Source organism: Magnetospira thiophila (assembly GCF_054657015.1).
The window spans coordinates 790856-900824 of sequence record NZ_BAAHXF010000002.1 but is presented as its reverse complement, the minus strand read 5'-3'; the positions used below and the strand labels follow the sequence as shown (position 1 = coordinate 900824).

General features: G+C 60.8%; 113 protein-coding genes, 1 tRNA gene and 1 riboswitch (2 of these 115 cut by a window edge). Of the genes, 74 read left to right on the top strand and 40 right to left on the bottom strand.

Going from position 1 to position 109969, the window contains the following annotated elements; all coding sequences use genetic code 11:
- Positions 1 to 89: 89 nt before the first annotated feature.
- From ACYQ1P_RS14020 to ACYQ1P_RS13950, 15 genes are all read left to right on the top strand, one after another.
- Positions 90 to 602: a Na+/H+ antiporter subunit E gene (locus tag ACYQ1P_RS14020; protein WP_460020959.1), complete on the top strand. Its 513-nt coding sequence runs from the start codon at positions 90 to 92 to the stop codon at positions 600 to 602.
- The gene (locus ACYQ1P_RS14015; protein WP_460020958.1) at positions 595 to 855 is read left to right on the top strand and encodes an MrpF/PhaF family protein; all 261 of its coding nucleotides are present in this window, start codon (positions 595 to 597) and stop codon (positions 853 to 855) included. Before ACYQ1P_RS14020 ends, ACYQ1P_RS14015 begins: the two co-directional genes overlap by 8 nt.
- Positions 855 to 1193 carry a monovalent cation/H(+) antiporter subunit G gene (gene mnhG / locus ACYQ1P_RS14010; RefSeq protein WP_460020957.1) on the top strand — a complete coding sequence of 113 codons (339 nt, stop codon included), beginning with the start codon at positions 855 to 857 and terminating at the stop codon, positions 1191 to 1193. Before ACYQ1P_RS14015 ends, mnhG begins: the two co-directional genes overlap by 1 nt.
- Positions 1190 to 1447, top strand: a complete 258-nt coding sequence (locus tag ACYQ1P_RS14005; protein ID WP_460020956.1) for a hydrogenase subunit MbhD domain-containing protein — start codon at positions 1190 to 1192, stop codon at positions 1445 to 1447. Before mnhG ends, ACYQ1P_RS14005 begins: the two co-directional genes overlap by 4 nt.
- A complete protein-coding gene (locus tag ACYQ1P_RS14000) occupies positions 1440 to 2153 on the top strand; it encodes a Na(+)/H(+) antiporter subunit B (protein WP_460020955.1) in 714 nt (237 codons plus the stop codon). The genes ACYQ1P_RS14005 and ACYQ1P_RS14000 overlap by 8 nt, the downstream gene beginning before the upstream one ends.
- The gene (locus ACYQ1P_RS13995; RefSeq protein WP_460020954.1) at positions 2150 to 2518 is read left to right on the top strand and encodes a sodium:proton antiporter; all 369 of its coding nucleotides are present in this window, start codon (positions 2150 to 2152) and stop codon (positions 2516 to 2518) included. Before ACYQ1P_RS14000 ends, ACYQ1P_RS13995 begins: the two co-directional genes overlap by 4 nt.
- Entirely contained in the window at positions 2512 to 5643 is a 3132-nt protein-coding gene (locus ACYQ1P_RS13990) for a proton-conducting transporter transmembrane domain-containing protein (RefSeq protein ID WP_460020953.1), read from the top strand. Before ACYQ1P_RS13995 ends, ACYQ1P_RS13990 begins: the two co-directional genes overlap by 7 nt.
- Positions 5640 to 6545 carry a respiratory chain complex I subunit 1 family protein gene (locus ACYQ1P_RS13985; RefSeq protein WP_460020952.1) on the top strand — a complete coding sequence of 302 codons (906 nt, stop codon included), beginning with the start codon at positions 5640 to 5642 and terminating at the stop codon, positions 6543 to 6545. The genes ACYQ1P_RS13990 and ACYQ1P_RS13985 overlap by 4 nt, the downstream gene beginning before the upstream one ends.
- 6 nt (positions 6546 to 6551) lie before the next feature.
- The gene (locus ACYQ1P_RS13980) at positions 6552 to 7193 is read left to right on the top strand and encodes an NADH-quinone oxidoreductase subunit B (RefSeq protein ID WP_460020951.1); all 642 of its coding nucleotides are present in this window, start codon (positions 6552 to 6554) and stop codon (positions 7191 to 7193) included.
- A 6-nt stretch (positions 7194 to 7199) separates the two neighbouring features.
- Positions 7200 to 7736, top strand: coding sequence for an NADH-quinone oxidoreductase subunit C (locus tag ACYQ1P_RS13975; RefSeq protein WP_460020950.1), 537 nt, complete (start codon positions 7200 to 7202; stop codon positions 7734 to 7736).
- Position 7737: 1 nt separating this feature from the next.
- Positions 7738 to 8916: an NADH-quinone oxidoreductase subunit D gene (locus tag ACYQ1P_RS13970; protein ID WP_460020949.1), complete on the top strand. Its 1179-nt coding sequence runs from the start codon at positions 7738 to 7740 to the stop codon at positions 8914 to 8916.
- A gap of 2 nt (positions 8917 to 8918) precedes the next feature.
- Positions 8919 to 10721, top strand: coding sequence for an FAD-dependent oxidoreductase (locus ACYQ1P_RS13965; protein ID WP_460020948.1), 1803 nt, complete (start codon positions 8919 to 8921; stop codon positions 10719 to 10721).
- Complete coding sequence (locus tag ACYQ1P_RS13960; protein ID WP_460020947.1) at positions 10718 to 11215, top strand: ferritin family protein; 498 nt, start codon at positions 10718 to 10720, stop codon at positions 11213 to 11215. The genes ACYQ1P_RS13965 and ACYQ1P_RS13960 overlap by 4 nt, the downstream gene beginning before the upstream one ends.
- A gap of 112 nt (positions 11216 to 11327) precedes the next feature.
- Positions 11328 to 11801, top strand: coding sequence for a LexA family protein (locus tag ACYQ1P_RS13955; RefSeq protein WP_460020946.1), 474 nt, complete (start codon positions 11328 to 11330; stop codon positions 11799 to 11801).
- Positions 11798 to 13066 carry a Y-family DNA polymerase gene (locus ACYQ1P_RS13950; protein ID WP_460020945.1) on the top strand — a complete coding sequence of 423 codons (1269 nt, stop codon included), beginning with the start codon at positions 11798 to 11800 and terminating at the stop codon, positions 13064 to 13066. The genes ACYQ1P_RS13955 and ACYQ1P_RS13950 overlap by 4 nt, the downstream gene beginning before the upstream one ends.
- A 55-nt stretch (positions 13067 to 13121) precedes the next feature.
- On the opposite strand, the gene ACYQ1P_RS13945 is transcribed toward ACYQ1P_RS13950, so the two are convergent.
- The 4 genes from ACYQ1P_RS13945 to ACYQ1P_RS13930 form a co-directional block, all read right to left on the bottom strand.
- Positions 13122 to 13814 (bottom strand): PEP-CTERM sorting domain-containing protein, encoded by a 693-nt coding sequence (locus tag ACYQ1P_RS13945; protein ID WP_460020944.1) that lies wholly within the window; start codon positions 13812 to 13814, stop codon positions 13122 to 13124.
- A gap of 181 nt (positions 13815 to 13995) precedes the next feature.
- Positions 13996 to 14610, bottom strand: a complete 615-nt coding sequence (locus ACYQ1P_RS13940; RefSeq protein ID WP_460020943.1) for a hypothetical protein — start codon at positions 14608 to 14610, stop codon at positions 13996 to 13998.
- 456 nt (positions 14611 to 15066) lie between these two features.
- A protein-coding gene (locus ACYQ1P_RS13935) for an IS3 family transposase (RefSeq protein ID WP_460018929.1) occupies positions 15067 to 16196 on the bottom strand; the annotation gives its coding sequence in 2 pieces (ribosomal slippage) (positions 15067 to 15935 and positions 15935 to 16196; 1131 coding nt in all).
- An 82-nt stretch (positions 16197 to 16278) separates the two neighbouring features.
- Positions 16279 to 16857 (bottom strand): hypothetical protein, encoded by a 579-nt coding sequence (locus tag ACYQ1P_RS13930; protein ID WP_460020942.1) that lies wholly within the window; start codon positions 16855 to 16857, stop codon positions 16279 to 16281.
- A gap of 20 nt (positions 16858 to 16877) precedes the next feature.
- On the opposite strand from ACYQ1P_RS13930, the gene ACYQ1P_RS13925 reads away from it, so the two are divergent.
- The gene (locus ACYQ1P_RS13925) at positions 16878 to 17639 is read left to right on the top strand and encodes a tetratricopeptide repeat protein (RefSeq protein ID WP_460020941.1); all 762 of its coding nucleotides are present in this window, start codon (positions 16878 to 16880) and stop codon (positions 17637 to 17639) included.
- On the opposite strand, the gene ACYQ1P_RS13920 is transcribed toward ACYQ1P_RS13925, so the two are convergent.
- The 3 genes from ACYQ1P_RS13920 to bluB form a co-directional block, all read right to left on the bottom strand.
- Positions 17636 to 18595, bottom strand: a complete 960-nt coding sequence (locus ACYQ1P_RS13920; RefSeq protein WP_460020940.1) for a hypothetical protein — start codon at positions 18593 to 18595, stop codon at positions 17636 to 17638. The genes ACYQ1P_RS13925 and ACYQ1P_RS13920 overlap by 4 nt on opposite strands.
- A gap of 76 nt (positions 18596 to 18671) precedes the next feature.
- Positions 18672 to 19781, bottom strand: coding sequence for a hypothetical protein (locus ACYQ1P_RS13915; RefSeq protein ID WP_460020939.1), 1110 nt, complete (start codon positions 19779 to 19781; stop codon positions 18672 to 18674).
- A 268-nt stretch (positions 19782 to 20049) separates the two neighbouring features.
- On the bottom strand, positions 20050 to 20694 hold the full coding sequence (gene bluB, locus ACYQ1P_RS13910; RefSeq protein WP_460020938.1) for a 5,6-dimethylbenzimidazole synthase: 645 nt from the start codon (positions 20692 to 20694) through the stop codon (positions 20050 to 20052).
- A gap of 46 nt (positions 20695 to 20740) precedes the next feature.
- Positions 20741 to 20920, bottom strand: a riboswitch (cobalamin riboswitch).
- A 110-nt stretch (positions 20921 to 21030) separates the two neighbouring features.
- On the opposite strand from bluB, the gene eno reads away from it, so the two are divergent.
- Together eno and ACYQ1P_RS13900 are read left to right on the top strand one after the other, a co-directional pair.
- Complete coding sequence (gene eno / locus ACYQ1P_RS13905; protein WP_460020937.1) at positions 21031 to 22308, top strand: phosphopyruvate hydratase; 1278 nt, start codon at positions 21031 to 21033, stop codon at positions 22306 to 22308.
- Positions 22309 to 22458: 150 nt separating this feature from the next.
- Entirely contained in the window at positions 22459 to 22773 is a 315-nt protein-coding gene (locus ACYQ1P_RS13900; RefSeq protein WP_460020936.1) for an FtsB family cell division protein, read from the top strand.
- Here ACYQ1P_RS13900 and ACYQ1P_RS13895 read toward each other — a convergent pair whose 3' ends face one another.
- Positions 22774 to 24090: a phenylacetate--CoA ligase family protein gene (locus tag ACYQ1P_RS13895; RefSeq protein ID WP_460020935.1), complete on the bottom strand. Its 1317-nt coding sequence runs from the start codon at positions 24088 to 24090 to the stop codon at positions 22774 to 22776. It lies immediately after the preceding gene.
- A gap of 159 nt (positions 24091 to 24249) precedes the next feature.
- On the opposite strand from ACYQ1P_RS13895, the gene ACYQ1P_RS13890 reads away from it, so the two are divergent.
- A complete protein-coding gene (locus ACYQ1P_RS13890; protein WP_460020934.1) occupies positions 24250 to 26514 on the top strand; it encodes a putative bifunctional diguanylate cyclase/phosphodiesterase in 2265 nt (754 codons plus the stop codon).
- A gap of 27 nt (positions 26515 to 26541) precedes the next feature.
- Complete coding sequence (locus ACYQ1P_RS13885) at positions 26542 to 27741, top strand: GGDEF domain-containing protein (protein ID WP_460020933.1); 1200 nt, start codon at positions 26542 to 26544, stop codon at positions 27739 to 27741.
- On the opposite strand, the gene ACYQ1P_RS13880 is transcribed toward ACYQ1P_RS13885, so the two are convergent.
- The 3 genes from ACYQ1P_RS13880 to ACYQ1P_RS13870 are packed head-to-tail and all read right to left on the bottom strand — an operon-like array spanning position 27742 to position 29459.
- Positions 27742 to 28164, bottom strand: coding sequence for a CoA-binding protein (locus tag ACYQ1P_RS13880; RefSeq protein WP_460020932.1), 423 nt, complete (start codon positions 28162 to 28164; stop codon positions 27742 to 27744).
- Positions 28165 to 28167: 3 nt separating this feature from the next.
- Positions 28168 to 28950: an enoyl-CoA hydratase gene (locus tag ACYQ1P_RS13875; RefSeq protein WP_460020931.1), complete on the bottom strand. Its 783-nt coding sequence runs from the start codon at positions 28948 to 28950 to the stop codon at positions 28168 to 28170.
- A 26-nt stretch (positions 28951 to 28976) separates the two neighbouring features.
- Positions 28977 to 29459 (bottom strand): bacteriohemerythrin, encoded by a 483-nt coding sequence (locus ACYQ1P_RS13870; protein ID WP_460020930.1) that lies wholly within the window; start codon positions 29457 to 29459, stop codon positions 28977 to 28979.
- A gap of 366 nt (positions 29460 to 29825) precedes the next feature.
- Here ACYQ1P_RS13870 and rplM point away from each other — a divergent pair, with 366 nt between their 5' ends.
- The 4 genes from rplM (at position 29826) to ACYQ1P_RS13850 (ending at position 32371) form a co-directional block, all read left to right on the top strand.
- Complete coding sequence (gene rplM, locus ACYQ1P_RS13865) at positions 29826 to 30290, top strand: 50S ribosomal protein L13 (RefSeq protein WP_460020929.1); 465 nt, start codon at positions 29826 to 29828, stop codon at positions 30288 to 30290.
- Between the two features lie 3 nt (positions 30291 to 30293).
- Positions 30294 to 30782 (top strand): 30S ribosomal protein S9, encoded by a 489-nt coding sequence (rpsI, locus tag ACYQ1P_RS13860; protein ID WP_460020928.1) that lies wholly within the window; start codon positions 30294 to 30296, stop codon positions 30780 to 30782.
- 206 nt (positions 30783 to 30988) lie between these two features.
- Complete coding sequence (argC, locus tag ACYQ1P_RS13855) at positions 30989 to 32041, top strand: N-acetyl-gamma-glutamyl-phosphate reductase (RefSeq protein WP_460020927.1); 1053 nt, start codon at positions 30989 to 30991, stop codon at positions 32039 to 32041.
- Between the two features lie 45 nt (positions 32042 to 32086).
- On the top strand, positions 32087 to 32371 hold the full coding sequence (locus ACYQ1P_RS13850) for a DUF3253 domain-containing protein (protein ID WP_460020926.1): 285 nt from the start codon (positions 32087 to 32089) through the stop codon (positions 32369 to 32371).
- Here ACYQ1P_RS13850 and ACYQ1P_RS13845 read toward each other — a convergent pair whose 3' ends face one another.
- On the bottom strand, positions 32372 to 32617 hold the full coding sequence (locus tag ACYQ1P_RS13845; RefSeq protein WP_460020925.1) for a hypothetical protein: 246 nt from the start codon (positions 32615 to 32617) through the stop codon (positions 32372 to 32374).
- A gap of 499 nt (positions 32618 to 33116) precedes the next feature.
- On the bottom strand, positions 33117 to 33974 hold the full coding sequence (locus tag ACYQ1P_RS13840) for an ATP-binding protein (RefSeq protein ID WP_460020924.1): 858 nt from the start codon (positions 33972 to 33974) through the stop codon (positions 33117 to 33119).
- 155 nt (positions 33975 to 34129) lie between these two features.
- On the opposite strand from ACYQ1P_RS13840, the gene yajC reads away from it, so the two are divergent.
- From yajC to ACYQ1P_RS13815, 5 genes are read left to right on the top strand one after another with little or no spacing between them, the layout of a single operon-like run.
- A complete protein-coding gene (gene yajC / locus ACYQ1P_RS13835; protein ID WP_460020923.1) occupies positions 34130 to 34528 on the top strand; it encodes a preprotein translocase subunit YajC in 399 nt (132 codons plus the stop codon).
- A gap of 49 nt (positions 34529 to 34577) precedes the next feature.
- Entirely contained in the window at positions 34578 to 36161 is a 1584-nt protein-coding gene (gene secD / locus ACYQ1P_RS13830) for a protein translocase subunit SecD (RefSeq protein ID WP_460020922.1), read from the top strand.
- A gap of 10 nt (positions 36162 to 36171) precedes the next feature.
- Positions 36172 to 37119: a protein translocase subunit SecF gene (gene secF / locus ACYQ1P_RS13825; RefSeq protein WP_460020921.1), complete on the top strand. Its 948-nt coding sequence runs from the start codon at positions 36172 to 36174 to the stop codon at positions 37117 to 37119.
- Positions 37070 to 37504 carry an Mth938-like domain-containing protein gene (locus tag ACYQ1P_RS13820; RefSeq protein WP_460020920.1) on the top strand — a complete coding sequence of 145 codons (435 nt, stop codon included), beginning with the start codon at positions 37070 to 37072 and terminating at the stop codon, positions 37502 to 37504. Before secF ends, ACYQ1P_RS13820 begins: the two co-directional genes overlap by 50 nt.
- 53 nt (positions 37505 to 37557) lie before the next feature.
- Positions 37558 to 38682, top strand: a complete 1125-nt coding sequence (locus ACYQ1P_RS13815; RefSeq protein WP_460020919.1) for an alpha/beta hydrolase family protein — start codon at positions 37558 to 37560, stop codon at positions 38680 to 38682.
- Here ACYQ1P_RS13815 and metC read toward each other — a convergent pair.
- The 7 genes from metC to ACYQ1P_RS13780 form a co-directional block, all read right to left on the bottom strand.
- Positions 38658 to 39842: a cystathionine beta-lyase gene (metC, locus tag ACYQ1P_RS13810; RefSeq protein WP_460020918.1), complete on the bottom strand. Its 1185-nt coding sequence runs from the start codon at positions 39840 to 39842 to the stop codon at positions 38658 to 38660. The two genes, ACYQ1P_RS13815 and metC, sit on opposite strands and share 25 nt — an antisense overlap.
- Positions 39843 to 39872: 30 nt before the next feature.
- Positions 39873 to 40136 (bottom strand): hypothetical protein, encoded by a 264-nt coding sequence (locus ACYQ1P_RS13805; RefSeq protein WP_460020917.1) that lies wholly within the window; start codon positions 40134 to 40136, stop codon positions 39873 to 39875.
- Between the two features lie 32 nt (positions 40137 to 40168).
- A complete protein-coding gene (sseA, locus tag ACYQ1P_RS13800) occupies positions 40169 to 41032 on the bottom strand; it encodes a 3-mercaptopyruvate sulfurtransferase (RefSeq protein WP_460020916.1) in 864 nt (287 codons plus the stop codon).
- Between the two features lie 38 nt (positions 41033 to 41070).
- The gene (locus tag ACYQ1P_RS13795; RefSeq protein ID WP_460020915.1) at positions 41071 to 42054 is read right to left on the bottom strand and encodes a cysteine synthase A; all 984 of its coding nucleotides are present in this window, start codon (positions 42052 to 42054) and stop codon (positions 41071 to 41073) included.
- Positions 42055 to 42158: 104 nt separating this feature from the next.
- Positions 42159 to 42803 (bottom strand): NUDIX domain-containing protein, encoded by a 645-nt coding sequence (locus ACYQ1P_RS13790; RefSeq protein WP_460020914.1) that lies wholly within the window; start codon positions 42801 to 42803, stop codon positions 42159 to 42161.
- Positions 42800 to 42997: a hypothetical protein gene (locus ACYQ1P_RS13785; RefSeq protein WP_460020913.1), complete on the bottom strand. Its 198-nt coding sequence runs from the start codon at positions 42995 to 42997 to the stop codon at positions 42800 to 42802. The genes ACYQ1P_RS13790 and ACYQ1P_RS13785 overlap by 4 nt, the downstream gene beginning before the upstream one ends.
- Before the next feature lie 123 nt (positions 42998 to 43120).
- Entirely contained in the window at positions 43121 to 44989 is a 1869-nt protein-coding gene (locus ACYQ1P_RS13780; RefSeq protein ID WP_460020912.1) for a tetratricopeptide repeat protein, read from the bottom strand.
- Positions 44990 to 45287: 298 nt separating this feature from the next.
- Here ACYQ1P_RS13780 and ACYQ1P_RS13775 point away from each other — a divergent pair, with 298 nt between their 5' ends.
- From ACYQ1P_RS13775 to paaI, 9 genes are all read left to right on the top strand, one after another.
- Entirely contained in the window at positions 45288 to 46535 is a 1248-nt protein-coding gene (locus tag ACYQ1P_RS13775; RefSeq protein ID WP_460020911.1) for a bifunctional alpha/beta hydrolase/OsmC family protein, read from the top strand.
- 270 nt (positions 46536 to 46805) lie between these two features.
- On the top strand, positions 46806 to 47555 hold the full coding sequence (locus tag ACYQ1P_RS13770) for a sulfite exporter TauE/SafE family protein (RefSeq protein WP_460020910.1): 750 nt from the start codon (positions 46806 to 46808) through the stop codon (positions 47553 to 47555).
- Positions 47556 to 47603: 48 nt separating this feature from the next.
- Positions 47604 to 48401, top strand: coding sequence for a trehalose-phosphatase (gene otsB / locus ACYQ1P_RS13765; protein WP_460020909.1), 798 nt, complete (start codon positions 47604 to 47606; stop codon positions 48399 to 48401).
- Positions 48398 to 49777 (top strand): alpha,alpha-trehalose-phosphate synthase (UDP-forming), encoded by a 1380-nt coding sequence (otsA, locus tag ACYQ1P_RS13760; protein WP_460020908.1) that lies wholly within the window; start codon positions 48398 to 48400, stop codon positions 49775 to 49777. Before otsB ends, otsA begins: the two co-directional genes overlap by 4 nt.
- Positions 49778 to 49847: 70 nt before the next feature.
- Positions 49848 to 51125, top strand: a complete 1278-nt coding sequence (gene serS / locus ACYQ1P_RS13755; RefSeq protein ID WP_460020907.1) for a serine--tRNA ligase — start codon at positions 49848 to 49850, stop codon at positions 51123 to 51125.
- Positions 51118 to 51900 carry a 5'/3'-nucleotidase SurE gene (surE, locus tag ACYQ1P_RS13750; RefSeq protein ID WP_460020906.1) on the top strand — a complete coding sequence of 261 codons (783 nt, stop codon included), beginning with the start codon at positions 51118 to 51120 and terminating at the stop codon, positions 51898 to 51900. The genes serS and surE overlap by 8 nt, the downstream gene beginning before the upstream one ends.
- Positions 51901 to 52283: 383 nt before the next feature.
- Complete coding sequence (locus tag ACYQ1P_RS13745; protein ID WP_460020905.1) at positions 52284 to 53171, top strand: phosphoribulokinase; 888 nt, start codon at positions 52284 to 52286, stop codon at positions 53169 to 53171.
- A 145-nt stretch (positions 53172 to 53316) separates the two neighbouring features.
- Complete coding sequence (locus ACYQ1P_RS13740) at positions 53317 to 53952, top strand: ParA family protein (RefSeq protein ID WP_460020904.1); 636 nt, start codon at positions 53317 to 53319, stop codon at positions 53950 to 53952.
- Positions 53949 to 54389 (top strand): hydroxyphenylacetyl-CoA thioesterase PaaI, encoded by a 441-nt coding sequence (paaI, locus tag ACYQ1P_RS13735; RefSeq protein WP_460020903.1) that lies wholly within the window; start codon positions 53949 to 53951, stop codon positions 54387 to 54389. The genes ACYQ1P_RS13740 and paaI overlap by 4 nt, the downstream gene beginning before the upstream one ends.
- A gap of 279 nt (positions 54390 to 54668) precedes the next feature.
- Here paaI and ACYQ1P_RS13730 read toward each other — a convergent pair whose 3' ends face one another.
- The gene (locus tag ACYQ1P_RS13730; protein WP_460020902.1) at positions 54669 to 55157 is read right to left on the bottom strand and encodes a hypothetical protein; all 489 of its coding nucleotides are present in this window, start codon (positions 55155 to 55157) and stop codon (positions 54669 to 54671) included.
- Positions 55158 to 55245: 88 nt separating this feature from the next.
- On the opposite strand from ACYQ1P_RS13730, the gene ACYQ1P_RS13725 reads away from it, so the two are divergent.
- Positions 55246 to 57081, top strand: a complete 1836-nt coding sequence (locus ACYQ1P_RS13725; protein WP_460020901.1) for an ABCB family ABC transporter ATP-binding protein/permease — start codon at positions 55246 to 55248, stop codon at positions 57079 to 57081.
- Here the strand turns inward: ACYQ1P_RS13725 and ACYQ1P_RS13720 are convergent, their stop codons facing one another.
- Positions 57082 to 57849 carry an FKBP-type peptidyl-prolyl cis-trans isomerase gene (locus ACYQ1P_RS13720; RefSeq protein WP_460020900.1) on the bottom strand — a complete coding sequence of 256 codons (768 nt, stop codon included), beginning with the start codon at positions 57847 to 57849 and terminating at the stop codon, positions 57082 to 57084. It abuts the gene before it with no gap.
- A 194-nt stretch (positions 57850 to 58043) separates the two neighbouring features.
- Between ACYQ1P_RS13720 and ACYQ1P_RS13715 the strand changes: the two genes are divergently transcribed.
- A complete protein-coding gene (locus ACYQ1P_RS13715) occupies positions 58044 to 59747 on the top strand; it encodes a sensor histidine kinase (RefSeq protein ID WP_460020899.1) in 1704 nt (567 codons plus the stop codon).
- Between the two features lie 50 nt (positions 59748 to 59797).
- On the top strand, positions 59798 to 60046 hold the full coding sequence (locus tag ACYQ1P_RS13710) for a hypothetical protein (RefSeq protein ID WP_460020898.1): 249 nt from the start codon (positions 59798 to 59800) through the stop codon (positions 60044 to 60046).
- Positions 60047 to 60066: 20 nt separating this feature from the next.
- Here ACYQ1P_RS13710 and ACYQ1P_RS13705 read toward each other — a convergent pair whose 3' ends face one another.
- Together ACYQ1P_RS13705 and ACYQ1P_RS13700 are read right to left on the bottom strand one after the other, a co-directional pair.
- On the bottom strand, positions 60067 to 60582 hold the full coding sequence (locus ACYQ1P_RS13705) for an adenine phosphoribosyltransferase (RefSeq protein ID WP_460020897.1): 516 nt from the start codon (positions 60580 to 60582) through the stop codon (positions 60067 to 60069).
- 92 nt (positions 60583 to 60674) lie between these two features.
- A complete protein-coding gene (locus tag ACYQ1P_RS13700) occupies positions 60675 to 64082 on the bottom strand; it encodes a FecR domain-containing protein (protein WP_460020896.1) in 3408 nt (1135 codons plus the stop codon).
- Positions 64083 to 64375: 293 nt separating this feature from the next.
- Here ACYQ1P_RS13700 and ACYQ1P_RS13695 point away from each other — a divergent pair, with 293 nt between their 5' ends.
- Entirely contained in the window at positions 64376 to 65542 is a 1167-nt protein-coding gene (locus ACYQ1P_RS13695) for a M20 aminoacylase family protein (RefSeq protein ID WP_460020895.1), read from the top strand.
- Here ACYQ1P_RS13695 and ACYQ1P_RS13690 read toward each other — a convergent pair.
- The gene (locus tag ACYQ1P_RS13690) at positions 65535 to 65900 is read right to left on the bottom strand and encodes a hypothetical protein (protein WP_460020894.1); all 366 of its coding nucleotides are present in this window, start codon (positions 65898 to 65900) and stop codon (positions 65535 to 65537) included. The genes ACYQ1P_RS13695 and ACYQ1P_RS13690 overlap by 8 nt on opposite strands.
- Positions 65901 to 66163: 263 nt before the next feature.
- Between ACYQ1P_RS13690 and ACYQ1P_RS13685 the strand changes: the two genes are divergently transcribed.
- From ACYQ1P_RS13685 to ACYQ1P_RS13660, 6 genes are all read left to right on the top strand, one after another.
- A complete protein-coding gene (locus ACYQ1P_RS13685; protein WP_460020893.1) occupies positions 66164 to 66409 on the top strand; it encodes a YfhL family 4Fe-4S dicluster ferredoxin in 246 nt (81 codons plus the stop codon).
- Between the two features lie 124 nt (positions 66410 to 66533).
- Positions 66534 to 67097, top strand: coding sequence for a UbiX family flavin prenyltransferase (locus ACYQ1P_RS13680; RefSeq protein WP_460020892.1), 564 nt, complete (start codon positions 66534 to 66536; stop codon positions 67095 to 67097).
- A gap of 59 nt (positions 67098 to 67156) precedes the next feature.
- Entirely contained in the window at positions 67157 to 67645 is a 489-nt protein-coding gene (locus ACYQ1P_RS13675) for a hypothetical protein (protein ID WP_460020891.1), read from the top strand.
- Positions 67642 to 68478, top strand: coding sequence for an alpha/beta hydrolase (locus tag ACYQ1P_RS13670; RefSeq protein WP_460020890.1), 837 nt, complete (start codon positions 67642 to 67644; stop codon positions 68476 to 68478). The genes ACYQ1P_RS13675 and ACYQ1P_RS13670 overlap by 4 nt, the downstream gene beginning before the upstream one ends.
- Before the next feature lie 146 nt (positions 68479 to 68624).
- Positions 68625 to 69053 carry a hypothetical protein gene (locus tag ACYQ1P_RS13665; protein WP_460020889.1) on the top strand — a complete coding sequence of 143 codons (429 nt, stop codon included), beginning with the start codon at positions 68625 to 68627 and terminating at the stop codon, positions 69051 to 69053.
- Positions 69054 to 69113: 60 nt separating this feature from the next.
- Positions 69114 to 70007 carry an HAD-IIA family hydrolase gene (locus tag ACYQ1P_RS13660; RefSeq protein WP_460020888.1) on the top strand — a complete coding sequence of 298 codons (894 nt, stop codon included), beginning with the start codon at positions 69114 to 69116 and terminating at the stop codon, positions 70005 to 70007.
- A 24-nt stretch (positions 70008 to 70031) separates the two neighbouring features.
- On the opposite strand, the gene ACYQ1P_RS13655 is transcribed toward ACYQ1P_RS13660, so the two are convergent.
- The gene (locus ACYQ1P_RS13655; RefSeq protein ID WP_460020887.1) at positions 70032 to 70556 is read right to left on the bottom strand and encodes a hypothetical protein; all 525 of its coding nucleotides are present in this window, start codon (positions 70554 to 70556) and stop codon (positions 70032 to 70034) included.
- A 3-nt stretch (positions 70557 to 70559) separates the two neighbouring features.
- Positions 70560 to 71048 carry a hypothetical protein gene (locus tag ACYQ1P_RS13650; protein WP_460020886.1) on the bottom strand — a complete coding sequence of 163 codons (489 nt, stop codon included), beginning with the start codon at positions 71046 to 71048 and terminating at the stop codon, positions 70560 to 70562.
- 200 nt (positions 71049 to 71248) lie between these two features.
- Between ACYQ1P_RS13650 and ilvD the strand changes: the two genes are divergently transcribed.
- On the top strand, positions 71249 to 73087 hold the full coding sequence (gene ilvD, locus ACYQ1P_RS13645; protein ID WP_460020885.1) for a dihydroxy-acid dehydratase: 1839 nt from the start codon (positions 71249 to 71251) through the stop codon (positions 73085 to 73087).
- 66 nt (positions 73088 to 73153) lie between these two features.
- The gene (locus ACYQ1P_RS13640; RefSeq protein ID WP_460020884.1) at positions 73154 to 73543 is read left to right on the top strand and encodes a flagellar basal body rod C-terminal domain-containing protein; all 390 of its coding nucleotides are present in this window, start codon (positions 73154 to 73156) and stop codon (positions 73541 to 73543) included.
- Between the two features lie 12 nt (positions 73544 to 73555).
- Here the strand turns inward: ACYQ1P_RS13640 and ACYQ1P_RS13635 are convergent, their stop codons facing one another.
- Genes ACYQ1P_RS13635 through ACYQ1P_RS13625 form a run of 3 tightly spaced genes read right to left on the bottom strand, consistent with a single transcriptional unit; the run spans position 73556 to position 76349 of the window.
- Complete coding sequence (locus tag ACYQ1P_RS13635) at positions 73556 to 73891, bottom strand: YdbL family probable chaperone protein (protein ID WP_460020883.1); 336 nt, start codon at positions 73889 to 73891, stop codon at positions 73556 to 73558.
- Positions 73888 to 74094, bottom strand: coding sequence for a YnbE family lipoprotein (locus tag ACYQ1P_RS13630; protein WP_460020882.1), 207 nt, complete (start codon positions 74092 to 74094; stop codon positions 73888 to 73890). The genes ACYQ1P_RS13635 and ACYQ1P_RS13630 overlap by 4 nt, the downstream gene beginning before the upstream one ends.
- The gene (locus ACYQ1P_RS13625) at positions 74091 to 76349 is read right to left on the bottom strand and encodes an intermembrane phospholipid transport protein YdbH family protein (protein ID WP_460020881.1); all 2259 of its coding nucleotides are present in this window, start codon (positions 76347 to 76349) and stop codon (positions 74091 to 74093) included. Before ACYQ1P_RS13625 ends, ACYQ1P_RS13630 begins: the two co-directional genes overlap by 4 nt.
- Positions 76350 to 76444: 95 nt before the next feature.
- Between ACYQ1P_RS13625 and ACYQ1P_RS13620 the strand changes: the two genes are divergently transcribed.
- A complete protein-coding gene (locus tag ACYQ1P_RS13620) occupies positions 76445 to 77101 on the top strand; it encodes a Panacea domain-containing protein (RefSeq protein ID WP_460020880.1) in 657 nt (218 codons plus the stop codon).
- On the opposite strand, the gene ACYQ1P_RS13615 is transcribed toward ACYQ1P_RS13620, so the two are convergent.
- From ACYQ1P_RS13615 to ACYQ1P_RS13605, 3 genes are all read right to left on the bottom strand, one after another.
- Entirely contained in the window at positions 77098 to 77610 is a 513-nt protein-coding gene (locus tag ACYQ1P_RS13615) for a helix-turn-helix domain-containing protein (protein ID WP_460020879.1), read from the bottom strand. The genes ACYQ1P_RS13620 and ACYQ1P_RS13615 overlap by 4 nt on opposite strands.
- A gap of 516 nt (positions 77611 to 78126) precedes the next feature.
- A tRNA-Pro gene (locus ACYQ1P_RS13610) sits at positions 78127 to 78203 on the bottom strand.
- Between the two features lie 47 nt (positions 78204 to 78250).
- Positions 78251 to 79294, bottom strand: a complete 1044-nt coding sequence (locus ACYQ1P_RS13605) for a polyprenyl synthetase family protein (protein WP_460020878.1) — start codon at positions 79292 to 79294, stop codon at positions 78251 to 78253.
- A 99-nt stretch (positions 79295 to 79393) separates the two neighbouring features.
- Here ACYQ1P_RS13605 and ACYQ1P_RS13600 point away from each other — a divergent pair, with 99 nt between their 5' ends.
- From ACYQ1P_RS13600 to ppdK, 7 genes are all read left to right on the top strand, one after another.
- Positions 79394 to 79609, top strand: a complete 216-nt coding sequence (locus tag ACYQ1P_RS13600; protein ID WP_460020877.1) for a putative signal transducing protein — start codon at positions 79394 to 79396, stop codon at positions 79607 to 79609.
- Positions 79596 to 80339, top strand: coding sequence for a tRNA1(Val) (adenine(37)-N6)-methyltransferase (locus tag ACYQ1P_RS13595; RefSeq protein ID WP_460020876.1), 744 nt, complete (start codon positions 79596 to 79598; stop codon positions 80337 to 80339). Before ACYQ1P_RS13600 ends, ACYQ1P_RS13595 begins: the two co-directional genes overlap by 14 nt.
- A 2-nt stretch (positions 80340 to 80341) precedes the next feature.
- Entirely contained in the window at positions 80342 to 81871 is a 1530-nt protein-coding gene (locus tag ACYQ1P_RS13590) for a tetratricopeptide repeat protein (protein WP_460020875.1), read from the top strand.
- A 38-nt stretch (positions 81872 to 81909) separates the two neighbouring features.
- Positions 81910 to 82146 (top strand): hypothetical protein, encoded by a 237-nt coding sequence (locus ACYQ1P_RS13585; protein WP_460020874.1) that lies wholly within the window; start codon positions 81910 to 81912, stop codon positions 82144 to 82146.
- Positions 82147 to 82229: 83 nt separating this feature from the next.
- Entirely contained in the window at positions 82230 to 83111 is an 882-nt protein-coding gene (locus ACYQ1P_RS13580) for a glycine--tRNA ligase subunit alpha (protein ID WP_460020873.1), read from the top strand.
- A 2-nt stretch (positions 83112 to 83113) separates the two neighbouring features.
- Positions 83114 to 85180 (top strand): glycine--tRNA ligase subunit beta, encoded by a 2067-nt coding sequence (gene glyS, locus ACYQ1P_RS13575; protein ID WP_460020872.1) that lies wholly within the window; start codon positions 83114 to 83116, stop codon positions 85178 to 85180.
- A gap of 3 nt (positions 85181 to 85183) precedes the next feature.
- Complete coding sequence (gene ppdK / locus ACYQ1P_RS13570) at positions 85184 to 87862, top strand: pyruvate, phosphate dikinase (protein WP_460020871.1); 2679 nt, start codon at positions 85184 to 85186, stop codon at positions 87860 to 87862.
- 63 nt (positions 87863 to 87925) lie between these two features.
- Here the strand turns inward: ppdK and ACYQ1P_RS13565 are convergent, their stop codons facing one another.
- The gene (locus tag ACYQ1P_RS13565) at positions 87926 to 89560 is read right to left on the bottom strand and encodes a SagB/ThcOx family dehydrogenase (RefSeq protein WP_460020870.1); all 1635 of its coding nucleotides are present in this window, start codon (positions 89558 to 89560) and stop codon (positions 87926 to 87928) included.
- Positions 89561 to 89809: 249 nt separating this feature from the next.
- Here ACYQ1P_RS13565 and ACYQ1P_RS13560 point away from each other — a divergent pair, with 249 nt between their 5' ends.
- The 4 genes from ACYQ1P_RS13560 (at position 89810) to ACYQ1P_RS13545 (ending at position 93113) form a co-directional block, all read left to right on the top strand.
- Positions 89810 to 90421 carry a glutathione S-transferase family protein gene (locus ACYQ1P_RS13560; RefSeq protein WP_460020869.1) on the top strand — a complete coding sequence of 204 codons (612 nt, stop codon included), beginning with the start codon at positions 89810 to 89812 and terminating at the stop codon, positions 90419 to 90421.
- Positions 90418 to 90741: a rhodanese-like domain-containing protein gene (locus tag ACYQ1P_RS13555; protein WP_460020868.1), complete on the top strand. Its 324-nt coding sequence runs from the start codon at positions 90418 to 90420 to the stop codon at positions 90739 to 90741. Before ACYQ1P_RS13560 ends, ACYQ1P_RS13555 begins: the two co-directional genes overlap by 4 nt.
- A gap of 323 nt (positions 90742 to 91064) precedes the next feature.
- Positions 91065 to 91886: a PstS family phosphate ABC transporter substrate-binding protein gene (locus ACYQ1P_RS13550; protein WP_460020867.1), complete on the top strand. Its 822-nt coding sequence runs from the start codon at positions 91065 to 91067 to the stop codon at positions 91884 to 91886.
- A 9-nt stretch (positions 91887 to 91895) separates the two neighbouring features.
- Positions 91896 to 93113: a sensor histidine kinase gene (locus ACYQ1P_RS13545; RefSeq protein WP_460020866.1), complete on the top strand. Its 1218-nt coding sequence runs from the start codon at positions 91896 to 91898 to the stop codon at positions 93111 to 93113.
- Positions 93114 to 93336: 223 nt separating this feature from the next.
- On the opposite strand, the gene ACYQ1P_RS13540 is transcribed toward ACYQ1P_RS13545, so the two are convergent.
- Together ACYQ1P_RS13540 and ACYQ1P_RS13535 are read right to left on the bottom strand one after the other, a co-directional pair.
- Positions 93337 to 94806, bottom strand: coding sequence for an ATP-binding protein (locus ACYQ1P_RS13540; protein WP_460020865.1), 1470 nt, complete (start codon positions 94804 to 94806; stop codon positions 93337 to 93339).
- A 4-nt stretch (positions 94807 to 94810) separates the two neighbouring features.
- The gene (locus tag ACYQ1P_RS13535) at positions 94811 to 95527 is read right to left on the bottom strand and encodes a response regulator (protein WP_460020864.1); all 717 of its coding nucleotides are present in this window, start codon (positions 95525 to 95527) and stop codon (positions 94811 to 94813) included.
- 179 nt (positions 95528 to 95706) lie between these two features.
- Between ACYQ1P_RS13535 and ACYQ1P_RS13530 the strand changes: the two genes are divergently transcribed.
- The 5 genes from ACYQ1P_RS13530 to ACYQ1P_RS13510 all read left to right on the top strand — a co-directional run bounded on the left by ACYQ1P_RS13530 (position 95707) and on the right by ACYQ1P_RS13510 (position 99161).
- The gene (locus ACYQ1P_RS13530) at positions 95707 to 96264 is read left to right on the top strand and encodes a Spy/CpxP family protein refolding chaperone (RefSeq protein ID WP_460020863.1); all 558 of its coding nucleotides are present in this window, start codon (positions 95707 to 95709) and stop codon (positions 96262 to 96264) included.
- Positions 96265 to 96308: 44 nt separating this feature from the next.
- The gene (locus ACYQ1P_RS13525; protein ID WP_460020862.1) at positions 96309 to 97076 is read left to right on the top strand and encodes a double zinc ribbon domain-containing protein; all 768 of its coding nucleotides are present in this window, start codon (positions 96309 to 96311) and stop codon (positions 97074 to 97076) included.
- Positions 97077 to 97155: 79 nt separating this feature from the next.
- The gene (gene grxC / locus ACYQ1P_RS13520) at positions 97156 to 97425 is read left to right on the top strand and encodes a glutaredoxin 3 (protein WP_460020861.1); all 270 of its coding nucleotides are present in this window, start codon (positions 97156 to 97158) and stop codon (positions 97423 to 97425) included.
- Positions 97418 to 98239, top strand: coding sequence for a carbon-nitrogen hydrolase family protein (locus ACYQ1P_RS13515; protein ID WP_460020860.1), 822 nt, complete (start codon positions 97418 to 97420; stop codon positions 98237 to 98239). The genes grxC (ACYQ1P_RS13520) and ACYQ1P_RS13515 overlap by 8 nt, the downstream gene beginning before the upstream one ends.
- Positions 98229 to 99161 carry a hypothetical protein gene (locus ACYQ1P_RS13510; RefSeq protein ID WP_460020859.1) on the top strand — a complete coding sequence of 311 codons (933 nt, stop codon included), beginning with the start codon at positions 98229 to 98231 and terminating at the stop codon, positions 99159 to 99161. Before ACYQ1P_RS13515 ends, ACYQ1P_RS13510 begins: the two co-directional genes overlap by 11 nt.
- On the opposite strand, the gene grxC (ACYQ1P_RS13505) is transcribed toward ACYQ1P_RS13510, so the two are convergent.
- Both grxC (ACYQ1P_RS13505) and ACYQ1P_RS13500 read right to left on the bottom strand, forming a co-directional pair.
- Positions 99106 to 99414, bottom strand: a complete 309-nt coding sequence (gene grxC / locus ACYQ1P_RS13505) for a glutaredoxin 3 (RefSeq protein WP_460020858.1) — start codon at positions 99412 to 99414, stop codon at positions 99106 to 99108. The genes ACYQ1P_RS13510 and grxC (ACYQ1P_RS13505) overlap by 56 nt on opposite strands.
- The gene (locus tag ACYQ1P_RS13500; RefSeq protein ID WP_460020857.1) at positions 99411 to 100013 is read right to left on the bottom strand and encodes a class I SAM-dependent methyltransferase; all 603 of its coding nucleotides are present in this window, start codon (positions 100011 to 100013) and stop codon (positions 99411 to 99413) included. The genes grxC (ACYQ1P_RS13505) and ACYQ1P_RS13500 overlap by 4 nt, the downstream gene beginning before the upstream one ends.
- A 103-nt stretch (positions 100014 to 100116) precedes the next feature.
- On the opposite strand from ACYQ1P_RS13500, the gene ACYQ1P_RS13495 reads away from it, so the two are divergent.
- The 4 genes from ACYQ1P_RS13495 to ACYQ1P_RS13480 all read left to right on the top strand — a co-directional run bounded on the left by ACYQ1P_RS13495 (position 100117) and on the right by ACYQ1P_RS13480 (position 103417).
- Positions 100117 to 100554 carry a DUF1178 family protein gene (locus tag ACYQ1P_RS13495; RefSeq protein WP_460020856.1) on the top strand — a complete coding sequence of 146 codons (438 nt, stop codon included), beginning with the start codon at positions 100117 to 100119 and terminating at the stop codon, positions 100552 to 100554.
- An 11-nt stretch (positions 100555 to 100565) separates the two neighbouring features.
- On the top strand, positions 100566 to 102263 hold the full coding sequence (locus tag ACYQ1P_RS13490) for a tetratricopeptide repeat-containing sulfotransferase family protein (RefSeq protein WP_460020855.1): 1698 nt from the start codon (positions 100566 to 100568) through the stop codon (positions 102261 to 102263).
- A gap of 54 nt (positions 102264 to 102317) precedes the next feature.
- Positions 102318 to 103025, top strand: a complete 708-nt coding sequence (locus ACYQ1P_RS13485; protein WP_460020854.1) for a HoxN/HupN/NixA family nickel/cobalt transporter — start codon at positions 102318 to 102320, stop codon at positions 103023 to 103025.
- A 170-nt stretch (positions 103026 to 103195) separates the two neighbouring features.
- Complete coding sequence (locus tag ACYQ1P_RS13480; protein ID WP_460020853.1) at positions 103196 to 103417, top strand: hypothetical protein; 222 nt, start codon at positions 103196 to 103198, stop codon at positions 103415 to 103417.
- Here the strand turns inward: ACYQ1P_RS13480 and ACYQ1P_RS13475 are convergent.
- Both ACYQ1P_RS13475 and ACYQ1P_RS13470 read right to left on the bottom strand, forming a co-directional pair.
- On the bottom strand, positions 103414 to 106536 hold the full coding sequence (locus ACYQ1P_RS13475; RefSeq protein WP_460020852.1) for an efflux RND transporter permease subunit: 3123 nt from the start codon (positions 106534 to 106536) through the stop codon (positions 103414 to 103416). The genes ACYQ1P_RS13480 and ACYQ1P_RS13475 overlap by 4 nt on opposite strands.
- A 6-nt stretch (positions 106537 to 106542) precedes the next feature.
- Entirely contained in the window at positions 106543 to 107715 is a 1173-nt protein-coding gene (locus tag ACYQ1P_RS13470) for an efflux RND transporter periplasmic adaptor subunit (RefSeq protein WP_460020851.1), read from the bottom strand.
- A 73-nt stretch (positions 107716 to 107788) separates the two neighbouring features.
- On the opposite strand from ACYQ1P_RS13470, the gene ACYQ1P_RS13465 reads away from it, so the two are divergent.
- Positions 107789 to 108502, top strand: a complete 714-nt coding sequence (locus ACYQ1P_RS13465) for a TetR family transcriptional regulator (RefSeq protein ID WP_460020850.1) — start codon at positions 107789 to 107791, stop codon at positions 108500 to 108502.
- Positions 108503 to 108542: 40 nt separating this feature from the next.
- Positions 108543 to 109969, top strand: partial view of an efflux transporter outer membrane subunit gene (locus ACYQ1P_RS13460; protein ID WP_460020849.1) — the 5' portion only. 1 nt of this gene lie beyond the right edge of the window; only the first 1427 of its 1428 coding nucleotides appear in the window; it begins with the start codon at positions 108543 to 108545; the stop codon is cut by the window's right edge — 2 of its three bases fall inside, at positions 109968 to 109969.
- Positions 109957 to 109969 carry the 5' portion of an efflux RND transporter periplasmic adaptor subunit gene (locus tag ACYQ1P_RS13455; protein WP_460020848.1) on the top strand. 1172 nt of this gene lie beyond the right edge of the window, so the window shows 13 of its 1185 coding nt (coding positions 1-13); the start codon lies at positions 109957 to 109959; its stop codon lies off the right edge, out of view. Before ACYQ1P_RS13460 ends, ACYQ1P_RS13455 begins: the two co-directional genes overlap by 14 nt.

Genomic DNA, 109969 nt, shown 5'->3' with positions numbered 1-109969 from the left:
GATCTCCGTTTTTCCCGAGTCCTTTGGTTTCGGGGCCTCACACCCGAACGATCTGCCTCGGCGAAAGCCATGAATGAAAGCAGGATGACATGGACTCCAGCAGCGTCAGCCGAACTCGCTATTCGTTCGAGCTTTTTCTTACCCTGGTCCTGTTCTGGATTTTGCTGAATGGAAATCTGGCGGCGGACACCTTGCTGATCGGGGTGATGGCGGCACTGGTCATCACCTTCTTTTTTCGCAACGGATTGTCGTTTTTATCCGACTATCGGTTCCTGCCCGGGTCCTTTGTGGCGACCGTGTTTTTCGTGCTCTATTTCTTCAAGGAGCTGGTCAAGTCGAATATCAATCTGGCGTTGATCGTGCTCTCTCCCAGCCTGCCGGTGCGGCCCGGGATCGTCAAGGTGCGCACCCGGTTGAAGAGCCGCATGGGACGCTTGATGCTGGCCAATGCGATTACGCTGACCCCCGGAACGCTCACCGTCGGTTTGGAGGACGAGTGGCTGTATATCCACTGGGTCAGCATGGAATCCGCCGATATCGACCAGGCGACGGAGAGTATTGTCGCGGGTTTCGAGCGTTATCTGGAGGTCATGTATGGTTGAGTTTCTGATCTATCTGGCCTCGGCCATGGCGGGTGTGGCGTTCCTGCTCGCCCTGTGGCGGTTCGTTCGGGGGCCGGTGGCGGTGGACCGGGTCATCGCCTTTGATGTGCTGACCATCGTCTCCATTACCGGCATCGTGCTGACAGCCCTGTTGGAAGACCGTGTGATCTATCTGGATGTCGCCCTGGTTTATGCCTTGTTGTCGTTCCTGGGGGTTATTGTCGCGGCCCGCTACCTGGAAAGGGGGACCTGATGGAATCCGTACTCGATGTGATCGGCGGGGTGATTCTGGTCTTTGGCACGTCGTTCCTGCTGCTCGGCGGGTTGGGCTTGACCCGCATGCCTGACATTTACAACCGCATCCAGGCCGGGACCAAGGCCACCACCCTGGGCACCATGCTGACCATGGTGGGGGTGTCGTTCCTGCAACCGGAATGGACCCTGAAGCTGTTGCTCATTGGATTGTTCCTGCTGTTCACCAACCCCTTGTCTTCGCAGGTGCTGGCCCGTGCCGCGCACCGCAGCGGTGTGCATAAAGCGCCCGAGACCCAGGTGGATCGTCTGGCCGAAGATCTCGGAGAAAAGCCATGACCCTTATCCCTCTCGTCATGAGCCTGCTGCTGTCCACGGCGATGATCGTCACCGGTATTCTGGCGGTACGCGGCAAACGCAGCCTGCCCATTTCCATTCTCGCGGCGGGCGTGGTGAGTCTGTTTGCCTCGGTGCAGTTTCTGCTGCTGGCCGCGCCGGACGTGGCGATGACCGAAGCGGCCATCGGCAGTGGCTTGACGACGTTTCTGTTCTTCTTCGTGCTGGGTCGGGTCAGGGGAGGCCGCAATGATTAAATCTCTGATCGCGGTCATGTTGCTGATCGGTCTCGGGGCGGTGTTTGCGACCCTGATGATGGGATACACCCCGGACGTGGCCTTGAATTTGACCGCCCGCTATTATGCCGAAAATACCGTGTCGGATACCGGGGCTCAGAACATCGTGACCGCCATCATCGTCACCTACCGCGGGCTCGATACCCTGGGCGAGGTGACCGTGCTGTTCCTGACGGCGGCCACCGTGGGGCTGGTGCTCCGCAAGGAACGCTTGCCCGGCCAGCTTCCGGTGATCGGTTTGGTCTCCAACCTGTTACCGTCGGGTGAATTGCTGCTCACCGGCTGTCGCTTGCTGGTTCCCTTGATTATCCTGTTCGGCATCTATGTGTTCGTGAACGGCCACCTGACTCCGGGGGGCGGTTTCCAGGGCGGTGCCATCGTCGCCTCGGGCATCTTGTTGATGCTGTTGACCCATCCCTTCCGCCGCTTCAGCCACAACCTGATTTCCCGTGTCGAATCGGGGTCCGGTTTTCTCTATGTGTTCATCGGCCTGCTCGGTATGGCCTTGGCCGGCGGCTTCCTGGACAATCGCATTCTGCCCCTGGGCACCTTCGGCAGCCTGTTTTCCGCAGGAGCCATTCCGGTGATCTATTCGCTCATCGGATTGAAGGTCGGGGCCGAGTTCAGTTCCATGATGCTCAGCTTCGCCGAAACGGAGGACTCATGACCATCGATATTGAAGTCGTTTCCATGGCGACGGGGTTTCTATTGATCCTCATCGGGTTCTATGGCGCGCTGACCAATAGCAATATCCTGCGCATGATCATCTCCTTCACCGTGGCCAATACCGGGGTGAATCTGGTGATGGTGGCTGTCGGCTACATGCTCGGGCGCACGGCGCCGATCCTCGATGCTGCGGTTCCGGTCGCGGAGGCTGTCGAACGCATTATTGATCCGGTGCCCCAGGCGCTGGTGCTCACCGCCATCGTTATCGGCCTCGGGGTCACGGCACTGATGCTCGCCTATGCCCACAAGTTGTTCGAGACCAAACGGACTCTTGATATCTCCAAATTCACGGAGCTGAAATGGTAAGCGCCATTTACATCATCGCCGTCGGCCTCGGCACGGCATTCCTGCTTGGGTTTCTCAAAGATACCTGGCGTGCCAAAGCCTATCTGCTGACGCTGGCCTCCCTGGCTTTTACCAGTTGGGTCGCCGCTGATTGGGTGTGGGCCTTTGCCATTAACCATGTTGTCCCGGTGGAAGTGCGGACGGCGGGCACGGCACCGCCCTTCGCCATCAACCTGCGCATGGCCTTGCCGGAGGCGGTGCTGCTGTTGCTGGTCAATCTGACCGGTCTGTTTTCGGCGCTGTTCCTCAAAGATACCCTGATGCGCCTGAAGCGCCGGGCCATGGCGGTTTTCCTGATTGCCGTGATGGCTTTGAGCGGCATCATCCTGACCCGCGATATCTTCAACATGTTCGTGTTCTTCGAACTGTTGGTGATCTCGACTGGTGGCCTGATCCTGTTGTCCTATGACCGGCATGCGTTGGCGGCCGGGTTCAAATATCTGGTGGTGTCGCAGCTTGTCTCCATTTTGATGCTGGTGGGTATCATCTTCCTCTATCACTCCACCGGTACCCTCAATATTGATACCATGCGCGGCGCGACGGCGGTGATGAGCGGCGGCGGGGCGCTGGCCTTCTTCCTGATGTTCGTTGCCGTGGTCGCCGAGTTGAAGCCGTTTCCGGCCAACGGTTGGGCGCTGGATATCTATGAATCCGCCCATCCGGCCATTTCCGCCGTGTTCTCCGCCGCCACCGGCACGGCGGCGCTGTATGCCACCGACAAGCTTCTGCTCATTGGCGGCGACAGCTGGTTGCCCGTCGCCACCGGCATCGGCCTGTTCACCTTCGTCGCCTCCAATATCATGGCCCTGTCGCAGACCAATGACCGGCGCCTGTTGGGCTATTCCTCGGTGGCGCAGATCGGCCTGATTCTCACTGTGGTGGGACAGCGCGATATTCTGAATGTGGATTATATGTTCATCGCCGGGGGTATCTTGATCGCCCATGCGGTGGCCAAGGCCGGTCTGTATTGGATTTCCGGGCTGATCCTGGAACGTGACCTGATGGCCTGGACGGTGCTGCGCAAGAACCCACTGCTGATTTTCGCCATGGCGAGTTTTCTGGCCATGCTGATCGGACTGCCGCCGTTCCCGGGGTTCTACGCCAAGTGGGAGATGATTCAGATTTTGGCCGCCCAGGACCGCCTGCTGATCGTCGCCTTGATCCTGTTCGGGGCGCTGGTCGAGGCGGGGTATTTGTTCCGCTGGTTCGGTTACGTCATCAAGCGGCCGGAGCAGGGCACCTTCATGCCGTTTTCGGTACGCAAGGTGGCCGTCGTCATGCTGACCGCGCTCGGCGGTTGGGGGGCGGGCTATATTTGGGGCGAGCTATCCTATTACGGGAACCTGCTGCAAGTGGTGCCGTTCCTCTTTGCCCTGGGTTTCCTGCTGATCGAAAGTTTGCCGTCGTGGGTCAAGAACACCGTCGCCATTGTCGGCATGTCGCTGTTCTTCTACATGAGCTATGACGCCTACACGCCTCTGCAATTGATCTATGCCGTGATCATCCTCATCGGCGGCGCGGTGATTTTCCTGGCCAGCTATGAATTCGGCGGACGCCGCATGGGCTTCTATCCCTCGGCCATGCTGATGTATTCCGGTCTGGCCATGCTGATCGTGGCCGAAGACTCGTTCAACTTCTTCGCCGCCTGGGAGGCGCTGACTGTCGGCTCCTATTTTCTGATTCTGCGTGGCAAGAATTCCGAACCGCACGGGCTGTCCTATTTGCTGTTTTCGCTGGCCGGGGCGTTCGCCCTGCTGGCCGGGTTTGCCATCGCGGCGCAGGGGCAATCGCCGTTCATGTTGCAGTCCCTGGCCGACGTGGGTGCCGAATGGGCACCGCTGGTGTTCATTTTGTTGGCGATCGGATTCATGACCAAGACTGCTTCGCTGGGCCTGCATATCTGGCTGCCCGGTGCCCACGCGGAAGCGGAAACGGATGTGTCGCCCATGGTCTCGGGCATTTTGCTCAAGGCCGGTCTGTTCGGCCTGATGATGCTTTTGATGAATATGGGCCAGACGCAGTTTTATGGCGTGGAGTTGACATATGTAATGCTGTGGATCGGCGCGCTGTCGGCGCTGATCGGCAACATTATGGCGGCCTTCCAGGAAGACGCCAAACGGCTTCTCGCCTATTCCTCCATCGGTCAGATGGGCTATGCGGTGTTCGGGTTGGCGATGATGAATCACCTGGGGTGGTTGATGGCCTTGATGTTCATCATCAACCATTACGTCTACAAATCTATGCTGTTCCTGTCCATCGGCGGCGTTGCCAAACGTACCGGGACCCGGGAGATGTATAAGATGGGTGGCCTGATCACCCTGATGCCGCTGTCTTTCATCGCTGTGCTGATCGGCATCATTGCCGTCTCCGGCGTGCCGCCGCTGTCCGGTTTCGGTGGTCGGTGGATTTTCTATAACGCCATCATGACCTCCGACGCCCGTCTGCCGATCATCATCCTGTTCCTGTCGGGACCCATTGCCTTCCTGTATCTGTTCCGGTTGATCCATACCATCTTCCTGGGCCAGTTGAAGGACGAGATGCGCATGGTCAAGGAAGCGCCGTTCTGGCTGATCCTGCCGCAGATACTTTATGTGGTCTTTCTCATGGGGTTTGCGCTGTTCCCGGGGTTAGCTCTTCATCGGGTGAGCAATTACCTGCTGCAATATTTCCCCACCCACGCCTTGTCCTGGGAAGGGCTGACCATCACCAGCGAGTTTGGCTATTGGAGCCCGGTGTCCATCATGGTCGTCACCGGCGTCATTTTCGCGACCCTGTTCATCGTCATGCTGCTGCTCAATCACAACGCCCAGAAGGTGAAGCAGTTCAACATCGTCTATGCGGCGGAGCGGCCCTACCGTCCGGAAACGACGCATTTCGCCTGGAACTTCTTCGCCCCGTATCGCAAGGCGCTGGGCATCCTGCTGGTGCCCTATTTTGAAACATTCTGGGGCACGGTGACCGATGTGCTGCATAACGTCGGTGATCTGACGCGCCGTCTCTACACCGGAGATGGACAAATCTACGCCTTCCAGCTCCTGGCCTTTGTCGTTGTTGTCTACATGATCCTGATGGGAGCCCAGCCATGACCTTTGAGTGGATTCAGATCCCCTATGCGCTGCTGACCCTGTTCATCGTGGTCAACTACGGCTTGCTGATGACCGCGTTGATCCAGAAGATCGGCGCCCGGGCCGGGCGGCGCTACGGCATTCCCATCTATCAGAACTACTTCGATCTGATGAAGAACTATGCCCTGCGAACCCATATCACCCACGGCGTGATGTTCTATCTCGGCCCGGTGTTCAGGCTGTCGGGCGGCGTCGGGTTGCTGTTGTTCGTGCCGACCATCTACGGCTCGGTGATGTTCTCCAACCTGTCGTTTGCCGGTGATTTGATCCTGGCCCTGTATTTCGTCTTTTTCGGGACGTTGGGTATGGCGCTGGGGGCCGGTGAGAGCGGCCATCCCCATGCGGCCATCGGTGTCTCGCGCGGCCTGTCGCAGGTGACCACGGCGGAATTGCCGTTTGCCCTGGCGGTGTTCGCGGTGGCGCTGCAATATCAGACCCTGTCGATCACCGAGATCGTCGCGGCGCAGCAGGGCGGGTTCATGAACTGGACCCTGTTCACCAATCCGCTGGCGGTGGCGGCGGGGATGCTGGGCTTCCTCGGTTCCATGATGCGTCCGCCGTTCGATGTGGTGCTGGCGCCGCAGGAAATTCCTATCGGCCCGCCGACTGAATATCATTCATCCTATCTGGCTCTGATGCAGACCAACCGGGTGATTTTCCCGGTCGCCAAGATCGTGGTTTACATGAACCTGTTCTTTGGCGGGGCATCCAATTGGCCGGTGTTCGGGCTCAAGGTGTTCCTGATGTATCTGTTCTCGGCTTTCGTCGGCGTGGTGTTTCCGCGCTTCCGGGTCGAGCAGTCGGTGCGCTGGTTCCTGGTCTGGGCCGTGCCGATCGGCATTGCGGCCATTCTGGTGGTGTGAGGTGACATGAAAGAAGAACTCAAAAAGCGCGTCGTCAAAACCCCCGATGGTCAGACCATCGAGATTGATCCGTTGCGCGATCACTATTGCGAGGCCCCGCCCAAGGTCCATCCGCCGCACTACGTGAAGATCGTCGAGGATTTCTTCAACTGGGCGCGGTCGGAATCCCTGTGGATTCTTGGCTTCGGCACCGGTTGCGGGGCCATTGAGATGCGCCCTTTGATGACGCCGCGCTTCGATGCCTATCGGTTCGGGGTGCAATGGCGTCCGACCCCCCGACAGGCCAACCTGCTGATGATTTCGGGCTATCTGTCGACCAAGACCCTGAAGCGGGCCATTCGCTCCTACGAGCAGATGCAGAGCCCGAAATATGTGGTCGGCCTGGGCTCCTGCACCATCAACGGCGGCATGTACTGGGACAGCTACAACACCATCAAGAAGCTCGACGAATATCTGCCGGTGGATATCTACATCGTCGGCTGCATGCCGCGACCCGAGGCGCTGCTGGCCGGGTTCGAGGATCTGAAGAAAATCATCCGCGCGGGCAAGGGCGAGGGTGCCAACCAATATGCCGAGCGCTTCGACTGGTACAAGGCCAACCAGAAGCAGGTGATCCACGATTGGGACATGCCCGATTACAACTGGTGATGATCTATGAATATGCGTGACCTCTACAACAAGATCCGCGAGCCCTTCGCCCTCGGCAAACTGACCGAGCAGCGCGAAGACTTGGCTTTCGTCACCGTGCCGCGCGAATATTTGCGCTCGCTGCTGCTGCATCTGCGCGATCGGGAGGGCTTTACCCATCTGGTCCTGCTGACCGCCGTTGATTGGTTGGAGGAGGATCAGTTCCAACTGACTTACCTGCTGTGCAATCGCAAGGCGCGGCGCGATATCGGGGTGCGGCTGATGATCCCGCGCGATAATGCCTCCATGGACGGCATCCATGACATCTGGCCGACCGCCGCCACCTATCAGCGGGAACTGCGCGAGATGTTCGGCATCGACTTTCCCGGCAGTCCGCGAGTCAACGAAGAATTCATCCTGGAAGGCTGGACCGGCATGCCGCCGTATCGCCGGGATTTCGATACCAAGAAATATTCTGAGGAACAGTTCGCCCATCGGCCGGGCCGCGAAACCCATGATCCGGCCCAGTACATGAAACAGAAACTCTATCCGGACGGGGATTGATATGTTGCAGTTTACACCCGATCGCAGCCAATACCCGGACAAGAAAGAGGACGGAAGCTGCGACATCGACCTGACCTCGGGCAAGTACCTGAAGCTCTGGCAGGGGCCGAACCATCCCGGCATTACCGGCAATATGTCGGTGGAACTGACCGTCTGCGGCGATGAGGTGGTCGAGGGGCGGACCCATGTGGGCTATCTGCACCGGGGCTTCGAGAAGCTGATGGAGCGCCGCACCTTCATCCAGTGTTTCCCCATCGTCTGCCGCATCTGCGTGCCGGAGCCGGACTTCAACGAATATTGCTACGCCGCCGCCATCGAGGAACTGGCCGGGCTCGAAGTGCCCGAACAGGCCCTGTGGATTCGCACCTTGATCCTGGAGATGGGGCGCATCAACAGCTACATGATGTATCTGGGCGGGCAGGCCGGGGCCTTCGGTCTGGGGGTGATCGGCCAGTGGACGACCTATGTCCGTGACCTGATGCTCGACCGCTTCGAGGAACTCACCGGGGCGCGCATCTATCACATGTTCATCCTGCCGGGTGGCGTCCGTGACACACTGCCCGAGGGCTTCGACCAGCGCATGGCGGAGACCCTGAAAGAGGTCGAGCGGACCATGAAGGACGTCCATGACGTGATGTTCCGCAATGCGGTGTTCAAGAAGCGTGCGGTGGGCGTCGGCGTCATTGATCCGGCATTGATCGACAGCTATGGCATCACCGGGCCGAACGCCCGCGCTGCCGGGGTGGTCAAGGACGTGCGCAAGGATGCGCCCTATCTGGTCTATCCAATGTTGAACTTCGAGCCGGTGAGCGGCAAAGACTCGGATATCTTCACCCGCGCCGACGTGCGGCGCCGCGATGTGCTGGTCTCCGTCGACCTGATTCGTCAGATCCTCGCCAAGATGCCGCGTACCGGGCCGGTGATGGCCAAATTGCCCAACGTGCTGCACTGGAAGATTCCGCGCGGCGAAACCTATATCCGAGGCGAATGCTCGCGCGGAGAATACGGGTTCTACGTGGTCACCGACGGCAGTGGCTATCCGCGCCGCATCAACGTTCGGGGTCCGTCCTACACCCATGCCATGGCGTTGTTGGAACGGATGATCGTCAACCTCAACATATCGGATGTGGCGGGCCTGATGGTTTCCCTGCATACCTATCCGCCGGAGATCGAGAGATAGCCATGAGCGTACGCGACGTCCTGTCCCCCTTCACCGCGTGGAAACATCTGTTCCGCAATCCGGTGACCATTATCGACCCGCTCCATGACCGGCCCGGCGCGCCGCGTTATCGGGGATTCCACAAGAACGACGTGAAGACCTGCATCGGCTGCGGCACCTGCGAAGCCATCTGCCAGAACGCCGCCATCGACATGGTTCCGGTGGAAGGAGGCGTGACCACCAAGGAAGATTCCGGTCTGCGGCCGCGCATCGACTATGGGCGCTGCTGTTGGTGTGCCCTGTGTGTCGATGTGTGCATGACCGGTTCGCTGACCATGTCCAACGAATATACCTGGGTGGACTCGGATGGCGATGCCTTCCGCTTCACCCCCGGGGTGGACAAGAAGCACTGGGACAATGCCGAGTTGGGCTATCACCGGCCCGAGAACCACGGCCTGGTGCCCCACGAGCGGGTGGCCATGGGCGAACTGGAGCCGGAAGAACGGGTCGACAATTTCAATGAGATCGTCGCCGGTTACACGGTCGAACAGGCCATGGCGGAGGCCGCGCGCTGTGTTGCCTGCGGGCTCTGTGTCGCCACCTGTCCGGCTCATATGTCGATCCCCGAGTACATCGCCACGATCCGCGAGGGCGATTACGAGAAGGGGCTCAAACTGCTCTACGAAACCAATCCGTTCTCCGAAGTCTGCGGCCGGGTCTGCACCCACAAGTGCGAGACGGTCTGCGCCTCCCGCCACGAAGGCGACCCGATCGCCATCCGCTGGCTCAAGCGTCACATCACCGATCAGGTGCCCTATAAGAAATACGCCAAGATCATCGGCAAACCGGCCCGCAAGACGCGCCACAAGGTGGCGATCATCGGGGCTGGACCGGCGGGACTCACCGCCGCCTTCGATCTGCGCCGCCTGGGCCATCAGGTGACGGTGTACGAGGCGCAGGACAAGCCGGGCGGCATGACCCGTTACGGCATCCCCGAATACCGTCTGCCCTACGACGCCATCGACCGGGACGTGGCGATCATCACCGGCATGGGGGTCGAGATCCGCTACAACAGCCGGGTCGGCACCGATATCACCATGGAGCAACTGAAGGCCGAGAACGATGCGGTCATTCTTTCCATCGGTCTGCATCTGGGCCGCTCGACCCGCATTCCGGGCTCCGACCACAAGGACGTCAAAAAGGCGGTGGATCTGTTGCGTCAGATCACCTACGGCGAGAAGATCACCGTGCCCCGTCAGGCGGTAGTGATCGGCGGCGGCAACGTGGCCATGGATATCGCCCGCAGTCTGGCCCGCAAGCAGAAAGAGGCCTACGGCGAAATCAAGATCACCCTGACCGCCCTTGAGGACAAGGCGCATTTCCTGGCCGACTCGGACGAGGTCAAGGAGAGCGGCGAGGAGGGTATTGATATTTTCGACGCCCGGGGGCCGCAGGAGATCCTGTTTGACGCCAAGGGCAAGCTGACTGGCCTGAAAACCTGGAAGGTGAAAGCCATCTTTGACGAGCAGGGCCGTTTCGCGCCCAGCTACGACGAAGCGGACGAAATGATCCACGACGGCGAGATGGTCATCGAAGCCATCGGCCAGGCCTCCGACGTCAGTCTGTTGGGCAAGGAACTGACCGAGGAACTGGAATGGAACCGGGGCCGCATTGCCGTGGATGGCGACGGCCGGACCTCCGTCTCCTGGCTGTGGGCCGGGGGCGACTGCGTCAACGGGCCGGACGTGATCCATGCGGTTGCCGATGGTCACCGGGTGGCCGCCAGCATTGATGCCGTCTTCAAACAGCAGGAAGCCGAGAAATGACCCAGGGACACGGTTACGACAAGCTGAAACCGCTTTCCTCCATGGAAGATATCCTGGCGGTGGCCATCGAGTTCGAGCGCACGGCCCGGGACTTCTACCGGGATCTGGCCCCCAAGGTGAGCAAGAATCTGCGCTATCTGGCGGAGGAATTGGCCGAAGAGGAACAGAAGCATTTCGATCTGTTCACCGATCTGCGCGCCCGCCCGGACGTGCAGGCGGTCCTGCAAACGGAAATCACCCGTCCGGTCTCCGACCGCAAGTTCTCCGACTGCATTCATGTGCCCGACCTGGGCGAGCAACCCGACGACCAAGCCGTGCTGCAATATGCCCTGATGCGCGAGCATGCGGCCATGGAACAATACACGGCACTGGCCGCCGAGACCGGGCCGGGGCCGATCCACGACCTGTTCCAGTACCTGGCCAACGAAGAGACCAAGCACAAGAACGAGTTGGAAGTGCTGTACTATTCGGTTGTCCATTCGGGCGGCGTGTGAGCGACATCCCTCGACAAGCTCGGGATGAGGTGATTCACGGGGCTACTGGAATTTCCTCATGCTTGTCGACGCATAAGCTTTCGGGCATTGACGGGGGAGGTCGGGCCGCCTGATGGCCCTTGCCGGGGCGGGTATGTCCTGGTATGTTCCCCCTATGTTCCAGTCGCACGCCTTTTCTGCTTTGTTCGTGCCGGTCCGCCGTGGGCGGCTGGCGTTGCCCATATTTACGGCCCGTATCGCGGCGGGGTTTCCCAGTCCGGCCGATGATTTTTCCGACGGCACATTGGATCTCAACGACCTGATCGAGCACCCCTCGGCCACCTTCATTCTGCGGGTGGCGGGGGATTCCATGGTCGGGGCAGGGGTGTTCGACGGCGATCTGCTGGTGGTCGATCGCAGCATCAAGCCGCGCCCCGGACAGATCGTGGTGGCGAGTCTCGACGGGGAGATGCTGGTCAAGCGATTGGAGCAGCGGCAGGGGCGCTGGTGGCTGGTGCCGGCCAACAAAGCCTATCGGGCGCAGCCGATGCCGGAGGGGGCGGAAGTCTGGGGAGTGGTCAAGAATGTGGTGCGGAGTCTGCCATGAGCCGCCCGCCGGTCTACGCCCTGGCCGACTGCAACAATTTCTATGTGTCCTGCGAGCGGGTCTTTCAGCCGGAACTGTGCGGGCGGCCGGTGGTGGTGCTGTCCAACAACGACGGCTGCGCCATCGCCCGTTCAGCGGAGGCCAAGGCGCTGGGCATCGCCATGGGGGAGCCCTATTTCAAGATCCGCCAACGTCCGGAATGGCGCTCGGTAATCGTCCGCTCGACCAATTTCACCCTCTATGGCGATATGAGCCGCCGGGTCATGGACATCCTGGCCGACCATGCGCCGCGCATCGAGGTTTACAGCATCGACGAATGCTTTCTCGACCTGGACGGCCTGCCCGGGGATCTCGTGGCCTCTATGCGGGACCTGCGGGCCATGGTGGGGCAATGGACCGGCATTCCCATCAGCATCGGCCTGGGTGGCACCAAGACTCTGGCCAAGCTGGCCAACCGGATGGCCAAGAAAAGCCCCGACGGGCTGTTCGACATCCGTCCGCCGGAGGTGCGGCTTGCGGTGCTGGCGCAAACCGAGGTGGCTGACCTGTGGGGGGTCGGACGGCAATGGGGCCACATGCTGCGGACTCGGGGGATTTACAACGCCCTCGACCTGAGCCAGGCCGACCGGGGCTGGGTGCGGGCACGCATGGGGGTGACCGGGCTGCGCACGGTGGACGAGCTGAACGGTCATCCCTGCATCGCCCTGGAGGACATCGCCCCGGACAAGCAGACTCTCTGCGTCTCGCGCAGTTTCGGCACCATGCTGACTCGGCAGGACGAGCTGGCCGAACGCCTGAAATTCTTCGCTGCCCGGGCGGCGGAAAAGGCACGCCGTCAGGGACTGGTGGCGGGGGCGATTTCAGTCTTTGTCCAAGGCAACCGGTTTCGCCAGGATTTGCCGCAATACTCCAACAGCATGACCATCGCTTTCACGCCGCCGACCGCCGACAGCGGCCCCGTGCTGGCGGCGGTGCTGCGCGGGCTGGGGGGGCTTTACCGTCCTGGGGTGCCTTATAAGAAAGCGGGGGTGTTGCTGCTTGATCTGATGCGCGAGGGGCGGGGGACGGGGGACCTGTTTCATCCGGCGGTCGCCGATCCTCGGCGGGCCGATCTCATGCGGGCCATGGACCGGCTGAACGGACGCTATGGCCCGAGCACCCTGTGCTACGGACAGATTCCACGCCCCCGCACCTGGTATATGACCCAGGTCCACCGTTCCCGGCGCTACACCACCCATTGGGCCGAATTGCCGTTGGTGCATTAAAACGAGAACAGCGGCCCGAAAGCCGCTGTGTGGAGGACGGAAAACCGAGAAGCGGTCAGATGACGGCCTTTTCCTTGCGCCGCATCCAGGTCAGCAGGGCCAGGCCGGAGGCAAACAGCAGCAGGGAGGCGGGCTCGGGAACCTCGGATGTTGCGCGAACCAGGAAGGCGCCGGTGTCGTAGCCGTAACCATCCAGGCCGGGGGCACCGTAGACCGGCACCAGGTAATCGGCGGTGGGATAATGCACCATCAGGCCGACCCACTGTCCTTCCAGATAACCCCAGGTGTAATTGTAATCGGTGGCCGTATAGGGGGTGCCGTTGACGGTTTCATAGAAGTTGCCATAGCCGTCGCCGACGGTCTGGATCAAGTTGTACAGGGACTGTTCGCCGGTGGCGAAGACCTGATCCCAGACATTCAGTGCCGAACCGAGAGTCTCGCCGGTCCAATTGCTGACCAGGCCGATCAATTCCGTGCCGGACGCCAGACGCCATCCGGAGAGGTCATAACCGTTGTTGGAGGTGGCCCCGGCGGTGAGGCCGTCGGTGACTTGCCGATAGGACCAGGCGAAGGTTTCGGAGACATCCATCCAATCCAGCCCGGAGGCCGCATCGGAGGTATACCATCCATTGTCGGTAAAACCGATGGGCACGGCCCGCGCTTCCGAGGCCAGACCGGCCGTCAGGGCAATGGTCAAACCGGCGAGGACGCCGGACAGGGCCTTCAAGGAACCGAACCGATACGTCATTTGCTTTCTCCCAGAAAGAAGCCTCGGAATATTGAGCACGGGAGATGATGCCGGATCGCACACGACCCCTTCCTCCCTGACCCAGAACGGATTTTACGGCAAGTGATTGTGATATTCTGTGATGCAAATCACAGGGGCGAAAATTTAATGCGCTATCGCCGTAAGCCGTAACCAGGTGCGCTCAGTGGGGGGCTTCATCGACATACAAACGGCATTCGCGCCCGTAGGGTTCCACCGCAGACTCGCACGAAAATTCCCAGCCCGCATCGTTCGTCCAGGCAACCACCTGCCATCGGTTCTCAAACTGCCTAAAATAGATAATCTCTCGATAGTTTGGGTGCTTCGGCTGGCAGTCCCTGAATGGAATCCCGTCCTTCGAACATGAACGGGATTCCCATTCAATGCCGACATCTCCAACCCTGGCCCATGTCGGTGCAGATGGTTTGGCAAGGTCATCAGCGGTCAGACGCAGGCTCTTCAGCACGACATTTTCCCGCACGAATCCTGTATCAAACAATGCTTCGGCATCTTGGCTTTTCCTAAAAACCATATCCACGAGCCCAATCGTGGCGCAAATATCAGGGCGCTGTCGTCCCAGACAGACCCGCCAAGAATCAAGTGCACAGAGAGGTGTCACCGGCTTCCCCACACAATTGCTGGGCTGGTAGACTTGCGTTTCAACCTGAACCAAAGGCGGGGTGTAAACGGTTATATCCAAGGCCAATGCCGGTGAGCAGATGACATCAGCCCAACAAGCAGCCAGGATGCCGTTCATCACCACTCGAAACAAGGTCATGGCTTTCCTCCACTTGGTGATCCTGGGACCTGAAGTAACGGAGTTGGGTCGATATCCTGGAATTTCCGTGAACCGGACTTTCCAGGATAAGCAATTTTGTTCTGATCCCGAACCTCTACATGGATATGGTTTGTCATACCTTTAGGGTACCTCTTCGATAGATCCTGTGCGGTTCCTATTTTTGTTTTCCCGGCAACAACCTTCTGACCTGGCTTCAGATTTCCTGGGTCCACGTAAAAGTGTCGGACCACGTAACCATCCTTGGTCTGAATTTCGACGTAACGGTATTTCATGTCGTTCGCGTAGGGATATCAGAGCTGGCCGGGATTGTTCAGACAGTTTTTGGCGTTGGATAAGTGGAGCCTCTGCCGGTTGCCGTGTTGTATCGCCGATGCGGGGCCTCACGCAGGGAGGGCGTAGCCCGACTGGAGTGGGGCCCCGCATCGGCAGTGAACGTCATGCTGCCACCGCCTGGGGCTGGTTGTCAAAGTAGATCCTATCCGGCGGCACCCGACCGAGGCTCGAATGTGGCCTCTTGCCATTGTAGAAGTCAAAATAGCGGCCGAGCGAGGTCCGCGCCTCGCCAACGCTGTCGTAGGCCCGAAGATAGACCTCCTCGTACTTCACCGAGCGCCACAGCCGTTCGACAAAGACGTTATCCCGCCAAGCTCCTTTGCCATCCATGCTGAGGGCGATGCCGTTGTCCAGCAGCAGGCCGGTGAATGGGGCACTGGTGAACTGGCTGCCTTGGTCGGTGTTGAAGATCTCCGGCTTGCCATACTTGGCCAGCGCGTCTTCGACCGCTTCCAGACAGAAATCCACGGTCATGGTGATCGACACCCGCCAAGACAGAACCCGGCGGCTGCACCAGTCGAGCACCACACAGAGATAGACGAACCCCCGCGCCATGGGGATGTAGGTAATGTCCATCGCCCATACCTGATTGGGACGCAGGATGGGTAGGCCGCGCAGCAGGTACGGATAGATCTTGTGTCCCGCTGCTGGTTTTGACGTGTTTGGTCGCCGGTACAAGGCCTCGATCCCCATGCGCCGCATCAGCGTGATGACATGATCGCGGCCGATCTCAACGCCCTCGTTGCGCAGGAAATCGCGCAGCATCCGGCTGCCTGCGAACGGAAAGTCCAGGTGCAATGCGTCGATCCGACGCATGATGGCCAGATCGGCGGCAGACACCGGTCGGGGCTGGTAATAGAGGCTGGCGCGACTAAGCCGCAGCACCTCCGCCTGCCGTTTCAGCGGCAGGGCATGGTCACGGTCGATCATCGCTTTACGCTCAACATGCCGGCCTTGTCGAGCGCACCGGCCAAAAAATCATTCTCCAACGTCAATTGGCCGATCTTGGCATGCAACTCCTTCAGATCAACCGGCACCGTCGCCTGGGATCGGCTCGCGCCGAAAACCCCCGATGCCCCCTCCAGCAATTGCCCTCGCCAGGTCGTGATCTGGTTCGGATGCACATCAAACTGCTGCGCCAACTCGGCCAGCGTCTTGTCTCCCTTGATCGCCGCCAAAGCCACCTTCGCCTTGAAAGCCGCTGTGTGGTTCCGCCGTGTACGCTTCGTCATGGTTCCTCCCGATCAACGGCATCATCGCCGCTCTCAGGCAGAAAATCCACTTAACCCCCTGTCTGAATTTCCCAGGCCACCTCTATCCAAGCTTGGTGACAGTTCCATCGACAGTACTGACCACATCTTGTCCGGGTTTAGCGACAAAATCTACACCTGTATGTTTGCGTTTGCCGCCATCACGACTTGCACCATAGCGCCCATCCCCCATGCCATCCTGAGGGCGAATAGTACCTCCGGGCACAGGTGCCATAAGCTGGGGTGGCTTGCGATTGGACGATTGAGACGCGGGCTGCTGGGGCGCGGCTTGGGCATTTTGAACGTTCAGGTCGCGGTTTGGATTGTCGATTTTGTTGCCATCGGGGCCGTACCATTGGCCGTCATCGCCCATTGAGGGGCCGTTTGTTTGCGGTTGGGAGGCGGGCGTCGGCATCCCCGCCTTGACCCGCGCGCCCAATCCGGCATTGATGCCCGCGTCGATTTGCTTGCGGTCGTCGGGGTGGAAGAAGCTGGTGCCGCTGGCCGATTGCCCAGAAGCCAAGTCCACCGTGCCCGGGAAGGTGTTCTTGAACCATTGGTCCAGCTTGGGGCGGGCGGTGGCGTTGCCCGGGCGGCCGGACCGGAATGAACTGGGCGATGCTTTCCTTGAAACCGGAAACAAGCGGGGCCTATACTCTCTCCATGCGTGTTTTATTGATCCTGGCTTGTGTCCTGTTCGCCCTTCCGGCCCGCGCCGATTTCGACGCCGGGATGGCGGCCTATGAGGCAAAGGACTATGCCACCGCCTATCGGGAATGGCGACCCCTGGCGGAAGCGGGCGACCCGAGAGCGCAATACTGGCTGGCCGATCTGTATCGGTTTGGGCTGGGTCAGTTGATCAACTACAAGACCGCGCTTTATTGGTACAAGCAGGCCGCCCTTCAGACTGAGGACGTGGATATCAATCGCCGTGCGGTTTATGCGTTGGGATACATGGTCAATAATGCGCAGGGCGTTGAGAGAGATACCGACAAAGCCTTATGTCTTTACAAAACGTCCTCAGAAATGGGGTATGCCAATGCCCAGTGGGCTTTGTGTTTGCTATATGCGGAACTTTATCGAAATACTAGGTTACGAATGTTTTATGGATCATTGGTCCGCAATGGCTTTTATTGGTGTGATCGATCAGCCGCCCAGGGTGAGCCGTTTGCGCTTGGATACGTTGGAGAAGAGGCGATTCACAATCCCGTAACACCCCATGAACAGGGGTACATGAAAATATTTCTCGCGGCACAAAGAGGGGGCAAGAGAGCTCAGGAAAGGCTCATTGAACTTGGCAATGAGTTGAGTCTGGACGAGTTGGCTTTGCTGCGAAAGGGAAAGGAAATGGCAAAGGAATGGCGGGAAAAGGTCGAACCTCTCCCTGCCAAACCGATACCCGTCGAAGCGCACTGTTGGCCTTAACGATCACGTTCTGTCTGATGTGGCGAGCCCGACGTTTCAGGCATCCACCATTCTTTCCCTTTCTCCTCAGCCAATTTCTGTATCTGCGCGGTGAGCAATTCGTTGCCAGCATCGGTTATCCAGCCGACGAAGCCGTCGCGAATGTTTGCCGGGAGGACTTTGGATGCCTGCCCAAGGGTGCCGCTGATGGCGGCGTTGAGCCTGCTCTGTTTCAGGGCGTAGGTGCGGGCAGCCTCTTGGGTCATGCCTTGTTGCAGGCCCTGCTGGTGGGATCGGCCATAACTTTCCGCCGCGCCCAGGACCACCGGTCCGAGGCCGCCGGTCAGCGCCTCGGCGGGGTTCATGCCGTTCTTGAAGCCCCGGGCGATGCTTTCCTTGACCACCGAATAGGCGAGGCCCTGCTTGGCGACGCTGCGCGCCATCCAGGCCGAGGTGACGTCCGGCAGGGCTTTGGCCAGTTTCTCGAAGGCCTTGCCGCTTCCGCCGGCGGCCAATCGCATGAGTTTTTTCTCGATTTTCCCGATCTTGGCAGCACTCATGCCTGCTGAGCCGAGGTGTTCCATCGCCGCCTTCACGTCGCCCCGCGACAGCGCCGCCGTCGCCTTGACGAAACCTTCGCCAACGTCGAGGGCGGTGCCCACGGGGGTCACCGATACCATGATCGCGGCGATTTCCGACTCTGTGTCTGAGAGCTGGTATTCTTCCTGCAGGCGCTGTTTTAAGCCGTTTTCCCACGAGATCTGTTCCGGATCGGCATAGCCTTCCCGTGCCGCCTCCCCGGCGATCAAGGAATTCCTCAGATGTCCCGGGTCCTCGTGCATCGCGGCGTTGTTGGTCGCCGGATTGGCGTTGGGACCGCCGCCCAGACGATGCTCCCAATAGGCCCGGTGGGCCGCCTTGTCCGCTTCGGACAAGGCGTCGAAGGCCTCGGGATCATGCGCTAGAGCGATTTCCACTCATACTGAATCACTTTGTGATTCAGTATGAGTGGAAATCGCTCTGATTCAATAAGATAGAGCAAATCTTACCGCTTCAATTTGGATCAACTTGATCCAAATTGAACGGAATTTGCTCTAGCAGACGGTTGGTATGTTCATACCAATCCTGGGTCCCTGGTGCCGGAACGGGAGCGGGCTTCGTCTCTTGCGTCCAGGCCAAGGTATCGTTTCCGGACCCGCCGATGAGGACGGTATTTTCAGAGGTCGCCGCTTCTTGGGTCCAGTCGACCTCGATGGTCTCCTCCTTGCCGTGGATGACACGGTCCTTGCCCCAGGCATCTGCATTGGGGGGCGGTGTTTCCCCGTAATGGGCCTCGATCATCTGCACATGTTGCGGGTCCGCATGGGGACCGAGATGTTCGATAGCCTGCTTGGCGCGCAGCTTGTTCATGCGGTCATTTTCTTCCCGGATGCCTTCGTAGCCGGTGGGGGAACTGCCGCTGGCGTGGCCAGTAGGCTCCGATTTCGGAGTGTTCAGTTCATAGAATTGGCCGGATTCCTGCTGAATCTCTTTGTTGGTCCAATAGTCGTCGGCCCAATGCAGGCGCTTCTGATCGGCAAAACTGCGCTCGATCACCGGCTTGCGCCGCGCCGTCTCAATCTCACCCTTCTTTGGTGGCGTCGCCCCATCCCATGTGTCAAGAGGATCAATGCGTACCGGCGGCGGGCTTTTGGCCAGGGCCTGCTCGACCCGGATGGGGCGTGCCTGAGCGATCTCTGTGGTCTGTTGAGCCAGGGTCTGCCGTTGCTGCTGCTGCTTTTGCTCTTCCAGGCGCTGTTTCTGGCGCATCTCTATGCGCTGCCGGGCGGCTTTCTCCTCGGCGGCCTTTTTGTCCTGGTGCATCTTCCAGACCGCCTCCGTGTCGGCCTCGGCCTGCTTGAGAAGGTTTTCCTGTTGCGCCCGGTCGCTCGGGGACTCGTCAAGGAGGGCGTTCGTCCGGCGTGCCGGGGCCTCGAGGACGGGTTCAGAGGCAATGGGATGCAGCGGCTCCGCATCGAAGGCCGTCTTGGACTCGAACAGGGACGGCCCCTCGTCGAACGACGGGGTCGGGCGCGACGGCTTGTCATCGACAACGGACGGAATCGGCGCAGAGGACAGGGAGTCCCCGTCGTTGCCGGGGGTGGTGCTGGATAGGCTTCCCATGACCCCTTGGCCGCCCCTGGCGGTTTCGTGGTGGGTCTTGCTGGAGGATGGCGGCACGGTCCAGCAGGGGGCGCGTTGCGACACATGCTGCGAAAGGCTCGTGCCTCGACAGGCTCAGCATGAGGTAGGGGGGTGAATCTCGGCATGAGGGGGGGCTGTTGCCGTTCACGAGATGCCCATTGCGACTGATGCTTTGTCCCTCGTCAGGCCGACTTATTCCAACACTTCACACCGGCAATCTCACCCGGACCTTCAACCCGCCGCCCGCTCACCATCCCTCCCAGTGCAGCAGTTCCTCCAGCGCCATTCGGTGCCGCCAGCCTTGGCGTTGCAAATCCGGGGTGTCGTGGAACTGTGAGACCGATCCGAGACAAAGATAGGCGATGACGTCCAGTCGTTCGGGGATGCCGAGGGTCTGTTTGAGGGCCTCGGGGTCGAGGATGGAGACCCAGCCCAGGCCGAGGCCTTCGGCGCGGGCGGCGAGCCACAGGTTCTGTACGGCGCAGACGGTGGAGTAGAGGTCCATCTGCGGCTGGTGGGTGCGGCCCAGGACCACCGGTCCTGCGCGGCCACGGTCGCAGGTGATGCACAGATTGACCGGGGCTTCGATGATGCCTTGCAGCTTCAGGGATTGGTATTTCTGGCGCTGCTCGGCCGGAAACATTTGGGCGGCCTCGGCATTGGCCTGGGTGAATAAGTCATGGACTCGCCGTCGAGTGGCGAGGTCACGTACGACAACGAAATCCCAGGGTTGCTGAAAGCCCACCGAGGGGGCGTGGTGGGCGGCGTCGAGCAGGCGCAGCAGCAGATCGTCGGGGAGCGGGTTGGGCAGGAATTCGCTGCGCACGTCGCGGCGTTCATAAATGGCCCGGTAAACGGCGGCTTTGTCGGCGGCGGAGAAGGCATGGTCCATCGGGAGTCCCCTTGCGATGGTGGCGCCCCGGGCCGCTGTCCATGCGGTTTGGGCATCCCTCCCGGCCGGTCTTCTGACTTGGGATCGTCCCCGGATCGCGCCTTCCCGGCGGATGCCAGTGGCCTGTTGCGTCCCGAGTCCCCCCTACAGCGTTGGGCACGTCGCGGAATCTCACCGCGTTCCCGATTCTCCCGCCGAAGCGGGCACCGAAAGGTCGCCGGAAGGTAAATGAAATGACAGTGAAATAATAGTTGAACTTGCGGTTTTCCAGCCATTGGAGTAGGGATCGGTAAGAATTTCCATCCCGATCTTCCTCCTGATGTGATGAGGCGCTCCATGACGGCTATATCAGACATCCATGCCCGCGAAATTCTCGACAGCCGAGGCAATCCGACCGTCGAGGTCGAAGTCATTCTCGAAACCGGCGCTTTCGGTCAGGCGGCGGTACCATCGGGGGCCTCTACCGGCGTTCACGAAGCGGTGGAACTGCGCGACGGCGACAAGAGCCGCTACCTGGGCAAGGGCGTGACCAAGGCGGTGGATGCCGTCAATGGGGAGCTTTATGACGCCCTGGTCGGTCTCGAAGCCGAGGAGCAGGAAGTACTCGATCAGGCGATGATCGACCTGGACGGCACCCCCAACAAGGGGCGTCTCGGGGCCAATGCCATTCTCGGAGTCTCGCTGGCGGTGGCCAAGGCGGCGGCGGACGAGGTGGGGCTGCCCCTGTACCGCTATATCGGCGGCACCCATGCCCGCACCCTGCCGGTGCCGATGATGAACATCGTCAATGGCGGTGCCCATGCGGACAACCCCATCGACATTCAGGAATTCATGATCATGCCGGTGGGCGCGGCGAGCATCGCCGAAGCCGTGCGCATGGGCGCCGAGGTGTTCCATAACCTCAAGAAGGGCCTCAAGGACGCCGGTCACAATACCAACGTCGGCGACGAAGGCGGCTTCGCGCCGGGCCTGGGCAGTGCCGACGAGGCCCTGGGCTTCATCATGAAGGCCATCGAAGGGGCGGGCTACGTGCCGGGGGACGATGTGGTCCTGGCGCTGGATTGTGCCTCCTCGGAGTATTTCAAGAACGGCAAGTACGAACTGGCAGGCGAGGGCAAGAGCCTGGATGCAGCCGGAAACGCCCGCTATTTGGCGGATCTGGCAGCCCGCTTCCCGATTTTCTCCATCGAAGACGGCATGGCCGAAGACGATTGGGACGGCTGGAAAATCCTCACCGACGAACTGGGGGCCAAATGTCAGCTGGTGGGCGACGACCTGTTCGTCACCAACCCGATCCGTCTGGCTGACGGCATCGCCAGGGGCATCGCCAACTCCATGCTGGTCAAGGTCAATCAGATCGGCAGCCTGTCGGAGACCCTGGAAGCGGTGGAAATGGCCCACAAGGCCCATTATACCAACATCATCTCGCACCGTTCCGGTGAGACCGAGGACAGCACCATCGCCGATATCGCGGTGGCCACCAATGCCGGGCAAATCAAGACCGGCTCCCTGTCCCGTTCCGACCGCATTGCCAAATACAATCAGCTCATCCGTATCGAAGAGGAATTGGGCCCGGCGGCGCGGTTTGCCGGACGCTCCATCCTGCGCGGCTAGTCCGAGCCCAGTACCTCAAGGGGCGGCGGTGTCTTTCCGTCGCCCTTTTTGATTCCGTTAACCGCTCGGCAAGACTCATCGTGAGATCTTCAGAGGAGTCTGAGTCTGACTCGATTCGCGAACAGTAAGCACGGCAGGAAGGGGCGACCCATGGCGCTGAGGGAAGACATCCGGTCCGGCTTGCGGCAGGTGGCCGGACCGGTGCTGGGGGCTTGTCTGGTGAGCTATTTCGCCTTCCATGCCTTCAGCGGCGACCGGGGGCTGCGCGCCTGGCTGCATCTGCGTCAGGAAGTGGTGCAGGTCGAGGCCATGGCCCGCGAGGTGGCGCGGGAACGCGACATGTGGGAACACCGAGTACGCCTGCTGCACCCCGAGAGCCTGGACCCGGATTTGCTCGATGAACGGGTGCGCGCCATGCTCAATTATGCCGATCCCGACGAGGTGATCATCCTCGAACAGGAGTGATCATATTTTCCGCAGATCCCGCACCCGGACGGCCTTGCCATCGGAGCGGGGCACCTCTCCCGGGGCCAGCACGACCGCCTTGCAGGTCACGCCGATCATGGTCTTGATGTGATACTGGATGCGCTTGGCGATCTGAGCATAGGCGTCGGCGGCGATCTCCGGGCGGGCCTCGGCCTCGATGGTCAGATTGTCCATGCTGCCGTCGCGGCGCACCACCAACTGATAGTGCGGTGCCAGTTCGGCCATATCCACCAGCAGTGCCTCCACCTGGGTGGGGAACAGATTGACCCCGCGAATGATCAGCATGTCGTCGTTGCGCCCGGTGATGCGGCGGATGCGCACATGGGTCCGTCCGCAGGCGCAGGGTTCGTCGGTCAGGCTGGTGATGTCCCGGGTGCGATAGCGGATCATCGGCAGCGCCTGTTTGGTCAGGGTGGTGATGACCAACTCGCCGCTTTCCCCCATGGGCAGGGGGACCTCGCTTTCCGGGTCGATGATCTCGAACAGGAAAGCGTCTTCCCAGCCGTGCGCTCCGGCGCGGGCGTCGCGGCATTCCATGGCCACGCCGGGGCCGATAATCTCCGATAGGCCGTAGGAGTCGACGCTATTCAGACCGAGCATTTCGTCCAACTGCCGGCGCAGGGAATCGCTCCAGGGTTCGCCGCCCAGCGGGGCCGTGTGCAGGGGGCCGTCGGCCAGCGGCTCGCCCTGGGCGGCGGCGGCCTCGGCCAGATACAGGGCATAGGAGGGGGTGGCGATCAAAACGCTGGCCCCGAAATCGCGCATCAGCTTGATTTGGCGTTGGGTGCCGCCGCCGGAAATGGGGACCACCGTACAGCCCAGACGCTCGGCCCCGCCGTGGAATCCCAAACCGCCGGTGAACAGGCCGTAGCCCAGCGCATTATGCACCACCTCGCCCGGCCGCGCGCCGGCGCAGGCCAGGGAGCGGGCCATCAGGTCGGCCCACATGTCCAGGTCCTCGCGGGTGTAGCCGACCACCGTCGGCGTGCCCGTGGTGCCCGAGGAGGCATGCAGGCGCACGACCTTGTCGCGCGGCACGGCGAACAGGCCGAACGGGTAGTGGCTGCGCAGGTCGTTCTTGACCGTGAAGGGAAGGTGACGCACATCGGCCAGACTCTGGATATGCGCCGGGGTGAGCCCCCGATCCTCCATGTTGCGGCGAAACGGCGCCACATTGTCATAGGCATGACGGACGCTCCAGCGCAGCCGTTCCAATTGCATTTCGGCCAGGGCAGGGCGGCTCAGGGTTTCTATATCCGGCTGATATTTGAGGGTCGTCGTGGGGTGGCGCGGCATCGGCAGGTCCTTGATCGGCGGGAAGAGGGGCGACTCTTGATCCTTGTGAGGTGATTATTTCAGGAGTGTTGCCCGGTTTCCAGTGAGGCCATCACAATAGGTTCCTCCAGACGCGATTTGGTATAAAGTCTTTATGTGACCAACCAGGAAGTCGATTTCGTGAAACAGAATTCAGGACCACTTCTTCGCGGTTCCCGCATGACCGGGTTGCTCGGGGGGGCTTTGACGGTCGGATTCAGCATCCTGGTCTATGCGGAATCCGCTCACCTTCAGGAGTCCTTGGGCGTTTTTGCGGTGGCCGGGCTGTTGACCCTGATGGCGACCCTGTTTCTGCGACATCAGGAAAAGGATCTGGAGCGCGAGCGGGAAGCGGCCCGCCGCCGGGATCAGATTTTGGCCGACCAGCGTCTGGTGCTCGAACATACCAACGTGGGCATTGTTCATGTCACCCGGCGCAAGATTCGTTGGATGAATGAAACCCTGGCCAAATGGCTGGGCCGTCAGGTGTCGGAACTGATTGGCCAGGAAATCAGGTCGCTGTACGTCGATGATCATGAATATGAGCGGGTCCGGCGCCTCGCCTCGCGGGAATTGCGCGAGACCGGGTTTTGCGAGGGGGAAGCGCATATCCGTGGTCGGGAGGGTGACAGTTTCCAAGTGCGATTCCGGGGCAAACGCGTGGACCCCGAAGACATGGGAAAAGGGGCCATCTGGGTCATTGAGGATGTGTCCCAGCAACGTCGCGCCGTGCAGGCGATCAACCTGTCGGAGACGGTCTTCAAGAATGCCGCCGAAGGCATTCTGCTATGTGATCATGAGCATCGCATCATCGCGGCCAATCCCGCCTATGCCCATATGACCGGCCATGATGCCGGAGAGATGCTGGGCCATAATATCGACGAGTTCGCGGCCCGCCGCGAGGGTGAGGTCTTCATCTACCGTATATGGGAGAGCCTGCGCCAAAATGGCCGCTGGGAAGGGGAGACCTGGGGGCGGCGCAAAAGCGGCGAGCTTTATCCCGAGTGGCGAACCATCCTGGCCGTCCACGACGACGACGGCAATTTGGCCCACTACCTGATCATGGTTCGGGACATCACGCGGCAAAAGGAAGACGAGGAACAGATCCGCTTCCAGGCCTATTACGATACCCTGACGGGTTTGCCCAACCGGCTGTTGTTCCAGGAGCGCCTGCGGGAAACGCTGATTTCCGCCACCCGCCACGATGCCCAGGTGGGGCTGATGTACATGGACCTGGATCAGTTCAAGGTGATCAACGACAGCCTGGGGCACGGGGTTGGGGACCTGCTTTTGGTTCAGGTCTCGCGGGCCATTCTGGAGCGTCTGCCGGAAAAGGCGACCCTGGCCCGACCGGGGGGCGACGAATTCCTGATTCTCCTGCCGACCACCGATCTGGAAGAAGTGGCGGCCGTGGCGCATGACGTCCAGGAGGCGGTCTGTCGGCCACTCAATCTGGAAGGGGCGGATCATGAGGTGGTGGTGACTTCAAGTGTCGGCATCGCGATTTTTCCCCGCGATGGAATGACCGCCGCCGATCTTGTGCGTAGTGCGGATACAGCGGCGTTTCATGCCAAGACCCAGGGCCGCAACAGTTTTCAGTATTTCACCGAGGACATGAACCTGGTGGCTCAGGAGCGCCTGCTGCTGGAAAACCGGCTGCGTCGGGCGCTCCATGACGAGGATTTCGTGGCCTATTTTCAGCCCAAGGTGGACCTCCGTTCCGGCCGCATTACCGGGGCCGAGGCGTTGATCCGTTGGACCGGGACCGGGGGACTGATCACCCCGGACAAGTTCATTCCGATAGCGGAAGAGACGGGATTGATCGTGAGCCTGGGCACCTGGGTGTTGCGCTCGACCTGTTTTCAGGTGCGCAAGTGGCAGATCCAGGGGTTGCCGCGCTTCAAGGTGGCGGTGAATTTGTCGCCCTTACAGTTGCATGAAGGGGATTTCGTCCAAACCGTCAAATCGGCCCTGTCGGATTCCGGCCTAGATCCCCATGATCTGGAACTTGAAATTACCGAACGGGTCATCGTCGAGCAGTTGGAGGAAGTCATTCGCATCTTCAGTGAACTGCGCGCCATGGGGGTCCGAATCACCATCGACGATTTCGGCACCGGCTATTCGTCTCTGAGCTATTTGCGCACGCTGCCCCTGGATGGCCTGAAGATCGACCGCGCCTTCATCGCCGATATCGCGGAAGAAGGAGAAGACTCCTCCCTGGCTGGGGCGGTGGTTGCCATTGGTCAGAGTCTGGGATTGACGGTGACCGTAGAAGGGGTGGAAACCGAACGCCAACTGGCCTTTTTGCGCCAGCAATGGTGTGATGAAATGCAGGGGTTTTATTTCAGTCGACCGCTACCACCCGAGGAATTCGCGGCGCTGTTGAAAAAAGACAAACGACTATAATCAATAATAATTTCGAGTGATTGACCCATGAAAATTGAACCGCAGGATCTGTTAAATAAAAATAACGACGATGATCGCCCGACCCTGAAAGAGCATTTTCTTTCGACCATTCGTATCAGTCGGGAACAGTTCAGCGATTTGATCTCGCGGCGCTATCACTCGACCCACGTCAATCGGCATCGGGGGAACCTGATCATTGGCCGGGTGCAACTGGTGTCGGCTCTGTTCGCCGTGTTGACTCCGCTGTGGATTGTTGTCGATGTTCTGGCCTTCCCGCGCGAGACCTGGACCATCCTGGCCATTTTGCGGGTTATCAGCAGTCTGATCTTCATGGCCCTGGCTTGGCCGCCGCGGCGTCCGCTGGATGCCTGCAAGACGGCCCGACGCATGCTGTTGGTCATGATGACACTGCCTTTCGTGTTTTATCTGGTCAGCATTCCCCTGCTGGAGGGGCAGGATTTTGGCCCGTTCGGCAACGCGGTGGCACAGGGGTACAGCCTGTTGCCTTTCGTCATGGTGGCTGGACTCAGCGTCTTTCCGCTGACTGTCATGGAGGTGGCCTTCGTCGCCCTGCCGCTCAGTGCAGCGATTCTGTACGGGGTGTCTTATGTAGGGGGGGGCTGGGAGGGCTCGCTGATTACCACCCTGTGGCTGATGTTCCTGGTATTGGGAGTGTCGGCCCTGTCGGGGATGAGCCAGTTGAATTACATGATCACCCTGGTCAACCGGGCCATTCACGATCCGCTGACGGAAGCTTTCACCCGACGCAGCGGCGGCGAAACACTGGATCTGCAATTCCGCGTTTCGGTGATGCAGGAGCAGCCGTTGAGCGTTGCCTTCCTGGACGTGGACAACTTCAAGAGTGTCAATGACGACTACGGGCACGAAGCCGGGGACGTGGTGTTGCATAACGTGGCGGCGCATCTCAAGGAGAAACTGCGGCGCGGGGATACCCTGGTGCGTTGGGGCGGCGAGGAGTTTCTTGTGGTGCTGCCCAATACGGACGCTCCGGGGGCGCGGCTGGTGGCCGAACGCATTCGGGCGCACGGACTGGGGTTGCGACCCGAAGGGAGTCCGGTCACCGCCAGCATGGGACTGGCCGAACGCATTGCAGACCAGCAGGAAGACTGGCCGAAGCTGGTGGATCTGGCCGACAAGCGCATGTATCAGGCCAAGAAAACCGGCAAGGACCGGGCCATTGGCTGCCATGACGAGGAGATTATCTGATTATTTGATCAGTCTGGGGTGTTCGATTTTCGGACAGCGATCCATGACCACCGACAGGCCCGCCGCCTCGGCCCGGGCGGCGGCTTCGTCGTGGCGCACGTCCAATTGCATCCAGACCGCCTTGAAGCCCTTTTCGGGGGCCAGTCGCACCGCCTCGTCACAGACCTGACCGGCGGCCTCGGAGGCCCGGAAGATATCCACCATGTCGCACGGGGCCGGGACTTCGGCCAGCGATCCCAGCACCGTTTCCCCATTGAGGGTCTGTCCGGCCAGCCCGGGATTGATGGGATAGACCTTGTAGCCCTTGGCTTGCAGGAATTGCATCACCTTGAAGCTGGGACGCTCAGGCTTGGGGGAGGCCCCGACCAGGGCAATGCTCTTGATCTGGAGCAACAAATCGCGGATGGCGTCGTCATCGAGCATGGGTCAGCGTCCTTTCCATTCGGGCATCGGGGATTTGCTCAGGAAGGCCTCAATCCCGGCCCGTGCATCCTCGGTCATCATGTTGTCGGCCATGGTATCGGCGGCCAGTTCGTAGGCTTCGTCCAGTTTCGATTCAACTTGCCGATAAAAGGCGCGCTTGCCCAGGGCGATGGATAGGGCCGGTTTGTTGAGAATCTTGCCGGTCAGTTCGGCAATGGCGTCGTCCAGTTCGGCAATTGGGACCACGCGGTTGAGCAGGCCCAGGTCGAGGGCCGCATCGGCGTCTATGAAATCGCCGGTCAACAGCATCTCCAGGGCCATCTTACGCGGCAGGTTGCGGGCCACCGCGACGCCGGGGGTGGAACAAAACAGTCCGATGCCGATCCCCGAGGTGGCAAAGCGGGCCTCGTGGCTGGCCACGGCCAGATCGCATTGGGCCACCAGTTGGCAACCGGCAGCGGTGGTCAGCCCATGAACCCGGGCGATCACCGGCTGCGGCAGATGGGTCAGGTCGAGCATCAGTTGCCCGCACTGGCGAAACAGGTGCAGGTGGTCGTCCCGGTCCTCAAAGGCCCGCAATTCCTTCAGGTCGTGACCGGCACAAAAGGCCCGTCCGGCAGCGGCGATGACCACCACCCGAACCTTGTTGTCGGTCGCCGTTTCGGCGATAACACCGCGCAACGCGGCAATCATCTCGACGGACAGCGCATTGAAGCTGTTGGGGCGGTTCAGGGTCAAGGTGCGCACGCCTGCGTCGTCCGTGCACAGTACCAAGGGGTCGGTCATGGGGGTTGCCTCCGCAAGGGCGACGCTCAGTCGTTCTCGATCAGTGTGATGTCCACATGGCTTTGCCGACGCACGAAGGCCTCGTTGGCCTGCAAGACGGTTTCCATTTGGGGGACCATGAAGGGCTGGTACTTTTTGTCTTCATCCTTCAGGTGATCCAGGAAGGCTTGGCTGAGAAAAAGGAACAACTGCTGTGGGTCGATTTTTTCCAGTCCTTCGCGGACCCGCGCGGCATGCACGGACAATTCGCGCCGGATGGTGTCATGGGAGTGCAGATGCTCTTGCAGATGCGGAAAGGCACAGGCCGCCATCAGGGTTTCCTCGCGGGCAAAATGATAGTCCGTATAGTCCACGATCGCATTGAGGATGGAGCAGATGTTGTGATGATCTTCGGGGGACCCATCGAATGCGCTCTCCAATTGATTGATCAAGCCGAACAAAAGATCATGATCGGTGTCCAGGCAATGAACGCCAACGCTGAATTCCTCGTTCCAGGAGAATGAGCCCATGATTCCTTGCTTTCCGTAAGCTGTCTGAAACGCAGCTTTGTCATATTGTAAGCGCCCCCCTCCATTCAACAGCGGCGAGGTTAACAGGCGGTGAATTATAATGGATTGTCGGCGGAATGACGAGAGTGCTGATCGGAAAGAGGCGAATTCAATGGTGATTATCTCCTTGATATTACTGGATATACCAAAAGGTATCTGGATACCATTAATATAACATATTGAAATAAGTCGAATTTATATTGTTGACAGGGCTTTCATTATGGCGATACTGCGCGGCCACGAGGACGGGCAGATGTTGCCGCGTCTTTGCTGCTGATTTCCAGCGTCGGGTCGTCGGGACTGGACGCCAAGCCACATGGGACTGATATGAAGACCTATTCCGCCAAACCTTCCGAAGTCGACGCCAAGTGGGTCGTCATCGATGCCGAGGGGGTCGTTCTGGGCCGCCTGGCCGCCCTGGTCGCGACGCGCCTGCGGGGCAAGCACAAGCCGATGTATACGCCGCATATCGACTGCGGTGACAACATCATCATCGTCAATGCCGAGAAGGTCCACCTGACCGGTCGCAAGCGGACCGAGAAGGAATTCTTCTGGCACACCGGGCACCCGGGCGGCATCAAGTCGCGGACCATGGACAAGATCCTGGACGGCGCTCATCCGGAGCGTGTGATCAGCAAGGCCGTGGAACGCATGATCAGCCGCAATCCGCTGGGGCGCCAGCAATTGCGTAAGCTGCATATCTATGCCGGTCCCGAGCATCCCCATCAGGCCCAACAGCCCGAAGTGCTGGATGTCGCCGCCATGAACCCGAAGAACAAGAGGAGTGCCTAAGGCATGTCCGAAGATACCAAAACACTCACCGACCTGAAGGATCTCTCCGGGGTGACGGGCACTGAATCCGTGGCGACGGCGACCGCCGAGCGCAAGGTCGATGCTCAGGGCCGTTCCTATGCCACCGGCAAGCGCAAGAACGCCATTGCCCGTGTCTGGCTCAAGCCGGGCTCCGGTCGGATCACCGTCAACAAGCGGGACATTCAGACCTATTTCGCTCGTCCGGTGTTGCAGATGATCATCAATCAGCCGTTCGACGTGACTGCCCGCAAGGATCAGTTCGATGTGGTCTGCACGGTCACCGGCGGCGGCCTGTCCGGTCAGGCCGGCGCGGTGCGCCACGGCATTTCCAAGGCCATGACCCTGTTCGAGCCGGATCTGCGTCCGCTGCTGAAAAAAGCCGGGTTCCTGACCCGCGACAGCCGTGTTGTTGAACGTAAGAAATACGGCAAGGCCAAGGCCCGCCGGAGCTTCCAGTTCTCCAAGCGTTAAACGCTTTCCGACAGGCAGTGTCCGAAAAAGGCCCTTCCGGATGGAGGGGCCTTTTTTCCTGTCGGGCTAAAGCAGGCCAATCCTTTTCATGGCCCTATGAACGGCTCAATTTCGCCGCCCCCGAATTCAAGGTGCTCCATGCCTGTCCGCTTGTTTCCGGCGCGGGGAGGGGATAGAAGGACGTCACCGGAGTGAAGGAGAAAACCATGACCCTGTCTCGCGTACCGCTCAATGTCGCCATTCTCGGAGCCAGCGGCTATACGGGGGCCGAACTGGTGCGCCTGCTGGCGCGTCACGATGGCGTGCGCCTCGTGGCCCTGACCGGCGACCGCAAGGCCGGGCAGTCCATGGCCCAGGTTTTTCCGCATTTGGCGATGCTCGACCTGCCGGAACTGGTGACCATCGAACAGGTGGACTGGTCGGGGATTGACGTGGTGTTCGGCTGTCTGCCCCATGGCACCATGCACGGGCTGGTGCGGACGTTGCCCGAGCGGATCAAGATCATTGATCTGTCGGCGGATTTCCGGCTGCGGGACGGGGCGGTCTATGCCCAGTGGTATGGCCTGGAGCACAAGGCGCTGGATTACCAGCAACAGGCAGTCTATGGCCTGCCGGAACTTTTCCGGGCGGAGATTGCCAAGGCGCGGCTGGTCGCCGGGCCGGGCTGCTACCCGACGGCGGCCCAGGTGCCGCTGGTGCCGCTTCTGGCCGCCGGGTTGATCCAAACCGAAGATATCATCATTGATGCCAAGTCCGGGGTCTCGGGGGCCGGGCGGGCAGCCAAGGAAGGTGTGCTGCATACGGAAGTCTCGGAAGGCTTCCACGCCTATGGGGTGGCCGGGCATCGTCATGCGCCGGAAATCGAGCAGGGCTTGAGCCTGGCGGCGGGCCGGGATGTGGTCGTCGCCTTCACGCCGCATCTGCTGCCGATGAATCGGGGCATCCTGGCGACCATCTATGTCAAATTGAGCGACGGGGTCACGGCGAGCGATCTGCGCAAATATCTGGCCGATCACTATGCGGGAGAGCCTTTCGTGTCGGTGATGGCGGAGGGGATGTCTCCGGCGACCCGGCATGTGCGCGGCTCCAATCACCAGATGATCGGGGTGTTCGCCGACCGGTTGCCGGGGCGGGCGATTCTTCTGTCGGCCATCGACAATCTGGTCAAGGGGGCTTCCGGACAGCTCATCCAAAGCATGAATATTATGTGTGGATTTCCTGAAAACAAAGGGCTGGAGCAGCTGCCACTCTTTCCCTAGCGTGTTGGTGAAGGGGGGCGTTGTGGCATTTTCGCGAGGTAGTAGATGACGACGCAAAACGACGACCGCAAGCCCGACCCGCTGGTGAGCTTCATGCTGGCCTACCTGTCGGACAAGACCTCGGCCAGTGGTCAGGAAGTGGCTCAGGCCTACGCCCGTGAGCAGAGCAAGGACAAGGATCGCCCGATTCCCTGGAAGCGCTATTTCCAGGCGGTCAAGCAGCAGGCCCTGCATCAAGCCAGGGCCGGGATCATCGAGATCCTGCATAAGGGAAAGCCGGTGGACCCGAGCGAAGTCAAAGGCGTGGTGCGCTACCGCCTGAAGGTGTGATCAGCAGGCGTTGGACGTCGAGCGGAGCAGCGCCAGGATATCGTCTTCCTGCTCGAAACGGACCATGAAGTCATGGGCTTCCTGCCTCCTGGAGCGGCGTCGACGGCGCTCTTCTTCCAGTTCCCAGCTTCCCTTGCAGCGTCCTTGCAGGATGCGCTCCACTTGCGGACGGCTTTCCTCGGTGGTGTAGCGGACTTGATAGCGATGCTGACCCATGGCGGTCTCTCCTCGCGGACGGAAAATCATGAATGTTTCCCATTCTCCGCGAAAAGCGATTACCTAACGGTTAACCTACAGTTCCAGGGTTTGCGACCCGTAGCCATGCTTTGCATCTTGGCCCCGGATTTGGATGCTGGCGATGCGCGGCGTGATGCGCCCATCTCTCGTCGCCCCAGGCCGCCGGACAGGCCCAGAGGCAACCCAAGGCAGGGCGCTTGCCGCCCCTTTGCAAAGTGTGTGATGCATTGTTCATCTCCCCTGTTTGCCTTTCTTCGATCCATCGCAGGGTTTGTCGCGACACGGAAGATCGCAAGTGCGGGAGTTGATATTCTTGTTGTGTTCTTTTGTTGGTCGTGTTACTTGTGATTCCAGTGTTCATGTTTTGTACTTTTTTGAGGGAGAAACACTCATGATCAGCTGGACATTTGCCAAGGATTTCATGGGGTTGGGGATGTTGCTTCTGGGGGGCTATGCCTGGGTGGTGATCGGGGCCTTGTTGTGAGCCTCGGAAAGACCCAGGCCGGACTCAGCCGATTTTAAGGCCCTGTTCCCCGGCCAGATCCTGGATGAACTGCCAGGCGACGCGGCCCGAGCGGGCGCCCCGGGTCATTGACCATTCAACGGCCCTGGCCCTCAGGTCGTCGGGGTCGATCCGGATGTGGTAGGCGCGGGCATAGCTTTCGACGATGCTGAAAAAGGTGTCCTGGTCGATGTTGTGAAAACCGATCCACAGACCGAACCGGTCGGACAGGGAGACCTTTTCCTCCACCGCTTCGGAGGCGTGAATGGCCGTGGAGCGTTCGTTTTCGATCATATCGCGGGCCATCAAATGGCGGCGGTTGGAGGTGGCATAGAACAGGACGTTCTCCGGTCGGCCCTCGATCCCGCCTTCCAGCACCGCCTTGAGGGACTTATAGCTGGTGTCGTCGGCATCGAACGACAGGTCGTCGCAGAAGACCAGCCAGCGGCGGTCGTTGCGGCGCAGGATCGCCAGCAGTTGGGGCAATGAGGGGATGTCCTCGCGGTGGATTTCCACCAGCCCCAGCAGGCCGGGGGAGTCGCCCGAAATCTGCCCGTGGAGGGCCTTGATCAGCGAACTTTTGCCGGTGCCGCGGGCTCCCCAGAGCAGGGCATTGTTGGCTGGCAGTCCGTGGGCGAACCGTCGGGTATTAGCCAACAGGGTGGCGATCTGACGGTCGATCCCCTTGAGCAGAGCCAAGGGCAGGCGATTGACCCGCGCCACCGCTTGCAGACGTGCGCCATCGGCCTGCCAGACAAAGGCGTCGCCCTCGGGGAGCGGCGCTGCGGCATCGCGGGGCGGGGACAGCCGCTCCAGGGCGTCGGCAATGCGCTCCAGGGTGGCTTGTGTTTCAGGATCCGTCATAAGCGAACCGTAGTCCCCCCTGGCGTTCACCGTCAATTGGATTACATGAGTCAGGTTCCGTTTGCATTGGCCGTCCGGACCGCTATAGTCCGGCCCATTCAAATGCTGCCCGGTCCGTACCCGGGCGCGCTCTTTGACAGGAATTGGAGTTTCGTATGTTCTTTTCTCCCGCTTACGCCCAGGCCGCCGGTGCCCAGCCGGGGGGCATGGAAGGCCTGATGAGCATGGCCCCGCTGGTGCTGATCTTCGTGGTGTTCTATTTCCTGCTGATCCGCCCGCAACAAAAACGGGCCAAGGAACACAAGGCGATGCTGGAAGCCCTGCGGCGCGGCGACAAGATCGTCACCAATGGCGGCCTGATCGGCACCATCACCAAGGTGGTCAACGACGACGAAGTGATGCTGGAAATCGCCGAGGGGACCAAGGTCCGCGTCATGCGGGCGATGATTGCCCAGGTGATGGCCAAGACCGAGCCGGTGGCCAACGACGACAAGGACGACAGCACCGACGACAGCAAGGGCGGTGGTCTCAAGAAAATGCTGGGCGGCAAATAACAGCCCCGGCCAAATCCGTGGTTGAAGAAGAACGAAAGAGGGGGACGGCATGGTCTATATGGCCAAGTGGAAGGTCTATCTGATTGGGGTGGTGACGTTGTTGGGGCTGCTTTTTGCGCTGCCCAATACCCTGAGCAACCAGATCACCGACGCTCTGCCGTCCTGGGTTCCCAGCCAGCATGTCAATCTGGGGCTCGACCTGCAAGGCGGGTCCCATATGCTGCTGGAAGTGGACCTGAAATCGGTTCTCCATGAGCGTCTGGAATCGGTCCTCGACGGGGTGCGCAACGAATTGCGCACGGCCAAGATTTACTATTCCGGTTTGTCCAACAAGGGCGATCAGGTGACCCTGCGCATCAAGGACCCGGCTGAGGTCGACAAGGCGCACGAGCTGATCCGCAAGATGGACCGCGACACCCTGATCGAAGACGGGGAGGGCGGTCATCTGACCATCACCCTGACCGAAGCGGCGGTCAAGGCCCGCGCCACCTCGGCAGTCGAGCAGTCCATCGAGATCGTCCGCCGCCGCATCGACGAGACCGGCACCCGCGAGCCGACCATCCAGCGCCAGGGCGAGGATCGCATTCTGGTGCAGTTGCCCGGAGTCAAGGACCCCGAACGCATCAAGGCGTTGCTCGGCAAGACGGCCAAGATGACCTTTCACCTGGTGGACATGAAAACCGGCCTGGAGGATGCCTTGAGCGGTCGGGTGCCGCCGGGGTCCCGGATTGTGCCTTCGGTCGATGAAATCGACCCGGCCACCGGTCAGCCGCGCATGTATGTGATTCACAAGCGGGTCATGCTGTCGGGGGAAAATCTGGTCGATTCCCAGCCGACCCTTGATCAACAGAATCGTCCGGTGGTGTCGTTCCGCTTCGATGGTCCGGGGGGGCGCAAGTTCGCCAAGATCACCACCGAAAATACCGGGCGGCCCTTTGCCATCGTGCTCGACGACAAGGTGATCAGCGCGCCGCGCATCAATGAGCCGATCCTCGGCGGATCGGGCATTATCACCGGCGGGTTCAGCGTTCAGGAAGCCAACGATCTGGCCCTGCTGCTGCGCGCCGGTGCGTTGCCCGCCCCGCTGACCATTCTGGAGGAACGCTCCGTGGGTCCGGGATTGGGGGCCGATTCCATTGCCGCCGGTAAAATCGCTTCGACCATCGGCTTGGTGCTGGTGATTGTCTTTATGATTGCCGCCTATGGCCTGTTCGGGCTGATGGCCAATGTGGCATTGCTGGTCAATCTGGTGTTGATCGTGGCCGCCCTGTCGGCCTTGCAGGCGACGCTGACCCTGCCCGGCATCGCCGGGATCGTGCTGACCATCGGCATGGCGGTGGATGCCAACGTGCTGATCTTCGAGCGCATGCGCGAGGAGGCCCGCGTCGGGCGAACGCCCATCGCGGCCATCGACGCCGGATATTCGCGGGCCTTGAGTACGATCATTGATGCCAACGTGACTACCCTGATTGCGGCGTTGCTGATGTTCGCCTTCGGCTCCGGACCGGTGCGCGGCTTCGCGGTGACCCTGGCCATCGGCATTGTCACCTCCATGTTTACGGCCATCATGGTGACCCGCCTGATGGTCATCACCTGGTTGCGCCGCAAGCGTCCCCAGACGCTGCCCATTTGACGGGAGAGGGATGATGATAAAAGGTTTTAATCTGATCCGGCCCGGCACGACGATCCCGTTCATGGGGATGCACCGGATAATGTTTCTCTTTTCCACGATTCTAGTGGTCAGCTCGGTGGTGATATTCGGTCTGCGCGGCATGAATCTGGGCATCGACTTCCAGGGTGGCATCATGATCGAGGTGCGTTCGGAAGGACCGGCCGACCTTGCTCTGCTGCGCTCCTCCCTCGGCAGTCTCGGTCTGGGCGAAGTGAATTTGCAGACCTTCGGGGCCCCGAACGAGGTGATGATTCGGGTGCAGCGCCAGGAAGGCGACGAGAAGGCCCAACAACTGGCCGTGGACAAGATCAAGCAGACCCTGGGGGCGGGCTATGAAAACCGGCGCACGGAATTCGTCGGCCCCAAGGTGTCGGAAGAGCTGTTCAAGTCGGGCATCGAGGCGGTGAGTTTCGCCATCCTCGCCATCCTGGTTTATATCTGGTTCCGCTTCGAATGGCAGTTCGGCGTCGGAGCGGTGGTGGCCCTGGTGCATGATATTCTGTCCACCATCGGCCTGTTTGCCCTGACCCAGATGGAATTCAATCTGACCACCGTGGCCGCCGTGCTGACCATCGCCGGCTATTCGATCAATGATACGGTGGTCGTTTATGACCGGGTGCGTGAGAACCTGCGGCGCTACAAGTCCAAACCTCTGCCCGAATTGCTCGATCTCAGCATCAACGATACCCTGTCGCGCACGACGATGACCTCGTTCACCACGCTGCTCGCTCTGTTCGCCCTGTATGTGTTGGGTGGCGAAGTGATCCGTGGGTTCAGCATCGCCCTGATCTGGGGCATCGTCATTGGCACCTATTCCTCCATTTTCCTGGCCGTGCCGTTGATGCTCTACATGAAATTGCCCAACCGCAGTGCAGACGCGACCGGCGACGACGGGGCTGCCAGCGCCGAGGGAGCCTGACATCTCCCTCGATATCACGCCTCTCGTTCCGGCCGGACGCCAACTCATCCGAGGTTATGGCGACGGTCGGTTCCTGATTTCCGAGACCCGGCACGAAGGATCGGTGCTGGTGTTCAGCGAGGAGACTCTGCCCTGGCCGGTCACCGAGTGGGAACAAATCTCACTAGAAACCCTGGCCCCGGTGCTGCAACGGGCCAACGAGGCGCGTATTCTGCTGATCGGCTGTGGGCCGTCCTTCGTGCTGCCGCCCCAGGGGCTGAAAACCGCCCTCAAAAAGGATCATGGCATCGTCCTGGAATGGATGGACACCGGCGCCGCCTGCCGCACCTTCAACGTGCTGTTGATCGAGGAGCGGGCCGTGGCGGCGGCCTTGATCGCGGTGTAATAATTCCCCAGTTCGGCCCCTGATCTGCTACACTCCCCATGGGGGATTTTCACATGAGTATGCGATTCCATCTGGTCGTTCTGGCCTTGATTTCCGCCATCGTGATCGGGGCCTGGGAGTATCGGGCAGATTTCCGTCGGGCTGCCGATGCGCTGCTGCTGGTTCAGGATTTGATTCCCGACACGCAACAGAGTTGGCTCGATGAGGCGACGCCGCCGCCTATTCTCGATGTGACGGACTATGCCGTGGACGGTCGGGCCCGTCGCGCCGAGATTCTGTCCCCGGCCAGCGGCGGGCGGTCGGGGGTCGTGCTGGTCCCCGGGGCCGATCAGGCGGGCACCACCCATCCGGCTTTCCGCGCCCTGGCCGACACCCTGGCCCGCTCGGGATTCATTGTCCTGATGCCGGAAATTCCAGGATTGAGAAATCTCGAATTGCGCGCCGCCGATGCCGTGCCCATCGCCGATGCGGTCCGCCATCTGGGCGAACGGACGGGGCGACCGGTGGGGGTTGTCGCCGTGTCCTACGCGGTGGGGCCGACCCTGCTGGCGGTCCTGGAGCCGTCCCTGACGGACCGGGTGGCCTGGGTGCTGGGGGTGGGTGGGTATCACGACAGCACGGCGCTGATCACCTTTCTCAGTACCGGGTTCTATCTCGGGGAGAACGGGCGATGGCGGCACCGGGACCCGGCGCCCTATGCCAAATGGGCCTTTTTGAAGACTAATGCCTCCCTGATGCCGCAGGCCGAGGATCGTCGGTTGCTGTCCGAACTGGCCGACCGGGGCGGGGCCGACAGCGCCACTGTCCGGACCCGCCTGAGTCCAGAAGGACGGGCGGTGCTGGATCTGCTGGACAATCAGGAACCGGAGAAGGTGCCGACGCTGATCGCCGCCCTGCCGCTGACGGTGAGCAAGGAAATCGAGGCATTGAATCTGGCGCAACGGGATCTATCCGGCCTGAAAAGCAAACTATTTTTGGTCCATGGTCGGGACGATCCGTTGATTCCGGCGGGTCAGAGCGAAGCCCTGGCGGCGGCGGTGCCGCAGGGGCAGGCCGACTTGACCCTGCTGCATAGCCTGACCCACGTTCAGTTCGACGCCATCAGCTTTGGCGATTCCTATCGCCTGTGGCGGCTGGCCTATTTGCTGCTGCGTCAGCGCGACGGTCTGGCCGACTGATTGAGGGCATCCAATCCCCGTTCCAGATCGGCCTTGAGGTCGTCCACGTCGTCCAGCCCCACATGCAGGCGGATGCTCGGGCCGTCGTGGGGCCAGCGGCTGGCCGTGCGGAGCGCTCCAGGATTTGTCGGTATGGCGAGGCTTTCAAAGCCGCCCCAGGAATAACCGAGGGCGAAAAGCTGCAGGGCGTCCAAAAAGGCGTTCCGGGCGACCACTGAATAGCGGTCCTGAAACACCACCCCGAACAGACCGCAGGCCCCGCTGAAATCCCGTTTCCATAAAGCGTGGTCGGGGAACGAGGGCAGGGCCGGGTGCAGCACGGCGGCGACTTCCGGGCGACTTTCCAGCCAGCGGGCCAGTTGCAGGCCGCTTTCCTGATGTCGCGCCAGACGGGGTGACAGACTGCGCAGGCCGCGCAGGCCCAGGTAGCAATCGTCCGGTCCGGCACAGGCACCGGTCATGACAATGCGTTCCTTGAGCCGGAAATAGAGGTCCTCGTCATTGACCGATAGGGTGCCCAGCATGGCGTCCGAATGACCGACGATGAACTTGGTCGCCGCCTGAATGGAAATATCCACACCCAGTTCGAAAGGTTGCAGGTAATAACCGGCGCTCCAGGTGTTGTCGAGCAGCACCAGGGCATCCGCCGCGTGGGCGGCGGCGGCGATGGCTGGCAGGTCTTGCACCTCGAAACTCAGCGAGCCGGGACTTTCGGTGAACACCAGCCGGGTTTCCGGGCGCATGAGGTCGGCGATTCCGGCCCCGATGCGCGGATCGTAATAGGTGGTTTCCACCCCCAGATTGGCCAGCACCCGGTCACAGAATTTGCGGGTCGGAAAATAAACGCTGTCGGTGACCAGGATATGGTCGCCCTGTTGCACCAGCGCCAGCAGGCTGGCCGTGATGGCGGCCAGTCCGGAGGGCAGGGAAATGGCCCGGCAGCCCCCTTCGAGGGCCGCCACGGCTTCCTCGAAGGCCCGCGTGGTGGGGGTACCGAAACGACCGTAATGGATGGTCTCCAACAGGTGGCGCTGGCTTTCCTCAAGCGCCGCCACGCTCGGGAAGGTGACCGTGGAGGCGTGATAGACCGGTGGGTTGACGAGGCCATGATTGGCTTCCGGCGACCGTCCGGCGGAGGTCAGGAGGGTATCCTTTTTCATGGCGCGACCGGCCTTTCCGCCCGGGGGGACCTACTTGACTTTCGGCACCTTGTGGCCTTCGGTGGAGGAGGGACGCTTGGCCTTGCGCCGACGGTTCTTGGTCGAGAGCACTTCCTTGGCCGCCTGCATGCCCGCCGCTTCGATCTGGTGCGCGGAAGCGGCCCCTTCGCTATCATGGACCACATGCCACCAACGGTCCACCGCATCTCCAGAGTGTTGAATGGAATCAACGCGCAGGATGCGTTCGAGGGCCGTCAGGCGGGCTTTCAGACGTTCGATTTCCTTTTCATCCATGATCATTTCTCCTTGTTATGTGCTCTCGTTTTTTAAACTTCCACAGGCAAATCGGGGTGGTTGCCCCATTCATTCCACGACCCGTCGTAGAGGGCCGTTTGGTCGTCGTGACCGATCAGGTGCAGGGCCAGCAACGGCACACAGGCGGTGACGCCGGTGCCGCAGGTGGTAATCAGGGGTTTGTGAATATCGACCCCGGCGGCGGCGAAGGCGGCGATGATCTCCACCGGAGGCTTCATCACATAGTCCTGCTTGTAGCTTTCCACCAACTGGGTGAACGGCAGATTGATGCTGCCGGGGATATGGCCCAAATGTTTGGTCAGATAGACCTCGTCGGTGCGACCGTGGAAACGGTCCACCGAGCGAGCGTCCACCAACTGTTCGGCTCCGGTCTCGATATTGGCCTTGATCTGTCTCCAGTTGCGCAGCGATGACGGATCGAAGGTGGCCTTGAAGGTCGTCGGCTCGGGCGTGGGGATGCCGTCTTCCATCGGTCGTTTTTCGCGTATCCACTTGAGCAGGCCGCCGTCCAGCACCGCCACATGGGTGTGACCGAACTGCCGAAACATCCACCACACCCGGGCCGAGGCACAGCAGCCGCCCAGGGCGTCGTAGATAATGAAACGCTGGTCGTTGCGCAGGCCCAGACGACCGCACATTTCCTCGAATTTGGACAGCGGGGGCATCATGTGCGGCAACGGAGAGCATTCGGCGCAGATGTTGTCGATGTCGAAACGGATGGCGCCGGGAATATGCCGCATCTCGAATTCAAAATCGGCATCCCGGTCGACGATGGGAGCAAAATGGGTGGCGTCGATGATTTGAATGCTGGGGTCCTCGATATGTGCCGCCAGCCAGTCGCTACTGACCAGCGCATCGGGATTGGCATATGTCATCGGCTCACAACCTCTTGTTGGTGAAGGGAAGCATCAATTCAGCATAACCAGTCGGGAACTGGCAGGTCCTTGGTCCGCAAAAACGTCGGATTGAAGATCTTGCTTTGATAGCGGGTGCCGCTGTCGCACAGGATGGTCGCCACCACATGGCCGGGACCCAGGTCGCGAGCCAGCTTGATCGCTCCCATGACATTGATCCCCGAGGAACCGCCGACACAGAGTCCTTCCAGCTTCAGCAGATCGAAAATGACCTCCAGCGCTTCGGCGTCGGTGACTTGCTGGGCATCGTCGATGGGCGCGTCCAGCAGGTTGGCGGTGACCCGGCCCTGACCGATGCCTTCGGTGATGGAATCCCCTTCGGACTTCAGCTTGCCGTGTTTGTAATGATGGAACAGGGCCGATCCCATGGGGTCGCTGAGGACGATGCGCACGTCCTTGTTGCGCGCCTTCAGGGCATCGGCCACCCCGGCCAGGGTGCCGCCGGTGCCGACGGCGCAGGTAAAGGCGTCCACCCGGCCGTCCGTCTGTTCCCAAATCTCGATTCCGGTGGTTTCCCGGTGGCCCCGCCGGTTGGCCGTGTTGTCGAACTGGTTGGCCCACAGGCCGCCCAAGTCCTCGGCCAGTCGCTGCGACACATGCACATAGTTGCCCGGATCTTTGTAGGGGACGGCCTTGACCAGCCGCAGGTCGGCCCCGGACAACCGCAGCATGTCGATCTTTTCCTGGCTCTGGGTTTCCGGCATGACGATCACCGTTCGGTAGCCCAGGGCATTGCCGACCAGGGTCAGGCCGATGCCGGTGTTGCCCGCCGTGCCCTCGACGATGACGCCGCCCGGGCGCAGGGTGCCGCGCTGCTCGGCGTCGCGCACGATGGCCAGCGCGGCGCGATCCTTCACCGAGCCCCCCGGATTGAGGAATTCCGCCTTGGCGACAATATCGCAGCCGGTGATTTCGGAAGCTTTTTTGAGGCGGATCAGGGGAGTGTTGCCGATGGTGCCGACGAAGCCGTCGCGTAGGTCCATTGCCGTGCCGGTCCTTATTGCGAATCCTGGGAAAACCGAGGCAATAATATTACCCGCCTGAGCGCGTGGGAATCAATCCCCGGCACGGAAATCAAGGGATAATTTCATGAAAGCCATTCGGCCCGCAGGCTGTCGCGGTTGTGGCGCAGCCATTCCAGGGCGAGCATGGCGGTGGCATTGATGATCCGACCGTCATCGACCATGGCGATGGCCTCGGTGGCCGGGACCCCGTAGGCGCGGATATCCTCGTGTTCGTGTTCAAGGCCGTGAATGCCCCCGGCCCCGGCACTGTCCACCCGGGCCACATAAAGGATCAGGCTTTCCGAGGACCCGCCCGGGGTCGCCAGATAAGTGCGGATCTTGCGCAGGTCCAGAGCCTGAAGCCCGATTTCCTCGACGATCTCGCGGGTCGCCACCTCTTCCGGCGTCTCTCCCGGCTCGACGATTCCGGCCACCACCTCGATCAGCCAGGGGGAGGGGGCGTCGCCGAACCAGTCCAGTTGCCGGAAGGCGGCATGGGCCCCGATGCGGAACTGCTCGATCAGCATCACCTCGTCGCGCTTGGGGTCATAGGGCAGCACCGCCACCGCATGGCCGCGCTCGAAAATCTCCCGCTGGAAGGTGTCGGTCCAACCGCCGCCAAAGCGTTTGTGGCGCAGGGTGTGGCGCTCCAGGCGGAAATAGCCGTCGTAGAGGGTTTCCGATTGCTCAAGCTCTACGTCGCTGTTGTGAAACTTCTTGTCGGTCATCCCGGGTCTCCCGCGCAACAGGCCCCGCCCGAACAATGCACTTCGGCGGCCTGCCGGGCATCCTCCCGATCCGCCAGCCCGGTCACCGTCGGTTCCGATTGCCCGGCCCCATAGACCGCCCAGCCGTCGTCCTCCAACAGCAGCATCAAGCCGCTGTCACTGGTACTCATGGTCGGGGTGTCGGTCCAGTTCATGGCGCTGTTGTGCCCCCCGCAGCAGAGAGGGTCAAGGTGTTTGGCGACGGTCCATCCTTCGACAGGCTCAGGATGAGGTGGGGGGAGCTAACATAGGCTCCCCATCCTGAGCTTGTCGAAGCCTCATCCTGAGCTTGTCGAAGGATCGGGCGTTTCTGCGGACTCTTCCTGCGACACCTCCGCCCACAGCCGATTGACCAAAGCCTTGAAGGCCTCATCCATCTCGCCGAGTGGGTGAATATCGGCGTCCTCCAGTTCCCCGTCGCGCGTCTTTTCACCGCCCAGCCTGAGCGCTTCGCGCAGCGGCTTTTCCGCGCTTTCGCGGTCGCCAGAAAGAAAAGTGGCGTAGGCGATATTGCCGAGGATCATGGCGCGTTGTTCCTGATTCCCGTCCGGCAGAATCTTGAGAGCTTCCGTCAGGTCGGCGACGGCGGGAGCGAGATCCAAGGGGGTAACGTTGTCCGAGGTTGCCGGAGTTTTTTCTTTAAGCTGCATGATGCTGTTGAAGCCAATGCTATTTAGTCCTTGCGCCACCCATTTGCGGAGGTTTGGCTCCTTGGGATTTTCATCGGCCAGCTTGCGCAGATCGTCGAGCAGGGCGCGCGCCGCCGGGATGTCGTTCACATCGCTATAGTGGATGATCATGCTGAACGCGCCACTGGCCCATTTTTCACGGAGTTGGGGCTCGTCTTGATGGTCTTGCATCATCTTGCGCAGATCGTCGAACAGGGCACGCACCGCCGGGATGTCCTTGGCTTTTCCATAGGCGTTGATCATGTTGAACGCGCCACCGGCCCAGAGGTCGCGGAGATTTGCCTCCTTGGGATTATCATCGGCCAAGCGCCGCAGCTCCTCAAGCAGGGCGCGGGCCGCCGGGATGTCCTTGGCTTTTCCATAGGCGTTGATCATGTTGACCGCGCCACTGGCCCAGAATTCGCGGAGATTTGCCTCCTTGGGATTTTCATCGGCCAAGCGCCGCAGATCATCCAGCAGGGCGCGCGCCGCCGGGATGTCCTCAGCCTTGACATAATCGTTGATCATGTTGAACGCGCCTTGGGCCCAGAATTCGCGGAGGTTGGGTTCGCGGGCATTCTTGAATTCTGTCAGCAAGGCCTGATATGAGGCGCGCGACTCCTCATGCTGTCCCAATTGGTCAAAAACAACCCCTCTATTAAACAGAGCTTGGGCCCTCAGTTTAGCCGGGGCCTCGGACATGGAGAGGACATGTGCCAAGGCCTCGGCGGCCTCTTTCAACTTGTCATCCATGAAATTGTTCATTGCGATATCTGTCCACTCTTGGGCGGTGCGAGCGGATTCCGGCTTCGATCGGGCTTTCTCCGCGAGTTTCCGGATTTCATCCTTTAGTTCTGCGTCCGGTCCTTTTGATTTTCCATCTGGCTTCTGTTTCGGGCCGTCTGGGTCAAACTGTTCCTGGGCTCGTTTTCGAATGTTGTCATGCAGTTCAATGGCGGAGTCCTCAAGCTCTTTGATGCGAGCCAATATGGGTTCAACCTGGGCCTCCATTTTCTCGCGGGCCACATCCATGATGAAATCGAGGTTTTTGTCGAGCCATTTACTAATCTGTTCCTTCGATTTTTGGGCTGATTGGTAGTATGCGAAGACACCACCGAGGAACAGAAAGATCGTAACCAGCATGCCCGCGATGGGAACGTGAAACGTTACGAAATCACCTTGTTTTTCAATGAGTTTGTCCTGGGCGTTCAGCCTGTTGGTGAGTGCCTCCTTTCTGCCATTTGCCTCCCTGCGTAGGTCGTCTTTGGCCGCCTCCAAGGCCTTCTTCAAGTCCTGGACCCCACCCTTCAAATTCTCGATCTCGTTCGCCAGCCGGTCCTGGTTTCGCGTCTTCTCCAGCGCCTCCAGCCGTTCCAAAAGAATGGCGTTGGAATCGGGTTCGGCACTCATGGCCGGGGTGGCTTGTCCCAGCAACTGCAGAGCCAACAGCATAAGGGCGAGTTGACGTAGAGAAGCCATGGAGAGAATCCGTTTTATTTTCTGTTGACTAAAACTATAGCTGGTGTCGATGGGAGGGGGAAGGGGGGGCATCCTTCGACAAGCTCATCCTTCGACAAGCTCAGGATGAGGTCTGGGGAAGGGCGCTCAGGCTAAGGTGGGGGGCGGCTCGGGATGAGCAGGGGCACCTCATCCTTCGAGGCTCACTTTGTTCGCACCTCAGGACGAGGAATATTGTGTGAGCTTGAGCCCATTTGACAAATCCCGATCTCCAGGCCACCTATGATCCCAGGAGCCACGTCCCAAAGGAGCCCGGACCATGACAGCCTTACGCAGCGAGAAAGTCACCTTCACCGGGGCGTTGGGGGAGCAATTGGCGGCGCGGTTGGATCTGCCGGAGGGGGCACCGGCGGCCTATGCGCTGTTCGCCCATTGCTTCACTTGTTCCAAGGAGTCCTTTGCCGCCGCTCGGGTGGCGCGGAGTCTGACGGCGCATGGCATCGCGGTGTTGCGGTTCGATTTTACCGGCCTGGGGTCCAGCGACGGGGAATTCGAGAACACCACCTTTTCATCCAATGTGGACGATCTGGTCGCCGCCGCCGATTTCCTGCGCGACCACGATCAAGCCCCGAAGCTGCTTATCGGCCATAGTCTGGGCGGCGCGGCGGTGCTGGCCGGGGCGGGGCGGGTGCCGGAAGCCCTGGCCGTGGCGACCATCGGCGCGCCGGCCGATCCGGCCCATGTGACACATCATTTCACCTGTGAACTGGAAGAGATCGAACGCACCGGCAAGGCCGAGGTGGACCTGGGCGGACGACCGTTCACCATTTCCAAGGCCTTCCTCGACGACATCGCCGAAACCAGAATGAAGGATGCCGTGCATGGTCTGCGCAAGGCTCTGTTGCTGTTCCATGCGCCGCTGGACAATGTGGTCGGGGTGGACAATGCCAGCAAGATCTTCGTCGCCGCCAAGCATCCCAAGAGTTTTGTCTCGCTGGACGATGCGGACCATCTGCTGACCCGGCGCGAAGATGCGGCCTATGTGGCCGATGTGATTTCCGCCTGGGCGTCGCGCTATATCGGCGTGCCCGGCTGTTCGGGAGCGGAACGGGCCCCGGAACTGAAGGCCGAGGCGGGGGCGGTGGTGGTGGCCGAGAGCGGGGCGGGCAACTATGCCAATCTGGTCTCGGTGGGCGGTAAATTCGCCCTGCGCGCCGACGAACCGGTCAAGCACGGCGGCCAGGATACCGGGCCGTCGCCCTATGACTACCTGCTGGCCGGGTTGGGGGCCTGCACGTCGATGACCTTGCGCATGTATGCGGATTTGAAAAAGCTGCCTCTGCATCGGGTGGCGGTGACTCTCCATCACAAGAAAATCCATGCCGAGGACTGCGCCGACTGCGAAAGCCAGAGTGGCAAGATCGACGTCATCGAGCGGGACATCGAGATCGAGGGCGACCTGACCCCTGAACAGCGTCAACGGCTGCTGGAAATCGCCGATAAATGCCCGGTGCACCGGACCTTGCATAATGAAGTGAAGGTGGTATCCCGCTTGAAGGGCGATTGACTTTTCCCGTCGATCTTGCGACAAGTTTTTCCATGATGACCAGAACCGACGGACGCCTTATTCGACTCGTGTGATCCTGCCCCCTGCCGGGGTGGGCCGCCTGTCGTTGTCCGTTTGCCGAGTTCCGATCATGTTTGTTTCCTGCTTCTTTCTCCTTTGCCGCCGACTCCTCACCGGGTCCCGAGCCTGAGTGCGTCCATCTGTTTGGCGGGCGTCTCGCGGACCCCGGCCAGAAGCTTCCTGAAATATTTGGATGATGAGGAGTGGGTCATGGAGATCCCCTTGACGATGACGGCCTTGGCCGCCGGGTGGGCGGTGGTTGTTTTTGGCGCGGCGATGCAGGCGGCGACGGGATTGGGGGCAGGCTTGATCATGGTGCCCCTGATGCTGATGGTGGACCCGGTCTTGGTGCCCGGTCCTTTGATGCTGTCGGCTTTGTCCCTGAATTCCCTGATGGTCTATCGCGGGCGGGATTATGTGGATCTGCGCGCTTTCTGGCCGATTGTCGTCGGGATGATCGGCGGCGGCTTGCTGGCTTGGCCGCTGGTCGCCTATCTGCGCGGTCCGGAAACACAGGTTGTTTTCGGAATGATGCTGTTGGTGGCTGTTGCCGTGAGCCTGGGCGGGTGGTCACCGCAAATGACGGGCCGGAACATGATTGTCGCGGGGGTTGTTTCCGCCTTCATGGGGACTACGGCAGCCATTGGCGGCCCCATTCTGGCCTTGTTGTTTCAACGCCGGAGCGGCCCCGAGATGCGGGCCGCGCTGGCCGCTTTGTATCTGGCGGGGACGCTGATCATCCTGGCAATTTTATACCAAGGCGGACGCCTGGGCTGGCCGGAATTGCAGGCGGGTGGGCTGCTGATTCCGGGGTGGCTGGCGGGCTATTGGCTGGCCGGTCCCATGGCCAAACGGTTGGACGCCGGGTATACTCGAATTGTGGTGCTGACCATCGCCGGAGTCAGCGCTGTGCTGTTGGTCGCACGCGGGGTCCGTGCGTTTTGGGGCGTCTTGGGGTAAGATCATTCAAACCGGAGTCGTATTCGGCACAGCATTGAACAGGACGGCATGGTCGGGGGTATTCAGGACGGGGGCAGGGAAGAGGATCTGCTGCCCCCTGGCGAGCGAACGGCGCTTTTTCTCGATGTGGATGGCACATTGGTGGAAATCGCGCCGACCCCCGATGCTGTGCAAGTCTCGCCCCAATTGCCCGATCTGCTGACCCGGCTTTCCAAATTGCTGGACGGGGCGCTGGTGGTGGTCAGCGGGCGTTCCATCGAACAGATTGACCAGCTCCTGGCCCCGGCGGATCTTCCGGCGGCGGGTCTGCACGGCTTGCAGATGCGCGACCGGATCGGGGCGACGGTGCAATCCCCGGTCGTGCCGCCGCAAATGGCCCAGGCCAAGCAAGCGCTGCAAGACTTCGTTGCCGCCCATCCGGGCACCCTGTTCGAGGACAAGGCCCATTCCATCGCCCTGCATTATCGTCTGGCCCAGGAGGCCGAGGCTGCGGCGCGGGAGATCACGGCGGCGGTCTGTGAGTCTTTGGGTGCGCACTATCATGTGTTGGCCGGGAAAATGGTGTTCGAGATCAAGCCCGACGGGGCCAACAAGGGGCGGGCGGTGGCACATTTCATGGGCCTGTCATTATTCCAGGGCCGCAAACCGGTGTTTATTGGCGATGATGTGACCGATGAAGACGGATTCGCTGTGGTCAATCGTCTGGGGGGGCGCTCGATCCGCATCGGCGACCCTGCCGCGCCGACCTGTGCCCAGAACCATATTGCAACGGTGCGAGACCTTCACACGGCCCTCGACCGTTACGCCAAGTCATTTGTTGCAAACAACAGAAAGGGTTTACCGTGAGTCGTCTTGTCGTTGTATCCAACCGTGTCGCTGATCCTGGGGATAAGAAAGCCACTGCCGGTGGGTTGGCCGTGGCATTGCGTTCGGCCCTCCAGGAAAACGGAGGGATCTGGTTCGGCTGGAGCGGTAAGATCACCAATCAGCCCACCTCCAGGGTATTCACCAACCAGGTGGACAACATCACCTATGCGACCATGGATCTGGACCGCCAGAGCTACCGTCAATATTACAGCGGTTTCGCCAATCGGGTGCTGTGGCCGCTGTTCCATTACCGGCTCGACCTGACGGCCTTCGAACGGGTGGACTACAAGGGCTACGTCAAGGTCAACCGGATGTTCCTGGAGCAACTCCAGCCGTTCTTGCGGGAAGACGACCTGATCTGGATTCATGACTACCATTTGATTCCCCTGGGCCAGCATCTACGCGAAGCCGGTCACAAACAGACCATCGGCTTTTTTCTCCATACGCCGTTCCCGGCTTTGGAAATCATGCGCGGCCTGCCGACCCATGACGAACTGCTGCGCGCCCTGTGTGCCTACGACGTGGTGGGGTTCCAGACCGAGAACGACCTGCGGGCCTTTCATGATTATCTGGTGCACGAGGTGGGCGGCGAGGTTCTTGCGAACAACAAGGTGCGGGCCTATGGCCGGGTGTTTCACGCTCAGGCCTTTCCGATCAGCCTTGATCCGGAAGAATTTGAGGAATATGGCCGTCGCGCCGTGCGCTCGTCCCATTTCAAGCGATTGCGGACGCAGAAAGACCGGGCCTGGATCGTCGGGGTGGACCGGCTCGATTACAGCAAGGGCATTCCCGAACGGCTGCGTTCCTTCGAACGGCTGCTGGAGCGTTATCCGGGCTATCAGGGCAAGGTCAATCTGTTGCAGGTGACCCCGGCTTCGCGATCCGAGGTGCCGGAATACAAGCAGATCCGTCACGAGATTGAAAATCTGGCCGGCAACATCAATGGCCGCTATGCCCAATATGATTGGGTGCCGGTGAACTACATCTGCCGCAGTCTCGCCCGCACCCAGTTGGCGGCTTTTTATCGGGCCTGCGCCATCGGTCTGGTGACCCCGTTGCGTGATGGCATGAATCTGGTCGCCAAGGAATATGTGGCCTGTCAGAACCCCAAGGACCCCGGGGTTCTGGTGCTGTCCTGCTTCGCCGGGGCGGCCAACGAGATGGACGCCGCGTTGATCGTCAATCCGATGGATACGGATGCGGTGGCCGATGCCATTGCCAAGGGATTGGAGATGCCGCTGGAAGAGCGCCAGGATCGCTGGCAGACCCTCATGGGGGGGCTGCGCGACAATACCCTGTCGCACTGGCGGGACCGTTTCCTGGAGGCCATGCGCCAAGCCCCTGCGCAGGGGTGACGGCGGCCCGTGGGATTGCTATAAGAGCCCCGCGATTTGGCTCGTTGGCCCAGGAAGGTGCTGCTCTCCCATGTTCGATATCAAGTGGATCCAAGAAAATCCGCAAGCCTTTGACGCTGCCTTGGCGCGCCGGGGGCTGGACCCGCAATCGGCGGCCCTGATGGCGCTCGACGATTCCCGCCGCGCCGCTTTGGGCCGTGCCCAGGAGGTGCAGGCGGAACGCAACGCCCTGTCCAAGCAGATCGGGGCCTTGAAGCGCGAGGGCCAGGACGCCTCCGAGGTGATGGCCCTGGTGGCGCAATCCAAGGAGGCTCAGGCCATCCTGGAAGCCGAGGCCAAGACGGCGGAAGAGGCGCTGGACAAGGCCTTGTCGGTAATCCCCAATCTGCCCGCCGATGATGTGCCCGAGGGGGCCGACGAAACAGCCAACGTGGAACTGAAGACCTGGGGCAATCCGCCGACTTTCGATTTTCCGGTTCAGGACCATGTGGCCCTGGGCGAGAACCTGGGGATGATGGATTTCGAAACGGCGGCCAAGATTTCCGGGGCGCGGTTCGTCATTCTCAAGGGCCAACTGGCGCGGCTGGAGCGGGCGCTGATTTCCTTCATGCTCGACCAGCATACGGAACAATTCGGCTTCACCGAAATCAATCCGCCCGCCCTGGTGCGCGACGAGGCGCTGTACGGCACCGGGCAGTTGCCGAAGTTTGCCGAGGATCTGTTTCAGACCACCGACGGACGCTGGCTGATCCCCACCGCCGAGGTGCCGCTGACCAATATGGTGGCCGGGGAGATTCTCGACGCCGCCACATTGCCGCGCCGCTATGCGGCGATGACCTGGTGCTTCCGCTCGGAGGCCGGGGCGGCGGGCAAGGATACCCGGGGCATGATCCGTCAGCACCAGTTCTCCAAGGTGGAGATGGTCTGCATCACCGAACCGGAACAGTCGGACGATGAACTGGAGCGCATGACCCGCTGTGCCGAGACGGTGCTGGAGCGGCTCGGGCTGGCCTATCGGCGGATTGTGCTCTGCACCGGCGACATGGGCTTTTCGGCCCGCAAGACCCACGATATCGAAGTCTGGCTGCCGGCCCAGGACACCTATCGGGAAATCTCCTCGGTCTCCAATTGCGGCGACTTCCAGGCCCGCCGCATGAAGGCCCGCTACCGTCCCGAGGACGAGAAGAAGACCCGCTTCGTGCATACCCTCAATGGCTCCGGGCTGGCGGTGGGGCGGACCCTGGTGGCGATCCTGGAGAACTACCAGCAGGCCGATGGCGCCATCGTGGTGCCCGAGGCCCTGCGGCCCTACATGGGTGGGCGCGAAAAGATTTCCGCCGATGTTTAAGGCTCCCCTGAACCTCAGCGCGGCGCGGGTGCTGATCACCAACGACGACGGCATCGACGCCCCCGGCTTGCGGGTGCTGGAGGCGGTGGCCCGGACGTTTTCTTCTGATGTGTGGGTGGTCGCCCCACAGCAGGAACAGAGCGGGGCAGGGCATTCCTTGACCCTGCGCCGTCCGTTGCGCATCCGTCACCTCGCCGAACAACGCATGACCATCGACGGCACGCCCACCGACTGCGTGATGCTGGCGGTCAAGCATCTGATGCAGGACCGGCGGCCTGATCTGATCTTGTCCGGCGTCAACCGGGGGGCCAACATGGGCGAGGACGTGACCTATTCCGGGACCATCGCGGCGGCCATGGAAGGCACCTTGTTGGGCATCCCGTCCATCGCGCTCAGTCTGCACACGGAAGACCGGGGGGAGGCGCGCTGGGGCACTGTCGAGGCTCTGGCTCCCGATGTGATTCGTCAGGTGACTGAGGTGGCTTGGTCGCGCAATTGTTTGATCAATGTGAATTTCCCCGATTGCCCGCCCGATGAAGCTTTACCCCTTGAGGTGACGATTGAGGGACGGCGCAAGATCGGCGACGAAGTTCAGGAGGGCACCGACCCGCGCGGCGAAAAATATTACTGGATCGGGGCGCAGCGGGACGAAGACCGATTCGCGCCTGGAACCGATCTGGAAGCCGTTTATCGGGGGGCGGTCTCGGTCACGCCACTCAGCATGGACATGACCGATTTGGGGATGCTGGCCCGCCTGCAAAGCCATTTCTCCTGATATTCGAAAGAGCTAATACAATCGTTGCCTACCCGGTCCTACCCGGAACGAGAGAAACCACGGTCGAGAGTTGGGAAATATATTGCTCAAACCGAAATCCTTGGGCACACTCCCTCCCCGCGACCGGCGCCCAGGGCTTGACCCCTGAAAGGGTGGGGGGCTTCCTACCTGCAATAGAGGAGGGACCAACCCGCACGGGTGTTCTTTCCGGGTCGGGTTTGAGGCAAGGTCTCGATCGCTTGGCGCAAGGCAGGCTCTGTGACAAGGGGCCGCCGCCACGAAGGGGTAGAGGAAACAAGTCTGAGTAGGGACGAGGAGCCGGGGCCGTCGTGCACCGGCCTGGAGCCAATCAGGGGAAACGTTCAAGAAAAAGGAGGACTCCAATGTCCACCAAACATCCGATTATCGCTGTTACCGGATCGTCCGGTGCGGGCACCAGTACCGTCAAGGAAGCCTTCGAGCATATTTTTCATCGGCTGAACATCACGCCCGCCGTGATTGAGGGCGATAGCTATCATCGCTACGACCGCATGGCGATGAAGGAAGCGATGAAAAAAGCCGAAGCGACGGGCAACACCCACTTCTCGCATTTCGGGGCTGAAGCCAACTTGTTCCAGGAACTGGCCAACACCTTTGAATCCTATGGCAAGACGGGCACGGCCAAGCGCCGCCTCTACCTGCACAACGACGAAGAAGCCAAGCCCTATGAGGGCCTGGGCGCTGGTCAGTTCACCCCCTGGGAAGACATTCCGACCGGAACCGATTTGATGTTCTACGAAGGCCTGCACGGCTGCGTTAAGAACGATGAGGTGGATATCGCCAGTCATGCGGATCTCAAGATCGGCGTGGTGCCGGTGATCAACCTGGAATGGATTCAGAAAATCCACCGCGACACAAAGGCGCGCGGCTATTCCGAGGAAGCGGTGATGGATACCATCATGCGCCGCATGCACGACTATGTGCATTACATCGTGCCGCAGTTCGCCCAGACCGATATCAACTTCCAGCGCGTGCCGATCGTCGATACCTCCGACCCGATCATCGCCCGCGACATCCCGACCCCCGATGAGAGTCTGGTAGTCATCCGCTTCAAGGACCCGGCCAAGTTCCGTGTGGACTTCCCGTTCCTGCTGCAAATGATCCATGATTCCTTCATGTCGCGTCGCAACTCCATCGTCGTGCCCGGTGGCAAGATGGGGCTGGCCATGGAACTGATCATTGAACCGATCCTGCGCCGCATGGTCCAGGACCGGCAAAGCCTGATGAGCTGATCGGCTCCCAGCCGCCGATCATCACCCGTTTTGGGGGGGAGGACGGGCCGCCGTGAGCTTTGAGCTCCGGTGGCCCTCCGTTTTTTTTGTCTCCTCCGATCCACCCGCTATACTCCGGTCGGGACGAGGAGGGGATGGAGTCGTCATGTTCGTTGTCGCGGTCGCCAATACCAAGGGAGGGGTGGGGAAATCCACCCTCGCCACCCATATCGCGGCGCATTTCGCCCGCTGTGGTCGGGCGACGGTGCTGGCCGACCTGGATCGCCAGAAAAGCTCCCTGGCCTGGCTCAAGCGGCGGCCCAAGGATCTGCCGCAGATCACCGGCATCAACCTGAGCAAGGGGGAGGCGAAAATCCCCAAGGGCGTTGAGCGTCTGGTGGTCGATGCCGGAGCCGCCATGCGCGGGCAGACGGTCAAGGATCTGGTCCAGCAGGCGGATTTGGTGGTCATCCCGACCCTCGCCTCGGCCTTTGACGAGGATGGCATTTTGCGCTTTCTCAAGCATCTGGACAAGGTCAAGGCGGTGCGCAAGCACAAGCGACGGGTGGCGTTCGTGGCCAACCGGGTGCGCCTGAATTCACGGGCGTTGGACCATCTGGAGGGGTTTCTCAAGTCCCAGGAATTTCCCTTGGTGACCCACTTGCGGGATACCCAGCTCTATGTCAACGCGGCCCAGGACGGCCTCAGCATTTTCGAAATGCAGAGCCCGCGTGTGCAGGCCTATGTGGACGAATGGATACCCCTGATTCAGTTGATGGCGGAAAGCGCAGGGAGAAAATGACCGAACAACAGGAAAACGACGTCCAGGCCACTGCGGAGTCCGTGGCCCGGGTCATCACCGAGGGCGACCGCATGGCGGCCCATCTGGGGATCGTACTCGATCACATCGCGCCGGGCGTTGCCCGTTGCCACATGGTGCTGCGCGAGGACATGGCCAATGCCGCCGCCGTGGGGCATGGCGGGGCGACCTTCACCCTGGCCGATGTGGCTTTCGCCTATGCCTGCAATTCCCATGGCCGCACGGCCCTGGCTACCGGAGTGTCCATCACGTTCATCGGCCCGGCGACCATCGGTGATACCCTGGTGGCCGAGGCGACGGAAATTTCAAAACGCGGCCGCAACGGTGTTTGCGATGTGCGGGTGACCAATCAGGCCGGTGAACTGGTGGCGCTGTTCAGGGGCCAATCCCTGCAACTGGATCGGCCGCTTTCCCCATAAAAAGAAATCCCCGCTCGCATGCGAACGGGGACCTCAGGTTTATTTACGGCAAGCCCTGCGTCATACCTGTGTGCGGGGTGGGGACGTGCGGGGTATGACGTTGCTTTCGCGACTTGCGTCTTTTTTTTGTAACGTAAGCGAATTGATGTGAATTTCCTAAAATTTTTATTTTATCTAGATTTGTGCTCAATTTACTGAGAATTTAGAACGAAATTTAGATAAAATTTTATCTATCTGCGCCGAGCACAGCCTGTGCGTGAGGGTGAAAATCGCCAGCGGTTACTGGTCAGGGGCGGAATAGCCGGGCCATTGGGGCCGGCTCGGGGGCGGCGAGGGTATGGGGGCGTTGGAGCCGCCCAGCCGTTGCAGGCAACGGTCCGAAGCCAGGACTCCCCGGTCCAGGTGGCGGTGGGCGCCCTCTCCATTGTTGGCGGTGGTGATGGTGGCGCGGGTGCCGAAATCTCCGGCGCTGGTGATCTCGAAAACCAGATCCGGGTCCCGGACGGGCCGCAACAGCGACTTGAGGGAAGAGGTGATTCGGTATTGCTGGCCGGGCACGAGAATTTCCGGCTGGTGGTCGGCGATGGGCCAGATTTCGTTCAGTTCCTGCATCAGGCACAGGGCGAGCTGGTCCGGGGAGCCCGGGTAGCTTTGTTCCAACGCCATTTTGTCCTGCCCCCGCACGGTGATGGGGATGGGCAACTGGGCACAGGCCGCGATCAGGCCCGTGCCGAGCGCGATGCCGAGGATGGAAATCCGAAAGTGCATGACCGACTCCTCTCGGATGCTGTCAATCTCATTCAAAGAGACTATATTTCAATGGACCCTTTAATAATTCAATAAAACGCACCCCATCGTGAAAAGTCGCAGCTTTACCAATGCCCCTCAATCCGCCGGTCAGGACCTGCGGACCATTCGCAGCACCTTGCCCTATCTGTGGCCGAGCGAATCTCCCGGCCTGAAGGTGCGCGTGGTGCTGGCTTTGCTGTTGCTGGCGGCGGGCAAGGGGACCAATGTGGTGGTGCCGCTGTTCTACAAGGGCGCGGTGGACGCCCTGTCGGACAACTCCGGCGCGGTGCTGGCCATTCCTCTGGGTATTTTGTTGGCTTACGGGGCGACACGCCTTTTGTCGCTGGTGTTCACCGAGTTGCAGCACGCGGTGTTCGTGCGGGTGACCCAGCGGGCCATTCGCAAGATGGCGCTCAAGACCTTTCGCCATTTGCATCAGCTCTCCCTGGCCTTTCATCTGGATCGTCAGACCGGTGGATTGTCGCGGGCCATTGAGCGGGGCACCAAGGCGGTCGAATTCCTGATGCGGTTCATGCTGTTTTCCGTCGGGCCGACGTTGCTGGAAATCGGTCTGGTGGTGGCCGTGATGTGGAAGCTCTACGATGTCTGGTTCGCCCTGGCGACCCTGGTGACGGTGGGCGGATTCGTGCTCTGGACCCTGCTGGTCACCGAATGGCGGATCAAGTTCCGCCGCCGCATGAACGAGACCGATCAGGAGGCCACGACGAAAGCCATCGATTCCCTGATCAACTACGAGACCGTCAAATATTTCAACAATGAAGAACATGAAGCGCACCGTTTCGACGATAGTCTGCGGTCCTATGAGGAAGCGGCGGTGCGCAGCCGGTCGTCCCTGTCGCTGCTGAATATCGGTCAGGGGGCCTTCGTGTCCGCCGGAGTGACCGGGATCATGGTCATGGCCGCCAATGGTGTGGTCGAGGGCACCATGACGGTGGGCGACTTCGTGCTGGTCAATACCTATCTGATTCAGCTCTTCCTGCCGCTGAATTTCCTCGGCTTCGTCTATCGTGAAATCAAACGCTCACTGACCGATCTGGAGGCCATGTTCCAGTTGCTGGCAGCCTCGCCGGACGTCGCCGACGCGGCGGACGCGCGACCTTTGGTCGTTTCCGCCGGGCGGGTGGATTTCGAGGCGGTGAGTTTTTCCTATGATGGGCGACGGCGGGTGTTGGATGCGGTCAGCTTCTCCATCCCGGCCGGAAAAACCGTGGCCGTGGTCGGGCAGAGCGGGGCGGGGAAATCCACCCTGTCGCGGCTGCTGTTCCGTTTCTACGACGCTGTCGAGGGGCGGGTCTGCATCGACGGCCAGGATGTGCGGACGGTAACCCAGGCTTCGGTGCGCGCCGCCATCGGCGTGGTGCCCCAGGATACGGTGCTGTTCAACGACACGATCTATTACAACATCGCCTATGGTCGCCCCGAGGCGACATTCGAGGAAGTGGAGGAGGCGGCCCGCATGGCGCATATCCATGAATTCGTGGCGGAGCTTCCCGAAGGCTATCAGACCCGAGTCGGCGAACGGGGGCTCAAACTGTCGGGCGGCGAAAAACAGCGGGTGGCCATCGCCCGCGCCCTGCTCAAGAACCCGGCCATCCTGCTGTTCGACGAGGCGACCTCATCGCTCGATACACAGACGGAAAAATTCATCCAGACCAACCTGGAGGAAGTGGCAAGGAATCGCACCACCTTGATCATCGCGCACCGGCTGTCCACGGTCATCCATGCCGACGAGATCCTGGTGCTCAAGGCCGGTCAGGTCATTGAGCGCGGCACCCATGCCGGGCTGCTGGCCCAGGACGGGGCCTATGCCCGCATGTGGCAGCGCCAGCAGGAAGTCTTACAGGCCCAGGAAGTGCTCAAGGACGCCGAGGGCCTGCTGTAGTCAGCACAGCCAGCAGCCTTCGGGCAGGGTGGCCTTGGTGACCGGCAACCCTTCCTTGATCCAGCGGGTGATGCCGTGGGTGACGTTGTGCACCTTGCCGTAGCCGACCTTCTCGCTGAGAAATTTCGATACGGCGCGGGTCCGGTTGCCGGTGCGACAGATCAGAATGATATCGTCATCCGGTCCGGCAATTTCTGACAGCTTTTTCATGAAATCAGGGTTTTGTTTGCCCTTCTTGTCAAAAAAGGTGAGCAGGTGGCTGCCCGCAACAACGCCGGTTTTCTGCCATTCCTCGGGGCGGCGGATATCAACGATCTTGACCCCCCTGGTGAGCAGACCCATGAGCTGCGGATTGTCGATATTGCTGTACTTGGGCGGCGTGACCGCCAACAGTTCCACTTCGAATTTCAGTGTCGCGTTGGGCGGAATGACGCCGCCGGCCCCGCGTTTGCCGTATCCCAACTCCGGCGGAATAATCAGCTCTCGTTTCCCGCCAACCTTCATGCCTTCGACGCCCATTTCCCAGCCCGGAATGACGTTGCCGCCGCCCAGGGAGAAGGTGAAAGGCTTGTCTCGGTCGAGGCTGGAATCGAACTTGCTGCCGTCCATCAGCCAACCGGTATAGTGGACGGTCACATCGCTGCCCATTTCCGCCACCGCCCCGGTTCCGGGGACGAGATCGGTGACGCGCAGGGACTCGGCCGCCAGGGTGGGCAGGGGAAGCAGCGCCAGGGCGAGCAGAAAAAATGACAAACGCAGGATGGGCACGGGGAAGTCTCCTTTGAGGTTGCTCCCTGTGTTTAGCCTAAAAGTCTGAACAGGGGGAATCACGATGGGGTGAAGCGCATGTTTATCCGTTCGGGAGCGCGTGAGACATAGCGACATCAATAGGGGCTATGCTATGGTTCGGGAAACCCGGACGGGTCGATTAAAGCGCCGAAAGGAATTGCGAGCCTTTGCCCATGGAAAAACTCCACGATCTTGTGGCCTCGCACGAGGACTGGCTCCTGCAAAGAATCCTCGATTACGCCAGGGACCATGGCTATGCGGAGGATGCTTCGACCCTGGTCGAGGCCTGGCGGGCCTCCGTATGTGGGATATCCAGTCCGTTCCTGGAGAGTCTTGCCGCATCGAGTCCGCCTATGGATTTGCGGGCCGATATGGATTTCGCGACCGTTCCAGCCGCTGCCTACGGTATTGAAGCGGCGGCAAAACATCGGGTGCGCGGCGTTTCCCTGCCGCAATTTCTGGGACTGATGAAATACTACCGGCGCGCCTATCTGGATCTGATCTGGGAAAAAGGGGGCTTCGACCCGCAGGCGCTGCCTCTGGCTATTGGGTTGACGGACCGTTTTTTCGATGCCGTTGAAATGGGCTTCGTCAGCGCCTGGAGCAGTGAGGACCTGGATCAGGTACACCAGGATCTACAGGCGGAGAACCGTCGCCTCGCCAACGAGAAGAACTATTTCCTGAGCATATTCGAAAGCCTGACCCTGCCGGTGATTCTGATCGGCGATGACGGCGTAATCAGCAACATGAACGTGGCGTCGCACGATCTGTTCGTCGGCCCGGCGGTTCCCGGGGCGGTCTATTACGGCGAAGGGGACATGCCCTACCTGTCGGAAGACCTGTTGCAGTTCATCCGGGAAATGGAGGAGGAAGGGCGCTACGAGCGCATCCTGCGGACCCGGCACGGCATTCGTCAGTTCGAAATTTCGATGCTTCACCTGCTTGATGTGAGCGGCAAGTTCAAAAATTCCGTGCTCATTTTCGTCGATGTGACGGAGCGTATGGAGGCCTCCGAGGACCTGTTGCGCAACAAGGACCGGCTGGCGGATCTGGTGGCCATGCGCACGGCGGAGACGACCTCGGCCCAGGTCAGATTGCACGAGGCCATCGCCGAGCGAAAGGCGGTGGAGGAAAGCCTGCAAAAGACCATTGATCAATTGACCAAGTCCAATACCGAACTGGAGCGCTTCGCCAATTTCGCGTCCCATGATCTGAAGGAATCGGCACGTCTGGTGGCCAGCTACTCGCAGCTTTTGGCGCGCCGACTGCAAGATAGTCTCGACGACCAGACGCGCGAGTTCCTGGATTTCCTGACCGAAAGCGGCAAGCGCATGAGTCAGCAGGTCGAGGATCTTTTGTCCTATTCCCGCACCCAGGCCCGCGTGCATCCTTTCGGCAAGGTGGATTCCACCCATATCGTCGAGGCCGCCGTGGCCAATCTGGAAACTTATATCCGCGAAACGGATGTCCAGTTGGAAGTCGACGACCTGCCGCATGTCTGGTGCGACGAGTTCCAAATTCAGGAAGTGTTCCAGCACCTGATCGGCAATGCGATCAAGTTTCGCGCCCCCGACCGTCAGCCCCTTGTGCACATCAGTTGCGACGCGGGTGCGGAAGAGGCGGTGTTCAGGGTCGAAGACAACGGAATCGGAATCGATCCGCAGTACGCCGAGCAGATATTTGTTATTTTTAAACGATTGCACACCAAAGATAAGTATCCGGGAAGCGGCATCGGTTTGGCCATGTGCAAGCGGATCATCGAGCGCCATGGTGGTCGGATCTGGATGGATTCTGTTCCTGAAAAGGGATCGCGTTTTCACTTCACGCTGCCACTGGCCGGACGAGGCAAGGGACGTTCCACAATCGGGGCCGGTTGACGGGGGCACGTTTCGGCGGCGGACTCGAACGGGTGGGCAAAGGAGAAACTATGGACGACCAGCTTTATTGTGACGGAATCGAAGACGTCTACTTCGTGGGGGGGATGGTCCGGATCGACCTGTTCACCTATTCGCCCTCGGAACGGGATGCGGAGGGGCGGCCAAAGCCGATTTTCAAGCAACAACTGGTGCTGTCGCCCCGGGCTTTCGCCCAGAGCTTCGCCATGCAGGAGCGGATGATGCGCACCCTTACCGAGCGGGGCGTGGTGGAACCGCTGAGTCGTCCCGACAAAAAATAGTCGGATTTGATCCGCCCGTCTCAGTCGTCGTAGGACATCAGAGCCTCGAACGGCACGTCGATCCTTTCCCGGCCCTTGAGTGCCGTCAGTTCGATCATGCAGGCCGCGCCGACGGGCTTTCCGCCCACATGTTTGATCAGCTCGATCGACGCATGCATGGTGCCGCCGGTGGCCATCAGGTCATCGACAATGACCACCCGCTGCCCCGGGGCAATGAGGTCATCGACGATTTCGATGGTGTCCGAGCCATATTCCAGATCATAGGAATAGGAGGACGTCGAGCCGGGAAGCTTGCCCGGTTTGCGCAGCATGACAAAGCCGCAACCCAGCTTGAGCGCCAGCGGCGCGGCGGTCAGGAAGCCCCGGGATTCGATCCCGGCCAGGATATCAGGTTGCCAGTAGGAAACGATTTTGGCCATGCGCCCCATGGCCACCTGCCAGGCATCCGGGTGAGCCAGCAGAGTCGAGATGTCATAGAACAAAATCCCCGGCTTGGGGAAATCGGGCACGCCTCGGATATATTCCTTGAGATTCATGGGGTCCTCGTCTCCGCCGAACAAAATAATCGTTGGCGAAGACCATAAGCAATAATGATCGGGAAGGAAAGCCCGGGAGCGGGGGTGGTCGGTCAGGCGACCGTGATGTGGCTCGCATCCATGTGGATCGACGTGCCATCCTCGCTGCGAATGGTCGCCAGCTGGGAATAGGATGCGGCACTCGTCGCATTGGATTGGGCCATCCAGAGCTGGCCCTGAGAATCGCCGCTGGTGTTGAAATACACGAAGACCGCCCGGTCATCATCGACCAGGACAGAATTTCCATCGGTCATCGCGGCCAGGGCTTCGTTCAGGTTATGGGCCTGATCGGCATAGAAGAAGTTGCCCATGTTGTCGGCGCCGGATACGTCGAAGAGATCCTTGAGGTGGCCATCATCCAGATGCAGGTCAAGGCTGGAGATCTGACTCTCGCTGTCATCTCCCAACAGCAGACGGATGGAGTCGAAGCCGTCGTTGTCGCCAAAGCCGAGCAGGGTATCCACGCCATCAGTACCGATGCTGGCGACCAGATAGCCATAGGCGTCGTCGCCCTCACCACCTTGAAGGATATCCCGACCCCTGCCGCCAATCAGCAGGTCGTCGCCGAGGCTTCCGGTGATCACGTCATTGCCCGCACCGCCGTCGATGGAGGCAATGTTGACCAGTTGGGTGGCGCTGAAATCGAGAACGTTGTTGGTGCCGTCGCCCTGGATGACGTTATGGCCCGCGCCGCCGTCAATCACCTCGACCCCGTCCAGGGATTTCAGGCCGATGACGTCGTCGCCGTCGCCACCAAGGATAGTGTCGGAGCCGGCACCCCCGGTGATGCGGTCATAGCCATTGTCGGTGCCCAGGAACAGGAACTGGTCATTGCCCAGGCCGCCGTCAAGATCATCGTTACCCCGACCGCCGACGAGCACGTCATCGCCGGCGCTTCCGATGATGACGTCATTGCCCGTGCCGCCGTCGATGGAAGCCACATTGAAAATTTCGGTGTTGCTGAAATCAAGCCGATTGTTGGTCCCGTCGCCCAGGATGACGTTATAGCCCGCGCCGCCGTCGATCACCTCGACCCCGTCCAGGGATTTCAGGCCCAGGGTATCATCCCCATCGCCACCGAGCAGCGTGTCGGAGCCCAGGCCGCCGGTCAGGAAATCAAATCCGTCGTTCGCGCCGCTGACCAGGAACTGATCATCGCCGACGCCGCCATCAAGCCAGTCGTTGCCGGCTCCGCCGATCAGGGTGTCATCACCGGCTGCACCATTGACGGTGTCATTGCCAAGTCCACCTATCAGGGTATCGTCCCCGGCGGCTCCATTAACCACGTCGTTGCTGTTGGTGCCGGTAACGGAAACCGGGATCAGGCTGCCGTACTGGGCAATATTGGCCTCCAGGCTGTCGGCGATGCCTTCCAGACTGGCAAAGCCGCCCGAGGCGCTGGCCGCGATTTCCTGGGTCAAGGTTCCCTGGATGTAGCCATTGGCCTCGGCCAGACTGTTCAGGAAATCTTCGCTGGACAAATTGCTGACATGGGCATTGGCCGCCGCCAGCAAGTTGGCCAGATTGGCACTTCCTTCACCGGTGATTCCAGCGTAGCCAAGCAAGGATTGCATGGTCGAAGCTTGGGTCATGTCAACGACCGTGCTCTGCCCGTTGATCAACTGGGCCAGGGCATTGAACGCGTTGTCCAGACTGCCGCCGGTTGCCGCTTCCAATTGCAGGACGGTATTCATGACTATCGCCGAGCTGGCCATCAGCCCGATATTGCCGTTGGCGACCTCCGCCTGCGGGTCCAGGGTCAGCAACGTGCCGTCGGTCAACCCGAAGGCTGCCGCGATTTCCGTCTGAGCCTCAAGGGCCGTCAAGCCGGTGATATCCATATAGCTATTGATCAAGGTGGTGATCGAAGTGACGATGGTCGCCCCGGCCGGCGCGGTCAAGGTATCGTTAAAAGGCAGATTGGTCAGCGTGTCATAGGCTCCGGGCAGCGCCTCGGCGATGATCTCGCCGGTGGAACCCGCCGCCAAATGGTAGGCTCCGTCGGCGCCGGTGACATACATCTGCTCATCGCCGGCATCGTACAGACCGTTGCCGTTCAGGTCATCCCAAACCCCGTCGCCGTCATTGTCGGCGAAAACCCGCATGTTGGCGATATAGCCATCGACCACATGCCCATCCAAGGGACCGGCGGGGGTGACGTCCGGAACCTCATTGGCAGCAACTTGCGATTCTTCCCGATCATCGCCACCATTGGTGGACGATGAGCCGCTCCCCGACGAACCCGTGTTCTGGGAGCCGGTATCGATGCTTTCGACAAGCCTGATATTGGTTGTCGGATCTTCGTCCGTGGCCCCCAGATTATTACCGCTGAAGGGATCGGGGGTCACGGAACCGCTGCCGGGAACGCTCTGCGGCGTGCCGCCCGCCGCAGTGTCGAAATCCGCCAAAAAGTCGGGGTTGAAATCCGCTTCGGGATCGCCAAACAGAAGGCTGCCGTCGGACAACAAGGTGACCCGGAAGCCGAGTATGGACTCCACCCGGCTCAGGGCGTCGCGAATGGCGGATTCCAGAATTTGCGCGTCGGCGGCCAACTTATCGGCTTCCGATTCGGCAGCCTGGGCCAATCTGAGAGCCTCTTCGGTGCCTTCCTGGTCGGCCAGGGCGCGGGCGTCGTCCGCCGCCTGACGGGCGGCCTGGGCCGCTTCCCGCAGGGCCGTCAGTTCGTTGATCTGGTCCAGCACCTGTTCTTCGAGGGTGCGGGGCAGGGTCGCGGTGATCAGGTCGACCAGCGCCTGAATCTGTTCCGGCGTCAATTGGATCAGTTCGGGGGTGGCGCTTTCGGACGGCGACCATTGCCAGCCGGCACCGCTGCTGTTGATGGTGCCGAGCATCTCGCCATCCGGCGACATGAGCACGATTTCGCCCACCGATTCGCCCTGCAGGGTGGTTTCCGGCAGGTTGATGACGCGGATATTGTCGCCATCGGTTTCCATATAAACCTTGGTGCCGCGGATGCCGATGGTGGCCACGGGGGTCTTCACCATCATGGCGTCCTGGCCGAACTTGGCAATTTGTCCGGAGACGAATGTCGCGGCACCAGAGAGCAGCGAGAAGGCCGCGCTCCCTTCCTCGGCACCGGGATCGTAAATCATCTCGTCGAGCACCATGCGGCCGTTCTCGGACAGCGAAAACACCGACTGGTCGGCCAGCACGATGCCGACGGAACCGCCGTCGCTGGTTTCCAGAAGGTCGCCCTGGAAAACCGGGTCTCCAGCCTGCAATTGAGCCTGCGATCCATCGGCGCGGGTGACCGTGACCTCGCCCTGAAGTTCATCGACGCGACCGATGGCCTCGCCGGTGGCGGCCTGGGCCAATTGGGGATTTTCGGACGAGGCGGGAGCGGCGGGCGACTCGAGGGATGAGTCCGCCCCGGACGCCGCAGAAACCTGCGATGCGGCATTTTCAGTCTGTGGTGCGGTGATCTGCTCCACGTTGGCCATCGCTACCTAAAACCTCATCTCATTGGTTTAACTTGCAAAAAAATCTACTTCAGTCGCCTCTATCAACCATTCTCAGGCCATATTGAACCCTAACAACCCGTTTGGCTGTGATGGTCCGCACAGTCTGCTAAAACAAGCAATCTTTAATGTACATTACTTCATTGTCCATAATGCCTGATTTGACGTCTTTTTTCGAGAGGAATTATCAACGCACTTTCCGCCTCTAAGCATTGCGAGGCTTTGCAGGCTTCCCCGGGAGGGGTTAGCATGGAAAAAATGCGCGAGGAGGGGACATGGCGGTTTATCCGGAGATTGCATCCATGCATCAAGACATGGTGGTCTGGCGACGGGATATCCATGCCCACCCGGAAACCGCCTTCGAGGAGTTTCGGACCTCGGAGATGGTGGCCCGGCTGTTGGAAAACTGGGGCATTGAAGTGACGCGGGGGCTCGCCGGAACCGGCGTCGTCGGCACCCTGCGCCAGGGCACGGGACCGGCCATCGGGCTGCGGGCGGACATGGATGCGCTGCACGGTCATGAAGCCACCGGCGCGGCCTATCAATCTGTGCATGTGGGGAAAATGCACGCCTGCGGACACGACGGCCATACGGCCATGCTGCTTGGGGCGGCGCGCTATCTGGCAGCCAGCCGCAAGTTCCGGGGCACGGTGCATTTCATTTTCCAACCGGCGGAGGAGAACGAAGGGGGCGGGCGGCGCATGGTCGAAGAGGGCCTGTTCGAGCGCTTTCCCATGGCATCCGTCTATGGCATGCACAACTGGCCCGGGGCACCCGAGGGCGTCTTCGGCGTCCGTTCGGGGCCGGTGATGGCTTCTTTTGATGTGTTCGAGGCGGTGGTGATTGGTCGCGGTGCCCATGGGGCCATGCCGCATTTGAGCATTGATCCGGTGCTGATCGCCTCGCGCATGGTCTGTGCCTGGCAGGGGGTGGTGGCGCGCACGGTCGACCCCCTGGATTCGGCGGTGGTCAGCGTCACCCAGTTCCATGCCGGAGACACCTGGAACGTCATTCCTGAACGGGCCATGCTGCGGGGCACCGTGCGTTCGTTTCGACCCGAGGTGCGCGATCACCTGGAACAGACCCTGCGCCGGATGGCCGAGGGAATCTGCGTTGGCGCCGGGGCGTCGCTGGAATGGTGCTATGACCGGCGCTATCCGGCCACGGTCAACCATGAGAAAGAGAGCGCCATCGCGGCGCAGGCTGCAGCGCGGGTGGTTGGCGCGGAAAATGTGGACCGGAATATTCCGGCCAGCATGGGCAGCGAGGATTTTGCTTTCATGCTCAATCAGCGCCCGGGCTGCTATATCCGCCTGGGCAACGGTCCCGGTCGGGACGGCTGCATGCTGCACAACCCAGGCTACGACTTCAACGACAATATCCTGAGCACCGGGGCCAGTTATTGGGCGGCGCTGGTCGAGGGGGAGTTGTCACTCAGTTGATATGTCGGGAACTGCGGTCGTCCGATGCCAGATAGGTCAATTCTTCGCGATTGATTTCGACGCCCCAAATTTCTGGATGACGAACGGCCAGCCACAGCACGCACTGACTGATGATCTGCTGATTGTCTTCCTTGAGGGCATTGTGGATGGTCGGGCCGATGATCCCCAGTCGGGGGTCGGCCCCCGGGGGAATGTCCAGGGCCTCGAAGGTCCGGGCGCAGGTTTCGTCGAGCAATTGTTCGACACGGCTCAATTTGGTCAGCCGGAAATCCGTCAGCACCTCGATGCTATAAATGACAGGGATTTCCTCGCCGTCGCGAAAAATTTCAAAAGCCAGTTTGTCGAAACTCGGTTTCATTGCCTTCTCCGTTTTTACCAGTATACCCTGGGAAAGGCCGGATGGACAGGAAGGGGAAAATCCGGGTCTTGCCAAAAGCGCAATATTAGAGATATAGTGTAACGGCTCGGCGCGGTGGGCCTGTGCTTGGCCTGTGTCCTTGACAGCCGTTCAGGGGCGCTTTACGGGTGTGGAAAATCCTCGGGCCTGGGTTTTGGCGGTATGCCGGAGCCTGGGAAGTGATCAATCGCCATATGGGTATGACCGATAGGAGTCTGTGAAAAATGGCCCTGATAATCAATGAAGACTGCACCAACTGTGACGCCTGCGTCCCCGTTTGCCCCAACGAGGCGATCACCGAGGGCGACGTGATTTACGAAATCGACCCGGACCGCTGCACCGAATGCGTGGGGGCCGAGGACGAACCCCAGTGCGAACTGGTATGCCCGGCGGATTGTATTTTCCCCGATCCGGCGCATGAGGAAACCCAAGAGCAGCTCATGGCCAAATACGAGGCCCTGCACGCTTGAGCGCGGGGCGTTTCGACGTCCCCTGGCGGCGGGCCTGGCCCGCCGTTTTTATTTGCCCCCATCTTCCTCTTGTCTGGAGCCCCGTCCCGCCCCATGTTGGCGGGGAACGGTGAAGGGATGAGCCATGACCCTGCCTCTGGTGGTCGGCATTTCCGGTGCGTCGGGCGCGATTTACGGCGTCGAGACGCTGCGCGCCCTGCGTCGGGCCGCGGTGCCGGTGCATTTGATCATAAGCGGGGCCGCCCTGCGTACCCTGGAAATCGAGACGGATCTGCGGGCCGAGGATCTGTTGTCGCTGGCCGATCATTGCCACGAGGCCAGCGACATGGCGGCGCCGGTGGCCAGCGGCTCCTTTCTGACCCGGGGCATGATCGTCGTGCCTTGTTCCATCAAGACCCTGTCGGGGATCGCCCATTCCTATACGGATACGCTTCTGGTGCGGGCCGCCGATGTGTGTCTGAAGGAGCGTCGTCGCCTGCTGCTGATGGTCCGCGAGACTCCCTTGCATCAAGGACATCTGGAGATGATGGCCAGGGTGGCCGGATTGGGGGCGACCATTTTGCCTCCCATTCCGGCCTTTTATCATCGTCCCCGGAGCATCGAGGATATCGTGCGGCAAAGCGTCGGCAAGGCCCTTGATCAGTTTCAGATTGAACACGATCTGTTTGAACGTTGGACCGGTGCATAACTCGATGCACGGCAATTTGTCATATTGCCTGCGGATTTGTGACGGATTAAATAGACATCATGGAAAACAAAGAGTTGCTTTGGCTGTTGGGAGCCGCCGTGTTTTGGGCAGTGGCCGGGGTCGCGCTGTTGATCCTGACCGCTGGCTGTTCCCTGCCGCCCCCATATGTGTACAAGCAGGGGGAATTTGATCGGGCGAGCGCGAGCTTCAACAAGCCGCTGGATGTGCATCCTGGTGTGGTGGTTTGCTACAACGAGAATTCCACCACGCCCAGCGAGGTCCGCAAGCTGGCCCAGCAGGCCTGCGCCACCGAAGGGGGGAAGGCGGCTTTTGTCACCCACGTCTATGACAAATGTCCGGCCTTGCTGATCTCGGGGGCTCATTTCTCCTGCGGGTTCTCCCAGCAGGCCGACGGGGAAGAGAATCTGGACGATCCGACAGCGGTGGTCCCAAGCCTCACAGAATCGGCAGCTCGCCGCGACCCGCAAGGTTACCCTGCCACACCCAGCGCCATCTACGACATGCATTACCAATCTCCCGCCCAATGATCGGCGGCAATGGGCCGGGGGTGTTTCTGGCGCTGGCCGCCCTTGCCTATGGGCTTTTCGTCGGTTTGTTGTATGTGTTTCAACGCGGTCTTATGTATCACCCTGGGCCGCAATACACCGTTCCCGAGGCCGTTCCCGGCCATCCCATGCGGACGGTCGTTCTGACCACCGAAGACGGATTGAGCCTCCAGTCCTGGTATGCGCCCGCTGCGCCGGGGCAGGCGACGCTGGTCTATTTTCACGGCAATGCCGGCAGCCTTGACGGACGACTCGACAAGGTAATGCCCTTTTTGCAAGCCGGATACGGGATGTTGCTGGTCGCCTACCGGGGATACAACGGCAATCCGGGGACACCCGACGAGGCTGGTCTTTATGCGGATGGCCGCGCCGCGCTGGATTTTCTGAAGGGGCAGGGGAGCGCGCCCGGGGACTGGGTGCTTTATGGCGAATCCCTGGGCACCGGCATCGCCAGCAAAATGGCGGCTGAGTTGGCGGCGGCGGGGACGGCGGTCCGGGCGGTGATCCTGGAAGCCCCCTTCACCTCCATGGCGGCGGCGGCGCAGGATCACTATTTTTATCTGCCGGCCCGCTGGCTGGTGCGGGATCGCTACGACAGCCTGTCCCGTATTGCGCAGATCAACAGCCCGCTTTTGATCTTGCACGGGCATCTCGATCAGACTATTTCGATCAAACTGGGACGCCAATTGCTGGCTGCGGCGGCGGCACCCAAGAGGATGGAAGAATTTCCCCAGGCCGGTCACAATGACCTGTTCGACCATGGCGCGGCATCGGTGGTGCTGGACTTCCTAAAAGTCTACTCCCGCGTAAATTAGAGATGTGGATTTCGATCAACGGTTGGAAGAACCTTTCCAAATCGTAATGAATCAGCTATAATCAATTCGTGAGACTCTACATTGGCTCCGGGTCTTTATGTGTAGAATCGGGGTCCATGGTGAAATAATCTAGTGGAAACAATGTGATGGCCAATGTGCCGCGACTTCAGAGCCTGCAACCGAACGCCGTGAACGGCGCGCGGCCCGGCGCGAGTCCGGGGCAGGCTATGGGTTTGCCCGCCGAGGCGGTGGAGCAGATTAGTGGTCGTGGGGCCGTTGGTTCGGGCTCGCAGGATCTGCGTTTCAAGGATTATGCCCGCCAGGAACAGACCCAGCAGCGCCGCAAGCGTCTGCCGGAACCGCAAGGGGCTTTTGTTTCTCGGGCACCGGAGACGTTTTCCGCGCTGATCCGGGCGCAGGAAGACCATTCCACCGGCGAGCATAGTGCACAGCGAACCGAAACCGCGCCGTTCGGGGCCTACCTGAGCCGCGGCGTCGGCAGCTACGATTTTGCACAGCGGGTGGTCACCGACACCCTGACGGACCGGGGCAACACCCTTTCCCTGGTCTACTGATTTTCCAATTCATCGTCATGTCGCTTCCAATGGAGCCGCTGTCCCGTCTATAAGCGGGCCATGATCGCTATTGAGTTTCCCACCGCCTGGCGGACCTATTGCGCCGCGTCCTGGTATCCGGCTTGCCCGTCGCCGACCGTGCCGGTGCCGGTGTCCGGAGTGTTGGACGCGGTGGATCAAAGCGGTGCCCGGGTCGTCCTCCTTGATGCCTACGGGGTGCTGCATCAGGGCGGCGCGGGATTTCCTTGGGCACAGGCGGCCTTTGCCCGATTGCGTGAGCGGGATGTGGCGCTGTTGATCCTGACCAACGACGCCTCGGGGGACAAGCTGGCCATCGCCGAGCGCAACACTGCACGCGGTTTTCCGGTGACCCCCAGAGAGATCATCGCCGGGGTGGATCTGTTGCCGAGTCTCCTGGCCGAACGACCGCTGAATTGGGGCGTGGTCGGTAGTTGGAGCGTGCCTTTTCCCGATCTCATGGGGCATTTGCCGCGTTTGGACGAGCGTCTTGAACCCTGGGACGAGGTTGAAGGACTGATTTTACTCGATACGGACACCTGGACCGCCCGCTTGCAGCACAATCTGAGGGCCACCTTGCAAAAATCACCGCGCCCGCTGGTGATCTGCAATCCCGACGTGGCCTGCCCCTACGAGGGTGGGGTGATCTCCGCCGAGCCTGGCTATTTCGTCCATCAGGCCTATCCCGAGGGCGATATCACCTTCCTCGGCAAGCCCTTTGCCGGAGTCTATGAGCGGGCCGCCGCCCTGTTTCCCGACGTGCCCCGGTCGCGCTTTCTGGCCGTCGGCGACAGCCCCCACACCGACGTGCTGGGGGCGCGGGCCGCCGGGATGCGGGCGCTATTGGTGCAAACCGGATTCACCGCCGGACAGCCCCTGCTTAACTTATTCGAGGAAAGCGGCATCTGGCCCGATTTCGTGGCCCCGCGTTTATAGGCGGGAACAGGCGCTTTCGCCGTTCTACGGATTATTTCCTGAGAACGCGTTGGAATCCTTCAAGCATATGCGCATGATCGAAAGCATTTCCGTTTCGCCTGGATTATTCACCGTTTTCCCCGAGAGTGTAATTTCTTCCCAGGCTCGCCCTTGACCAATACCCTTTCCCCGGCACCAGATCTTGACGGAGACCATGCGTTCGTCCTCGGACACCGTGGCGTTGCCATAGCCGCCGTTACTTGAAGATATCTCTTTCACGCGAACGGACTCGGGAACGATTCGCTTTCCGATGGAGGGCACGAAGGAAACAACAGCCGTCTCATCGTGCCGGATCTCATGGGGCGGGAACCCACCCACTCCGGCAGAATCGCATAGAACCTTGCCGCGCTGTTCGAAAGTTTCCTCTGATTTCAAGGTTGCCAGACCCCGCGATATGCATATTTCGATGGCCCCGCCATCTTGTGCCGAAGCCGAAATGGGGGTGGATGTCACGGACAGTCCGCCAAGGAACGAGACCAGAGCAAGGGTAATAATGTTATGCCTGTCCATCAATCAGTCCTCCTGGGGCTTCGTGATCATTGGCTGCGGCGCGTTGTCACTCGGGGCAACGGGTGAGGAATTGTTCTCTCCCGATTGCGACGGCGAAATATAACTCTTGAGGGTATATCCAACTATTGTGCCCACTAAGCCGATGAGTGCCATTCGGAAATCATTACTGGAGGTGCTGACGGCCATGGTGAGAACGAAGGGGGTGACGATCACCACCACCAGGGCCTGAAAAATGGTCTCCTCAGATTGCAGGGCTTTCATGCGGATGATGAGGAAGAGGAACATCAGGACCATCAGAACCATTAATCCGCCGACAATGTAGGGTGTGAAATAGGCCTGTACGGCAAGATTGTTTGACATATCCGCGTCTTGAATCGTCTTGGCGATCGCTGATTCAATCCAATCTTTCAAGGCATAGATCTGATCTGACTGGGCATCGGCAAAAATGTCGCTAATTTTCTGTTCGAGGTCGTCCGGGGTGTATTGGCTCATGCTGCCACCTTCATTTCACGTACAGTTGAACGCGGTTCAGATTTTAAGACCTTTATATTTTTTAGTGCAATAAAATCTTTAATGCAGAATATGATAGTATTCAATGTAACGGGAATTGCCACTTTGATCCGGCGTCGGAAGCGTATAAAAATGACCTGCCCGATCCTGGGTGACGCTCAGAACTAGCCAAGGTAATTGTCATGCCCGCCTATCGTTCCCGCACCTCCACCCATGGCCGCAACATGGCCGGTGCCCGTGCCCTGTGGCGCGCCACTGGCATGAAGGATGGCGATTTCGGCAAGCCGATCATTGCCGTGGCCAATTCCTTCACCCAGTTCGTGCCCGGACATGTGCATCTGAAGGACCTGGGGCAGTTGGTCGCCGGGGAGATCGAGAAGGCGGGCGGTATCGCCAAGGAATTCAATACCATCGCCGTGGATGACGGGATCGCCATGGGGCATAGCGGGATGCTCTATTCGCTGCCCAGCCGCGAGTTGATCGCCGATGCGGTGGAATATATGGTCAACGCCCATTGCGCCGACGCCCTGGTCTGTATCTCCAACTGCGACAAAATCACGCCGGGCATGTTGATGGCGGCCATGCGACTCAACATTCCGGCTACTTTCATCTCCGGTGGGCCGATGGAGGCGGGCAAGCATGTGCAGGCCGACGGCTCCACCCAGGCGGTGGATCTGATCGACGCCATGATGCACGCGGTCAAGCCCGATACCACCGATGCCGAGGCCGAAGCCTATGAGCGGTCGGCCTGTCCGACCTGCGGCTCCTGTTCCGGCATGTTCACCGCCAATTCCATGAACTGTCTGGCCGAGGCTATCGGGCTGGCGCTGCCGGGCAACGGCTCCTTGCTGGCCACCCATGCCGACCGGGAAGCCCTGTTCCGCGAGGCCGGGCGGCGGATCGTCGATCTGGCGAAACGCTATTACGAACAGGACGACGCGCGGGTGTTGCCTCGCTCCATCGCCGCCTTCGAAGGATTCGAGAACGCCATGTGCGTCGATATCGCCATGGGCGGTTCAACCAACACGGTGCTGCATCTGCTGGCCGTGGCCCAGGAGGGCGGGGTGGATTTCACTATGAAGGACATGGACCGGCTGTCGCGCCGGGTGCCGCACCTGTGCAAGGTGGCCCCCTCGACGCCCGACTACCACATGGAAGACGTGCACCGGGCCGGGGGCATTTTCGCCATTCTCGGCGAGTTGGATCGCGGCGGTCTGATCCATCGGCATCTGCCCACCGTGCACGCCGAAACCATGGGTGCGGCCATCGACCAGTGGGATGTCAAACGGACGACCAGCAATTCGGTCAAGACCTTCTATTGCGCCGCGCCGGGCGGCGTGCCGACTCAGACCGCCTTCAGTCAGGGCAACCGCTACGACGATCTGGATCTGGATCGGACGGCGGGCTGTGTCCGCGACATGGAGCATGCCTATACCCGCGAGGGCGGCCTGGCGGTGCTGTACGGCAATCTGGCCGAGGACGGCTGCGTGGTCAAAACCGCCGGAGTCGATGAAAGCATCTTCAGGTTCTCAGGCCCGGCGGTGGTCTGCGAGAGCCAGGAAGAGGCGGTGGCCAAGATCCTCGGCGGCGAGGTCAAGGCCGGCGACGTGGTCATCGTGCGCTACGAAGGCCCCAAGGGCGGACCAGGGATGCAGGAAATGCTCTATCCGACCACCTACATCAAATCCATGGGCCTGGGCAAAGCCTGCGCCCTGATCACCGACGGTCGTTTTTCTGGCGGCACGGCGGGTCTGTCCATCGGCCATGTCTCCCCGGAGGCGGCGGAAGGCGGCACCATTGGGTTGGTCGAAACGGGAGACATGATCGAGATCGACATTCCGGCCCGTTCCATCCGCCTTAAAGTGGATGAGGCCACCCTGGCTCAACGTCGCGCGGCGCTGGGAGCTTTCAAGCCCAAGAACCGTGACCGCCAGGTCAGCCCGGCCCTGCGTGCCTACGCTGCTATGACCACTTCTGCGGCGCGCGGCGCGGTACGCGATGTGAGCCAGGTGGAAAAATAGAGGCAGGGTGATTTCGGAGCCGTTTTGCGCTAAACTGGAGTCAGTGGTGATACTGGAACAGGCTCCATGTGGATCGAAAACCTATTCTATTCCTCGATGTCCGGGATGGCCGCCGCCTCGAAAGAGGTGGAGCAGGTCGGGCGTTCAATCGCCAATGCCACCACCTCGGGTTATAGTCGATCCTCAGCCTTCGAGGCCAAACCTGAGCAGGAGACGCCGCGCGACAATCGCCCAACCGGGACCAGCAACGGTGGTGTGGTCGGGATCTTTCCCGCCGAGTTGCCGCTGCAATCGGTGGTCACGGCCGGGGAGGACGCGGCCCAGCGGGCCGAGGGGGCGGATCTGGGGCAGGCCTTCAGCCGCCTGATCCAGGCCCAGACCGCCTACAGCGCCAGTCTGGAGGTGCTGAAGAGCGGCGATGAAATGTCGCGCCAGTTGATCTCGTTGCGGGCGTGAGGGCGGTTGCCGCTACTTCTTCACCCACCGTCCGCCGCCGTCCATGTAGAACAGTCCCGAGTTTAGTTGGTCGATCTGGCGCTTGCCCATCAGGATCTCTACGTTTTGCAGGCTGGTGCCGGTTTCCTGGGCCACGCCTTGGTAGTGGGCGCGGCGCTGGCTGTTGACCGATTTCATCAAATCGACAATGGATTGCGGGGCCGCGCCGACGAGGCCCACGTAGCCGTCTGGGCGTTCGCCGAGCAGTCCGGCGGCCTTGGCATCGCCAAGCGCCCCGGCCTGGGCGGGCAGGGCGGTCATCAGGATTACCACGAGGGCGGCGAAAAGGGATTTCAGGGGGCTCATCATTCGAACAACTCCGGTTTCTGGGTCACAAGCTGGTCGAGTTCCTTTTCCACCTTGATGCGGATCTCATGCTCGATCTTGACGTTCAGATTGATGGTGATGGGCTCGCGCGGGGCTTCCACCTTAACGGTGGGTGAGCAACCCGCCGACAGGGCCAATAGTCCCAGCAAGGCCAGGGAGAAGGCAGGGTTTCGACAGCATGTCACGGTCGGGACTCCTTGGTTGTCGGGGCCGGGAGGCGTGTGCCGTAGGCCCGCCCGACGGTCTCGGGCAATTGGGTGGCGGCCAGACCGCGCCGCAGGATGGCTTCCAGGGCACCGCTGACATTAACGTTGAATACGAATGGGTGACCATCCATCAGGTTCGGGTTCGCGCCTTCCACATGTAAATCTGCCATCCATGCGCCCGCGCTATCGCGATCCAGGCCAAAACGCAGGGCCTTATAGTGAAAATCCTGTAAGGCGTCGAGCATTAGGCTAGCCCCTTCGCCGCCGCCTTGCAATGCGGCGGGGGGAACGGCCGGCTGATAGCGCAGTTGTCCCGGACCCTGATTGGCTAACAAGCCATGGCGGACATGCAATCCCCGGGCATCCCAGGCGAATGGCAGGTCACCGCCGATCCGTCCCTGGAGGCTCACGTCAGGCACTTCCAGAATCTCTAAAAGTGTCTGTGCGTTCACATCCACGACAGATAGCTCTCCATCCAGTTCAATGGTTTTTGGATTTATTTTAAGGTCATGGATGAAGATATATCCGTCGGCAATCATCGCCACGGCCTGCTCGACTCGCAGATACTCGTCGTCGTTCACCTGGAACATCAACGACAGGTCGCGCAGGGACGTGCCGTTAAGGGTCAGACGGGTTGCGGTGATTGTCTGGTCGGGCGGGGTCTGCAACGGCGCGAACCCGGAGAGGGTCACGTCGCCCTGCATCCCTTCGAGGCGCGCCGGCCCGCTGGTCAGCCCCATATCGCGCAGCGACAGGGTGAGGTCCGGGGTGATTCCCTCGGGGCTCCAGGCCAACGTGCCTTTAGCGGAGAGAGTGCCCGTCACGTTCTGGGCCTGTCCCCCGTGGGCCGGGGAGAGATCGACCGGCTGTAATAGGCCCGGCTGGAAGGTCACCGGTAACAGTTCCAGGTCGGCCTGTCCCCGGTCGCCCCCGAGAGTGCCGCGAGCCTTCAGCCGCAACTTGCCATCGGCACCGCTCAGTTGCCCGGTGAAGGTCTTTCCTTGCCATGCGCCGCCCACCTTCAGGGGGCTGAACAGGCTCGGTTGCGCGGTGGATCGTAAGGTGGCGGCCAAGCTGTCCAAAAAGGGGGGCGGGGCGAGACCTGCTTTTGCGGTCAAATTCTCAACGAGGATGTTTTCCGATGGCAGGCGAATCTGTCCTTTGGAGATTTCTAAGTTGAGAACCGTCAATCCTTCCGAGTCGTTGCCGGTGCCCCGGAGATCGAGGCGAGGCAGGGCAACGATCACATCCCGTCCTTGATGACGCAGCGTCTGTTCCGGCAGCGCCAGGACCAGTCTCCCTTCGGCGCGATGTTGGACCCAGTCCAGCGTGAGTCCGTGCTCGGGCAGAACCTGAACCTGAAGCGGTGCCGTGAGAGTCTCGGCCAGGATGGGCACCGCCTCCAGGGCGGCCAGAGTGAGAATCATTGGCGTAGTGGGCGCAAGGCTCAGGGTGTCGCCGTTCAGGGTGAGCCCCAAAGTACCGTGAATGCCACCGCCGGTGAACTGTCCGGGGACGTTCACTTTTTGCAGGTCAAGGGTGAGTTGGCCTTGGGCCTGCGGTGTGGTGAAATCCACCGGCCAGGGGGCTTGAAGGGCCAGGTTGAGCGTCCCTTCGGTGAGCTCTGTCCGGGCCTTCATGCTCAAAGCCGCCCCCTTGCGTTGACCCTCCAGGGAGACCTGGAACGGCAGGGGCGGGGCTCCTGAAACGGACGCCTCTCCGCTGCCCTTGGCCCGGACCTCGATGTCGCCCGGCGCGGATTCCCGGATGTTGAGCGTCCATCGGCTTTGAAGTTGCCCTTCGTCCAGATGGGCCGATACCTGGGTATCGCGCAGTTGCAGTTCCCCAATGCTCCAGGACGCAGACTCCCCACCGGGGGCAAAATCAGGCAGGCCGGAGAGGGTGAAGCCTTGCGAGTCGCGCACCAGATCCAATGTCAATCCGACCAGGGTCAGGCGGTCCAGGTGATGGTCGAACAGGCGACGCCAAGTGAAATCCAGACGGCCTTCCGACAAGTTCAGCTTCTCGGCCAGGGACAGGTCCGTGACCTCGATGTATTGCCAACCGATTTGAATGTCGCCGAAGCGGGCCTGGGGAAAGCCTTGATCTTTCAGCACTTCCAGAATCTGCGTTCTCAGAAACGGCCCGGTGCGCGGCACCGTCACCGCCAGGGCGACCACCAGAGCCAACAGACCCAAACGCCACAACGCCGCCCATCGCCACCCTTTGTCCATTGTTTTGGGGCTCTCCTGTTGCGGCGAGATGTTCCGTTAACTTCCGTGAGGCTATAATCCGGGATACGGAAAGGCAATCATCCAAGGACACGCCCATGGCCGAAGCGCGCCCCAATCAATCCCCGCCGATGACCGAGAACGCCTTCGAGGTGGCCTTCTGGTTCCTTGATGCGGCGCTGGATTCCAAGGAATATCTGGCCCCGCAGAAGCTGCATCGGCTGATGTTCCTGGCTCAGGCTTATTACGCCGTGGCCTATGCCGGGCGTCAGCTCATGCCAGCGCAATTCGTGGCTGACGAAATGGGACCGATTGAGCCCAATATCTATGCCGCCTTCAGCGCCGGGCGTCCGACTGTCGATGTGATCGGGCGCTTCGAGGAGCCCTTGGAAGTGTTTCTGGACAGCATCTGGCGGCGCTTCGGGCATTATTCCCCGGACCGGCTGAACGAGATCTGCCGGGATACCAATGCCTACCTGGAGGCGCGCAAGAAAGGACCGCGCGGGATCATCTCCCTGGCCACCATGCGACAGGATTTCGGGGCTTCGCCGACCAAACCCTCGGTACAGAAGGTGATGCGGCCCCGGGTGATGCGCGATCAGACCGGCAAGCCGGTATCGGTCAACGCCTGGCTGCCCGGCGCAATGACCCCGGCCGCCCCCCCCAAGCCTGAACCGAAAGAGGACAAACCCCAACGCCCCAAACGGATCAGCAAGGCCGTCTGGCCCAAGCTGGGAGAGCCGGGGAAGTCTTAAATGTTTTGATCAAATCTCTTGAGTATGGCGGGGACGACGCTGCTGTTTGCCTTGTCGATCCAATGGGCAAACTGGATGGTCTGAAAATCAACCTTCGCCTTCTCGGTGGCGGCAAGCCACTTCGCAACATCCGACCAGAACCACAGCGGGGAGGTTGTCTCCTGGCGCAGGACGGGCGGGGGAAATCCCTTTCCTCTTTTGCCTGTGACATAAAATGAAATCGCCTGCCGGGTCACGTGGGCGCGTTCAGCGATGTCGGATTGACTCACAAAGGGATCAGGGCCGATTCGACGCGGCTTCATACCTGCTCGTACCACAGCGTCCAAGGCGGAAAACAGGGCTCGTGCGAAGCTTGGCGCTTCCCGGTCGAACTCAAGTATAAACAACCCTGAGCGTTCGATGATGAGAGCATCAACACAGCCCTCCTCGAAGAGGGCATCATGGATTTCATCAGCTTCGCGGCTCTCGAGTATCGGAGCGCAGGAGATGGTGAAACAGTAGGTCTTCATGTTCATAGTCCCACTCTGGCAGGATTTTTATAAACAAAAAATACCCCTAGTGTTTACACTTGTCAACATACCTGCGGATTTGGCTGGCATGGTTATGAGGGTTCTTGGGCGTGCTCCAGACACCCATTCGACAGCCACCGCGCATATGAGACGGACAAAGCAGGAAGCCCCATGCATGAGCCGATTTTCCTGATTCTTTAAGTGTCCATCCATGCGCAAGGGCGTATTGGACAGCTGCCGATATATCCTTGTTGGGGTGTATCTTTGGAGACATGGATTCACTCTTTCCCGCGCACCCAAATGTACGGCCCATGACGTAAAAGACGAGGAATGACACAAAAATGCTATAATGGGTCGAGCGGGGCAGATCAAGACCGTAACTTTGGTTGCTGGCACACGGAATGCCACGAGTAAGTTTATTTCCCCTCCCTCTCCTCTGACTTTAGCTGCAACAAAAAGGGCAGCGCCGGAGTTTTCCGAGGCTGCCCTTAGTGCATTGGAACCAATGCCGTTTAGTGGTCGGAGTGAGAGGATTCGAACCTCCGGCCCCCGCCTCCCGAAGACGGTGCTCTACCAGGCTGAGCTACACTCCGGCATGGGTGAGGGCGCCTTATAGCCGCAAAGGCCGCCCCCTGCAAGATCAATGGGCGCGTTCGATGCAGAAATCGACGATGTCGATCAAGGCCTGACGTTCCGGGTTGTTGGGAAAGATTCCCAGGGCATCGCGGGCGATGGCGCCATAGTGGCGGGCGCGGGCCACGGTGTCCTTCAGGGCGTCGCGTTTTTCCATCAATTCGATGGCCCGCTCCAGGTCCGTTTCGTCCTGATTCAGGTTCTCCAGGGTGCGCCGCCAGAACTCGCGCTCTTCCTCGGTGCCCCGTCGGAAGGCGAGGATGACCGGCAGGGTGATCTTGCCCTCGCGGAAGTCGTCGCCAACGGTTTTGCCCAGGTCGGCCTGCTTGGCCGAATAGTCGAGCATGTCGTCGATGAGCTGGAAGACGATGCCCAGGTTCAGGCCATAGGTATCGAGCGCCACTTCTTCCACTTCCGGGCGGTCGGCGACCACGGCCCCGACCCGGCAGGCGGCGGCGAACAGGGCGGCCGTCTTGCCCTTGATGACGTCCAGATAAGCGGTCTCGCCGGTATCGGTGTCATTGGTGGTGATCAACTGGTGGACTTCCCCCTCGGCGATGGTGGAGGAGGCCCCGGACAGGATCGCCAGAACTTTCAGCGAGCCGTCCTCGACCATCAGTTCGAAGGCGCGGCTGAACAGAAAATCGCCGACCAGCACCGATGGCTTGTTGCCCCACAGGGCATTGGCGGTGGACTTGCCGCGCCGCAGGTCGCTCTCGTCGACCACATCGTCATGCAGCAGGGTGGCGGTATGGATGAATTCGACGCAGGTCGCCAGATCAATATGGCGCTTGCCCCGATGGCCGCACATGCGGGCCGCAGCCAGGGTGAGCATGGGCCGCAACCGTTTGCCCCCGGCGGCGACGATATGACCGGCCAATTGCGGAATAAGAATGACCGGGCTGTCCATGCGCTCGATGATTAGGCGGTTGACGCCCTTCATATCCTCGGCGACCAGGGCGGTCAGGGTCTCAAGCGCCCGCTTCCGTTCCCGTTCTTCTTCCAGATTGATCACCACGCCCACGAACAGCGGCCCCCCGTTTTTCCCCATGACTGTGCCGGGAAACCTTGACGGTTCCGGCGTCTCGGCGGAGCATATGGAGCAACCCTGCTCCGGTCAAGCGGGACCTCTATTCGAGGATTTGAAGAGATGAAGGAACTCATGCGCACCGACGATCCCGTGCGATTGTCCTGGTTGTTGGCCCGGCTGGAAGGTGCGAGCATCCCGGCCCAGGTTTTCGATCAGCATACCAGCAGCGCCTATGGAGGGGTTCTGCGGGCTTTGCGTTGTCGGGTCATGGTGGCCGAGGAAGACTTGCCGCGTGCCCAAAGGGTGCTTAACGAGGTGCCCGATGACGATTCATGACCTCTCGGCGGAGAGCGAAGACCGACTGCTCGACGGACGGGTCCGGATTGTTCAGCCGGTGGGCGGCTATCGGGCGGCTATTGATCCGGTGCTGCTGGCGGCTGCCGTCCCGGCGAGGGCCGGGGAGCGGGTGCTTGATCTGGGATGCGGCAGTGGCGCGGCGGGGCTGTGCCTGCTGGCCCGGGTCCCGGAGGTCCGAGTCAGCGGCCTGGAGATTCAGCCGCGCATGGCCGATCTGGCCTGTCGGGGTGATGCCGAGGGACGGCGGCTCCAGGTGGTTACCGGTGATTTGCGCAACCCGTCGCCCGAATGGGTCGAGGGGTCCTTCGATCATGTGATGGCGAATCCGCCCTATGATCCGGCCGGGCAGGGCACCCGTCCACCGGATGGGGGAAAGGCCCGGGCCCATGTGGAAAGCGATGGTGATCTTGGGGATTGGGTCTCGGCGGCGCTGCGCTGGGTGCGGCCCCGAGGCAGCGTCACCCTGATTCAACGGGCTGACCGTTTGGCTCATCTGCTGGCCTTGCTTGAGGGGCGGTTGGGTGAAATGGTGGTGTTTCCCCTGTGGCCGATGGCGGGTCAGGCGGCCAAGCGGGTGCTGGTGCGCGGACGTTCCCATCGGCGGACTCCATTGCGGCTGGCTGCCGGGTTGGTCTTGCATCGCACGGACGGCAGCTATACAGCGGAGGCAGAACGGATTTTACGCCACGGAGCGCCGCTGGAACTATGACCATGGAAAGCTGTCTCGATCAGATGCGCACCGCCATTGGACGCGGCGACCCGGCGACGGCGGAACGGCTGGGGCGGGCCTATCTGGCTGATGATCCAGGGGCCTTGCCGGTGCTCAAGGGCTTGTCGGTGGCGCTGTTGCTGCAAGGACGGTTCGTGGCGGCGCTGGTTCCATTGACCCGACTGCACGAGGCCAACCCCCGGGATACGGATGTTTTGCAGAATATCGGGCGCTGTTACATGGAAGCCCAGAATTGGGCGGCGGCGCTCGACGCCTATGAGAGCTTGGATGGGGGCGAGGCGCTGACCGGGCGGGCGCTGGCACTCAACAAGCTCAACCGGCAGGACGAAGCGGCAGACTGCTATCTCCAGGCGATGGCAGTGTTAGGCGAAAGTCCGGACCTGTTGGCCAGTCTGGCCGATGTGCGATTCCGGCAATTCCGGGTCGATGAGGCGATGAAACTCTGCGACGCGGCGCTGGCCCAGGACCCCAGGCATGGCGGCGCGTTGATCAACAAGGCCCATCTGCTCTGCGCCATGGGACGTCATGATCTGGTTGCCGCCCAGGCGCGGGCCGCCGTCGCCGCCTGCCCCCACGATGATTTCATCGCTCAGAATGCGGGCTATCATCTGTTGCGCCAGGGACTCTTCACCGAGGGATGGCCGCTGTTCGATCATCGCCCGGAAGCGCGTTTGGATCGCGGCCTGCCCAAGTGTCGGGGCGAGGATCTTGCTGGTCAGGGGCTGCTGCTCTGGGCAAGGCAGGGGGTGGGCGACGCGCTGCAATTCGTGCGTTTCGTGCCGCTTCTGGCGGCCCGGGGGGCGCGGATTTATCTTGAGGCCCCGCGTTTTCTGCGGCCCCTGCTGTCGAGTCTGAAGGGGGTGGCGGATTTTGTCGATGCGGACGAGGTGCCGAGCGGGGCGACCTTGCACGCGCCGCTGCTCAGTCTCGGTCATCTCTTGGGGGTGACAGCGGACGACCTGCCCGGTGCGCCACCCTATTTGCAGGCCGATCCACAGCGGGTGGAGCGCTGGCGGAGCAGATTGAACCGTCAGCCGGGGCTGCGCTACCTGGGACTCAACGGGCAGGGCAACCCGGAAATGCCCAACGACGGTTTCCGGTCGGTGCCCCTGGAGGCTCTGGAGCCGCTGGTCCGTCATCCCGGGGTGCGGCTGGTCAATCTGCACAAGGGTGCGGCTTCGGCGGCGCTGCGGGCACGGGCGGCGGACTGGGGCCTGATTGATTTCGGGGCAGATCTGGACGCCGACGGCGGCGCTTTTCTCGATACGGCGGCCCTGATGAGCCTGCTCGATGGCACCATCAGCGCCGATACCTCGACCATCCATCTGGCCGGAGCCCTTGGCCTGCCGGGCTGGTTGATGCTATCCAGCTATGGGGATTGGCGCTGGATGGCGACTCGCGATGACAGCCCCTGGTATCCCTCGGTTCGGATTTTCCGCCAGGACCGTTTGGGCGATTGGGCCGGGGTGGTGCGGAAAATGATTTCTGCCATAGTTAATGATGAACTTTAATTATTTTATGCAAAGGCATATAAATGTTGGGATTTAGTTTGCAGAAACTGCTCTTTACGGCGCTCGCCATCGCGGCGGTTTGGTATGGATTCAAGTATATCACGCGGCTTCAAAACCGTCGCGACGACACCCCCAAGGTGCACCGGAGGGGAGCTTCGGAAGCCCACCGGGAACCCGCCGTGGAAGACATGATCCGTTGTGATCTGTGCGGCGATTATCTGTCCGGCCGTCGTCCCACCTCCTGCGGTCGCAAAGACTGTCCCTATCCGGGTTGAAACAGCGTTGACCCGGCTTGCTGTGGGGCGTACCTTGCGCCTCGCATTTCCCCTTGGACTCCTCACCATAAAAAGCCAGACTGATGGCCGGTAACGACTTCCAATCCCTTATTCTGACGCTTCAGACGTTCTGGGCGGAGCGTGGTTGCGTGTTGTTGCAGCCCTTCGATGTGGAAGTGGGGGCGGGCACTTTTCACCCGGCAACCACCCTGCGGGCGCTGGGGCCGGAGCCCTGGAATACCGCCTATGTGCAGCCGTCACGGCGACCGACCGACGGGCGCTATGGCAAGAATCCCAATCGGTTGCAGCATTATTACCAGTTCCAGGTGGTGCTCAAGCCGTCGCCGGACAACGTGCAGGAGCTTTATCTGGACTCCCTGCGGCATCTGGGAATCGACCCGGACCTGCACGACATCCGCTTTGTCGAGGACGATTGGGAAAGTCCGACTCTGGGGGCCTGGGGATTGGGCTGGGAAGTCTGGTGTGACGGCATGGAGGTGACCCAGTTCACCTATTTCCAGCAGGTCGGCGGCTTCGATTGCGATCCGGTGTCGGCGGAAATCACCTACGGCCTGGAACGCCTCGCCATGTATATCCAAGGCGTCGAGAACGTCTACGACCTGAAATGGAACGCTCATGGGGTGACCTATGGCGATGTGTTCCTGCAAAACGAGGAAGAGCAGTCGGCGTTCAATTTCGAACATGCCAACACCGAGATTCTGTTCCGTCACTTCAGCGATGCCGAAACCCAATGCGCCGAGTTGCTGGCGTTGGACAAGCCGTTGCCGCTGCCCGCCTACGAGCAATGCCTCAAGGCCAGCCACACCTTCAACCTTCTCGATGCCCGCGGGGTCATTTCGGTGACCGAGCGTCAGGCCTATATCGGGCGGGTGCGCGCCCTGGCCAAGGGCTGCGCCGGAGCCTGGTTGCGCGCTCGCGGTCATCTGAGCGACGGGGAGGGCTGAGTATGGCGGACCTGCTGCTCGAACTGTTGTCCGAGGAAATCCCCGCCCGCATGCAGGCCAAGGCCGCTGACGATCTGTCTCGTCTGGTCATTGAAAGCTTGAAGAATGCCGGATTGTCCTTTGATAAATCACGAACCTATGTGACGCCGCGCCGTCTGGTGCTGACCATCGAAGGCTTGCCGTCCCAGGCCCCCGATGTGACCGGCGAACGCAAGGGGCCGAAGGTCGATGCGCCGGAACAGGCGATCAATGGGTTCAAACGCTCGATTCCCGAAGGGGCCAAGATTGAGCAACGGGAAACCAACAAGGGCGCGTTGTATTTCGCCTCTTGGGAAGAAAAAGGCCGCGCCACCGCCGAGATTCTGACCGAGATCCTGCCCGAGGCGATGCTGGCCTTGCCCTGGCCCAAATCCATGCGCTGGGGCAGCAATGCTCTGAAATGGGTGCGGCCGCTGCATTCGATTCTGGCCCTGTTCGACGGGGCGGTGGTGCCTTTCGCCTATGGCCCGGTGTCCAGTGGGGCGACGACCTGGGGGCACCGCTTCATGGCCCCTGACGGCTTTTCGGTCACGGGGATTGCCGATTATCTGGATAAGATGCGCGCTGCGAAGGTGTTGCTCGACCGTGACGAACGCAAGGCCTTGATCCTTGAAGAAGCCCTGCGGCTGTCCGACGAAGAAGCGGTGGTGCTGAAGCGCGACGAGGGGCTGCTCGACGAGGTGGCCGGGCTGGTGGAATGGCCGGTGCTCTACATGGGGCGCATCGACCAGGCGTTCATGGAAGTGCCCAAGGAAGTGCTGATCACCTCCATGCGGGCGCATCAGAAGTATTTTTCCTGCCTGACCCTGGACGGCCAGTTGTCGCCGCGCTTCATCGTCGTCGCCAACCGGGAGACCTCGGACCATGGCAAGGCGGTGATTGCCGGTAATGAGCGGGTACTACGCGCCCGCCTGTCCGATGCCCGCTTCTTCTGGGATCAGGACCACAAGAAAAAGCTTGAAGAGCGCATCCCGGCGCTGGCCGACATGGTGTTCCATGCCCAACTGGGCACGGTGAAGGACAAAACTGAACGCATCGCCGAACTGGCCGCCGCCCTTAGCAAACACATTCCCGGGGCCGACGCCGATCAGGCCTTCCGGGCCGGTCGGCTGTGCAAGGCCGATCTGGTCTCCGAGATGGTGTTCGAATTCCCGGAAGTGCAGGGGATCATGGGCCGCTATCTGGCCCGCGACGAGGGCGAACCGGCCGCCGTCGCCGAGGCCATCGCCGACCATTACGCGCCCCAGGGTCCGGGCGACCGCTGTCCGACCGCCCCGCTGTCGGTGGCCCTGGCGCTGGCCGACAAGATCGACACCCTGGTCGGGTTCTGGTCCATCGGCGAGACCCCGACCGGGTCCAAGGACCCATTTGCCCTGCGCCGCGCCGCTTTGGGGGTGATCCGGCTGATTGTCGAGAACAAGCTGCGGCTGCCGCTCTATGCCGCCTTCAACGTGGCCGGGGGCTGGCTGGTTGAGCAGAAAGCGGTCGATGAAGTGCGCAATCTGACGGACCTTCTTTCCTTCTTTGCCGATCGTCTGAAGGTGCATCTGAAGGAACAGGGGGTGCGCCACGACCTGATTTCCGCCGTGTTCGCCCTCGGCGACGAGGATGATCTGGTACGCTTGCTGGCCCGGGTGGAGGCGCTGGGGACGTTCCTGGGCAGCGACGACGGGGCCAACCTGCTGGTCGCTTACCGCCGGGCCGCCAACATCGTGCGCATCGAAGAGAAAAAAGACGAGCAGTGCTATCGGGACCCGGTGGACCCAGGCCTGTTGACACAAGACCAGGAAACTGCCCTCGTGGCGGTTCTCGAAGAGGTGGAGCCGCAGGTGGTCGCGGCGCTCAAGAGTGAGAATTTCGAGGCGGCCATGTCGGCCTTGGCCCGTTTGCGGGGGCCGGTGGACGCTTTTTTTGACCAGGTGACGGTCAACTCGGAGAATCCGGCCGAACGGGCCAATCGTCTCCGGTTGCTGTCACGGATCGGCCAAGTCATGGGTGGCGTGGCCGACTTTTCCAATGTGGAGGGATAGATTATGACGAAGTGGGTATACGGCTTTGGCAATGGCAATGCCGAAGGGCGCGCGGACATGAAAAACCTGCTCGGCGGCAAGGGCGCGAACCTAGCCGAAATGGCGAGCATCGGTATCCCGGTGCCGGCGGGATTCTCCATCACCACCGAACTCTGCACCTACTTTTACCAGAACAATGAGACCTATCCCGATGACCTGAAGGGTCAAGTCGACAAGGCGCTGGCCGACGTTGAAAAAATCATGGGGGCCAAGTTCGGCGACAGTCAAAATCCGCTGCTGGTTTCGGTGCGCTCCGGTGCCCGCGCCTCCATGCCCGGCATGATGGACACGGTGCTCAACCTGGGCCTCAACGACGATACGGTGAAGGGCCTGATCGCCCAGTCTGGTGATGAGCGTTTCGCCTATGACAGCTATCGCCGCTTCGTGCAGATGTATTCTAATGTGGTGCTCGATATCGACCACGATCATTTCGAGGAAATCCTGCAAGAACACAAAGATGGCAAGGGGTATGTGCTTGATACGGACCTCACCGCCGAGGACTGGAAGGTCATCGTTGTGGCCTTCCGCGCCAAGGTCGAGGAGCAACTGGGCAAGCCCTTCCCCATGGACCCGCAGGAACAGCTTTGGGGAGCCATCGGTGCGGTGTTCGGCTCCTGGATGAACCAGCGCGCCATCACCTATCGCCGCCTCAACGACATTCCTGCGGAATGGGGCACAGCGGTGAACGTGCAGGCCATGGTGTTCGGCAACATGGGCAATGATTCGGCGACCGGCGTCTGCTTCTCGCGCGATCCGTCCACCGGCAAGAACCGCTTCTACGGTGAATTCCTGATCAACGCCCAGGGCGAGGACGTGGTGGCCGGCATTCGGACCCCGCAGCCGTTGAATCTGGTCGAGAAAGAGGCCTCCCATTCGGACCTGCCGTCCATGGAAGAGGAAATGCCGGAGCTGTATAAGGAACTGAATTCCTACCGGGATCGTCTGGAAAAGCATTACCGCGACATGCAGGACATGGAGTTCACCGTCCAGCGCGGCAAGCTGTGGATGCTGCAAACCCGCAACGGCAAGCGGACCGCCCAGGCGGCGCTGACCATCGCCGTGGAAATGGCCGAAGACGGGCTGATCGACAAGGAAGAGGCCATCCGCCGGATGGACCCGGCCATGCTCGACCAACTGCTGCATCCGATGCTGGATCCGAAAGCTCCGCGCACGGTGCTGGCCAAGGGCCTGCCCGCCTCGCCGGGGGCCGCCTCCGGTCAGGTGGTGTTCAACGCCGAAGACGCCGAAAAGTGGGCCGAGCAGGGCAAGAAAGTCATGCTGGTCCGCATCGAGACCTCGCCCGAGGATATCGGCGGCATGCATGTGGCGCAGGGCATCTTGACCACCCGCGGCGGCATGACCAGCCACGCGGCGGTGGTCGCCCGCGGCATGGGCACGCCCTGTGTCTCCGGGGCCGGGGATATCAAGGTGGATTATGCCTCCAAGACCTTCACCGTCGGCAAGACCAAGGTTGCCGAGGGCGATATCATCACTATCGACGGCGCGTCCGGTCAGGTGATTTTGGGTGAAGTGCCGACCATGCAGCCGGAACTGACCGGTGATTTCGCCAAGCTGATGGCCTGGGCGGATGGCATTCGGACGCTCAAGGTGCGGACCAACGCCGAGACCCCGCCCGATGCCGCGACGGCCCGCAAGTTCGGGGCCGAAGGCATCGGCCTGTGCCGTACCGAGCATATGTTCTTCGATCCGGCGCGCATCATTCACATGCGTGAGATGATTCTGGCCGAGGACGAGGAAACCCGCCGCTCCGCCCTGGCCAAATTGCTGCCCTATCAGCGCCAGGATTTCGCCGACCTGTTCACCATCATGGCCGGGCTGCCGGTGACCATCCGTCTGCTCGATCCGCCGCTGCACGAGTTCCTGCCGCATACGGAAGCCGACATGAAGGACGTGGCTGAGGCCGCTGGGACCACGGTGGAAAAGGTCAAGGCCGCCTCCGCCCTGTTGTCGGAATCCAATCCGATGCTGGGACATCGCGGCTGTCGTCTGGCTGTCACCTATCCCGAGATCTGCGAGATGCAGACCCGGGCCATCTTCGAGGCCGCCTGCGAGGTGACCAAGAAGGGTGGCGATCCGGTGGTGCCGGAAGTCATGGTGCCATTGGTGGCCATGTTCAGCGAGCTGGACGGACTGAAGAAGCTCATCGACGGCGTCGCCAAGACGGTGATGGCCGAACAGGGGGTCGAACTGGCATACATGGTCGGCACCATGATCGAGCTGCCGCGCGCCGCCCTGCGTGCCGGTCAAATCGCCAAGGTGGCGGAGTTCTTCAGCTTCGGCACCAACGATCTGACCCAGACCACCTACGGTCTGTCGCGGGACGATGCCGGGAACTTCCTGAAGATCTATCTGGACAAGGGGCTCATCGAAGTGGACCCGTTCGTCTCCATTGATCAGAAGGGCGTCGGCGAATTGATCAAGATTGCCGCCGAGCGCGGTCGAGAGACCCGTCCGGGCATGAAGCTGGGCATCTGCGGCGAGCATGGCGGAGACCCGGCCTCGGTGGTGTTCTGCCACCATGCGGGTCTGGACTATGTGTCCTGCTCGCCCTACCGGGTGCCGATTGCCCGTCTGGCGGCGGCGCAGGCGGTGCTGGGGGCCGGAAGCTACTCGACCAAGTAAAGGCTTGGCGTCACAAGTTTAAGAGACGGCGGGGCGTTGGCTCCGCCGTTTTTTTTGTGCCTCTCATTGCCAGGGGCGGTCGAGCAGTTGGCCGTAGGCGGGTTCGCTGGTCAATCGATCATCCTCCACCGGCGCGCCGACGGTGAAATGATAAAGGTCCTGCCAGGAGGCCTGAAGGTTGGTTCCCAGGCCAAGCAGGGTATGGACTTCATCGTCGAAAAAACAGCCGATGCCGGTGCCGCGTAACCCGCTGGCTTCGGCCTCCAGGTAGAGCACCTGACCAATCATCCCGGCTTCCCAATGCAGGCGGCGGTAGGCCCAGGCTCCTTCCTGCTCCAGGGTCGGACCGATGGCGCCGATCATGCCGAGGCTGAAGGCCCCGCGTCCGGCTATGCCCTGAAAACAACTGATCTGCGAGGCGATCTTGCGACAATCCGCCGGGACCATGAGGCGATGCAGCGGCAACGGAGTGTCTTCCAGGGCGTCCCAGACCAGCGCTTCAGCGGTGCAGGCCTGGCGAAAATCCTGGAACAGATGGGGGGCGCGATTCAACAGATATAGGCCGGAAGGCAGTCCCTCGACGGCATGGACGAACAGCAACAGGTTGAGAGCGGGAGCAAACGGCAGGATATCGAAGGGCGCTCTGTTGCTGCGGGGCAGGGTGCGGGTCAAGGCTCGTTCGAAATCTTCGCGCGCCATGCCGGTTTGACCGTCCATGCGCTGGGCACTGCGTCGGTTACGGATCACCGTGCAGGCATCGACAGGACGGGGAAACAACGCCGCTGCCGGAGTCTGTGGGGCTTCGAAGGATACCGGGGATGTGGGAGGCTTGTGGGTGGCGGCGATGGCCTGGGCGACTTGCGGCCAAGCCACCTGTTCCTCACTGACCCTGGACGCCTTGCCCGTCCATTGTCCAAGATGTTCAGCCAGACGATCCCAGGGGATGTCATTCGCCGGGCCAAAAACGGCCAGCACGTCGGGTAGTTCCTGGTCTCTCTCGGTAAAATCCGACGGGCGGTTCAGGCCGAGCAAGGCGGCCAGCAGATCGTCCCCTGGCGAGGTGTCCGTCCGCATCTGCCACCCCAAAACCCCGGCGGAAAAGCGCGCCGCCGCCAGGGCATGACCCACATCCATCTGGCAGTAGCGGAAGGCCCGCGAACCGTATTTCCATTCTTCGCGCCAGGGGATGCTGCTCAAACCCAATGCGCCAAAACTGTCGGGGCACCGTTCGGCCATTTCCTGCACCATCGGGGCCGCCAGCAAGGCCCGGCGTTCGAGCAGATGATCCTTCGGGGCATAGTGGTAGAGCCCGGGCGGCAGGGCCTCGGAAACGGCCCGCCAGAGCAGCAGGTAACTTTCTGTGGGGTGCAAATTGCCGCTGGACGGATTGTTGCGCAGCGCCCAGCGGTCCGGTCCGGCCACTTTCCAGGCACTCAAACCGAACGCCAATTCCAGAAACAGCCCCAGGCTCTGGGCATTGAACTCAGCGGGCGCGGGCTGGGCGTCATAGAGGTTGTCATAAGCGCAGAAACCCTCTCCCCGGATCAACGGCAGGGGTATCTCGGAGGCCCCCACAAAGCGTCGAAACGGGTCCGGTTGGGAGTCCCAATCCAGGAAACCCGGCGACGGCGCATAGGCCTGGGGCGCATGTTTGGTCGCCTGATGATAGGCGCGGATGGCGTCGATGGGGCGGGTCATGGGCAGGTCTTTTTCCTGGGGTGGGTGAGCTGAATAAGCAAGACGCGAACCAGTTTGCATGTGGCGAAAACGATCCCGCTTTTCAATCCATTAACAAAAATCAGCCGCTGCATGATCTGACATTTGTCGTAGATCCGACAGGCTCCTCCGCTTCAAAACGGCTGTTTTCCGTGCTTTCGACCCTGGCACTGCTCTTGCTTAGGTAGGTCCAGCGGCCAACGGAGGGGCCGATCGATGATGGAATTTTACATGACACCAGGATCCTGTTCGACCGGCATCCATATCCTGCTGGAGGAATTGGATCTATTGTTCAGCGCTCATGTACTCAATCTGCCGGCCGGGGATCACAATAAACCCGAATTTCTGGCCCTCAATCCCAAGGGGACCCTTCCGGTGCTGGTCCGCGAAGACGGCACGGCCCTGAGCGAGTTTCAGGCCATTGCCTGGTGGCTGGCGCTGACCTATCCAAAGGCCCAATTGTTGCCAGACCATCCGGACCGTCAGGCGGATGTGCTGGAGGTCATGAGCCATGTGGTCGGCACCCTGCATTTGCAGGGCTTCACCCGCATATTCACCCCGGAACGCTACATGCTGCGGGAGGACGACAGACCTGCTGTCGAGGCGCAGGGCAAGCAACTGGTGCAAAAGGGCTTTCGGATTTTGGCCCAGCGGCTGGAGGTCTCGCCCAGTGGCTATGTGGTGGACCGTTTCTCCATTGCCGATGCGGCGTTGTTCTATGTGGAATTCTGGGCGGATCGCATCAAGCTGACCCTGCCCGAGGCCTGCCGCAAACATTTTGAGTTGATCTGTGCCCGACCGGTGGTGCGTCGCGTGTTGATGGAAGAAGGCTATCGACTATGAGCTATCAGGATATTGATCCCTCCGAGGTGAGGGCGTTGTTGGACAAGGAAAATCTGGTCGTCATCGACATGCGCGATCCACAGAGTCAGAGCCTGGGTCAATTGCCTCGGGCGGTGCCTGCCAGCGATAGGATCATGAGCAACTTGATGCGGCAACGGCGCCACAATCCGCCGGTGCTGGTCTATTGCTACGAAGGCAATATGAGCCGTGATTTGTGCAGCTTTATCAAACAAATGGGCCTGAGCGAGGTCTATAATCTGGCCGGCGGCTGGAAAGCCTGGGTGGGTGCTACAGAGCTGGCAGTCCCAACGCCGGGCTAATGTGCTGTACCCGATCTTGCTCCAGGTTCCCTCCAACGTCCACTTGGGAAATGGCCGCTTCGACCGCTTGAATGCGAAATCCGATGCGGTAACACACAGTCATTTCTGCAATCGACGGTGATCACCATAACCCAAAACGCTATGCAGACTCACTCAATAATGATACAATATCCCTATATGTACCAGCGTGAGTTCTTAACGGGAATATGTTGAATTTAAGCTCTTAATGGTATTGCTGAATACGATTTATTTGTGAGCCGCGAATAATTTTAGATTTGTAATTTTATTATGTTGCCTCCTTTAACGGCGAAGGATGCAGTGGAATGGTGTCTAATAAGTCTCTGTGTATACTAACGATACTTGGATGTTTATTTATTCAGGCGCAAAAGCCACTTTACGCTGGAGAAATTGTTGCTGGCGGGACGGGCATGGCGTTGCAAGCGATGCGCACCTTTGCGAAGGCCTATTCCGACCAATTTCCCGAGACTGAAATCAACGTACCACCGAGTCTGGGCACGACCGGAGGCTTAAGGGCTCTGGCTGATGATGTCATACAGATTGCCCTGTCGGCGCGAGACCTGAAACCCGAGGAATTGTCGGCGGGCCTTCAGCAGAGTTTTTGTTTCTCAACCGCGCTCGTCCTGGCCGGCCACCCAAACCTTAAAATGGATATCTCCTTATCCAAACTGCCCGATCTCTATGCCGACCCAGTTCCATTCTGGCCAGATGGAACGCTCCTCAAGGTCATTCTGAGGGCAGCTTCGGGTTCCGAGATGCCTTACCTTTCGGAGCGCGTCCCTGGATTAGGCAAGGCATTCGCCTCGGCGCGGCAGCGTCGGGATGTCCTTGTCGGTATTACCGACCAACATAATGCGAGTCTGGCGGAGCAAGTTTACGGCTCCCTCGCCATCACGACTCTTTTGCAAATCAAGACGGAACAACGAAAGCTCGCACCCATTTCGATTGACGGCATCTTGCCGAGTTCTCAATCTTTCTCGAGCAACAGCTATCCTTTTCCGCTGAAGGTTTGTCTCGTGACCAACAAGAAACACCCCAACAGGGAAGTGCAAGGCTTTGTCGACTTTATGCAGAGCAGAGAGGGTCATGAATTGGTGACCCAAATGGGAGCTTGGCCCGAAGAATAGGGGTGCGGCATGACAGAATTTCCGGCCCATCAAACGATTCAGAGGCTCTTGCGTCGCATCGCGCTTTTGCTTTCGTCCGTTATTCTCCTGCTGCCCAGTCTGTTGATCGCATTCATTGAGTTCCGAACCATTCAGGGGGATCTGGATATCCGGAGTCAGATCATCGCCACGCAAGTTTCACGTTTTTCCAACCAGATGGGTGGCATATGGCAATATAATTACCACCGCCTGCCTGAGTTGGTTGCCATCGGCGACCCGGCAGCGGAATTCGAAGTGAACATTGAGTCCTGGAATGGCGAAACACGCTCAAAAATTCTCCAGGTGGGCCCGGCTCAGTCTTTTCCTGTGTTTATGGCGCGCTCTATGCTGATCGTTCGAGGGGAAGAAATTGGCTGCGTCAAAATCTACAAGTCGGGCCTGCCCCTTGTGATTCAAATTATGATCATATTCTTCGGTTCTCTCGTTATGGCGGCTGTTGTCTATATATTGTTCAATCGATATCCCATGCAGATCATCAACAAGGCGTTCACAGATATTGAACGATCGAATGATGAGCTCCGGCAGTTCGCCTATGTGGTGTCCCACGACCTGCGCGAACCGTTGCGGATGGTCACCAGCTTTTTGCAACTGTTGCGCCGACGCCAAGGGGATAAATTGGATGACTCTGGCCAAAGTTACATTGATTTTGCCATCGGTGGTGCCGTGCGCATGGAACAATTGATCCTTGGCCTGCTTCAATATTCCCGCGTCAATACGGAGGGACAGCCGTTAACCGGTTTCGATCCCGGGCAGGCCACTCGGGATGCCGTCGAAAATCTGTTGCCTGCAATTCAGGAAGCCAATGCACAGATCATTGGTGCTGACCAAACCCTGCCAAGAGTCAAAGGCGACCGGTCGCAGATCACCCAGCTCTTTCAGAATCTGATTGCCAACGCCATCAAGTTCCGCAGCAAAAGCCGCCGCCCCGAAATTCGAATCAAGGCTGAAAAATCAGAGGGATTCGTGGTTTTTTCTGTTGAAGACAATGGAATCGGCATTGATCCACAATTCCACGATCGTATTTTCCAGATATTCCAGAGATTGCATGACCGGGAAGCTTACGAGGGAATGGGCGTCGGACTGGCCGTCTGCGATAAAGTTGTTAAAAGACATGGGGGGCGCATGTGGGTGGAAAGTACGCCTGAACAGGGCAGCACTTTCTTTTTCACCTTGCCCGCCGCGTTTTAGATTCGAAATGGCGTGCTTTTTTTTCAATAAGTTGCGGGCAGGCGCGTGACGCGGTGAATGTGAGCGACGAGGAGCCATGTTTCGGCGCTTTGCGACTCATGCTTCGGCAGGCTCAGCATGAGGTGGGGGTGGGGAGGTATGGCATGAGGGCGTGCTGTTGCCGTTCACGGGATGCCCGGTGCGACATGCTTTGTCCCTCGTCAGGACGTTACACTCCAAATCCTCACACCGGCAGTCTCACCCAGACCTCCAACCCGCCGCCCGGGCGGTCGCGGAGGTCGATTTCGCCGCCGTGGCGATGGACGATGTTGCGCACCACGGCGAGGCCAAGGCCGGAGCCGCCGGTGTCTCGGTTGCGGGAGATCTCAAGCCGCAGGAAGGGGCGGAAGACGTCTTCCTTCCGGGCGTCGGGGATGCCGGGGCCGCGATCAGCGACGATGATTTCCAGGGCGTCGGGGCGCTTGTGCAGGGTGACATCGGCCCGTTGGCCGTATTTCAGCGCATTGTCCAACAGGTTGCCGAAGGCGCGGCGCAGGGCCACCGGGCGGCAGGTGAGGATGGCGTTGTCTGGCGCGTCGCAGGTCACCGGCTGACCGGCGTCGGACAGATCGTCGCATAGACTGCGCAACAGGCTGGCCATATCCACACGGTCGGTGGGTTCGTCGGCGGCGTCGTCGCGGGCAAAGGAGAGGGTGGCGCTCAGCATCTCGCTCATGTCGTCAATGTCGCGCAGGGCCTTTTGCTGCTGTTCGTCATCGGTGATGTATTCGGCCCGCAGGCGCAGCCGGGTGAGGATGGTGCGCAGGTCGTGGGAAATGGCGGCAATCATCAAGGTACGGTCGGCGACAAACCGTTGCAGCCGGTGCTGCATCCGATTGAAGGCCTGGGCGGCGCGGCGCATTTCCGGGGCACCGGACTCTTTCAACGGAGGCGCATTGAGGTCGCGGCCCAGCCGGTCGGCCCCCTCGGTGAAGCGGGCCAGCGGGCGGGTCAGGCGGCGGGCGGCGAAAAAAGCGAACACGGCGGCCAATAGGGCGGCCAGCAGGTTCCATCCAATTAACCGGAACAGCCAGCTCCGTTCCGGGTCGGGCAGGGAGGCGGTATAGGCGACCCATCGCCCGTCGCTCAGGGAGACGGAAATCAAGGCCTTCATTTGCCCGGACAGAAGATCCGGCCCGGCGTCGATCTCCGGGCAGTCGCCCGCGACGGTGGGGTCGCAGTCGGGGACATCCATCATCATCCGCCCGCGCATTCCGGGAGGATGGTGCATGGGCCCCCTCTCGAACCATCGGGGGCTGCGCATCGGATGGGGCGCAGGGCGCGCCGGGCGTCCCCATTCGAAGGTCACATGAACCTGATGATCGGGCAGGGCCTGTTGCAGGCGTTGCGCGATGTCGCGACGCACATGGGGCGGGCCGAAGCCCTGGTCCGGATCGGGTGGCAGGCGTTCCAGGCGGACTTGCAGGGTTGGGCTGTTGACGGCGGCCAGCAGGGCGAAGCGCGCCCGCTTGTCCGGGCTTTCGTCGAGTAGCCGGGTGGTCATGACGATGCGCCGGAGATTGGTGCGGTCGAACAGATCTTTGGAGGACTCCCGATAGTTGCCAAACCATAGAACCACCATGGCTGCCTGCACGACCAGCACCGCTGCAAGCAGGATCAAGGCGACGCGCCCGGCCAGGCCGATCCGTTGCATGGCGCTATACCGTGCTGACCGGCACGGCCATCATATAGCCGCCGCCGCGAATGGTTTTGATCAGCACCGGTTGGGTGGGGTCCGGTTCAATCTTCTTGCGCAGCCGGGAGAGTTGCACGTCAATGCTGCGATCGAAGGGCGCCGCTTCACGGCCACGGGTCAGATCCAGAAGTTGGTCGCGACTGAGCACCCGTTGTGGACGAGTTGCAAAGACGGTTAGTAAGTCGTATTCCCCGGCGCTCAGGGGCACAAGCACCCCTTGCGGGTCGCGCAGTTCCCGACGGCTGCTGTCCAGAATCCAGCCTTCGAAATGCAGGAGTCCCGGAGCCGCCTCGTGGGAGGCGGAGGGGCCAGCGCGGCGCAGCACCGCCTTGATGCGGGCCAATAATTCGCGCGGGTTGAAGGGCTTGGCCAGATAGTCGTCGGCCCCCATCTCCAGGCCGACAATACGGTCGGTGTCCTCGCCCAGGGCGGTCAGCATGATGATTGGCAGATCCGACTTTGCGCGCAGATCGCGGCACAGGGACAGGCCGTCCTCGCCGGGCATCATCACGTCAAGCACCACAATGTCGAAGCGCCCATTGTCGAGCGCCTGTCGCATGGCCTTGCCGTCGCCCGCCATCTCTACACGCAGACCATGGCCGCGCAGAAAACGCCCGACCAGATCGCGGATTTCCCGGTCATCATCGACAATCAGCACATGGGGGCTCTCGGTGTTCATGTCACGAGTATACGAGGCCCGGAGCGGCAAGGAAAAAAACTTTGTAACAGCTTGTTGCAGAGGCCCGTTTTGTAACCCGGCGTTACCAAATGGCGGGTTTTGCGACATGCTCCTGTTACCGGAGAGGCGCAGATTGGTGGGGTGATGAATGAGTTCCCTCAGATATCAGGAGATTTGAAATGCAACGCCGTACAATCGTTATTTCCGCCCTTGTCGCCACCGTCTTGAGTGGTGTCGTCGCCTTGTCGGTCGCCCGGGCCAACGGCTGGGGTCCCGGCGGTTGCCCGCTGGGTGGGCCGCAGGGCGGTTATGGGCAAATGGGCCAAATGGGACCCATGGGCTATGGACCGATGCGTGGGGGCTATGGTCCTCATGGAATGCGGGGCGGCGGTCCGGCGGCAATGATCTGCTCCGGTCGAACCGAAGGCATGGCCGCCCGGATGCTGGACCGGATAACCTGGAACGTGGAGTTGAATGACGCCCAAAAGGTCAAGTTGGAAGCGGCCCGGCAGGCGGTGCGCGACAGTTCCGAGACTCTGAAGAGCGTCTGTAACACCCCAGAGTTCAGCCAGACTTCGACCTCGCCGGTGGCCCGCATGGCGCAAATGGAAAATGGCATGGCCGCCGCTCTGGCCGCCTTGCAGAATGTCCGTCCGGCGGTCGAGGATTTCTATAACACCCTGACCCCGGAACAGCAGCAGGCCGTCGATACCCCAACCCGCGGCTGGCGTCGCTGATCCGTCGAGTTGACAGGGGGGCTCCCGGTCCGTCAAATGGACCGATGAGCGCCCCTGTCGATCCCGTTGCCGACCCCTCTTCTTCGTCCCACCTGTGGGGCCGGGTGTTGGATCTGTTGTTACCGCCCCGGTGTCTATCTTGTGGCACCCTGACCCAGTCCCCGGGCGGGCTGTGTCCCGCCTGTTGGTCGGGGATGCATTTTCTCGGCGAGCCGCAATGCCGCTCCTGTGGTCAACCGTTCGAAGTCGATCTGGGCGGCGGGATGGTCTGTGGGGCCTGCCTGCGCAAGCCGCCGCCCTGGGACAGGGCCAGATCCGCCTTGGCTTATGACGAGGCCAGCAAGTCGCTGATTCTTTCCTTCAAACATGCCGACCGTACCGACGCGGCGCGGGTTTTCGCCCAATGGATGGCCCGGGCCGGCGGAGACCTTCTGGCCGAGGCCGACGTGCTGGTGCCGGTGCCGTTGCATTGGACCCGCCTGTGGTCCCGGCGCTACAATCAGGCCGCCCTGCTGGCCCATGCCCTGGCCGACATGGGTGGCAAGTCCTTCGCCCCCCGGGCTCTGGTCCGGGTGCGACGGACGCCACGCATGGGGCATCTGGGCGCGCAGGCCCGACGGCGTAATGTCAGTGGGGCGATTGCTCCGGCGCGCAAGGCCGACAAGTGGATCGACGGGCGGCGCGTGCTGCTGGTCGATGATGTGCTCACATCCGGTGCTACTGCCGGGGCCTGTGTGCGGGCCTTGAAAAAAGCCGGGGCGACGGCGGTCGATGTGCTGACCCTGTCGCGGGTGGTGCATCCCGCCTCGTAGGAGGCTGGCAAAAGGCATCGGCAGGCGGTAGAGTCCATTAGGAGAATAGGGGCTACAAGAAACCCAAAGGGGTAGGACCATGAGCAAAGTTGAAATCTATACCACGCCAATCTGCCCGTTTTGCCATCGGGCCAAGGCCCTGTTGAATAAAAAGGGCGTCGCCTTTATTGAGATTGATGTTCAGGGCAATTCGGACCTGCGCGACGAAATGACCAAGCGGGCGAAAGGACGTTCCACGGTGCCGCAGATTTTCATCAATGACCGCTCCATCGGCGGTTGCGACGATCTGTTCGACATGGAATTCGATGGCAAGTTGGATAAGCTGCTGGAGTCTGCCGCCCATGGCTGAACCGTTTGTCGCCGCCTGCATTCAACTCAACAATGGCCGTTACACGGCGGACAATCTGCCGACGGTCGTGTCGATGATTCACGAGGCAGCGGAGACAGCGGATTTCGTCGCCTTGCCGGAAAATGCCGACCGCATGGAACCAAATCTGGAACTGTTGCGCGCCGGAGCGGAGACGGAAGAGGCTCATCAGGCTCTGGCCGCCTTTCGCAAGGCGGCACAGGACAGCCGCACCTGGGTGCTGGTCGGTTCGATTTGCGTGCGCCGTCCCGACGACAGTCTGGCCAATCGCTCCTATCTGCTGACGCCCGAAGGCGATATCGCCGCGCGCTACGACAAGATCCACATGTTCGACGTGGATCTGCCCAACGGCGAGAGCTATCGGGAATCCGACCGCTGCCGGGCCGGGGATCAATCGGTGGTGGCCGATACCCCCTGGGGGCCGGTCGGTCTCGCCATCTGTTATGACCTGCGCTTCGCCCATCTGCATCGCGCCCTGGCCCAGCGCGGGGCCTTTCTGCTGACCAATCCGGCGGCCTTTACCCTGCGCACCGGGGAGGCCCATTGGGAGGTGCTGTTGCGCGCCCGGGCCATCGAGACCGGGGCTTATGTCATCGCTCCGGCCCAATGCGGCCTCCATGCCGAGGGCCGCAAGACCTTCGGCCACTCTTTGATTATCGACCCTTGGGGCAAGGTGTTGGCCGACGGTGGCGAGGCCCCGGGCATCGTCACCGCGATGATCGACCCGGCCCATGTGGCGCAGGTGCGCCGGATGATCCCATCGCTGACCCACGACCGGGTTTTTCATGCCGGGTGAGGGCGCGTCCTTCACCTGGATGGCCGGTCGTCAGGGGCAGGGGGCCTTCAGCTTTCAACGTCTGTATCTCTATCATCTGCCCAAGACCGGCTCCTCGACTGTGTTTTCCGCCTTGCGCGGCGCGGCGGGGCTGGTGTTCGACCGGGTTCGGCAAGCCTATCCTGGCTTTCAGCCGCCGTTTGTCGGGCGCCTGGATGACGAGGGAAAGCTGCACGACGACACCATCAATCTGGATGTCGGCCTGATGGCGTCGCATAGACCGTTTGGATTTCACCAGCGGTTTCCGTGTCACTTCACCTTGATGACGGTGCTGCGCGACCCGCTGGGGCGTTGCCTGTCGGCCTATACCTATGACGCCATGCGCCACCGTCTTGCCGTATCGGCGGACGGATTTCGGGCGCACTTCGAGGCCCCGCAGAACCAAAATGTGATGACCGCCTTGTTGTCCGGGAAAGCGCCAGGGGAACCCTTGGATGAACGGGATCTGCAACGGGCCATCCATCATTTACGAATGGATTTCGGATTTTTCGGTTCCAGTTCGCATATTCCGGCCCTTTGTTCGGCCTATCTGCAATGGAGCGACTTGCCCAACGTGGTGGTGGACCGCATCAACCGCACCGAGCCCGCCTATCGGCTGGACGGCGCACCTTTCGCGGCGGAGGTGCTGGGCTTGAATATCTTGGATCAGGCGCTGTTCCTGTTTGCCCGCGACCATGCGCGTCTGAGCCCGCCCGAGCCGATGAGTCCGGGCGCGCCCCACGACCTGACCCTGCTGCTACGCCAGACCACCAACGATACATCCGTGCGGGGTTTGGCGCGCGTGGTGCCGACCGAGTGGATTCCACCCGAGGCCCGTCAAACCGCCTTCAACGGGGATCTTTTCGAGGACCTTTTCGCGCGCGGCGCGGCGGTGCGGCTGTAGGGGCGCGGAGCAGGGCGGCCAGCTTGCCCCGTTGGTCGAGACGGATCATGTCGTCGCAGCCGCCGATATGCCGGTCGCCGAAGAAGATTTGTGGGACCGAGGTGCGGCCTTTGCTGCGCTGTTTCATTTCGGCCAGTTGCGCCGTTGCTGAAACATCCACATTGGTATAGCGAATGCCTTTGCTTTGCAGGAATTTGCGGGCGCGGATGCAATGGGGGCACAGGCGCGTTCCATAGACGACGACCGGAGTCATGGCAGCGGCCCGAGCAGATGTACTGGCGGTTCCGTGCCGTCGGTCGGACGGTCGTTGACGGCGCAGAGGCGTTGCACCACCCCGGGCAGCGGTCCGTCGGTTTTCTGGCCGTGCTCGTAGGCCACCACTTGCAATCTCTTGCTCGCCCACTCCAGGAGTTCGCCGCACTTGAGCAGATGATCGGGGTTGCGGGGGCGATTGAAGCGCTCCTGCCCGCAGGCGAAGGTCTCATAGAGCAGCAGCCCGCCGGGGGCCAGGGCGTCGAGCAGGGCGGGGAATAGGGGGCGATAAAGGTAATTGGTCACCACGATGGTGCCGAAGGTCCGACCGGTCAGCGGCCAGGGACTACCGTCTTCCAGATCCGCTGCCCGAATCTCGGCCCGTTCATGGTTTTTGAGGTCAGCCAGCGGATCGACGTTGCGGTCGAGGAACAGCACCCGATGACCCCGTTCCAGGAACATCCGCCCGTGTCGCCCGTTGCCGCAGGCGAGATCAAGGACTGGTCCCTGTTGCGGGGCCAGCGGCGCATGGCGCACGATCCAGGCCGAAGGGACGATGTTGGCCAGATGCGGCGCACAGGAAGCAGCGTGAGGAGCCATTACGGTTTTTTAACCGGCATTGTGATAGGTCTTGCGGGTCGGATGATGTTACTATATGCCGCCCGGATGCTCAGACGAAGTCCAATTTGAAAGAACGACACGTATGATTTTGTATCAGCTCAAGTGCGAGAACGGCCATGACTTCGAGGCCTGGTTCAAAGATAGCGCGACCTACGACGTGCAACAGCGTGAAGGGCATATCGCCTGTCCCCATTGCGGGGAGGTGAGTGTTTCCAAGGCCCCTATGTCGCCGCGCATCAATAGCACGGTCGGCACCAAGGGGCAGGACGTGCATGAATCCCGGGCTCAGGAATTGGCCGAGCGGATTCTCGAAGCTGTGAGCGATTTGCGGGATCATGTGGAATCCCAGTGCGACTATGTGGGTGAGTCTTTCCCTGAGGAAGCCCGTCGCATCCATTACGGCGAAGCCGATGAGCGCGGCATCTATGGCGAGGCTACCCCTGAGGAAGCCTCGGAGATGCAGGAAGAAGGCATCGAGTTCTACATGCTGCCCGGCTCTTCCAAGCCACGCCGGTCCTGAACCCGCCGGGCATGGCCGCAGATCTTCATGCTCAAGCGCTGGCTCACCTGAAGGCAGGCCGAATCGCCGAGGCCGCCGCTCTCTACCAGGATCTTCTTGTCGATCATCCGGACGATCCGGAGGCCCATCATTTCTTAGGTGTTCTGGCCTTTCGCGAGGGGCACCTGGATCGCGCCGAGCAGGCCTTTTCCAAGGCGGTGGCGTCGCGTCCCGACTGGTCGAAAGCCCTGAGTAATCTGGGTTCGGTGCTGGTCGCCCGGGGCCGTCAGGCAGAGGCCTTGTCGGTCTTGGAACAGGCCGTGTCGGGAGACGCGGACAACATTGACGCTTGGTATAATCTGGGATGCTGCCGTCAAAGCGTCGGTCGGGTGCGGGCCGCCGAGGCGGCCTACGGAGAGGTGCTGCGGCGGAACCCTGATCATGGGGCGGCATTGAGCAATCTGGCGGCCCTTTATCTGGACCGGGGGGCCGCCGACCTGGCCTTGGAGACCTGCCGCCGGGCGGTGCGCGCCGATCCGGGCAATGCGGATGCCCAGGTAAATCTGGGGCTGGCCCTGTATCAGGTGGGCGAAACGGCGGAATCGGTGCGGGTCTGTCGGGCCGTGCTGGCGCTCGGGATTGAACGGGCCGATCTGTACAACAATCTGGGCAACGCCCTGACCGCTGAAGGTCAAACGGAACAGGCGCGGGAGGCTTATCGGAAAGCGGTCGAACTGGACCCGGAGAGTGGTCGGGCCATGCGCCATCTGGCCATGATCCACAAATTCACTTCGGAAGACGACGCGGCCCTACTCTCCATGAAAAGACTGGTCGAGCAGGGCAGGGCTCCGACGGAACAACTGATGCAGGCCCGTTTCGGTCTGGCCAAGGCCTATGAGGATCTGGGGCATTTCGAGCGGGCATTCGATCATCTGGAGGCGGCCAATCGGCTCAAGCGTTCGTCCTTCGAGTGGCATCTGGAAGACGAGGCGCGGCGGTTTCGGGCACTGTTTGAGGAGTACGAGCAGGCCACGGTCGAGGAGGGTTTTGCCGATGCATCGCCCCTGTTCATCATCGGCATGCCGCGTTCCGGCACCACATTGGTGGAGCAGATCCTGGCCAGCCATTCCCGCGTTACGGCGGGCGGGGAGATGCTGCATTTCCCCCGTCTGGCCGACTCCGGAATGCGCCACCCGCAAGAACTCGGCGCGGCCTATGTCGCGGCGGCCAAACCGCCGGGAGCCGACTGCTTCACGGATAAGCTGCCAGCCAATTTTCTTCAGGTGGGACGCATTGCCCGCGCCCTGCCTCAAGCGCGGCTCATTCATTGCCGGCGCGATCCAGTGGATACTTGCCTGTCCTGCTATCGACGCCTGTTCACCGGCTTTCAGGGATTCGCCTACGATCTGCGGGAACTGGGCGGATATTACCGGCTTTATGAGGACCTGATGACGCAATGGGAGCGCCTGCTGCCGGGACGTATTCTGACCGTACAATACGAGGATCTCGTGGAGGACCTGGAGGGGCAGTCGCGACGGTTGATCGCGGGTTGCGGTCTGGACTGGGAGGCCGCCTGCCTGGACTTTCACCGCACCAGGAGAGCCGTGCGCACGGCCAGCGCCGACCAGGTGCGCCAGCCCATTTATCGGGATGCCCTGGGCCGCTGGCGCAAATATGGGGAGCGTCTGAATCCCCTGTTGGAGGCGCTGGGACCGCTTGTCTCAGGGTAAGGCTTCTGTCATCATTCTGGAAGCAACCCCGCACCCCCCTTGACAGGTGATTCCATGCTGGCCTTTTTCGGTCTCGCCTTTTTGATCGGGATGCAGCATGCCCTGGAGGCCGATCATTTGGCCGCCGTCGCCAGTCTGGCGACCAGGGGCGGTTCATTGCGCAAGGCCATGAAGACCGGGGCGGCCTGGGGATTGGGGCATACCCTGACCCTGCTCGGGGTGACGGCGGCCGTGATGTTAACCGGGACCCTGCTCAGTCCGGATGTGACCCACTGGTTGGAACTGGGGGTTGGGGTGATGCTGGTCGGTCTGGGCGGGCATGTGCTTTATCGGTTGATCCGCGACCGCATCCATTTTCACATCCACCGCCATTACAACGGAAAAGTGCACACACACGCCCATTCCCATGCCGGCGAAACACCGAACCATGAACTGTCGTCGCATCGCCACGAACATCCCCGGTTTTCGGCGGTGCGCGCCCTTCTGGTCGGGATGATGCACGGCATGGCCGGTTCGGCGGCCTTGCTGGTGCTCGCCGCTTCGGTGCTGTCCGATCCATGGAGCGGCCTGCTCTATGTGGCGCTGTTTGGCGTCGGGTCGATTCTCGGCATGGCCTTGTTTTCTGTGGTGATCGCCGTGCCCTTGGCCTGGTCGTCGCGGTTCATGACGCTGGCCAACAGTGGTTTGCAGGCTGCCATCGGCCTGGTCACCGTCGGTCTCGGGTTGACCATTGTCTGGGAAATGGGATTGACTCTCATTTAGCCGGTATTTCTTGCATTTTTTGCGTGCGGTTGTACAGAAAATCACCCCCCCCCCCCCATTTAGCATTTGTCGTATGGGAAAATGTCCGCTACATTGGGCATAACAAGGTTCGCAGCGTGGCGCTCAAGGGCCACGGATAAGCTGAAACCAGGGTGGTTGGAGAACGTGGCATGGTTATTTCCGAGACTGGCGTCGCTGTCGGTATACTCAACGCAAAATTGTTGCCGGTCTATTTCGGCGCGACACTGGCGGCAGGGGCGATCCTGATCCTGCCGACCGTCGCCACCAGCGTGATTACCAAGATCATGGCCGACAAGTATTTTCTGGCCCGTCGCCAGCGCATCCGCGATGCCAAGGCCAGCGAAGGCAACGTGGTCGCCTTTCCGTCCTAGGACGCTTTATCCTTCGTCACTTGATGTCCGGTCCATTTCTGAATCAGGATATAAAGCATCGGCACGAAGAAGATGGCCAGGAACGTGGCCGACAGCATGCCGCCAATCACCGCAATGCCGATTTCATTCTGCGCCGCCGATCCGGCACCCCGGGCCAACGCCAGTGGGGTCACTCCGAGCATGAAGGCCAGCGAGGTCATCAAGATCGGCCGGAATCGCCGTTTGGCGGCGAGCAGGGTGGCCTCGACCACCCCATTCCCCTGTTCAACCAGATCCTTGGCGAATTCGACAATCAGAATGGCGTTCTTGGCCGATAGGCCGATGGTGGTCAGCAGCGCCACCTGAAAGTAAATGTCGTTGTTCAAGCCGCTCGACATGGCCCCGACCACGGTGCCGAGGATACCCACCGGTACTGCCAGGATCACCGCAAAAGGTACCGTCCAGCTTTCATAGAGCGCCGCCAGACTGAGAAAAACCACCAAGAGGGACAGGGCATAAAGTTGCAGGGTCTGTGACCCCGAGGTCTGTTCTTCATAGGAAATACCTGCCCAGGCCACATCAAATCCGGCAGGCAGTTTCTTGACCATGGATTCCATCTCGGCCATGGCTTCGCCGGTGCTGACACCGGGGGCCGCCGCGCCTTGGATATTGACCGAGGCACTGCCATTGAATCGTTCCAGTTTGGGGGACCCATAGAGCCATTGGGCGGAAGTGAAGCTGCCGAAGGGCACCATCTCACCGTCCTTGTTGCGCACGAACCAGCGGTCCACGTCCTCCGGGTTCATGCGGAAGCTCGCGTCGGCCTGGAGAAAAACCTTTTTGATCCGGCCATCATCCAGGAAGTCATTGACGTAGGTGGAGCCCCAGGCCGTTTGCAGGGTCTGGTTGATGTCGGCGATGGACAGCCCGAGGGTGCTGGCTTTTTCATGATCCACATTGATCTTGTATTGTGGCTCATCGGACAGGCCGTTGGGGCGTACGCCGACCAGCTTGGGGTTTTTCGAGGCCATGCCGAGCAATTGTCCACGGGCCTGCATCAAGGCGTCATGGCCCTGATTGGCCCGGTCGATCAACTGCATATCAAAACCCGAGGCATTGCCCAATTCACGAATGGGCGGCGGGAAGAAGGCGAAAACCATGGCATCCTTGATTTTCGAAAAGGCTCCCATGGCCCGACCGACCATGGCGAACACGCTCTGATCCGGGCGCGGACGTTCCGACCAGTCCTTCAGCGCCACAAAACCCAATGCCGCATTCTGGCTGTTGCCGGCAAAGCTGAAGCCGACCACGGTGAACAGGTGAGCCACATTTTCTTGTTCCTGGCTGAGGAAATAATCTTCCACCTGCTTGACGCTCTCCAGGGTGCGTTCCGCCGTCGCCCCGGGGGGCGCACTGACCATCATGAACATGTTGCCCTGATCTTCGTCGGGCAGGAACGAGGTGGGCAGGCGCAAAAACAAAAAGGCCAAGCCGCCGACCAATACCCCATAAATCAAAATGAAGCGCAGGGAGCGTTTGGCGATATAGCCGATACCGCTCTGATAGCCCTCGCGGCTGGCCTCGAAGGTGCGGTTGAACCAGCGGAAGAAGATGCCGACTTTATCGATCTGGCCCTTTTTGACCGGAGTGAGGAAGGCGGCGCAGAGCGACGGCGTGAGAACGAAGGCGATGAAGACCGACAACGCCATGGCCGAGACGATGGTCATGGAGAATTGCCGGTAAATGGCCCCGGACGCCCCGCCGAAAAAGGCCATGGGGACGAAGACCGCCGACAACACCAGGGCGATGCCGATCAGCGCGCCGGTGATCTGGTCCATGGATTTGCGCGCGGCGGCCTTGGGGGAGAGTCCTTCCTCGTGCATTACCCGTTCGACGTTTTCGACCACCACGATGGCGTCGTCCACCAATAAGCCGATGGCCAGCACCATGGCGAACATGGTCAGGGTGTTGATGGAAAAGCCGAACGCCGACAGGACGGCAAAGGTGCCCAGGACCACCACCGGCACCGTGATGCTGGGGATCAAGGTGGCGCGGACGTTTTGCAGGAACAGATACATGATCATGAACACCAAAAAGGCGGCCTCGATCAGCGTATAAACCACTGATTCAATGGATAGTTTTACGAACGGCGTGGTGTCGTAGGGGTAGATCACCTCGACCCCCGCAGGCAGAAATATCTTCAGATCCTCGACCTTGGCCTTGACCCGATCCGCCGTGTCCAGGGCATTGGCCCCGGAGGCCAGACTGACCGCGATGCCCGCAGCGGGCATGCGCTTGTAGCGGTCGATGGTGCTGTAATTCTGCGAGCCCAATTCAACCCGCGCCACGTCTTTGAGGCGCACCTGGGAGCCATCGGTATTGACGCGCAAAATGATTTCTTCGAAGTCTTCGACCGTTTGCAGCCGGGACTGCGCCACAATGGTGGCATTGAGCTGTTGGCCTTCGACGGCGGGCAGGCCGCCGATCTGACCGGCGGAAACGTCGGCGTTCTGCGCCTGGATGGCCTGCCGCACGTCGGTGGTGGTCAGATTGAAGCTGTAGAGCTTGTAGGGATTGAGCCAAATCCGCATGGCGTGCGGGTTGCCGAACACCCGGACATTGCCGACGCCGTTGACCCGGGAAATGGGGTCTTGCACCTTGGAGGACAGGATATCGGCCAATTCACGCTGATCAACGCTGCCGTCCTTGGCATAAAAGCCGACCACCAAGAGAAAGCTGTCGTTGGCCTTGGTGACCGTCACGCCCTGGTTCTGCACCTCTTGCGGCAGCAGGGCCATGGCGGCATTGACCTTGTTTTGCACCTGCACCTGGGCGGTGTCGGGGTCGGCCTCCGGTTCAAAGGTCACGGTGATCTGTGTCGTCCCGGAAGAGGCGCTGGCGGATGAAAAATAGCGCAGATGGTCGATGCCGGTCAGTTTCTGTTCGATCACCTGGGTGACGCTGTTTTCCAGGGTTTCCGCCGAAGCGCCGGGATAGGACGCCTGGATGAGCACCGAAGGTGGTGCGATGTTCGGATACTGTTCGATGGGCAGTTCGAAAATGGACAGCACACCGGTCAGCATGATGGCGATGGCGATGACCCAGGCGAAAATCGGCCGATCAATAAAAAAACGGGGCATGATCGGTTACTCCGCCTTGCCGGGTTGTGGGGCAGTGGCTTCGAAAACCGGCTTGACGGCGGCACCGGGGCGGATCTTCTGGAACCCCTGGGTGACGATGACGGCCCCGCTCTGCAAGCCGCTTTCCACCAGCCAGTGATGATCCTGTGCCTCCTGGGCGATGATGGGTGTCGATTGGGCCTTGCCCTCGGCGTCGATCACCCAGACGGACAGCTTGCCATTGGCTCCGCGCACCGCCGCCGATTGGGGGACCCGCAGGGCCTCCTTAGGGGGGAGGTGCAGTCTGGCGCGGACAAACATGCCGGGGAGAAGGGATTGATCCGGGTTGGGGAACAGCGCCCGCAGCAAGACGGCACCGGTGGTCTGATCGACGGTGACTTCCGAAAACTGCAACTCTCCTTGAGGCGCGGAGAGCGGATTGCCGTCTTCGTCATACAGACTGACGGTGATTTTCTGTTCGGAATCGAGGAGGGGGCGCAGACTCAACAGGTCGCGGCTGGGCATGGACAGATCCACGTACATGGGATCGAGTTGGGTGATGGTGGCCATGGCGTCGGCCTGATTGGTGGTGACCAGGGCGCCCGGGGTGACGGAGGATCTACCGATGCGTCCCGAAATGGGAGCGGAAACCTTGGTGTAATTCAAATCGACCTGCGCCGCCGCCACGCTGGCTTCGGCCACCGCCCGATCGGCCCGCGCCACTTCCAAGGCAGCAATCACGTCTTCATAGGCTTGCTGGCTCACCGCATTGGTTTTCAGCAACTTGGTGAAGCGGTCAGCTTTCGTCTGGGCCAATTTGACATTGGTGCGGGTTCGGTTGAGGTTGGCCATGGCGCTGTCGAAGACGGCCTTATAGGGGGCCGGGTCAATCTGATACAGATGCTGGCCCTCCTGGACCGTCCCGCCTTCCTCGAACAGCCGTTCGGTGACAATCCCGCTGACCTGCGGACGGATTTGCGCCACCTTGAAGGCGCGGGTCCGGCTTGGCAATTCCTTGTCGAGAGACAGAGTCTGCCGGGTCACGGTCATCGCTGCCACTTCCGTGACGGAGGGCGGGGCGACTGGTGGCGTGCTGTCGGTACCAAAATAGGTGCCATAGGCCCAATAGGCCAATCCCGTCAAGCCGATGAGAACAACCCCCGTGAGGAGTTGTTTTACGGGTCCGTTTGTTTGCGCCATGGCCGCCGTCATCCTGAAGTAAGCTGAATGGTTGACAAACATACGTGTATGTATGTAAATGTCAAGACCGTCTTTGCGCAGGCCGGGTGAATTTGGAGAAAGTGCAGTAATGGTACGACGAACCAAACAGGAAGCCCTTGAGACGCGAGATGCCATATTGGATGCCGCATCCCATGTGTTTTTTGTCAAAGGTGTTGCCAAGGCCGGGTTGGAAGAGATCGCCGAGCAGGCCGGGGTGACGCGGGGGGCCGTTTACTGGCACTTCAAGAACAAGGTGGCTTTGTTCGAGGCCTTGCATGACACGCTGCATCAGGATTTCATGGACGTCATCCTGCATGATTTGGAAACCGACCATCCGGACCCCATCACGCAATTGGAATCGTTATGTGTCCGCATGCTGCTGGATTTATCGCAAAACGACAGAAAACAGCGTTTGTTGTCAATCTTCATGTTGAAATGCGATTATTCCGGTGAAATGGAACAGGTTCTGGAGAAACAGGAGCAGCAAAAGGCAAAAAGCCGCCAATTGTTTGTCCAATATTTCGAGCGGGCGCGGAAAAAGGGGCATGTACACCCCGAATTCGCCCCTCAGAGCATGTGTATAGGTCTGTGGTGCTATCTGACGGGGATCGTCCGCGAGTATCTGCGCGTGCCGGACATGCTGGATCTTGAGAACCAAGCCACTCAATTGATGCGGCAGTTCTTTCAGGGGCTGCATCATTCGCCGGCGACGGGCACGGACTGTTCACGAAATCCATCTGCCGCTGGAACTGGAATCGGCCTATGATACGGCTCTTCCGGGTGTAAGGAATTGTGTTCTGGGTCAAATGCGTTCCAATGAAATGTCACGTTCCGGTCGCTGGATCGCGGTTGCCGTCCTGGCGTCTCTGTTGGGTGGCTGTGCCGATGCGGCGCGGATGTTCGCGCCACCGGTGACGCTCCCGGAGGCTTTTTCAGACTCGGGTCAGGCCCCCTTGCCCGAACGCTGGTGGACGGCCTTCGACGACCCGGTGCTCGAAGGGTTTATCGAATCGGCGTTGAAGGACAATCGGAGTTTGGCCGCCACTTGGGCGCGCCTGCAACAATCCCGCGCCACGGCCCGCAAGCAGGGCGCGGACTTGGTGCCAACCCTGGATGGAAGTGCGGGGGCCTCCGGTGCCTTGCAACGCAAACGCACGGCGGCCACGGTCAACAAGCCCTGGGTTATTGACCGCACGCCCGATTTCGATCTCGGATTGTCGAGCAGCTATGAAATTGATCTATGGGGCCGGGTGGCGGCGACCACCGATGCGGCGTCCCTTGATGCGACGGCCAGCGCGTTGGATCTGCGCGCCGCCGCCATTACCCTGTCCGCTGAGGTGGCGTCCACTTGGTACGAACTGGTCGAGCAATATGGTCAGCTTGATCTTTTGACTCGGCAACTTGCTGTGGACCGGCAGGTGCTCGAATTGACCGAATTACGATTCCGCCAAGGCCAAGGGTCGGCTTCCGACGTGCTGCAACAGCGCCAGGTCATCGAAGCGGTTCTGGGGGATCTGGCCCGTGCCGAAGCTGATGTGACGGTCTCGCGCAATGCTCTGGCGGTTTTATTGGGACAGGCCCCGGGGGTACCGGACATTCCCCGGGTGGTCGATCTAACGCCGTTGCCGCCGTTGCCTGAAACCGGGGTGCCTGCCCAATTGATCAACCGCCGCCCGGATATCCTCAAGGCACTGGCCGATGTGCAGGCCGCCGACCGCCGGGTCGCCGCCGCCATCGCCGACCGCTTTCCCAAACTGAGTCTCAGTGCCGGGCTGAGTTCCTCGGCGGAAAATACCCGGGATCTGTTCCATAACTGGCTGGCTTCGTTGGCCGCCAATCTGGCGGCGCCGCTGTTCGACGGCGGGGCGCGGGCCGCCGAGGTGGCGCGTACCGAAGCGGTGGTCGCCGAAGACCTAGCAACCTATGGTCAAACCATCATCGAGGCCCTTGAGGAGGTGGAAAACGCCCTGTCTCAGGAACGTCAACAGCGCCTCTATTTGGAGAGTCTGGAACGTCAACTGGCCTTGTCCAGCGAAGTGATTGAGCGCATTCAGGACCGTTACACCGGCGGTCTGGTCAATTACATCAGTGTGCTCGATGCGCTATTGACCCATCAGAAGCTGGAGCGCACCTATCTGACGGCCAAACGTCAGTTGTTGAGTTATCGGATAGACCTCTGTCAGGCCCTGGCTGGCGGCTGGGCCCTGGAAAGCGAGCCCCATGACGCGACATA

Excerpts from the sequence above, each read along its gene's own strand:
- ACYQ1P_RS13615 (WP_460020879.1), bottom strand. The coding sequence starts at position 77,610 with ATGAAGACCTACTGTTTCACCATCTCCTGCGCTCCGATACTCGAGAGC.
- ACYQ1P_RS13985 (WP_460020952.1), top strand. The coding sequence starts at position 5,640 with ATGACCTTTGAGTGGATTCAGATCCCCTATGCGCTGCTGACCCTGTTC.
- ppdK (WP_460020871.1), top strand. The coding sequence starts at position 85,184 with ATGACGAAGTGGGTATACGGCTTTGGCAATGGCAATGCCGAAGGGCGC.
- ACYQ1P_RS13695 (WP_460020895.1), top strand. The coding sequence starts at position 64,376 with ATGGCGGTTTATCCGGAGATTGCATCCATGCATCAAGACATGGTGGTC.
- ACYQ1P_RS13650 (WP_460020886.1), bottom strand. The coding sequence starts at position 71,048 with ATGAGCCAATACACCCCGGACGACCTCGAACAGAAAATTAGCGACATT.
- ACYQ1P_RS13955 (WP_460020946.1), top strand. The coding sequence starts at position 11,328 with ATGGCCCTTGCCGGGGCGGGTATGTCCTGGTATGTTCCCCCTATGTTC.
- ACYQ1P_RS13950 (WP_460020945.1), top strand. The coding sequence starts at position 11,798 with ATGAGCCGCCCGCCGGTCTACGCCCTGGCCGACTGCAACAATTTCTAT.
- ACYQ1P_RS13990 (WP_460020953.1), top strand. The coding sequence starts at position 2,512 with ATGGTAAGCGCCATTTACATCATCGCCGTCGGCCTCGGCACGGCATTC.
- ACYQ1P_RS13940 (WP_460020943.1), bottom strand. The coding sequence starts at position 14,610 with ATGACCTTGTTTCGAGTGGTGATGAACGGCATCCTGGCTGCTTGTTGG.
- ACYQ1P_RS13620 (WP_460020880.1), top strand. The coding sequence starts at position 76,445 with ATGGCCGAAGCGCGCCCCAATCAATCCCCGCCGATGACCGAGAACGCC.
- paaI (WP_460020903.1), top strand. The coding sequence starts at position 53,949 with ATGACCGAACAACAGGAAAACGACGTCCAGGCCACTGCGGAGTCCGTG.
- ACYQ1P_RS13785 (WP_460020913.1), bottom strand. The coding sequence starts at position 42,997 with ATGAACTGGACCGACACCCCGACCATGAGTACCAGTGACAGCGGCTTG.
- bluB (WP_460020938.1), bottom strand. The coding sequence starts at position 20,694 with ATGGACCATGCCTTCTCCGCCGCCGACAAAGCCGCCGTTTACCGGGCC.
- ACYQ1P_RS13685 (WP_460020893.1), top strand. The coding sequence starts at position 66,164 with ATGGCCCTGATAATCAATGAAGACTGCACCAACTGTGACGCCTGCGTC.
- ACYQ1P_RS13640 (WP_460020884.1), top strand. The coding sequence starts at position 73,154 with ATGTGGATCGAAAACCTATTCTATTCCTCGATGTCCGGGATGGCCGCC.
- ACYQ1P_RS13475 (WP_460020852.1), bottom strand. The coding sequence starts at position 106,536 with ATGCCCCGTTTTTTTATTGATCGGCCGATTTTCGCCTGGGTCATCGCC.
- ACYQ1P_RS13525 (WP_460020862.1), top strand. The coding sequence starts at position 96,309 with ATGAGCGCCCCTGTCGATCCCGTTGCCGACCCCTCTTCTTCGTCCCAC.
- ACYQ1P_RS13470 (WP_460020851.1), bottom strand. The coding sequence starts at position 107,715 with ATGGCGCAAACAAACGGACCCGTAAAACAACTCCTCACGGGGGTTGTT.
- ACYQ1P_RS13780 (WP_460020912.1), bottom strand. The coding sequence starts at position 44,989 with ATGGCTTCTCTACGTCAACTCGCCCTTATGCTGTTGGCTCTGCAGTTG.
- metC (WP_460020918.1), bottom strand. The coding sequence starts at position 39,842 with ATGAAAAAGGATACCCTCCTGACCTCCGCCGGACGGTCGCCGGAAGCC.
- ACYQ1P_RS13805 (WP_460020917.1), bottom strand. The coding sequence starts at position 40,136 with ATGGATGAAAAGGAAATCGAACGTCTGAAAGCCCGCCTGACGGCCCTC.
- secD (WP_460020922.1), top strand. The coding sequence starts at position 34,578 with ATGGTCTATATGGCCAAGTGGAAGGTCTATCTGATTGGGGTGGTGACG.
- ACYQ1P_RS13745 (WP_460020905.1), top strand. The coding sequence starts at position 52,284 with ATGTCCACCAAACATCCGATTATCGCTGTTACCGGATCGTCCGGTGCG.
- ACYQ1P_RS13600 (WP_460020877.1), top strand. The coding sequence starts at position 79,394 with ATGAAGGAACTCATGCGCACCGACGATCCCGTGCGATTGTCCTGGTTG.
- ACYQ1P_RS13815 (WP_460020919.1), top strand. The coding sequence starts at position 37,558 with ATGAGTATGCGATTCCATCTGGTCGTTCTGGCCTTGATTTCCGCCATC.
- serS (WP_460020907.1), top strand. The coding sequence starts at position 49,848 with ATGTTCGATATCAAGTGGATCCAAGAAAATCCGCAAGCCTTTGACGCT.
- ACYQ1P_RS13555 (WP_460020868.1), top strand. The coding sequence starts at position 90,418 with ATGAGCTATCAGGATATTGATCCCTCCGAGGTGAGGGCGTTGTTGGAC.
- ACYQ1P_RS13770 (WP_460020910.1), top strand. The coding sequence starts at position 46,806 with ATGGAGATCCCCTTGACGATGACGGCCTTGGCCGCCGGGTGGGCGGTG.
- ACYQ1P_RS14015 (WP_460020958.1), top strand. The coding sequence starts at position 595 with ATGGTTGAGTTTCTGATCTATCTGGCCTCGGCCATGGCGGGTGTGGCG.
- ACYQ1P_RS13900 (WP_460020936.1), top strand. The coding sequence starts at position 22,459 with ATGGCGCTGAGGGAAGACATCCGGTCCGGCTTGCGGCAGGTGGCCGGA.
- ACYQ1P_RS13530 (WP_460020863.1), top strand. The coding sequence starts at position 95,707 with ATGCAACGCCGTACAATCGTTATTTCCGCCCTTGTCGCCACCGTCTTG.
- ACYQ1P_RS13845 (WP_460020925.1), bottom strand. The coding sequence starts at position 32,617 with ATGATTTTCCGTCCGCGAGGAGAGACCGCCATGGGTCAGCATCGCTAT.
- ACYQ1P_RS13625 (WP_460020881.1), bottom strand. The coding sequence starts at position 76,349 with ATGGACAAAGGGTGGCGATGGGCGGCGTTGTGGCGTTTGGGTCTGTTG.
- ACYQ1P_RS13710 (WP_460020898.1), top strand. The coding sequence starts at position 59,798 with ATGGACGACCAGCTTTATTGTGACGGAATCGAAGACGTCTACTTCGTG.
- ACYQ1P_RS14005 (WP_460020956.1), top strand. The coding sequence starts at position 1,190 with ATGACCCTTATCCCTCTCGTCATGAGCCTGCTGCTGTCCACGGCGATG.
- rplM (WP_460020929.1), top strand. The coding sequence starts at position 29,826 with ATGAAGACCTATTCCGCCAAACCTTCCGAAGTCGACGCCAAGTGGGTC.
- ACYQ1P_RS13510 (WP_460020859.1), top strand. The coding sequence starts at position 98,229 with ATGCCGGGTGAGGGCGCGTCCTTCACCTGGATGGCCGGTCGTCAGGGG.
- ACYQ1P_RS13700 (WP_460020896.1), bottom strand. The coding sequence starts at position 64,082 with ATGGCCAACGTGGAGCAGATCACCGCACCACAGACTGAAAATGCCGCA.
- ACYQ1P_RS13495 (WP_460020856.1), top strand. The coding sequence starts at position 100,117 with ATGATTTTGTATCAGCTCAAGTGCGAGAACGGCCATGACTTCGAGGCC.
- ACYQ1P_RS13925 (WP_460020941.1), top strand. The coding sequence starts at position 16,878 with ATGCGTGTTTTATTGATCCTGGCTTGTGTCCTGTTCGCCCTTCCGGCC.
- ACYQ1P_RS13550 (WP_460020867.1), top strand. The coding sequence starts at position 91,065 with ATGGTGTCTAATAAGTCTCTGTGTATACTAACGATACTTGGATGTTTA.
- ACYQ1P_RS13485 (WP_460020854.1), top strand. The coding sequence starts at position 102,318 with ATGCTGGCCTTTTTCGGTCTCGCCTTTTTGATCGGGATGCAGCATGCC.
- ACYQ1P_RS13840 (WP_460020924.1), bottom strand. The coding sequence starts at position 33,974 with ATGACGGATCCTGAAACACAAGCCACCCTGGAGCGCATTGCCGACGCC.
- ACYQ1P_RS13670 (WP_460020890.1), top strand. The coding sequence starts at position 67,642 with ATGATCGGCGGCAATGGGCCGGGGGTGTTTCTGGCGCTGGCCGCCCTT.
- ACYQ1P_RS13715 (WP_460020899.1), top strand. The coding sequence starts at position 58,044 with ATGGAAAAACTCCACGATCTTGTGGCCTCGCACGAGGACTGGCTCCTG.
- ACYQ1P_RS13690 (WP_460020894.1), bottom strand. The coding sequence starts at position 65,900 with ATGAAACCGAGTTTCGACAAACTGGCTTTTGAAATTTTTCGCGACGGC.
- ACYQ1P_RS13565 (WP_460020870.1), bottom strand. The coding sequence starts at position 89,560 with ATGACCCGCCCCATCGACGCCATCCGCGCCTATCATCAGGCGACCAAA.
- ACYQ1P_RS13975 (WP_460020950.1), top strand. The coding sequence starts at position 7,200 with ATGAATATGCGTGACCTCTACAACAAGATCCGCGAGCCCTTCGCCCTC.
- ilvD (WP_460020885.1), top strand. The coding sequence starts at position 71,249 with ATGCCCGCCTATCGTTCCCGCACCTCCACCCATGGCCGCAACATGGCC.
- ACYQ1P_RS13945 (WP_460020944.1), bottom strand. The coding sequence starts at position 13,814 with ATGACGTATCGGTTCGGTTCCTTGAAGGCCCTGTCCGGCGTCCTCGCC.
- yajC (WP_460020923.1), top strand. The coding sequence starts at position 34,130 with ATGTTCTTTTCTCCCGCTTACGCCCAGGCCGCCGGTGCCCAGCCGGGG.
- grxC (WP_460020861.1), top strand. The coding sequence starts at position 97,156 with ATGAGCAAAGTTGAAATCTATACCACGCCAATCTGCCCGTTTTGCCAT.
- eno (WP_460020937.1), top strand. The coding sequence starts at position 21,031 with ATGACGGCTATATCAGACATCCATGCCCGCGAAATTCTCGACAGCCGA.
- otsB (WP_460020909.1), top strand. The coding sequence starts at position 47,604 with ATGGTCGGGGGTATTCAGGACGGGGGCAGGGAAGAGGATCTGCTGCCC.
- mnhG (WP_460020957.1), top strand. The coding sequence starts at position 855 with ATGGAATCCGTACTCGATGTGATCGGCGGGGTGATTCTGGTCTTTGGC.
- argC (WP_460020927.1), top strand. The coding sequence starts at position 30,989 with ATGACCCTGTCTCGCGTACCGCTCAATGTCGCCATTCTCGGAGCCAGC.
- rpsI (WP_460020928.1), top strand. The coding sequence starts at position 30,294 with ATGTCCGAAGATACCAAAACACTCACCGACCTGAAGGATCTCTCCGGG.
- ACYQ1P_RS13540 (WP_460020865.1), bottom strand. The coding sequence starts at position 94,806 with ATGCAACGGATCGGCCTGGCCGGGCGCGTCGCCTTGATCCTGCTTGCA.
- ACYQ1P_RS13635 (WP_460020883.1), bottom strand. The coding sequence starts at position 73,891 with ATGATGAGCCCCCTGAAATCCCTTTTCGCCGCCCTCGTGGTAATCCTG.
- grxC (WP_460020858.1), bottom strand. The coding sequence starts at position 99,414 with ATGACTCCGGTCGTCGTCTATGGAACGCGCCTGTGCCCCCATTGCATC.
- ACYQ1P_RS13655 (WP_460020887.1), bottom strand. The coding sequence starts at position 70,556 with ATGGACAGGCATAACATTATTACCCTTGCTCTGGTCTCGTTCCTTGGC.
- ACYQ1P_RS13595 (WP_460020876.1), top strand. The coding sequence starts at position 79,596 with ATGACGATTCATGACCTCTCGGCGGAGAGCGAAGACCGACTGCTCGAC.
- ACYQ1P_RS13870 (WP_460020930.1), bottom strand. The coding sequence starts at position 29,459 with ATGGGCTCATTCTCCTGGAACGAGGAATTCAGCGTTGGCGTTCATTGC.
- ACYQ1P_RS13665 (WP_460020889.1), top strand. The coding sequence starts at position 68,625 with ATGGCCAATGTGCCGCGACTTCAGAGCCTGCAACCGAACGCCGTGAAC.
- ACYQ1P_RS13515 (WP_460020860.1), top strand. The coding sequence starts at position 97,418 with ATGGCTGAACCGTTTGTCGCCGCCTGCATTCAACTCAACAATGGCCGT.
- ACYQ1P_RS13995 (WP_460020954.1), top strand. The coding sequence starts at position 2,150 with ATGACCATCGATATTGAAGTCGTTTCCATGGCGACGGGGTTTCTATTG.
- ACYQ1P_RS13535 (WP_460020864.1), bottom strand. The coding sequence starts at position 95,527 with ATGAACACCGAGAGCCCCCATGTGCTGATTGTCGATGATGACCGGGAA.
- ACYQ1P_RS13580 (WP_460020873.1), top strand. The coding sequence starts at position 82,230 with ATGGCCGGTAACGACTTCCAATCCCTTATTCTGACGCTTCAGACGTTC.
- sseA (WP_460020916.1), bottom strand. The coding sequence starts at position 41,032 with ATGACATATGCCAATCCCGATGCGCTGGTCAGTAGCGACTGGCTGGCG.
- ACYQ1P_RS13480 (WP_460020853.1), top strand. The coding sequence starts at position 103,196 with ATGGTTATTTCCGAGACTGGCGTCGCTGTCGGTATACTCAACGCAAAA.
- ACYQ1P_RS13590 (WP_460020875.1), top strand. The coding sequence starts at position 80,342 with ATGGAAAGCTGTCTCGATCAGATGCGCACCGCCATTGGACGCGGCGAC.
- ACYQ1P_RS13850 (WP_460020926.1), top strand. The coding sequence starts at position 32,087 with ATGACGACGCAAAACGACGACCGCAAGCCCGACCCGCTGGTGAGCTTC.
- ACYQ1P_RS13960 (WP_460020947.1), top strand. The coding sequence starts at position 10,718 with ATGACCCAGGGACACGGTTACGACAAGCTGAAACCGCTTTCCTCCATG.
- ACYQ1P_RS13880 (WP_460020932.1), bottom strand. The coding sequence starts at position 28,164 with ATGCTCGATGACGACGCCATCCGCGATTTGTTGCTCCAGATCAAGAGC.
- ACYQ1P_RS13545 (WP_460020866.1), top strand. The coding sequence starts at position 91,896 with ATGACAGAATTTCCGGCCCATCAAACGATTCAGAGGCTCTTGCGTCGC.
- ACYQ1P_RS13730 (WP_460020902.1), bottom strand. The coding sequence starts at position 55,157 with ATGCACTTTCGGATTTCCATCCTCGGCATCGCGCTCGGCACGGGCCTG.
- ACYQ1P_RS14000 (WP_460020955.1), top strand. The coding sequence starts at position 1,440 with ATGATTAAATCTCTGATCGCGGTCATGTTGCTGATCGGTCTCGGGGCG.
- surE (WP_460020906.1), top strand. The coding sequence starts at position 51,118 with ATGTTTAAGGCTCCCCTGAACCTCAGCGCGGCGCGGGTGCTGATCACC.
- glyS (WP_460020872.1), top strand. The coding sequence starts at position 83,114 with ATGGCGGACCTGCTGCTCGAACTGTTGTCCGAGGAAATCCCCGCCCGC.
- ACYQ1P_RS13680 (WP_460020892.1), top strand. The coding sequence starts at position 66,534 with ATGACCCTGCCTCTGGTGGTCGGCATTTCCGGTGCGTCGGGCGCGATT.
- ACYQ1P_RS13740 (WP_460020904.1), top strand. The coding sequence starts at position 53,317 with ATGTTCGTTGTCGCGGTCGCCAATACCAAGGGAGGGGTGGGGAAATCC.
- ACYQ1P_RS13965 (WP_460020948.1), top strand. The coding sequence starts at position 8,919 with ATGAGCGTACGCGACGTCCTGTCCCCCTTCACCGCGTGGAAACATCTG.
- ACYQ1P_RS13885 (WP_460020933.1), top strand. The coding sequence starts at position 26,542 with ATGAAAATTGAACCGCAGGATCTGTTAAATAAAAATAACGACGATGAT.
- ACYQ1P_RS13875 (WP_460020931.1), bottom strand. The coding sequence starts at position 28,950 with ATGACCGACCCCTTGGTACTGTGCACGGACGACGCAGGCGTGCGCACC.
- ACYQ1P_RS13705 (WP_460020897.1), bottom strand. The coding sequence starts at position 60,582 with ATGAATCTCAAGGAATATATCCGAGGCGTGCCCGATTTCCCCAAGCCG.
- ACYQ1P_RS13915 (WP_460020939.1), bottom strand. The coding sequence starts at position 19,781 with ATGGGAAGCCTATCCAGCACCACCCCCGGCAACGACGGGGACTCCCTG.
- ACYQ1P_RS13980 (WP_460020951.1), top strand. The coding sequence starts at position 6,552 with ATGAAAGAAGAACTCAAAAAGCGCGTCGTCAAAACCCCCGATGGTCAG.
- ACYQ1P_RS13560 (WP_460020869.1), top strand. The coding sequence starts at position 89,810 with ATGACACCAGGATCCTGTTCGACCGGCATCCATATCCTGCTGGAGGAA.
- ACYQ1P_RS13795 (WP_460020915.1), bottom strand. The coding sequence starts at position 42,054 with ATGGACCTACGCGACGGCTTCGTCGGCACCATCGGCAACACTCCCCTG.
- ACYQ1P_RS13790 (WP_460020914.1), bottom strand. The coding sequence starts at position 42,803 with ATGACCGACAAGAAGTTTCACAACAGCGACGTAGAGCTTGAGCAATCG.
- ACYQ1P_RS13660 (WP_460020888.1), top strand. The coding sequence starts at position 69,114 with ATGATCGCTATTGAGTTTCCCACCGCCTGGCGGACCTATTGCGCCGCG.
- secF (WP_460020921.1), top strand. The coding sequence starts at position 36,172 with ATGATGATAAAAGGTTTTAATCTGATCCGGCCCGGCACGACGATCCCG.
- ACYQ1P_RS13605 (WP_460020878.1), bottom strand. The coding sequence starts at position 79,294 with ATGGGGAAAAACGGGGGGCCGCTGTTCGTGGGCGTGGTGATCAATCTG.
- ACYQ1P_RS13500 (WP_460020857.1), bottom strand. The coding sequence starts at position 100,013 with ATGGCTCCTCACGCTGCTTCCTGTGCGCCGCATCTGGCCAACATCGTC.
- ACYQ1P_RS13490 (WP_460020855.1), top strand. The coding sequence starts at position 100,566 with ATGGCCGCAGATCTTCATGCTCAAGCGCTGGCTCACCTGAAGGCAGGC.
- ACYQ1P_RS13970 (WP_460020949.1), top strand. The coding sequence starts at position 7,738 with ATGTTGCAGTTTACACCCGATCGCAGCCAATACCCGGACAAGAAAGAG.
- ACYQ1P_RS13675 (WP_460020891.1), top strand. The coding sequence starts at position 67,157 with ATGGAAAACAAAGAGTTGCTTTGGCTGTTGGGAGCCGCCGTGTTTTGG.
- ACYQ1P_RS14020 (WP_460020959.1), top strand. The coding sequence starts at position 90 with ATGGACTCCAGCAGCGTCAGCCGAACTCGCTATTCGTTCGAGCTTTTT.
- ACYQ1P_RS13775 (WP_460020911.1), top strand. The coding sequence starts at position 45,288 with ATGACAGCCTTACGCAGCGAGAAAGTCACCTTCACCGGGGCGTTGGGG.
- ACYQ1P_RS13895 (WP_460020935.1), bottom strand. The coding sequence starts at position 24,090 with ATGCCGCGCCACCCCACGACGACCCTCAAATATCAGCCGGATATAGAA.